The organism is Pseudomonas sp. BIOMIG1BAC, from assembly GCF_001705995.2.
GTDB classification, from domain to species: Bacteria; Pseudomonadota; Gammaproteobacteria; order Pseudomonadales; family Pseudomonadaceae; genus Aquipseudomonas; species Aquipseudomonas sessilinigenes.
Genome location: NZ_CP049045.1, coordinates 112,979 through 228,079 on the forward strand (window position 1 = coordinate 112,979; position 115,101 = coordinate 228,079).

105 protein-coding genes (2 of these 105 only partly in view) are annotated in these 115,101 nt (G+C 62.8%); 49 read left to right on the forward strand and 56 right to left on the reverse strand.

Translation table 11 applies throughout. From position 1 onward, the window contains the following. The 6 genes from ATY02_RS00525 to ATY02_RS00550 form a co-directional block, all read left to right on the forward strand. Positions 1-1,102, forward strand: partial view of a F390 synthetase-related protein gene (locus ATY02_RS00525; protein WP_068578441.1) — the 3' portion only. 257 nt of this gene lie to the left of the window's left edge; 1,102 of the gene's 1,359 nt are visible here — the last part of the coding sequence; its start codon lies off the left edge, out of view; it ends in the stop codon at positions 1,100-1,102. Beyond that, on the forward strand, positions 1,090-2,244 hold the full coding sequence (locus ATY02_RS00530; RefSeq protein WP_068578440.1) for an ATP-grasp domain-containing protein: 1,155 nt from the start codon (positions 1,090-1,092) through the stop codon (positions 2,242-2,244). The genes ATY02_RS00525 and ATY02_RS00530 overlap by 13 nt, the downstream gene beginning before the upstream one ends. Continuing rightward, complete coding sequence (locus tag ATY02_RS00535) at positions 2,241-3,380, forward strand: hypothetical protein (RefSeq protein ID WP_068578439.1); 1,140 nt, start codon at positions 2,241-2,243, stop codon at positions 3,378-3,380. Before ATY02_RS00530 ends, ATY02_RS00535 begins: the two co-directional genes overlap by 4 nt. Continuing rightward, on the forward strand, positions 3,377-4,393 hold the full coding sequence (locus tag ATY02_RS00540) for a Rieske 2Fe-2S domain-containing protein (RefSeq protein WP_068578437.1): 1,017 nt from the start codon (positions 3,377-3,379) through the stop codon (positions 4,391-4,393). The genes ATY02_RS00535 and ATY02_RS00540 overlap by 4 nt, the downstream gene beginning before the upstream one ends. A 391-nt stretch (positions 4,394-4,784) precedes the next feature. Further along, on the forward strand, positions 4,785-6,224 hold the full coding sequence (locus ATY02_RS00545; RefSeq protein ID WP_068578435.1) for an alanine/glycine:cation symporter family protein: 1,440 nt from the start codon (positions 4,785-4,787) through the stop codon (positions 6,222-6,224). Positions 6,225-6,328: 104 nt separating this feature from the next. Next, positions 6,329-7,333 (forward strand): asparaginase, encoded by a 1,005-nt coding sequence (locus ATY02_RS00550; protein ID WP_068578433.1) that lies wholly within the window; start codon positions 6,329-6,331, stop codon positions 7,331-7,333. Positions 7,334-7,405: 72 nt separating this feature from the next. Here the strand turns inward: ATY02_RS00550 and ATY02_RS00555 are convergent, their stop codons facing one another. Beyond that, positions 7,406-7,951 (reverse strand): hypothetical protein, encoded by a 546-nt coding sequence (locus ATY02_RS00555; RefSeq protein ID WP_159894127.1) that lies wholly within the window; start codon positions 7,949-7,951, stop codon positions 7,406-7,408. 198 nt (positions 7,952-8,149) lie between these two features. Between ATY02_RS00555 and ATY02_RS00560 the strand changes: the two genes are divergently transcribed. From ATY02_RS00560 to ATY02_RS00575, 4 genes are all read left to right on the forward strand, one after another. Beyond that, positions 8,150-9,142: an AraC family transcriptional regulator gene (locus ATY02_RS00560; protein ID WP_068578428.1), complete on the forward strand. Its 993-nt coding sequence runs from the start codon at positions 8,150-8,152 to the stop codon at positions 9,140-9,142. 71 nt (positions 9,143-9,213) lie between these two features. Beyond that, positions 9,214-11,127: an ankyrin repeat domain-containing protein gene (locus ATY02_RS00565; RefSeq protein WP_068578426.1), complete on the forward strand. Its 1,914-nt coding sequence runs from the start codon at positions 9,214-9,216 to the stop codon at positions 11,125-11,127. A gap of 163 nt (positions 11,128-11,290) precedes the next feature. Next, complete coding sequence (locus tag ATY02_RS00570) at positions 11,291-12,322, forward strand: histone deacetylase family protein (protein ID WP_068578424.1); 1,032 nt, start codon at positions 11,291-11,293, stop codon at positions 12,320-12,322. A gap of 12 nt (positions 12,323-12,334) precedes the next feature. Beyond that, on the forward strand, positions 12,335-13,435 hold the full coding sequence (locus ATY02_RS00575) for a polyamine ABC transporter substrate-binding protein (RefSeq protein WP_068578422.1): 1,101 nt from the start codon (positions 12,335-12,337) through the stop codon (positions 13,433-13,435). Between the two features lie 139 nt (positions 13,436-13,574). Here the strand turns inward: ATY02_RS00575 and ATY02_RS00580 are convergent, their stop codons facing one another. Both ATY02_RS00580 and ATY02_RS00585 read right to left on the reverse strand, forming a co-directional pair. Next, complete coding sequence (locus tag ATY02_RS00580) at positions 13,575-14,786, reverse strand: YeeE/YedE family protein (RefSeq protein WP_068578420.1); 1,212 nt, start codon at positions 14,784-14,786, stop codon at positions 13,575-13,577. 38 nt (positions 14,787-14,824) lie between these two features. After that, the gene (locus ATY02_RS00585) at positions 14,825-16,375 is read right to left on the reverse strand and encodes a PLP-dependent aminotransferase family protein (protein WP_068578418.1); all 1,551 of its coding nucleotides are present in this window, start codon (positions 16,373-16,375) and stop codon (positions 14,825-14,827) included. 104 nt (positions 16,376-16,479) lie between these two features. Between ATY02_RS00585 and ATY02_RS00590 the strand changes: the two genes are divergently transcribed. The 4 genes from ATY02_RS00590 (at position 16,480) to ATY02_RS00605 (ending at position 21,445) form a co-directional block, all read left to right on the forward strand. Next, positions 16,480-17,103 carry an FMN-binding negative transcriptional regulator gene (locus tag ATY02_RS00590; RefSeq protein ID WP_068578416.1) on the forward strand — a complete coding sequence of 208 codons (624 nt, stop codon included), beginning with the start codon at positions 16,480-16,482 and terminating at the stop codon, positions 17,101-17,103. Between the two features lie 24 nt (positions 17,104-17,127). Then, a complete protein-coding gene (locus ATY02_RS00595) occupies positions 17,128-17,574 on the forward strand; it encodes a GNAT family N-acetyltransferase (protein ID WP_068578415.1) in 447 nt (148 codons plus the stop codon). 20 nt (positions 17,575-17,594) lie between these two features. Next, the gene (locus ATY02_RS00600) at positions 17,595-18,266 is read left to right on the forward strand and encodes a GNAT family N-acetyltransferase (RefSeq protein ID WP_068578413.1); all 672 of its coding nucleotides are present in this window, start codon (positions 17,595-17,597) and stop codon (positions 18,264-18,266) included. Between the two features lie 161 nt (positions 18,267-18,427). Continuing rightward, complete coding sequence (locus tag ATY02_RS00605) at positions 18,428-21,445, forward strand: autotransporter outer membrane beta-barrel domain-containing protein (RefSeq protein WP_068578411.1); 3,018 nt, start codon at positions 18,428-18,430, stop codon at positions 21,443-21,445. 126 nt (positions 21,446-21,571) lie between these two features. Here the strand turns inward: ATY02_RS00605 and oadA are convergent, their stop codons facing one another. Together oadA and ATY02_RS00615 are read right to left on the reverse strand one after the other, a co-directional pair. Beyond that, complete coding sequence (gene oadA, locus ATY02_RS00610; protein WP_068578409.1) at positions 21,572-23,380, reverse strand: sodium-extruding oxaloacetate decarboxylase subunit alpha; 1,809 nt, start codon at positions 23,378-23,380, stop codon at positions 21,572-21,574. 98 nt (positions 23,381-23,478) lie between these two features. Next, on the reverse strand, positions 23,479-24,894 hold the full coding sequence (locus tag ATY02_RS00615) for an acetyl-CoA carboxylase biotin carboxylase subunit (protein ID WP_068578407.1): 1,416 nt from the start codon (positions 24,892-24,894) through the stop codon (positions 23,479-23,481). Positions 24,895-25,083: 189 nt separating this feature from the next. Between ATY02_RS00615 and ATY02_RS00620 the strand changes: the two genes are divergently transcribed. Continuing rightward, positions 25,084-26,046, forward strand: a complete 963-nt coding sequence (locus ATY02_RS00620; RefSeq protein WP_068578405.1) for a LysR family transcriptional regulator — start codon at positions 25,084-25,086, stop codon at positions 26,044-26,046. Here ATY02_RS00620 and ATY02_RS00625 read toward each other — a convergent pair. The 3 genes from ATY02_RS00625 to ATY02_RS00635 form a co-directional block, all read right to left on the reverse strand. Next, positions 25,988-26,200: a PA3496 family putative envelope integrity protein gene (locus ATY02_RS00625; protein ID WP_068578403.1), complete on the reverse strand. Its 213-nt coding sequence runs from the start codon at positions 26,198-26,200 to the stop codon at positions 25,988-25,990. The two genes, ATY02_RS00620 and ATY02_RS00625, sit on opposite strands and share 59 nt — an antisense overlap. A gap of 145 nt (positions 26,201-26,345) precedes the next feature. Beyond that, positions 26,346-27,212, reverse strand: coding sequence for a transcriptional regulator HexR (gene hexR, locus ATY02_RS00630; RefSeq protein ID WP_068578401.1), 867 nt, complete (start codon positions 27,210-27,212; stop codon positions 26,346-26,348). A gap of 167 nt (positions 27,213-27,379) precedes the next feature. Then, entirely contained in the window at positions 27,380-30,244 is a 2,865-nt protein-coding gene (locus ATY02_RS00635; RefSeq protein WP_068578398.1) for an EAL domain-containing protein, read from the reverse strand. A 247-nt stretch (positions 30,245-30,491) separates the two neighbouring features. Between ATY02_RS00635 and uvrD the strand changes: the two genes are divergently transcribed. The 4 genes from uvrD to ATY02_RS00655 all read left to right on the forward strand — a co-directional run bounded on the left by uvrD (position 30,492) and on the right by ATY02_RS00655 (position 34,802). Then, on the forward strand, positions 30,492-32,675 hold the full coding sequence (uvrD, locus tag ATY02_RS00640; protein WP_068578396.1) for a DNA helicase II: 2,184 nt from the start codon (positions 30,492-30,494) through the stop codon (positions 32,673-32,675). A gap of 87 nt (positions 32,676-32,762) precedes the next feature. After that, positions 32,763-33,203, forward strand: coding sequence for an EamA family transporter (locus tag ATY02_RS00645; protein ID WP_068578394.1), 441 nt, complete (start codon positions 32,763-32,765; stop codon positions 33,201-33,203). A 178-nt stretch (positions 33,204-33,381) separates the two neighbouring features. Continuing rightward, positions 33,382-34,257 (forward strand): Tim44 domain-containing protein, encoded by an 876-nt coding sequence (locus ATY02_RS00650; RefSeq protein WP_068578391.1) that lies wholly within the window; start codon positions 33,382-33,384, stop codon positions 34,255-34,257. A 137-nt stretch (positions 34,258-34,394) separates the two neighbouring features. Continuing rightward, the gene (locus tag ATY02_RS00655) at positions 34,395-34,802 is read left to right on the forward strand and encodes an SMI1/KNR4 family protein (protein WP_068578389.1); all 408 of its coding nucleotides are present in this window, start codon (positions 34,395-34,397) and stop codon (positions 34,800-34,802) included. Positions 34,803-34,874: 72 nt separating this feature from the next. Here the strand turns inward: ATY02_RS00655 and ATY02_RS00660 are convergent, their stop codons facing one another. Then, positions 34,875-36,638 (reverse strand): cation:proton antiporter, encoded by a 1,764-nt coding sequence (locus tag ATY02_RS00660; protein ID WP_068578387.1) that lies wholly within the window; start codon positions 36,636-36,638, stop codon positions 34,875-34,877. A 350-nt stretch (positions 36,639-36,988) separates the two neighbouring features. On the opposite strand from ATY02_RS00660, the gene ATY02_RS00665 reads away from it, so the two are divergent. Next, on the forward strand, positions 36,989-37,474 hold the full coding sequence (locus ATY02_RS00665; RefSeq protein WP_068578385.1) for an acyl-CoA thioesterase: 486 nt from the start codon (positions 36,989-36,991) through the stop codon (positions 37,472-37,474). Positions 37,475-37,725: 251 nt separating this feature from the next. Further along, entirely contained in the window at positions 37,726-39,135 is a 1,410-nt protein-coding gene (locus ATY02_RS00670) for an APC family permease (protein ID WP_068578382.1), read from the forward strand. Between the two features lie 12 nt (positions 39,136-39,147). Here ATY02_RS00670 and pdxY read toward each other — a convergent pair whose 3' ends face one another. After that, positions 39,148-40,020 carry a pyridoxal kinase PdxY gene (gene pdxY / locus ATY02_RS00675; protein WP_068578380.1) on the reverse strand — a complete coding sequence of 291 codons (873 nt, stop codon included), beginning with the start codon at positions 40,018-40,020 and terminating at the stop codon, positions 39,148-39,150. Between the two features lie 117 nt (positions 40,021-40,137). Here pdxY and ATY02_RS00680 point away from each other — a divergent pair, with 117 nt between their 5' ends. Further along, complete coding sequence (locus ATY02_RS00680) at positions 40,138-40,530, forward strand: DUF3301 domain-containing protein (protein WP_068578377.1); 393 nt, start codon at positions 40,138-40,140, stop codon at positions 40,528-40,530. Positions 40,531-40,560: 30 nt separating this feature from the next. Here ATY02_RS00680 and ATY02_RS00685 read toward each other — a convergent pair whose 3' ends face one another. From ATY02_RS00685 to dksA, 4 genes are all read right to left on the reverse strand, one after another. Next, positions 40,561-41,523 carry a CobW family GTP-binding protein gene (locus ATY02_RS00685; protein ID WP_068578375.1) on the reverse strand — a complete coding sequence of 321 codons (963 nt, stop codon included), beginning with the start codon at positions 41,521-41,523 and terminating at the stop codon, positions 40,561-40,563. 182 nt (positions 41,524-41,705) lie between these two features. Beyond that, positions 41,706-42,404 carry a DUF1826 domain-containing protein gene (locus ATY02_RS00690; protein WP_068578373.1) on the reverse strand — a complete coding sequence of 233 codons (699 nt, stop codon included), beginning with the start codon at positions 42,402-42,404 and terminating at the stop codon, positions 41,706-41,708. Continuing rightward, a complete protein-coding gene (zigA, locus tag ATY02_RS00695) occupies positions 42,404-43,612 on the reverse strand; it encodes a zinc metallochaperone GTPase ZigA (protein WP_068578371.1) in 1,209 nt (402 codons plus the stop codon). The genes ATY02_RS00690 and zigA overlap by 1 nt, the downstream gene beginning before the upstream one ends. Before the next feature lie 31 nt (positions 43,613-43,643). Then, positions 43,644-44,048: an RNA polymerase-binding protein DksA gene (dksA, locus tag ATY02_RS00700; RefSeq protein ID WP_068578370.1), complete on the reverse strand. Its 405-nt coding sequence runs from the start codon at positions 44,046-44,048 to the stop codon at positions 43,644-43,646. 120 nt (positions 44,049-44,168) lie between these two features. Here dksA and ATY02_RS00705 point away from each other — a divergent pair, with 120 nt between their 5' ends. Continuing rightward, positions 44,169-44,546 carry a glutamine synthetase gene (locus ATY02_RS00705; RefSeq protein WP_068578368.1) on the forward strand — a complete coding sequence of 126 codons (378 nt, stop codon included), beginning with the start codon at positions 44,169-44,171 and terminating at the stop codon, positions 44,544-44,546. Between the two features lie 7 nt (positions 44,547-44,553). On the opposite strand, the gene ATY02_RS00710 is transcribed toward ATY02_RS00705, so the two are convergent. Beyond that, positions 44,554-45,774: an N-acetylmuramoyl-L-alanine amidase gene (locus tag ATY02_RS00710; RefSeq protein ID WP_068578366.1), complete on the reverse strand. Its 1,221-nt coding sequence runs from the start codon at positions 45,772-45,774 to the stop codon at positions 44,554-44,556. Between the two features lie 129 nt (positions 45,775-45,903). On the opposite strand from ATY02_RS00710, the gene folE2 reads away from it, so the two are divergent. The 7 genes from folE2 to ATY02_RS00745 are packed head-to-tail and all read left to right on the forward strand — an operon-like array spanning position 45,904 to position 51,555. Further along, complete coding sequence (gene folE2 / locus ATY02_RS00715) at positions 45,904-46,797, forward strand: GTP cyclohydrolase FolE2 (RefSeq protein ID WP_068578364.1); 894 nt, start codon at positions 45,904-45,906, stop codon at positions 46,795-46,797. Next, entirely contained in the window at positions 46,797-47,465 is a 669-nt protein-coding gene (locus ATY02_RS00720; protein WP_068578361.1) for a metal ABC transporter ATP-binding protein, read from the forward strand. Before folE2 ends, ATY02_RS00720 begins: the two co-directional genes overlap by 1 nt. Beyond that, the gene (locus tag ATY02_RS00725; RefSeq protein ID WP_068578359.1) at positions 47,465-48,331 is read left to right on the forward strand and encodes a metal ABC transporter permease; all 867 of its coding nucleotides are present in this window, start codon (positions 47,465-47,467) and stop codon (positions 48,329-48,331) included. Before ATY02_RS00720 ends, ATY02_RS00725 begins: the two co-directional genes overlap by 1 nt. A gap of 11 nt (positions 48,332-48,342) precedes the next feature. Beyond that, positions 48,343-49,227 (forward strand): metal ABC transporter substrate-binding protein, encoded by an 885-nt coding sequence (locus tag ATY02_RS00730; protein ID WP_068578357.1) that lies wholly within the window; start codon positions 48,343-48,345, stop codon positions 49,225-49,227. Next, positions 49,224-49,661, forward strand: coding sequence for a phosphoribosyl-AMP cyclohydrolase (hisI, locus tag ATY02_RS00735; RefSeq protein ID WP_068578356.1), 438 nt, complete (start codon positions 49,224-49,226; stop codon positions 49,659-49,661). The genes ATY02_RS00730 and hisI overlap by 4 nt, the downstream gene beginning before the upstream one ends. Next, positions 49,658-50,218, forward strand: a complete 561-nt coding sequence (locus tag ATY02_RS00740; RefSeq protein WP_068578354.1) for a carbonate dehydratase — start codon at positions 49,658-49,660, stop codon at positions 50,216-50,218. Before hisI ends, ATY02_RS00740 begins: the two co-directional genes overlap by 4 nt. A gap of 2 nt (positions 50,219-50,220) precedes the next feature. Continuing rightward, the gene (locus tag ATY02_RS00745) at positions 50,221-51,555 is read left to right on the forward strand and encodes a dihydroorotase (RefSeq protein ID WP_068578352.1); all 1,335 of its coding nucleotides are present in this window, start codon (positions 50,221-50,223) and stop codon (positions 51,553-51,555) included. A gap of 15 nt (positions 51,556-51,570) precedes the next feature. Here ATY02_RS00745 and ATY02_RS00750 read toward each other — a convergent pair whose 3' ends face one another. Beyond that, positions 51,571-52,095 carry a DUF3617 domain-containing protein gene (locus ATY02_RS00750; RefSeq protein ID WP_068578350.1) on the reverse strand — a complete coding sequence of 175 codons (525 nt, stop codon included), beginning with the start codon at positions 52,093-52,095 and terminating at the stop codon, positions 51,571-51,573. A gap of 141 nt (positions 52,096-52,236) precedes the next feature. Here ATY02_RS00750 and cls point away from each other — a divergent pair, with 141 nt between their 5' ends. Then, positions 52,237-53,676 carry a cardiolipin synthase gene (gene cls, locus ATY02_RS00755; protein ID WP_068578348.1) on the forward strand — a complete coding sequence of 480 codons (1,440 nt, stop codon included), beginning with the start codon at positions 52,237-52,239 and terminating at the stop codon, positions 53,674-53,676. A 9-nt stretch (positions 53,677-53,685) separates the two neighbouring features. On the opposite strand, the gene cfaB is transcribed toward cls, so the two are convergent. From cfaB to hflK, 8 genes are all read right to left on the reverse strand, one after another. After that, a complete protein-coding gene (gene cfaB / locus ATY02_RS00760) occupies positions 53,686-54,873 on the reverse strand; it encodes a C17 cyclopropane fatty acid synthase CfaB (RefSeq protein ID WP_068578346.1) in 1,188 nt (395 codons plus the stop codon). A gap of 84 nt (positions 54,874-54,957) precedes the next feature. Beyond that, on the reverse strand, positions 54,958-55,746 hold the full coding sequence (locus ATY02_RS00765) for a DNA-binding domain-containing protein (RefSeq protein WP_068578344.1): 789 nt from the start codon (positions 55,744-55,746) through the stop codon (positions 54,958-54,960). Then, the gene (locus tag ATY02_RS00770; RefSeq protein ID WP_068578342.1) at positions 55,737-56,582 is read right to left on the reverse strand and encodes a DUF692 domain-containing protein; all 846 of its coding nucleotides are present in this window, start codon (positions 56,580-56,582) and stop codon (positions 55,737-55,739) included. Before ATY02_RS00770 ends, ATY02_RS00765 begins: the two co-directional genes overlap by 10 nt. Positions 56,583-56,644: 62 nt before the next feature. Continuing rightward, positions 56,645-56,896, reverse strand: a complete 252-nt coding sequence (locus ATY02_RS00775) for a hypothetical protein (protein WP_058435465.1) — start codon at positions 56,894-56,896, stop codon at positions 56,645-56,647. A gap of 117 nt (positions 56,897-57,013) precedes the next feature. Then, positions 57,014-58,915, reverse strand: coding sequence for a heavy metal translocating P-type ATPase (locus ATY02_RS00780; RefSeq protein ID WP_164823613.1), 1,902 nt, complete (start codon positions 58,913-58,915; stop codon positions 57,014-57,016). Further along, a complete protein-coding gene (locus ATY02_RS00785) occupies positions 58,912-59,970 on the reverse strand; it encodes an SPFH domain-containing protein (RefSeq protein ID WP_068576542.1) in 1,059 nt (352 codons plus the stop codon). Before ATY02_RS00785 ends, ATY02_RS00780 begins: the two co-directional genes overlap by 4 nt. Next, positions 59,967-61,016, reverse strand: a complete 1,050-nt coding sequence (gene hflC, locus ATY02_RS00790; RefSeq protein ID WP_068576544.1) for a protease modulator HflC — start codon at positions 61,014-61,016, stop codon at positions 59,967-59,969. Before hflC ends, ATY02_RS00785 begins: the two co-directional genes overlap by 4 nt. Then, complete coding sequence (gene hflK, locus ATY02_RS00795; RefSeq protein ID WP_068576546.1) at positions 61,013-62,962, reverse strand: protease modulator HflK; 1,950 nt, start codon at positions 62,960-62,962, stop codon at positions 61,013-61,015. Before hflK ends, hflC begins: the two co-directional genes overlap by 4 nt. Positions 62,963-63,208: 246 nt before the next feature. Between hflK and ATY02_RS00800 the strand changes: the two genes are divergently transcribed. Genes ATY02_RS00800 through ATY02_RS00825 form a run of 6 tightly spaced genes read left to right on the forward strand, consistent with a single transcriptional unit; the run spans position 63,209 to position 68,958 of the window. Then, entirely contained in the window at positions 63,209-63,832 is a 624-nt protein-coding gene (locus ATY02_RS00800) for a CDP-alcohol phosphatidyltransferase family protein (protein WP_068576547.1), read from the forward strand. Positions 63,833-63,842: 10 nt separating this feature from the next. Next, complete coding sequence (locus tag ATY02_RS00805; protein ID WP_068576549.1) at positions 63,843-65,600, forward strand: bifunctional alpha/beta hydrolase/class I SAM-dependent methyltransferase; 1,758 nt, start codon at positions 63,843-63,845, stop codon at positions 65,598-65,600. Beyond that, positions 65,600-66,946, forward strand: a complete 1,347-nt coding sequence (locus ATY02_RS00810) for a phosphatase PAP2/dual specificity phosphatase family protein (RefSeq protein WP_068576643.1) — start codon at positions 65,600-65,602, stop codon at positions 66,944-66,946. Before ATY02_RS00805 ends, ATY02_RS00810 begins: the two co-directional genes overlap by 1 nt. Further along, positions 66,936-67,391, forward strand: a complete 456-nt coding sequence (locus ATY02_RS00815; RefSeq protein WP_068576551.1) for a hypothetical protein — start codon at positions 66,936-66,938, stop codon at positions 67,389-67,391. The genes ATY02_RS00810 and ATY02_RS00815 overlap by 11 nt, the downstream gene beginning before the upstream one ends. Before the next feature lie 9 nt (positions 67,392-67,400). After that, positions 67,401-68,024 carry a lysophospholipid acyltransferase family protein gene (locus ATY02_RS00820; RefSeq protein ID WP_068576552.1) on the forward strand — a complete coding sequence of 208 codons (624 nt, stop codon included), beginning with the start codon at positions 67,401-67,403 and terminating at the stop codon, positions 68,022-68,024. Between the two features lies 1 nt (position 68,025). Further along, the gene (locus tag ATY02_RS00825; RefSeq protein WP_068576553.1) at positions 68,026-68,958 is read left to right on the forward strand and encodes a phosphatidate cytidylyltransferase; all 933 of its coding nucleotides are present in this window, start codon (positions 68,026-68,028) and stop codon (positions 68,956-68,958) included. Between the two features lie 60 nt (positions 68,959-69,018). On the opposite strand, the gene ATY02_RS00830 is transcribed toward ATY02_RS00825, so the two are convergent. Beyond that, complete coding sequence (locus tag ATY02_RS00830; protein ID WP_068576645.1) at positions 69,019-69,492, reverse strand: Lrp/AsnC family transcriptional regulator; 474 nt, start codon at positions 69,490-69,492, stop codon at positions 69,019-69,021. 145 nt (positions 69,493-69,637) lie between these two features. Here ATY02_RS00830 and ATY02_RS00835 point away from each other — a divergent pair, with 145 nt between their 5' ends. Continuing rightward, positions 69,638-70,267, forward strand: a complete 630-nt coding sequence (locus ATY02_RS00835; RefSeq protein WP_068576556.1) for a LysE family translocator — start codon at positions 69,638-69,640, stop codon at positions 70,265-70,267. A 111-nt stretch (positions 70,268-70,378) separates the two neighbouring features. Here the strand turns inward: ATY02_RS00835 and ATY02_RS00840 are convergent, their stop codons facing one another. The 27 genes from ATY02_RS00840 to rpmH all read right to left on the reverse strand — a co-directional run bounded on the left by ATY02_RS00840 (position 70,379) and on the right by rpmH (position 98,622). Further along, complete coding sequence (locus tag ATY02_RS00840; protein WP_068576557.1) at positions 70,379-72,508, reverse strand: hypothetical protein; 2,130 nt, start codon at positions 72,506-72,508, stop codon at positions 70,379-70,381. Next, positions 72,495-73,697, reverse strand: coding sequence for a DUF3142 domain-containing protein (locus ATY02_RS00845; RefSeq protein ID WP_068576560.1), 1,203 nt, complete (start codon positions 73,695-73,697; stop codon positions 72,495-72,497). The genes ATY02_RS00840 and ATY02_RS00845 overlap by 14 nt, the downstream gene beginning before the upstream one ends. A 160-nt stretch (positions 73,698-73,857) precedes the next feature. After that, on the reverse strand, positions 73,858-75,900 hold the full coding sequence (locus ATY02_RS00850) for a pyridoxamine 5'-phosphate oxidase family protein (RefSeq protein ID WP_068576562.1): 2,043 nt from the start codon (positions 75,898-75,900) through the stop codon (positions 73,858-73,860). A gap of 21 nt (positions 75,901-75,921) precedes the next feature. Then, the gene (locus ATY02_RS00855; RefSeq protein WP_068576564.1) at positions 75,922-76,551 is read right to left on the reverse strand and encodes a glutathione S-transferase family protein; all 630 of its coding nucleotides are present in this window, start codon (positions 76,549-76,551) and stop codon (positions 75,922-75,924) included. A gap of 126 nt (positions 76,552-76,677) precedes the next feature. Further along, complete coding sequence (locus ATY02_RS00860; protein ID WP_068576566.1) at positions 76,678-77,580, reverse strand: LysR family transcriptional regulator; 903 nt, start codon at positions 77,578-77,580, stop codon at positions 76,678-76,680. Positions 77,581-77,650: 70 nt separating this feature from the next. Further along, complete coding sequence (locus ATY02_RS00865) at positions 77,651-77,971, reverse strand: hypothetical protein (RefSeq protein ID WP_068576568.1); 321 nt, start codon at positions 77,969-77,971, stop codon at positions 77,651-77,653. A gap of 304 nt (positions 77,972-78,275) precedes the next feature. Further along, a complete protein-coding gene (gene glmS, locus ATY02_RS00870; RefSeq protein WP_068576569.1) occupies positions 78,276-80,108 on the reverse strand; it encodes a glutamine--fructose-6-phosphate transaminase (isomerizing) in 1,833 nt (610 codons plus the stop codon). A gap of 10 nt (positions 80,109-80,118) precedes the next feature. Beyond that, positions 80,119-80,889: a DeoR/GlpR family DNA-binding transcription regulator gene (locus tag ATY02_RS00875; RefSeq protein ID WP_176719725.1), complete on the reverse strand. Its 771-nt coding sequence runs from the start codon at positions 80,887-80,889 to the stop codon at positions 80,119-80,121. Between the two features lie 150 nt (positions 80,890-81,039). Continuing rightward, positions 81,040-82,407, reverse strand: a complete 1,368-nt coding sequence (glmU, locus tag ATY02_RS00880) for a bifunctional UDP-N-acetylglucosamine diphosphorylase/glucosamine-1-phosphate N-acetyltransferase GlmU (RefSeq protein ID WP_068576571.1) — start codon at positions 82,405-82,407, stop codon at positions 81,040-81,042. 113 nt (positions 82,408-82,520) lie between these two features. Further along, positions 82,521-82,946, reverse strand: coding sequence for a F0F1 ATP synthase subunit epsilon (locus ATY02_RS00885; RefSeq protein WP_011064380.1), 426 nt, complete (start codon positions 82,944-82,946; stop codon positions 82,521-82,523). Positions 82,947-82,991: 45 nt separating this feature from the next. Further along, the gene (gene atpD / locus ATY02_RS00890) at positions 82,992-84,368 is read right to left on the reverse strand and encodes a F0F1 ATP synthase subunit beta (RefSeq protein ID WP_044465897.1); all 1,377 of its coding nucleotides are present in this window, start codon (positions 84,366-84,368) and stop codon (positions 82,992-82,994) included. A gap of 27 nt (positions 84,369-84,395) precedes the next feature. After that, positions 84,396-85,256, reverse strand: a complete 861-nt coding sequence (gene atpG, locus ATY02_RS00895; protein WP_031320767.1) for a F0F1 ATP synthase subunit gamma — start codon at positions 85,254-85,256, stop codon at positions 84,396-84,398. Between the two features lie 50 nt (positions 85,257-85,306). Then, positions 85,307-86,851 carry a F0F1 ATP synthase subunit alpha gene (gene atpA / locus ATY02_RS00900; RefSeq protein ID WP_068576573.1) on the reverse strand — a complete coding sequence of 515 codons (1,545 nt, stop codon included), beginning with the start codon at positions 86,849-86,851 and terminating at the stop codon, positions 85,307-85,309. Positions 86,852-86,872: 21 nt separating this feature from the next. Further along, the gene (locus ATY02_RS00905) at positions 86,873-87,409 is read right to left on the reverse strand and encodes a F0F1 ATP synthase subunit delta (RefSeq protein ID WP_053137780.1); all 537 of its coding nucleotides are present in this window, start codon (positions 87,407-87,409) and stop codon (positions 86,873-86,875) included. 12 nt (positions 87,410-87,421) lie between these two features. After that, positions 87,422-87,892, reverse strand: coding sequence for a F0F1 ATP synthase subunit B (locus ATY02_RS00910; RefSeq protein WP_068576575.1), 471 nt, complete (start codon positions 87,890-87,892; stop codon positions 87,422-87,424). 57 nt (positions 87,893-87,949) lie between these two features. After that, positions 87,950-88,207 (reverse strand): F0F1 ATP synthase subunit C, encoded by a 258-nt coding sequence (atpE, locus tag ATY02_RS00915; RefSeq protein WP_002555987.1) that lies wholly within the window; start codon positions 88,205-88,207, stop codon positions 87,950-87,952. 132 nt (positions 88,208-88,339) lie between these two features. Further along, entirely contained in the window at positions 88,340-89,212 is an 873-nt protein-coding gene (gene atpB / locus ATY02_RS00920) for a F0F1 ATP synthase subunit A (RefSeq protein ID WP_053137789.1), read from the reverse strand. A 16-nt stretch (positions 89,213-89,228) separates the two neighbouring features. Then, positions 89,229-89,636 (reverse strand): F0F1 ATP synthase subunit I, encoded by a 408-nt coding sequence (locus ATY02_RS00925; RefSeq protein ID WP_016964883.1) that lies wholly within the window; start codon positions 89,634-89,636, stop codon positions 89,229-89,231. 148 nt (positions 89,637-89,784) lie between these two features. Further along, positions 89,785-90,657, reverse strand: a complete 873-nt coding sequence (locus ATY02_RS00930) for a ParB/RepB/Spo0J family partition protein (protein WP_068576577.1) — start codon at positions 90,655-90,657, stop codon at positions 89,785-89,787. A 9-nt stretch (positions 90,658-90,666) separates the two neighbouring features. Next, a complete protein-coding gene (locus ATY02_RS00935; RefSeq protein WP_068576579.1) occupies positions 90,667-91,464 on the reverse strand; it encodes a ParA family protein in 798 nt (265 codons plus the stop codon). A gap of 18 nt (positions 91,465-91,482) precedes the next feature. Further along, positions 91,483-92,127: a 16S rRNA (guanine(527)-N(7))-methyltransferase RsmG gene (gene rsmG / locus ATY02_RS00940; protein WP_068576580.1), complete on the reverse strand. Its 645-nt coding sequence runs from the start codon at positions 92,125-92,127 to the stop codon at positions 91,483-91,485. Beyond that, on the reverse strand, positions 92,124-94,016 hold the full coding sequence (mnmG, locus tag ATY02_RS00945) for a tRNA uridine-5-carboxymethylaminomethyl(34) synthesis enzyme MnmG (RefSeq protein ID WP_068576582.1): 1,893 nt from the start codon (positions 94,014-94,016) through the stop codon (positions 92,124-92,126). Before mnmG ends, rsmG begins: the two co-directional genes overlap by 4 nt. A gap of 662 nt (positions 94,017-94,678) precedes the next feature. After that, positions 94,679-96,049: a tRNA uridine-5-carboxymethylaminomethyl(34) synthesis GTPase MnmE gene (gene mnmE, locus ATY02_RS00950; RefSeq protein ID WP_068576584.1), complete on the reverse strand. Its 1,371-nt coding sequence runs from the start codon at positions 96,047-96,049 to the stop codon at positions 94,679-94,681. A gap of 79 nt (positions 96,050-96,128) precedes the next feature. Beyond that, complete coding sequence (yidC, locus tag ATY02_RS00955) at positions 96,129-97,829, reverse strand: membrane protein insertase YidC (protein ID WP_068576586.1); 1,701 nt, start codon at positions 97,827-97,829, stop codon at positions 96,129-96,131. Positions 97,830-97,831: 2 nt separating this feature from the next. Next, the gene (gene yidD, locus ATY02_RS00960; protein WP_083235628.1) at positions 97,832-98,077 is read right to left on the reverse strand and encodes a membrane protein insertion efficiency factor YidD; all 246 of its coding nucleotides are present in this window, start codon (positions 98,075-98,077) and stop codon (positions 97,832-97,834) included. Further along, entirely contained in the window at positions 98,070-98,471 is a 402-nt protein-coding gene (rnpA, locus tag ATY02_RS00965; protein ID WP_068576649.1) for a ribonuclease P protein component, read from the reverse strand. Before rnpA ends, yidD begins: the two co-directional genes overlap by 8 nt. A gap of 16 nt (positions 98,472-98,487) precedes the next feature. Next, complete coding sequence (gene rpmH, locus ATY02_RS00970; RefSeq protein ID WP_003213577.1) at positions 98,488-98,622, reverse strand: 50S ribosomal protein L34; 135 nt, start codon at positions 98,620-98,622, stop codon at positions 98,488-98,490. 567 nt (positions 98,623-99,189) lie between these two features. Here rpmH and dnaA point away from each other — a divergent pair. The 7 genes from dnaA (at position 99,190) to ATY02_RS01005 (ending at position 106,839) form a co-directional block, all read left to right on the forward strand. Further along, complete coding sequence (gene dnaA, locus ATY02_RS00975) at positions 99,190-100,725, forward strand: chromosomal replication initiator protein DnaA (protein WP_068576588.1); 1,536 nt, start codon at positions 99,190-99,192, stop codon at positions 100,723-100,725. Positions 100,726-100,763: 38 nt separating this feature from the next. Then, on the forward strand, positions 100,764-101,867 hold the full coding sequence (gene dnaN / locus ATY02_RS00980) for a DNA polymerase III subunit beta (protein WP_068576591.1): 1,104 nt from the start codon (positions 100,764-100,766) through the stop codon (positions 101,865-101,867). Positions 101,868-101,875: 8 nt separating this feature from the next. Continuing rightward, positions 101,876-102,979, forward strand: a complete 1,104-nt coding sequence (gene recF, locus ATY02_RS00985; protein WP_068576592.1) for a DNA replication/repair protein RecF — start codon at positions 101,876-101,878, stop codon at positions 102,977-102,979. Positions 102,980-102,983: 4 nt separating this feature from the next. Beyond that, positions 102,984-105,401, forward strand: coding sequence for a DNA topoisomerase (ATP-hydrolyzing) subunit B (gene gyrB / locus ATY02_RS00990; RefSeq protein ID WP_068576594.1), 2,418 nt, complete (start codon positions 102,984-102,986; stop codon positions 105,399-105,401). Between the two features lie 255 nt (positions 105,402-105,656). Continuing rightward, positions 105,657-106,142 carry a DUF4265 domain-containing protein gene (locus ATY02_RS00995; RefSeq protein ID WP_068576596.1) on the forward strand — a complete coding sequence of 162 codons (486 nt, stop codon included), beginning with the start codon at positions 105,657-105,659 and terminating at the stop codon, positions 106,140-106,142. A 23-nt stretch (positions 106,143-106,165) separates the two neighbouring features. Beyond that, a complete protein-coding gene (locus tag ATY02_RS01000; protein ID WP_068576598.1) occupies positions 106,166-106,507 on the forward strand; it encodes a hypothetical protein in 342 nt (113 codons plus the stop codon). 11 nt (positions 106,508-106,518) lie between these two features. Next, positions 106,519-106,839 carry a hypothetical protein gene (locus ATY02_RS01005; RefSeq protein WP_176719724.1) on the forward strand — a complete coding sequence of 107 codons (321 nt, stop codon included), beginning with the start codon at positions 106,519-106,521 and terminating at the stop codon, positions 106,837-106,839. 27 nt (positions 106,840-106,866) lie between these two features. On the opposite strand, the gene ATY02_RS01010 is transcribed toward ATY02_RS01005, so the two are convergent. Further along, the gene (locus ATY02_RS01010; protein WP_068576602.1) at positions 106,867-107,595 is read right to left on the reverse strand and encodes a response regulator transcription factor; all 729 of its coding nucleotides are present in this window, start codon (positions 107,593-107,595) and stop codon (positions 106,867-106,869) included. Positions 107,596-107,826: 231 nt separating this feature from the next. Here ATY02_RS01010 and ATY02_RS01015 point away from each other — a divergent pair, with 231 nt between their 5' ends. From ATY02_RS01015 to ATY02_RS01030, 4 genes are all read left to right on the forward strand, one after another. Continuing rightward, positions 107,827-108,114 carry a hypothetical protein gene (locus ATY02_RS01015; protein WP_068576603.1) on the forward strand — a complete coding sequence of 96 codons (288 nt, stop codon included), beginning with the start codon at positions 107,827-107,829 and terminating at the stop codon, positions 108,112-108,114. A gap of 298 nt (positions 108,115-108,412) precedes the next feature. Beyond that, positions 108,413-109,102, forward strand: a complete 690-nt coding sequence (gene aqpZ / locus ATY02_RS01020; RefSeq protein ID WP_068576605.1) for an aquaporin Z — start codon at positions 108,413-108,415, stop codon at positions 109,100-109,102. A gap of 195 nt (positions 109,103-109,297) precedes the next feature. Then, positions 109,298-110,293 carry a FecR family protein gene (locus ATY02_RS01025; protein ID WP_068576607.1) on the forward strand — a complete coding sequence of 332 codons (996 nt, stop codon included), beginning with the start codon at positions 109,298-109,300 and terminating at the stop codon, positions 110,291-110,293. Positions 110,294-110,311: 18 nt separating this feature from the next. Then, complete coding sequence (locus ATY02_RS01030; protein ID WP_068576609.1) at positions 110,312-112,630, forward strand: CHASE2 domain-containing protein; 2,319 nt, start codon at positions 110,312-110,314, stop codon at positions 112,628-112,630. A 179-nt stretch (positions 112,631-112,809) separates the two neighbouring features. Here ATY02_RS01030 and ATY02_RS01035 read toward each other — a convergent pair whose 3' ends face one another. The 3 genes from ATY02_RS01035 to glyS all read right to left on the reverse strand — a co-directional run. Further along, entirely contained in the window at positions 112,810-113,580 is a 771-nt protein-coding gene (locus ATY02_RS01035) for a lysophospholipid acyltransferase family protein (protein ID WP_068576611.1), read from the reverse strand. 82 nt (positions 113,581-113,662) lie between these two features. After that, a complete protein-coding gene (gene gmhB, locus ATY02_RS01040; protein ID WP_164823742.1) occupies positions 113,663-114,202 on the reverse strand; it encodes a D-glycero-beta-D-manno-heptose 1,7-bisphosphate 7-phosphatase in 540 nt (179 codons plus the stop codon). Between the two features lie 11 nt (positions 114,203-114,213). Then, on the reverse strand, positions 114,214-115,101 hold the final stretch of the coding sequence (gene glyS / locus ATY02_RS01045; protein WP_068576615.1) for a glycine--tRNA ligase subunit beta. Its footprint extends 1,167 nt past the window's final position; the window shows 888 of its 2,055 coding nt (coding positions 1,168-2,055); its start codon lies off the right edge, out of view; the stop codon is at positions 114,214-114,216.

Here is a 115,101-nt window from a genome sequence, read left to right on the forward strand (position 1 = left end):
GGAGCAGGTACTGCCGGTAGCCCTGCAAGCGGAGCAGTCGCGGGACTTCAGCCCGACCCTGGGCGACATCACCGTGGGCCTGTCCAGCGGTACATCGGGGGCCCAGGGGGTGTTCCTGGTCAGCAGCGTGGAACGCCAGCGCTGGGCCGGCATCCTGCTGGCGCGCACCCTGCCCCGGGCCCTGTTGCCCCGGCTGGTGTGCCCCTGGTTGGCACCGCTGCGGATCGCCTTTTTCCTGCGGGCCAACAGCCGCCTGTACACCACCCTGGCCAGCCGTCGCATCGACTTCGCCTTTCACGACCTGACCCTGGGCCTGGCCGCTTCCCTGGAACGCTTGAATCAACAGAACCCGGACGTGCTGGTGGCCCCGGCCACGGTGCTGCGCGGGCTGGCCCAGGCGGCCCTGGCCGGGCAACTGACGATCCGCCCGCGGCACATCCTGTCGGTGGCCGAGGTGCTGGAAAGCACCGACGCCGAAGTGGCGCAGCAAGCCTTCGGGATCAAGCCCCAGCAGATCTATCAGGCCAGCGAAGGCTTTCTTGGCTACACCTGCGAAGCCGGCACCCTGCATCTGAACGAAAGCCACCTGCACATCGAGCCGCAGTGGCTGGACCCGCAACGCACGCGCTTCCAGCCGATCATCACCGACTTTTCAAGGCGCACGCAGTTGATCGTGCGGTATCGCCTCAACGACATCCTGCGGGTAGCCAGCGCGCCCTGCCCCTGTGGCCGCGCGGAGCGGGCCATCGCCGCCGTGGAAGGTCGCGCTGACGAGATCCTCTGGCTGCCGCGGCTCGACGGCCAGCAGCTGGCGCCGCTCTATCCCGATGTCTTGCGCCGGGCCCTGCTGATGCTGGGGGCAGAACTTGAGGAATACGAAATCCACCAGCGCGGACTGCTCTGGCAGGCCAACCTGCGCACCTCGGGCGACTACCACGGGCTGTGCCAGCGCTTGACCGAGGCCCTGGCCGAGCTCTGCGCACAGCAAGGACTGCAGGCGCCGAGCCTGAGCTTCGGCCACTGGCAGGCACCGCCGCCCCAGACAAAAAGACGCCGCCTGCTGATGCTGCAACTTCCCGAGGGACTGTCATGCGTGTATTGATTCTCGGTGCCCGGGCGCCGGCCTGCCTGGAGTGGGCCCGAGCCTTTGGCCAAGCCGGCTGGACGGTGACCGTGGCCGATTCCCTGGCCCTGCCACTGAGCCGTTTCAGCCGCGCCGCCGAGCACTTCGTGCGCCTGCCCGAACCACGCCACGACCCCGAGGCCTGGATCGAAGCCCTGGCCATGATCATCCGGCAACAGGCCATCGACCTGCTGCTGCCCACCTGCGAAGAGGTGTTCTACCTGGCCCACGGCCTGGAACGCCTGCGACCTCTGTGCCGGGTGTTCACCAGCGGGTTCGACCTGTTGCACCGCCTGCACCACAAGGGCGATTTCGCCGCCATGACCGAGGGCTGGGCCGTGGCCGCGCCACCGACCCGGGTGCTGCATGACCCAGCTGCGCTGCAAGCGCTGGTCGCCGAGCACGACGCCCTGGTGTTCAAGCCGGCCTATTCGCGCTTCGCCTCCCAGACCCTGATCCGCCCGAGCCCCGCGCAACTGGCCAAGGTCCGGCCCAGCGCCGAGGCCCCCTGGGTGGCCCAGCGCTTTGTCCCCGGCCAGGAATACTGCAGCTTCAGCGTGCTGGTGGATGGCCAGTTGCGGGCCCACAGCAGCTACCAGCCACGCTACCGGGTCGGGCGTGGCTCGGGGATCTACTTCCACAGCTGCGCCCCGGCACCGATTCGTGCCTTTCTGGAACAGTTCGGCCAGGCCACCGGCTACACCGGGCAGGTGGGTTTTGACTTCATCGAGGACCAGCAGGGTCGCTTCCATGTCCTGGAATGCAACCCCAGGGCCACCAGCGGCGTGCACCTGTTCGACGACCAGCGGGGGCAACTGGTGGCGGCGCTGACCCACCCAACCGACGCAACGCTGGAAGCGACCCTGGAACCGCGGATGATCGCCCTGGCCATGCTGCTTCTGGCCGCGCCGCAACGGGCCTTGAGCCACACCTTCTGGCAGGACTACCGACAAGCCCGGGATGTGATCGTGCAGGACGGCGACCGTGGCCCGCTGACCGCCCAAGTGCTGAGCCTGGCGGAAATCATCGGCCGCGCCCTGACCCGCCGTTGCGGGCTGCTGGCCGCCTCCACCGCCGATATCGAGTGGAACGGCCAACCCCTGGGGGCGCCGCGCCCATGAAGCTGCTAATGCCCGAGCAACTGGCCCTCGAACCCCCGAGCGCTGGCGACAGCCACGCCCGGCATTACGTGCACACCTGCGCCGGTGGCGCGCTGATCGGCAATGTCAGCACGGCCCTGGCCCTGCTGGACACCGGCCACCATCAGTTCCCGGTGAGCATCAACCACGGCCACGGCCCTGTGGATAACTGCTACGTGGTGTCGCCGCAAACCGCCTACAGCGGCTACGCCCGGGAAGAACTGCAGCGCCTGCGCCGGCCCTGGCTGGCCTGGCCCTTGAAGCTGCTGACCCAGGGCGTGGACCGGTTGCTGAGCGCGGCCAGGGTCGACCGTTTGGTGCAGGTCAACAACTGGTTGCTGTCCACCAATCTCTACCCGGCCGACTGGGATGGCACGGATTTGCCAGCGATCACCGAACTGCTGCGTCGGGAGTTTCCCGACCATGGCTTCGGCTTTCGCTCGCTCAACGACTTCAGCAACCGCGCACTGCGCAAGCGCCTGCAAGCCCTGGGCTACCTGGCCATTCCCAGCCGCCAGGTGTACCTGTTCGATGGTCGCGAGGGCGAAAACTCAACCTTCCTGCGCCACCACAACACCCGCCTGGACGCCACCCTGCTGCGCCGCAGCCCTTATACGGTGGTGCCCGGCAGCGAGCTGAACGAGGCCGACTTCCAGCGCATCGAGCAGCTGTACAACCTGCTCTACCTGGACAAATACAGCCATCTCAACCCCCACTACAGCGCGCAATGGCTGCAACGCGGGCAGGCCGAAGGCTGGCTGCAGGTGCGCGCCCTGCGCAACACCGAAGGGCGTATCGACGGCGCCCTGGGCTGGTTCGCCAACAGCACGCTGATCAGCACGCCCATCGTCGGCTACGACACCGCCCTGCCCCAACGCGCCGGCCTGTACCGGCAACTGACCAGGCTGTGCCTGCAAGAAGCGGCGGACCGCCGCCAGGTGCTCAACTTCAGCTCCGGCGCGGCAGCCTTCAAGCGCCTGCGCGGTGGTGAGCCACAGATCGAATACAGCCTGGTCCACGTGGCCCACCTGCCCAGGTCGCGACGCCTGGTGTGGCAACTGATGGGCCTGCTACTGCAACGGATCGGCGTGCCCCTGATGAGGAAACTCAAACTGTGAACAGTCACCCGGGCTGGTGGCCCGTCGCCCTGAGCCGACAGCTGCAACGCCAACCCCTGGCCTGCACCCTGCACGGCGTACCCCTGGTGGTGTTCCGCGACGCCCAAGGCGCCCCCGCCGTGCTGCCGGACCGTTGCCCCCACCGCTTTGCGCCGCTGAGCGCCGGGCGGGTGCGCGACGGGCAGATCCAGTGCCCCTACCACGGCTGGCGTTTCGACCCCCAGGGCCGGTGCAGCCACCTGCCCGGCCAGGCGCAGCAGCGTTGCAGCCAGCCATTGCTGCACCCCCTGCACAGTTGCGAAGCCCAGGGGCTGGTGTGGGTCAGCCTCGCCAACGAGCGTCCGCATGAGCCGCCGGTGGCCGCCGCCGAGCAGGTCCAGGCCCTGGACGTGTTCTGGATCAGCGACCGAGTGCAGTGCAGCTTGCAGGACGCCGCGGAGAACTTCCTCGACGGATTCCACACCCACTTCGTGCATGCCGGCTGGATTCGCCACGACCGCCAGCGCCAGCGAATTCGCGCCTGGGTGCATCAGTTGGAGGATGGGGTTGAGGCGCAGTACAGCGAAGAAGGCACTCAATCCGGCCTGATATCCCGGCTGTTCGAAGGCGAACGCGGCCTGAGCATGGGGCGATTCCGCCTGCCGGGGCTGGCGGAAATCGAATATCGCGACCGCCAGGGCCGGCTCAACCTGCTGGTCAGCGCCTGGCTGAGCCCGGCTGCCGAGGGCGAGCTGCGCGTGTTCGCACGGATTGCCACGGCCCGAGGCCGCCTGCCGGGATGGCTCAAGCGCGGTGTGCTGCAACCCTTGTTCAAGGTGATCCTCAAGCAGGACCGGCAGATCCTGGAAAAAGTCAGCGCCAACCAGCTGCGCTTTGCCGGCGTACCACTGCGCTGGCACCGGCAAACGCCCCTGGACGGCTCCCAGGACCTGCTCGGGCCATGGATTCGGCAATTGCTGGAACAGGGTGAACTGAGCGACTTCCAGGAGCGGCACCACGAGTTCCTGCTGTAACCGGCCACACCCGCAACGCAGCAGCGCGACGAACGGACTGCACCGACACGGCGGTCGACCTCGGGCACCCCTGCAAGGCCCTGCCCACAAGGGTCGCAGCGTCCCCAATGAAGAACCGATTCAGCTTGCGCCGGGCCCACCGTTCCTCGGTTCCATGCGCTACATGCAGACGGCAAGCCCTCGCACCGGTATAGTGCGCCCCCTCTTCGCGTGGACAGCCGTCGGTAACGAGGCTCCAACCCACGGGAAACCCGAACTAATAACAACCCGCGAATAGAGAACCGGGACGAACGCTCGCCCCACCGCTTTGCCGTGCGTGCAACCAGCGGTGTAACAAAGTGTTTCTGTCCGCTCTGCTTTTGCCTACACAAAAAACAGCGAGGAATAATCCATGCTCGAAGTCATCAACGACTTCCTCTCAGGGAAAGTGCTGATCGTGCTCATTGTCGGGCTCGGCGGCTACTTCACGATCCGCTCGCGTTTCGTTCAATTGCGCCACTTCCTCCATATGTTCGCGGTGTTCCGCGACAGCCTGAAAAGCAGCGGCGGCCAGCTCAGCTCGTTCCAGGCGCTGATGCTCAGCCTCGCCGGCCGGGTGGGCGCAGGCAACATCGCGGGCGTCGGCATCGCCGTGACCCTGGGTGGTCCGGGCGCCGTGTTCTGGATGTGGGTGACCGCACTGGTGGGCATGTCCAGCAGCTTCTTCGAATGCACCCTGGCCCAGGTCTACAAGCGCGCCGACGGCGACGGCCTGTACCGCGGCGGCCCGGCCTACTACATCCAGCACGGCCTGAAGCTCAAAGGCATGGCAGTGGTGTTCTCCATCCTGCTGCTGGTCACCTACGGCTTCGCCTTCATCGGCCTGCAGTCCTACACCGTGACGCACTCGCTGCAGGACGCCTTTGCCTTCGACCCTAGCCACACCGGCATCGTCCTGGCGCTGCTGCTGGCCATCACCTTCATCGGCGGCATCAAGCGCATCGCCGCGGTGTCCGACCTGCTGGTCCCGATCAAGACCCTGGCCTACATCGCCGTGACCCTGTACGTGATCGGCACCCAGATCGAACAAGTGCCGGCCATGCTGGAGACCATCATCAAGAGCGCCTTCGGTCTTGACCCAGCCTTCGGCGGCCTGCTCGGCAGCGCCATCGTCATGGGCGTGAAGCGTGGTGTGTTCGCCAACGAAGCGGGCCTGGGCAGTGCGCCGAACGTCGCCGCCGTGGCCGCCGTGAAGCACCCGGGCGCCCAGGGCGTGGTCCAGGCCTTCAGCGTGTTCCTCGACACCTTCGTGATCTGCACCTGCACCGCGCTGCTGATCCTGCTGTCGGGCTTCTACACCCCGGGCTTCGAAGGCGACGGCATCGTCCTGACCCAGAACTCGCTGGCTGCCGTGGTCGGTGACTGGGGTCGCCTGTTCGTCAGCGTCGCGCTGTCGCTGTTCGTCTTCACCTGCATCCTCTACAACTACTACCTGGGCGAAAACAGCCTGCAGTTCCTCACCCGCAACCGCACCGTGCTGATGCTGTTCCGCGGCCTGGTGCTGGCGCTGGTGGTATGGGGTTCGATGCAGGACCTGTCGACCGTGTTCGCCTTCGCCGACATCACCATGACCTGCCTGGCCTTCGTCAACCTGGTGGCCCTGGCCATGCTGTTCAAGGTCGGCATGCGTGTGATGCGCGACTACGACGAGCAGCGCCGCGCCGGCGTCGACCAGCCTGTGTTCGACTCGCGCAAATTCGCCGATCTGGACCTGGACCTGAAGGCCTGGCCCGCCGAACCTGCGGCCACCGCCCAGGCCGAGTCGCAAGGCGTACCCACAGCGCAACGCTGATGGGTGAACGACGGGCGCATCCTCTGCACCCGTCGGTTACAGTTCGATAAATGTGCGAGCGGGCTGGCCCGCTCCCACAGGAACTCACCGTTTCGGAGAATCCCATGAACCCTTCGACCTACCCTGCCGCCCAGCGCGTCATGGTGCTCTACACCGGTGGCACCATCGGCATGCAGGCCAGTGCCGACGGGCTGGCCCCGGCATCCGGCTTCGAAGCCCGGATGCGCGACTACCTCGACACCCGTCCCGACCTGCCGGTACCGGCCTGGCGCTTTCGCGAAATGGCGCCGCTGATCGACAGCGCCAACATGACCCCCGAGTACTGGCAGCGCCTGCGCGAAGCGGTGGTCGAGGCCGTCGAGAGCGAAGGCTGCGACAGCGTACTGATCCTGCACGGCACCGACACCCTGGCCTACAGCGCCGCGGCCATGAGCTTCCAGTTGCTGGGCCTGCCGGCACGGGTGCTGTTCACCGGTTCGATGCTGCCGGCCGGCGTGCCCGACAGCGATGCCTGGGAAAACCTCAGCGGTGCCCTGCTGGCCCTCGGCCGGGGCCTGGCACCCGGCGTGCAGCTGTACTTCCATGGCGAGCTGCTGGCACCGACCCGCTGCGCGAAGATCCGCAGCTTCGGCCGGCACCCGTTCGCGGCCCTGCGGCGCAAAGGTGGCGGCACCCAGGTCGAGGCCATCCCGCCAAGCCTGGACTACCGCCAGGCCCGGCAGCCGGCCAAGGTCGGCGTGCTGCCGCTGTTCCCCGGGATCGGCGCCGAAGTGCTCGATGGCGTGCTCGCCAGCGGCATCCAGGCTCTGGTGCTGGAGTGCTTTGGCAGTGGCACCGGCCCCAGCGACAATCCGGCATTCCTGGCCAGCCTGCAGCGCGCTCGCGAGCAAGGCATCGTGGTGGTTGCGATCACCCAATGTCATGAAGGCGGTGTGGAGCTGGACATCTACGAAGCCGGTAGCCGCCTGCGTGGTGTTGGCGTGCTGTCCGGTGGCGGCATGACCCGCGAAGCGGCCTTCGGCAAGCTCAACGCCCTGCTGGGCGCCGGGCTGGCTAGCGACGAAGTGCGACGCCTGGTGGAGCTGGACCTGTGTGGCGAGCTGAGCTGAAGCCCAGGCTCGGGAGCCGGTGGCTACTGCGGTAGCCGCCGGCTCAACGATGAACAGAGGGTGGCGCTCGGGTTACTTCTTGACCGAGTAATCCTGGCCCCAGACCCGCACCGAACTCGAACTCTCGATCGGCCCTTCGAACACGAACTTCTGCCGCACTGCCGCCTTGGCCGGGATGGTGACTTCATCCGGGTTGTCGAGGCTGACAGTCAGGTTGTTGGCATAACCGTCCTGGTCGATCGCCAGCAGGGCACCGGTCTGCTTGAGGTTGATCAGCCGCAGCTGGCTGTCGCTGCTGTTCTTGAAACCCAGGGTGACGTTGAAGCTGTCGCCGACGGCTTCGGTCTTCAATACCTGGACGTCGACGCGGCCCTTCATTTGCTCGCGGGAAGAAATGATCGAGGCGCCGTCGACGCCTTGCGCCGATTGGCGGCCATCGAGCACGCCTTCGCTGACGCCACCCAAGAGGTTCTTGCCTGCCGAAATGGCTGACGAGACGGCTGACTTGGCAGAGTCCTTGAGGGTGCTTTCGCTGCCTGGCTCAGCCTCGGCCAGGCACAGCGAACTCAGGAGCAAGCCGGACACCAGGAGCAGGGAACGCGCAGGAGTGAGGGTCATACATAATCCTTTATCGAGGTTGCTGCACCGCCACCTCCGGCGGTGAATGACAGGCAGGTTGCACCAATCAAAGCGCCAAGTCACTAACCACACCACGCCCGAAATACCCCATGCCACTGGCTGGAAAACCGCAGGTCCTGTTGCGGGCGGCATGCAACTTGCTCCAGTCAAGGGTCTTTCCCAGGTCGGAATCTGCGCATGCTGCACTCGCACCTCACCACCCTCAATGCGGTTTCCCTGATCCTCAACACCTTCAAGGATCAGGGTCAGGACGGCGGCGCGTTGTTGGCCGGCAGCGGTATAAACCCCACCGACCTGAGCCGTGCCGACACCCGCATCACCACCAGCCAAGAGATGCTGGTGTGTGCCAATGCCGTGGCCTTGCAACGCGATATCGGCCTGGAACTGGGCCGGCGCATGCACGTATCGTCCTACGGCATGCTCGGCTACGCCCTGCTCACCAGTGCCACCTTAGGTGACGCTTTGCGCCTGGCGCTGCGTTATCCGGCGCTGATGGGAACACTTTTCGAGCTGACCCTGGAAACCGACGGCCCGCGTATCTGGCTGACGGCCGCCGACTATCGCGAAGGCCCGGCCCTGGCCGCGTTCAACACCGAGTTCTGCCTGGTCTCGATGAAGGTCATCTGCGACGACCTGCTGGGGCATCCGCTGCCGCTGATCGGCGCGCGCTTCGACTACCCGGCACCGGACTACCAGGCCCGTTATCGCGAACGCTTCGACTGCCCTCTGACGTTCGATGCCGCCAGCAATGCCTTCGCCTTCGACCGGCGTTGGCTCGACCAACCGCTACCCCTGGCGGATGCCATCACCCACCAGGCCATGGCCGAGCGCTGTCGCAAGCAGAACACCGAGTTCACCGGACGCCAGGCCTGGCTCGGGCGCATCCGCCAGTTACTGGCGGCGCAGATGGACGCCGCTCCCGGCCTGGACGGATTGGCGGAACAGATGAACTGCTCGGCCCGGACCCTGCGTCGGCACCTCAAGGACCTGGGCTGCAGCTACCAGGAACTGCTGGACGAACTGCGCTTCGAGCGAGCCAAGCAACTGCTCTGCGAAGACCAACTGCCGATCTACCGCATCGCCGAAGCCCTGGGCTTCAGCGAGACCGCAAGCTTTCGCCATGCCTTCATCCGCTGGAGCGGCGTGGCGCCGAGCCAGTTCCGGCCCTGATACAAAGCCCGGCACAACAGCGCCAATTGCATTACATTGCCGGCCTTTCATACCGGCAAGGGACGGCAACGTTGAATCGATCCACAGGCAGCACCGCCAGGCATATCGGCCTTCGTCGAATCGGCCTGGCGCTGCTGATGCTCGCAGCAGCACCCGCCGTCCAGGCTTTCGACCTGGCGAAATTCAAGTGGTGGGAGATGTCCAGCCACTTTGCCCTCGACGAGCCGGAAACCGCCACCCTGCAGATCAAGCCCTTCGCGCTGCCGGGCCTGGCCAAACTGCCGGCGCGAATCGTGCTGAGCCAGTATCGCGGGCTGTTCTACCTCAACGCCTACCAGGATCTGGAGTACCGGCAGCGGATCTACAAGTCGCCGCCCATAGCGCTGTTCAGCCCGGAAGATCTGCGCAACTGCGTGTCGCCGGACAATGACATCCAGGTCACGGACAACTGGCCACCCAGCAATACCCTGGATACCGGCATCACCCTGACGCCCCTGGACTTCGACTGTTCGGTGCCGCCGCAGTGGAACCTCAGCCAACGCTACCTGCTGATCGACCAGCGCGATCCCCAGCGCACGCTGCTGGCCATCAGTCATCGCCAGGACCTGACGCAGATGGACTTCACGCCGCTGCAGCCCATCAGTGCCGAAACCGGACAGCAATGGCTGCAAGCCCTGCAGAAGTTTCCTCCGTGGTTCCGGCCTTTCGACAGCGGCGGCGGCCCGATCACCCTCAATGCCTATGTCCCGCCAGCGGACGCGGACGCTGTCTGGAAGCAGTTCCGCCAACTCCACGCGCAACTGCGCAAGGCCAAGGACAAAGGGCCGGGGCTCCACCAGGTGGAAGACTTCTTCGCGGTTCATGACTACCGCAGCATCGCCACCGACCACAGCGAATACCCCGGCCTGCTCAATGACATCGCCTACTGGGCCAGCGAGGCCGGCCAGCTGAAGGTCGCTCGCGGCTGGCTGGTGGAAGTGCTGCGCCGGGACATGTCGCGCATGCCGACCTACCTCAACCTGGCCGACCTGGACTGGGCCCTGTTCGAACAGCGGCCCCTGGACAACATTCCCCAGGGCCGGGCCATCGAAGGTTATCGGTTGTATTGCGGCATGCGCCTGCAACGCCAGATGAGCATCCCGCCCCGGGTGCTCCAGCGCCTGGGCCTGCAATCTGCCAACCCACAGGCGTGCCAGGGCTTCTGGCCGTTGGTGGCCGCGGCGCACGCCGGTGACGAAGCCGAGGTAAAGCGCCTGCTGGCCAGTGGCGTCAGCGGCGAAGTCATGGCCGAGGACGGCCGCAGCGCCCTGCTGCATGCCCTGGATGCCCCGCACCTGGAGATCGCCCGGCTGTTGCTGGCCAACGGTGCCCATACCAGCGGCCAGTATCGCTGGAGCACCCTGGCCATGCTGGCCATGCAACGTGACCTCAAGGATGGCCCCGACCTCGAGCAGGGCGGGCGCTTGAAGTTCCTGCTGCAGGCCGGGGTCGCCATCGACGAGCAGGACTACCGGGGCCGGACTCCGCTGATGCAACTGGCGGAGCAGGAGCGCAACCTCAAGGGCTTCACCTGGCTGCTGCAACACCCGCAGAACCTTGACCTGCGCACCGCAAAAGACCAGGAAACCGCTCTGTACCGGGCCTTCTGGGGCAACAACTATCCGGCCATGAAGCTGTTGATCAACGCCGGTGCCAACCTCAACCTGAGCTATGGCGGGGGCACCTGCTACAACCAACCCATGGGGCAGAGCCTGCTGACTTTACTGGCCGACAAGATCTCCGCCGACGACACGTCACGCGTCGTCAGCCAGCAAGACACCCTGGAGGTCTTCACCCTGTTGCTGGAAAAAGGCGCCGACCCGAATGTCGGCCAGCGCTGCGAGAAAAAGGGCTATGCCCTGCTGCTGGAGGCCATCGCCCGGAAAAAACGCGAGGACATGCTCCAGGTCCTGCAACGCTTCGTGCCGGCAGCACCGGCAGGCTGAAGCCACTGGCGCCCCGCAATGGGGCGCCATGCCCCTTCCAGGGGCGAATTGCGGTCACGCAATCTGGCCATATCGATCCTCTTTTGGCCGTTCCCGCCGTTCTCCAAAACCCCGCGCCCCGCAAGACTGTGATCCACCGAATCAGCCTGCGGAGAACAAGAAAATGCTGACGATCTACTCGGACGATCACCACCTGCACCATGGCCGTTGCGAACTGATAGACGGGCAACTGATGCCCTGCTTCGAAATGCCCTCCAGGGCCGACCACGTGCTGGACCGAGTGAAGCACCGCAACCTGGGGCCGGTGGAGGCGCCCAAGGACTTCGGCCTGGAGCCGATCCAGCGCGTCCACAGCCGCGAGTACCTGGAGTTCTTCAAGGGCGCCTGGGAGCGTTGGGCAGCCAAGGGCATCGACGGCGACCTGCTGCCCTACACCTGGCCGGCGCGCACCCTGCGCAGCGTGATCCCCAGCAGCCTGCACGGCCAGCTCGGCTACTACAGCTTCGACGGCGGCGCGCCGATCACCGCCGGCACCTGGCAAGCAGCCTACAGCGCGGCGCAAGTTGCCCTGACCGCCCAGGCGGTGATCCAGCGCGGCGCCCACAGCGCCTTCGCCCTGTGCCGGCCACCGGGACATCACGCCGCCAGCGACCTGATGGGCGGCTACTGCTACCTGAACAACGCTGCCATCGCCGCCCAGGCCTTCCTCGACCAGGGCCATGGCAAGGTGGCGATCCTCGATGTCGACTACCACCATGGCAACGGCACCCAGTCGATCTTCTACGAGCGCAGCGACGTGCTCTTCACCTCGATCCACGGCCATCCGGAAGCCGAATTCCCGTTCTTCCTGGGGTATGCCGACGAGTGCGGCGAAGGTGTTGGTGAAGGCTACAACTTCAACTACCCGCTGGCCGCCGGCAGCGGCTGGGACGCCTGGAGTGCGGCCCTGGAGCGGGCCTGCGGGGAAATCGAGCGCTACGGCGCCGATATCATCGTGGTCTCCCTGGGGGTCGACACCTTCAAGGAAGACCCGATCTCCCAGTTCAAGCTCGACAGCCCGGACTACCTGGCCATGGGCAAGCGCATCGCCGCCCTCGGCAAACCGACGCTGTTCGTCATGGAAGGCGGTTATGCAGTCGCGGAAATCGGCATCAACGCCGTGAACGTACTCGAAGGCTTCCAGAGCGCCCAGTAAGGAACCCGCAACATGCCAAGACTCCAACGCCTCATCGCTCCCGCCCTATGCGCCTGCCTGCTGGGCACCGCTGCCCACGCCGAGGAACGCACCCTGCGGGTGTACAACTGGTTCGACTACATCACCCCCAAGGCCCTGGAAGATTTCAAGGCGCAGAACAGCCAGGTCAAGCTGGTGTACGACATCTTCGATACCAACGAAGCCCTGGAGGCCAAGCTGCTCACCGGCAACTCCGGGTATGACGTGGTGGTGCCGTCGAATGTGTTCCTGGCCAAGCAGATCGAGGCCGGGGTGTTCCAGCCCCTGGACCGCGCCAAGCTGCCCAACTGGAACCACCTGGACCCCAAGCTGATGCAACTGATCGAAGCCAACGACCCAGGCAACCGCTTCGCCGTGCCCTACATGTACGGCACCATCCTGATCGGCTTCAACCCGGACAAGGTCAAGGCGGCCCTGGGCGAGCAGGCACCGGTGGACAGCTGGGACCTGATCTTCAAGGAGGAGAACATCAGCAAGCTCAAGCAGTGCGGCGTAGCGCTGCTGGATTCGCCGTCGGAGATCCTGCCCCTGGCCCTGCAGCACCTGGGCCTGGACCCCAACAGCCAGAAGCCTGCGGACTACGAGAAGGCCGAGGCCCTGCTGCTGAAGATTCGCCCGTACATCACCTACTTCCACTCGTCCAAGTACATGGCCGATATCGCCAACGGCGACATCTGCGTGGCGGTGGGCTACTCGGGCAGCTTCTCCCAGGCCGCCAACCGTGCCCGGGAGGCCAAGAACGGCGTGACCGTGGACATGCGCCTGCCCAAGGAAGGCGCGCCGATCTGGTTCGACATGCTGGCGATCCCCAAGGGCGCGAAGAACCCGGAAGACGCCTACACCTTCATCAACTACCTGCTGCAACCCCAGGTGATAGCGCCGGTCAGCGATTTCGTCGGGTATCCGAACCCGAACAAGGACGCCACCGACAAGGTCGACCCAGCGATCCGCAACAACCCCAACCTCTACCCCACCGCGGCAGCCATGAACACGCTCTACACACTCCGGCCGCTGCCCCGTGATGCCGAGCGGGCGCGGACCCGGGCCTGGACCAAGATCAAGGCCGGGACCTGATCGCTACCCCTGTGGCTTGCTCGCAGCGGATTGCGCAGCAAGCCAAGGCCGGCTAGCCGCTTGTGCCTGCCCCCGCAACGCCGGCTTCACGAGGGCTACACGGTCGCGCGGGAGCAAGCTCCCTCGCCGCCACCAGCCATCAGCAGCCAGTCAGGCCCTGGGGCGCCCGCTCCTCGGCGAAGAACCAGGGCCGCAACCGCACCCCCACGCCATTGCCGATGAAGGCCGCCACCAGCCACAACCAGCCGTGCAGGCTGCCGGAGGCGATGCCACTGAAATAGGCGCCGATGTTGCAGCCATAGGCCAGGCGCGAACCGTAGCCCAGCAGCAAGCCGCCGATCACCGCCGCCACCAGGGACCGGGTGGGAATCTTCAGGCTCGGGGCGAAGCGTCCCGCCAGGCCCGCCGCCAGCAAGGCCCCCAGGACGATGCCGATGTCCATGACGCTGGTGATGTCTTGCCATACCGGGGCGGCCAGGGCCTTGGCATTCGCCGCGCCTTGCCAGAACACCCACTGGCTGACATCCAGGCCCAGCCCACTCGCGAGCTTGGCTCCCCACAAGGCGAATGCCGAAGTGATGCCCCACGGCCGTCCGGCCAGGGCCAGGGTGGCGAAATTCAGCAGAGCCAGGGCCACCGCGCCCCAGACCAGCGGCCAAGGGCCACGCAGCAAACGCCGCCAGCCCTGGTGCGTACTACCGACCGGCGCTTCGAGGCTGCCATGGCGGCGCTTTTCCAGGACCTGGGTCAGCACTGCGATCAGGGCGAACAGGCACAAGCTCAGGCCCAGGGCCGGGCCCACGCCGAAGCTCTGGACGATGGAGATCGGCGGCAGCGAAGGCAGGGCGAACCACCAGTCCACATGATGGGTGGCGATCAGCGAGCCGCAGATGAAGAACGCCAGGGTCACCAGCATCCGCGCATTGCCGCCACCGACGGTGAACAGGGTGCCGGATGCGCAACCGCCGCCCAGTTGCATGCCGATGCCGAAGATAAAGGCACCGAAGATCACCGATACCCCGGCCGGCGCCACCAGGCCGGTCACCGGCTGGCCGAACAGCGTGCCGGCCCCCAGGGCCGGGAAGAACAGCAGCACCGCCAGCGCCAGCATCACCATTTGCGCCCGCAGGCCCGCGCCGCGCCGGTCGCGGATGAACACCCGCCAGGCCGAGGTGAAGCCGAACGCTGCGTGGTAGAGGGTCAGGCCCAGGGCCGCCCCCAGGAGCAACAGCAATACCTGGCGCGCACCCACTTGGGCCTGCAGGAACAAGGCGCCGACAACCAGGAGCAGCAAGGCGAACAGAGGAGCGCCGAACTTGCGTTCGGGCGCCACGGAGAGGGACTGGCTCATAGGGGGTCTCGAAAGGGAAATGCCCGGAAGTATACCCGTCAAACCCGCCAGGCCTGGCGCAGCCGCGCCATGGCCGAACGAATGTCGGCCTCCGGCACCGCAGCGAACCCCAGCACCAGGCCGGCCCGCTGGTCCTCGGGCGTCACGCTGTCCGGCAACCAGTAACGGCTCAGGGCGCTGACCTCGACATCGACACTGGCGGCCTGGGCGAGCAGTTCCTGTTCCCGGGCCAGGCTGGCGACGCTTACAGTCAGGTGCAGCCCCGCCGTCACCCCGGGCAGCGGCCCGACTCCGTCGATGGCCGCCGGCCAGGCTTCGAGCAGGGTATTGCGCCGGCTCAGGGCCGCGCGCCGCATGCGCCGGATATGCCGCTGGAAATGCCCGGCGGCCATGAACTCGGCCATCACCGCTTGGGTACTGACTTCCGAATGGCGCATTTCCACCGCCCGCAGCCGCACGCAGTCCTGTACCAGGTGAGGCGGCAACACCAGGTAACCCAGGCGCAGCGCCGGAAAGGCCACCTTGCCGAAGGTGCCGACATAGATCACCCGGCCCTGGCGATCCAGCGCCGCCAGGGGGGCCAGGGGCGCACCGCTGTAGCGGTACTCGCCGTCGTAATCGTCCTCGACCACCCAGCCCTGGGTCCGCTCGGCCCAGGCCAGCAATTCCAGGCGCCGGGCCAGGCTCATGACCACCCCCGTGGGGTACTGGTGGGCCGGCGTGACATAGGCCACGCGGCAATTCTGCAACTGTGCCAGCTGGCGACAATCGATGCCCTCCTGGTCCACCGCTATACCGTGCAGTTGTGCACCGGCCATGGCGAAGGCGTGGCCGGCGGCGCGGTAGCCCGGGTTTTCCACAGCCACGGGGTCGCCGGGCTCCACCAGCAGTTGTGCACAAAGGCTGATGCCCTGCTGCGCGCCGCTGGTGATCACAATTTGTTCAGCCGTGCATTGCAGGCCCCGGGTGCTGCGCAGGTAGGCGGCGATCATGCTGCGCAGGCGCGCCTCGCCGGCCGAGTCGCCGTAGCACAGGTGCCGCAGGTCCGGTTTGCGCCAGAAAGCCGCATTCAGCTTGGCCCAGACCTCGAACGGGAACAGGTCGAAGGCGGGCACGCCAACTCGAAAGGCTCGGGGCGGACCGCTGGGATGGGTGCTCAAATGGTGCTTTTGCAGGCGCTGCAAAGTGCTGTTGGAGGCCAGTTTACTGGATGTAATCACAGGTAAATCGACGGATTTTGTGGATAAGTCTGTGGGTAAGCCTGTTGAAAAGCCTGTGGATACTTTTGTGGATAATTTCTTGCCCGAGGATCGGGTTTCCGGCAACTGGCTCACATAGGTGCCATCACCCACCCGCGCCTCGATGAAACCCTCGGCATACAACTGGTCGTAGGCCCGCACCACACTGTTGCGGGAGATCCCCAGGGCCCCCGCCAGGTCGCGGCTGGCGGGCAAGCGCGTACCGCCGGCCAGGCGCCCGTCCAGCACCCGCAGGCGCAGGGCCTGGTAGAGCTGGCGACTGAGGCCCTGGCGACGATCCAGGGCAATACCGGCAGGGTTGAAGGACAGCGGAGGCAAGGCACTGTTCATCGGCGTGCACCCAGGAAATTGGACCTATGAAATAGAGCAAAAGTGGCTCTTACCACGAACCATTAGCCTGCCTAGGATGCAGCCAATCGCCAAGGATTTTCCACATGTACCTACCTCGCGCTTTCGCTGACCAAGACCTCTCCCGCCTGCACCAGGTGATCCATGACGGCCGCCTGGCCACCCTGGTGACCTGTGGTGCCCAGGGCCTGCAGGCCAGCCACCTGCCGCTGCTGCTGGAGGCCGGCCAAGGGGCCAATGGCACCCTCTACGGCCACCTGGCCAAGGCCAACCCGCAATGCGCGGAACTGGCCGCCGGTGCCGAGGCGCTGGTGATCTTCGAAGGCGGCGATGCCTACGTCAGTCCGTCGTTCTATCCGAGCAAGGCCGAACACGGCAAGGTGGTGCCGACCTGGAACTACGTGGCGGTGCATGCCTACGGCCAGGCCGAGGTGTTCCACGACCCGCAGCGCCTGCTCAAGCTGGTCGGGGCTCTTACCGAGCATCACGAAGCTGGCCGCCAGCAACCCTGGAAGGTCGAGGATGCCCCCGCCGACTACATCGACGGCATGCTCAAGGCCATCGTCGGTTTCGCCCTGCCGATCCAGCGCCTGGAGGGCAAGCGCAAGCTCAGCCAGAACCGTGACGCCCGGGACATGGCCGGGGTCCGCGAGGGCCTGGCGGCCAGCACCGACCTGCGTGACCAACAGCTGTCCCACCTGATGCGCTAATACTTCAACAATCAAGGAGCCTTCATGAGCCAGATCCAGATCCGTCCCGTCACCGCCGCCGACCACGCCGCCTGGCTGCCCCTGTGGCAGGCCTACCTGCGGTTCTACGAAACCGAGCTGGCGGATGCCGTGACCCAGAGCACCTGGCAGCGCTTGCTGGATACCCGCGAGCCGACCCATGCCGCCCTGGCCTGGGATGGCGAACACGCCGTGGGCCTGGTGCATTTCATTTACCATCGCTCCAACTGGAGCATCGAGAACGCCTGCTACCTGCAAGACTTGTTGGTGGCCCCGCAACAGCGCGGCACCGGAGTCGGTCGCAAGCTGATCGAGTTCGTCTACACCCAGGCCAAGCAGGACGGCTGCGCCAAGGTCCACTGGCTGACCCACGAAACCAACACCACGGCCATCCAGCTCTACGAGCGCATCGCCGAACGCCCAGGCTTCATCCAGTTCCGCAAACCTCTGTGAACCTGCCCAGGAGTCATTGAATGTCGACCTCCCTCACCGATTGGCAAGGCGCCCCTGCCCCTTCGGCCACCCTCTTGCAAGGGCGCTTCATCCGCCTGGAGAAACTCGACCTGGCGCGCCATGGCGATGAGCTGTTCCAGGCCCTTCAAGGCCCGGACGCCGACCCCGTGCTCTGGGACTTCCTGCCCTACGGCCCCTACCCCGAGCGCCCGGCCTTCGATACCTGGCTGGCGGGGCATGAACGAAGCAGCGACCCGTACTTCTTCACCGTGATCGATCTCGCCACAGGCCAGGCCCAGGGAGTGCTCAGCCTGATGTCCATCGTCCCGGCCCACGGCCGCATCGAGATCGGCCACGTGACCTTCGGCGCACCGATGCAGCGCTCGCCCAAGAGCACCGAGGCGGTGTACTTGCTGGCCCGGGAGGCCTTCGCCATGGGTTACCGGCGCCTGGAATGGAAGTGCAACAACGCCAACGCCCGCTCGCGCTATGCGGCCGAGCGCCTGGGCTTCAGTTTCGAGGGCGTGTTCCGCCAGCACATGGTGGCCAAGGGGCAGAACCGCGACACCGCCTGGTTCTCGATCCTGGACTCGGAATGGCCGGCCATCGCCAAGGGTTTCGAGCAGTGGCTGGGCGATGCCAACCAGGGCCCGCACGGGCAGTTGAGGAGCCTGGCGCAGTGCCGGGAGTAGCTTGAGCGCCATACCCTCGGGCCATGGACGGTACCGCTAACGTCGATGCCCGGGGGCCGGAGGGGGCTGGATGAAATATAACCGGCGGCAACGCTGTTGCCCCTTGTAATAGCAAACCGCTACATAGGAGGATAGCGCGCTTCTGGAAAGGGACTTCTTCTATGTTTTTTGCGCGCCATCGCCTTGCATTGAGTATCGCCTTGACCATCGCCAGCGGGCTGACGGCCCCGGTACAGGCAGAACTCCTGATCGACAGCCCGGTCACTCAGACGCCCAAACCGGACTATGACCAAAAGGTCACAGTTACCAATACAGGCAGCATTACGGTTAGCGGCACAGCGCTAGACCTGAATAACCAATACCGGTCGTATTGGTGGAATATCGAGAACTCAGGACAGATCACTTCCACCCAGGGTCGCGCGATCGACTTGGGCATTCCCGGTTCCAATAATACCTGGTACGGCTCCTACACATTAAGGAACAACCCAGACGGGCAGATCCAGGGGGCCGAAGACGCGATCCGGATCAGTAACCAGCCCTCAGGGGGCGCCCCTATCAATATTCAGAACTCCGGAACTATCACTTCGCTGAACGGGGCCGGCATCAACCTGAGCGGCTACAACACACTCCACTACCAGACCGCAGTCACTAACCAGAAGGACGGGGTGATCCAGTCCAGCCATGCCGATGCAATCATCATGGACTCGGGCACCAATGGCCAGATCTATAACCTGGGAGAGATATCCGGCGGCCGTAACGGCGTAACCATTGGCAAGGACGTACGGATCAGCAACAAAGGAGCTATTACCGGCCACGACGGTACGGGCGTCTTCAGCGAGGCCCATGCCGATGTTTATAACTACATTGGCGGCGTCATCTCTGGAGGTACTAGCGGCTCGCTGTCCAATGCAGATGGCGATGGCATCAGGCTCGACAAGGGCGGGAGCATCTGGAACGAAGGGACTATCCAGGGAACGGCTGCCAGTGGAGTGAACAAGTACGGCAGAGCTAACACCAGCGAAGGTATTTCATCTGGAGGAGGGCTCACACTCAGCAACTATGGTTATCCGAAAACCGTTGATAGACCTATCGGTGTTATCAGTGGCGCCAACAACGGCGTTCTGATCGATGATGGCAATGGCGGTTCGGCGCTTGCTGCCTCGCGGGTCTACAACTACGGCATCATCCAGGGCCTGGATGGTTTTGGAGTCAAGTTCGTTGGCGATTTCAATGACGAAGTCATTAACGGCGGCCTGATCAGTGGCAGTAATGGCGTTGCCCTGGATATGGGCGGTGGTGACGACATCTTGCGCCTTCAATCCGGCAGTCGCTTCGAGGGCCTGGTGGATGGCGGTTCTGGCCACAACACCCTCGTCATGGGTGAAAGCTACAGTTACGGCGACGGCAACTTTGGCGACAGCCGCAACTTCCAGGTACTGGAAGTTCGCCAAGGCCAGTGGACACTGACCGGCAAAGGCGACTTCAACGAAGGTGCCCACGTCTTCCGTTATGCAACATTGACCAACCAGGGCGGCATCGCCGGCGATGTCCTGGTCGATCAAAATGCGCAGTATCGCGGGAGCGGTACGAGTGGCAACCTGACAGTCAACGGCACCCTGCAAACCAGCAAGGAGCTGGGTGGGCCGCAGGTCAATGGCAACCTGGTCATGGGCAGCGGCTCCACCTGGGTCGCCTCCCCCCACGCTACCGGAGGCGTCGGCACGGTGAGGGTCAGTGGCAATGCCAATCTCAGCGGCGCATCGCTGCTGATCACTCCTGACTACGGCAATCCAAATCCGTGGCAGAACCAATTCCCGTGGCACAGCCAATATCGGTTATTGGAGGCTGGCAGTATCACCGGTACCTTCAAATCGGACCTCCTGCTTGGTTATGCCTTCCTCGACCCAGTCCTGACCTATGGCCAGAACACCGTGGACCTGAGCCTCACCCGCAACAGCGTGAGCTTCACCGAATACGCCCGCACCGCCAATGGCGCCAGGGCGGTGGAGGCCATCGACTCCATCGGCTGGAGAGATTGGAGAGGCTGGCCCAGGGACCCGGTTTTCGGCCCCTGGTTCCCCCGCCCTTACATTGAGAACAGCGTCTATAACGCCCTGCTTCTGACCAGCGAAAGCAGTGCCGGCCTGGCCATTGAAAAACTGGCGGGCAGTGGCAACGCCAACCTCGGTATCGCCACCCTCAACGCCAGCTCGCAGGTGGGTAGCAGCATGCTCGCGACCATGCGGCAGCTGGGCAGTGGCGCCGGCCTGCTGGCTGGGCTCGACCCGACGCAGACCCCGACCCTGGCCGCTAACAGCGTGCCCGGCAGTGCACGGAACCTGAACGACCCCAACGCTCGTGGGCGGGTATGGCTGCAAGCCCTGGGCGGCTACGGCAAGCTCGACGGCGAGCACGGCAACCCCGGCCTCGAGCAACGTACCAGCGGTAGCGTGCTAGGAGTGGACTGGTCGTTGTCCTCGGCGTGGCGCCTGGGGATCCTCGGAGGTTATTCGAAAACCGACCTGAGCAACCGCGACCTCGACGGCAAGCTGCACAGCTGGCACATCGGCGCCTATGCCATGCGCCAGGATGGTCCCCTGGCCCTGCGCCTGGGCGCGGCATACAGCCGGCATGACGGCGATAACAAGCGCAGCGTCGAATTCGACCGTTTCAGCGACAGGCCCAAGGGCAGCTACGACGCCAGCAGCCAACAGGCTTTCGTCGAACTGGGCTACACCCTGGGCAGCGGCCGGTTGAATGTGGAGCCGTTCGCCAACCTGGGCTACCAGCGCTACCACCGTGACCGCTACACCGAGAAAGGTGGCCCGGCCTCGCTGATCGTGAATGAACAGAACCAGGATAATTTCAGCAGCACCTTCGGCGTACGCCTGGCCCACCTGCAGCAACTGCAGAACGGTATCAGCCTGACGCCACGGGCCAGCCTTGGCTGGCGCCATACCTACGGCGAGCTGGAAAGCGATACCAGTCAGTCCTTCGTGCTGGGCAGCGATGACTTCAAGGTCGAAGGCAGTGCCCTGGACCGTGACAGCCTGATGGTCGAGGCCGGGCTGGATATCGGGCTTTCCGCCCGGCACACCCTGAGCGTTGGATACAACGGCGAGTTCGGCAGCAACAGCCGCAACCATGGCTGGATGGGCCAGTGGCAGATGAGTTTCTGAACCTGCCACAGGCTGCCTGCAGGGTCGCAAGCGCGACGGCAGGCAGCCAGTTCCAGGAAATCCAGGCAAAAAAAAAGGGAGGCCGTAGCCTCCCCGAGGTAAAGCGTTACAGATGAAGGCCGTGGATCAGCCTTCGATCTCGATCAGGATCTCGCCCGGGTTGACCCGGTCGCCCTTGGCCACGTGGATGGCCACGACCTTGCCGGCGATGGCCGCCTGGACTTCGGTCTCCATCTTCATGGCTTCGGTGATCAGCACGGCCTGGCCGGCCTTGACCACGTCGCCTTCCTTGACCAGTACATCGACGATATTGCCCGGCATGGTGGTGCTGACATGGCCGGGTGCAGAGGCTTGCTTGCGCTTGCTGCTGCCGCCGCCGACGAACTCGTTGAGGGGCTCGAACACCACTTCTTCCGGCATGCCGTCGATGGACAGGTAGAAGTGGCGCTTGCCTTCGGCCTTGACGCCGACACCGGTGATGTCGACGCGGTAGGTCTCGCCGTGGACGTCGATGACGAATTCGGTCGGCACGCCCTCGCCGCCCGGCTTGCTGACGCCACCGGCCTCGGGGATCGGCAGCAGGACTTCCGGCACCAGGGTCCCGGCTTCACGTTCCTCGAGGAACTTGCGGCCGATGTCCGGGAACATCGCATAGGTCAGCACGTCTTCCTCGGACTTGGCCAATGCGCCGATCTCACCGCGCAGCTTGGTCATTTCCGGCTTCAGCAGGTCGGCCGGGCGCACGTCGATCACTTCTTCGCTGCCGATGGCCTGGCGCCGTAGCTTCTCGTCGACCTCACCCGGGGCCTTGCCGTACCCGCCTTGCAGGTAGAGCTTCACTTCGTTGGTGATGGTCTTGTAGCGCTCGCCGGCCAGCACGTTGAAGAACGCCTGGGTGCCGACGATCTGCGAAGTCGGGGTCACCAGCGGCGGGTAGCCCAGGTCGTGACGCACCCGCGGGATCTCCGCCAGCACTTCGTTCATGCGGTTGAGGGCGCCCTGCTCCTTGAGCTGGTTGGCCAGGTTGGAAATCATCCCGCCCGGTACCTGGTTGACCTGCACCCGGGTGTCCACCGCGGTGAATTCACTTTCGAACTGGTGGTACTTCTTGCGCACGGCGTAGAAGTACAGGCCGATCTCCTGCAACAGCTCCAGGTCCAGGCCGGTGTCGAACTCGCTGCCCTTGAGGGCCGCGACCATGGACTCGGTGCCCGGGTGGCTGGTACCCCAGGCGAAGCTGGAGATGGCGGTGTCGATATGGTCGGCGCCGTTTTCCACGGCCTTGAGCTGGCACATGGCGGCCAGGCCGGCGGTGTCGTGGGAATGGATGAACACCGGCAGCGACTGCTCGGCCTTCAGCGCCTTGACCAGCTCGCCAGTGGCGAACGGCGTCAGCAGGCCGGCCATGTCCTTGATCGCCACCGAGTCGCACCCCATGGCTTCCATCTGCTTGGCCTGGGCCACGAAGGCCTTGATGGTGTGCACCGGGCTGGTGGTGTAGGCGATGGTGCCCTGGGCGTGCTTGCCGGCGGCCTTCACTGCTTCGATGGCCACGCGCAGGTTACGCACATCGTTCATGGCGTCGAAGATACGGAACACGTCGATGCCGTTGACCGCGGCCTTGGCCACGAAGGCCTTGACCACGTCGTCGCTGTAGTGGCGGTAGCCCAGCAGGTTCTGGCCGCGCAGGAGCATTTGCAGGCGAGTGTTGGGCAGTGCCGCACGCAGCTGGCGCAGGCGTTCCCACGGGTCTTCCTTGAGGAAGCGCACGCAGGCGTCGAAAGTCGCGCCGCCCCAGACCTCCAGCGACCAGTAGCCGACTTTGTCGAGCTTGTCGCAGATCGGCAGCATGTCTTCGGTGCGCATGCGGGTAGCCAGCAAGGACTGGTGGGCGTCACGCAGGATGGTGTCGGTAACAAAGATCTTCTTGGACATTCTTATCTCCTCTTAGCGACAAGCTTCAGGCTGCAAGCTCCAAGACAAAGCCGGTCTGCTTTGTCCTGTCGCTTGTGGCTCGCAGCTTGCGGCTGCATTCATAGGCCTGCGTGGGCGGCGATGGCGGCGGCGATGGCCAGGGCCAGCTCTTCGGGTTTGCGCTTGATCGAGTAGTTGGTCAGTTCCGGGTGGCTTTCGACGAAGCTGGTATTGAACTGCCCGCTACGGAATTCCGGATTGCGCAGGATTTCCTGGTAGTACGCCGCGGTGGTCTTCACCCCCTGCAGGCGCATGTCGTCCAGGGCTCGCAGGCCGCGGTCCATGGCTTCTTCCCAGGTCAGCGCCCAAACCACCAGCTTCAGGCACATGGAGTCGTAGAACGGCGGAATGGTGTAGCCGGTGTAGATCGCCGTGTCGGTGCGCACGCCCGGGCCGCCGGGGGCGTAGTAACGGGTGATCTTGCCGAAGCTGGGCAGGAAGTTGTTCTTCGGGTCTTCGGCGTTGATCCGGAACTGCAACGCGTAGCCACGGTGGTGGATGTCTTCCTGCTTGACCGAAAGCGGCAGGCCCGAGGCGATGCGGATCTGCTCGCGGACGATGTCGATGCCGGTGATTTCCTCGGTGATGGTGTGTTCCACCTGCACTCGGGTGTTCATCTCCATGAAGTACACCTCGCCATCGGCGAGCAGGAACTCCACGGTGCCTGCGTTCTCGTAGTTCACCGCCTTGGCCGCACGCACCGCCAGGTCGCCGATGTAGGCGCGCTGCTCGGGGGTCAGCTGCGGGCTCGGGGCGATCTCGATGAGTTTCTGGTTGCGGCGCTGGATCGAGCAGTCGCGCTCGAACAGGTGGACCACGTTGCCGAAGCTGTCACCGAGGATCTGTGCCTCGATGTGCTTGGGATTGACGATGCATTTTTCCAGGAACACTTCCGCCGAACCGAAGGCCTTGGTGGCCTCGGAGATCACCCGGGGGAAGTTCTGTTCCAGTTCCTCGCGGCTGTTGCAGCGACGGATACCACGGCCGCCACCGCCGGAGGTGGCCTTGAGCATCACCGGATAACCGATGCGGTCGCCTTCACGCAGGGCTTCGTGGATGTCGGCGACGTTACCCTCGGTGCCCGGGGTCACCGGCACGCCAGCCTTGATCATGCTGCGGCGGGCTTCGGTCTTGTCGCCCATGCGGCGGATCACTTCCGCGGCCGGGCCTATGAATTTGATTCCACGTTCGGCGCAGATGTCCGCCAGTTCGGCGTTCTCCGAAAGAAAGCCATAGCCGGGATGCAAGGCATCGCAGCCGGTTTCCACCGCCAGGTTCACCAGCTTGCGTGGATTGAGGTAACCGGCCAGCGGTTCGGCACCGATGCTGTGGGCTTCATCCGCGCGCTTGACGTGCAGCGCATGGCGGTCGGCATCGGAGAAGATCGCCACCGAACGGATGCCCATCTCGGCGCAGGCACGCACGATTCGTACGGCAATCTCACCACGGTTGGCAATCAGGATCTTTTTTATCACTTGGAGTTTCCCTTGAGCCGTTGAAACAAACGACCCGCTAGACCGAGTCGGCGCGTGACCAAATGTTTCAAGTCAGTCGCAGCGACACACTAGCTCCGCGAAGGGATTAACAAAAATCAATAATTATTGGGACAACCATAAGTAAAGACTTATAGTTTTGCCTCCAGCCCCGGTGCGAGCCCTTGAAGCATGCGTAAATCCTTGATGCGCCTGACATTGCGCCAGCTGCAGATCTTCAACGAAGTCTGCGATCTACGCTCCTACAGCCGGGCCGCCGAGGAAATGTCCCTGACCCAGCCGGCGGTCAGCCTGCAGATCCGCCAGCTCGAGGAGCTGATCGGCCAGCCGCTGTTCGACTATGTCGGCAAGAAGCTCTACATGACCGAAGCCGCCGAAGCCCTGCAACGGGCCAGCCGGGACATCTTCGGGCGCCTGGAGAACCTCGACATGCAGCTCTCCGACATGCAGGGTTCGCTGCAAGGCCAGCTCAAGCTGGCCGTGGAGTCCAGCGCCAAGTACTTCGTGCCGCACCTGTTCGCCGCCTTCAAGCGTCAGCACCCGGAAGTCCACCTGCAGCTGACCGTGGTCAACCGCGCCCAGGTGATCCGCCGCCTTTCCGACAACCGCGACGACCTGGTGATCATGTCCATGGTGCCCCAGGACATGGAGCTGGAATTCCTGCCATTCCTGAACAACCCGATCGTCGCCGTGGCGCCCCCGGACCACCCCCTGAGCCATATGGGAGCCCTGCGCTTGCAAGACCTGGAGCCCTACACCCTGGTACTGCGCGAACAGGGCTCCGGCACTCGCCTGGCCTGCGAGGAGTACTTCAAGGAGAAGCGCGTGCACTTCACCCAGATCCTCGAAGTGTCGTCGGCAGAAGCGCAACGCGAGTGTGTCCGGGCAGGCCTGGGCGTGGCCTTGTTGACGCGCCACGCCCTGAACCTTGAGTTGGCGACCGGCGGCTTGATCGAATTGCCGGTCGAAGAGCTGCCATTGCTTCGCAGCTGGTGCCTGGTGCAGGCCAAAGCCAAACGCCTGTCACCGGTAGCGCATGCGTTCCTGGGGTTTATCCGCAGCGAACGGGTGCAGATCAGCGGGCTGGTTGGGCGGTTTGACGGGAAGCTGCCGGAGCGGCCTGCCAGTAATTGACGGCATCCTGCTCGGGGTAGTCGTTGATTTCCTGTTGCAGGCGACGCAGTTCGAAGCGGTGCTCGATCGCACGGCGAAATTCCATGCGGCGTTGGTCTTCCTGCTGACGACGGGTCTTGACTGCGCTGCTGCTCTCTTCGTAAGGCCGGGCCATTTCGAGTCTCCCAATGCGAGTACGGAGGCTTCACGATGGCGATCGGCGGTTACGGTTTGGCGGCGGGCCCATTACAGGGATGTGAAAGTTGCCTGAACGGTCGCCAGGCCACTTCGGGTGAAGACGCAGGCTCCCCGCGCCCCTATCAGTCGTCCAGGGCTTTGACCGCCTTGGGCGACAGGCGCAGGCTGCGCAAGCTGCGCTTCACGCTCTTGAGGTGGTTGACCAGGCTCGGGCCGCGGGCCATCGCCACGCCCATGGCCAGGACGTCGATCACCACCAGGTGGGCGATGCGCGAGGTCAGCGGGGTATAGATCTCGGTGTCCTCGTGCACGTCGATGGCCAGGTTGACCGTGGACAATTCGGCCAGCGGCGTCTGGCTCGGGCACAGGGTGATCAGGTTGGCGCCGCTTTCACGCACCAGGTTGGCGGTGATCAGCAGATCCTTGGAGCGCCCGGACTGGGAGATGCAGATCGCGACGTCCGAGGGTTTGAGGGTGACCGCCGACATGGCCTGCATGTGCGGGTCGGAATACGCCGCCGCCGTCAGCAGCAGGCGGAAGAACTTGTGCTGGGCGTCCGCCGCCACGGCGCCGGAAGCGCCAAAGCCGTAGAACTCCACGCGCTGGGCCTGGGACATGAGGGTGACGGCACGCTGCAACTCCACCGGGTCGAGCTTCTCGCGAACCTCCATCAGGGTGTGCAGGGTGGTGTCGAAGATCTTCAGGCTGTAGTCGGCGACCGAATCGTCTTCATGGATCGCGAACTGGCCAAAGCTGGCACCGGCGGCAAGGCTCTGCGCCAGCTTGAGCTTCAGGTCCTGGAACCCCGAGCAGCCGATGGCCCGGCAGAAGCGCACGATGGTCGGCTCGCTGATACCCACACTATGAGCCAGGTCCGCCATGGAGCTGTGCATTACGGCCGCAGGATCGAGGAGCACGTGATCGGCGACCTTGAGTTCCGATTTGCGTAACAGATGACGTGACTGGGCGATGTGCTGCAACAGGTTCAAGGGCTGGGACTCATTGTTATCGGCAGGTGCCGGGAGATGTAGCAAGCTTGTAGTTATACTACATGAATTGGCTTTTTGCCTGCTCAATGCATCAGGAAGTTGCCTGGCTACCCCCCATATTCAGCCGGGTACGCTGCATGTAGCCGTTTTGGCGGGGAATGCCGGCACTAGCGCGACTGGGCCTGCAACAGCAACGCAAGGCCTTGGGCGTCCACCGGGCGGCTGATCAGGTAGCCCTGCACTTCGTCACACTGTTCGGCCCGCAGGAAGGCCAACTGGGCCGGTTCCTCGACCCCCTCGGCCACCACCTTCAAGGACAAGCCGTGGGCCATGGCAATGATCGCCCGGGTAATGGCCGCATCTTCACCGCCCTCTGCCAGGCCACGGATGAAGGCCTGGTCGATCTTCACGTAGTCCACCGGGATGCGCTTGAGGTAGCTCAGGGAGGAATAGCCCGTGCCAAAGTCGTCGATCGCCAGCTTGACCCCCAGGTCACGCAGTTGCTGGAAGGTCGCGATGATGTGCTCGACACTGTCGAGCAACTGGCTTTCGGTCAGCTCCAGTTCGAGCAGGTGTGGCTCCAGCCCGGTTTCCTCCAGCACCTGGCGCACCAGGCTCACCAGCTTGCCCTGGCGCAACTGGTACACCGAGAGGTTCACCGAGACCCGGATCGGCTCCAGCCCCTGGCGCTGCCACTGGCAGGCCTGGCGACAAGCCTGGCGCAGCACGAACTCGCCGATGGGGCCGATCAGCCCGGTCTCCTCGGCCAACCCGATGAAGTCCCCTGGTGGTACCCGTCCCAGGATCGGGTGCTCCCAACGCACCAGGGCCTCGGCGGCATTGAGTCGCCCCGTAGCCAGGCACAGCTTGGGCTGATAGAACACCATCAACTGGTCATCCTCGATGGCCTTGCGCAACTGGTTCTCCAGTTGCAGGCGCTCCAGGGTGCTGGCTTGCAAACTCTCGGTATAGAACTGGAAGTTGTTGCCCCCCAAGTGCTTGGCATGGGCCATGGCCATGTTCGCCTGGCTCACCAGGGCGGCGATCTCCCGGGCGCTGTCCGGCAGCATGCTGATGCCCATGGAGGCACTGACCACCAGTTCATGGCCCTCTACGGTGATTGGCAGGCGCAACTTGCTCAGCAACCGCGTGGCGACGCGGGTCAGGCTCGACAGGCTGCCGTAGGCATCGAACAGCACAGCAAACTCATCCCCGGACAAACGGGCGATGGTGTCGGCCTCCGGCAGGGCGTTGACCAGGCGGCGGGCCATTTTCTGCAGCAGTTGGTCGGCCACCTCATGGCCCAGGCTGTCATTGAGCAGCTTGAAGCGATCCAGGTTGATGTGCAGCAGGGCCAGGCTACGTCCACCCTGGCGCACCCGCTGGTGGGCTTCGCGCAAGCGTTCGCGAAACAGCGAGCGGTTGGCCAGCCCGGTGAGCTCGTCATAGTGCGTGAGGTAGCGCATGCGCTCCTCGGACTCCCTTCGAGCCGAAAGATCGGCGAAGAAACCCACGATATGGCGGACTTTCCCCCGCCTGTCACGCACCACGTTCAGTTGCAGCCACTGCGGATAGAGCTCGCCGTTCTTGCGGGTTTCCACCAGCTCGCCCTGCCAGCTGCCGTGCTGTTCCAGGGCCTGGTGGATCAAGGGGTAATGGCGCCGGGCATCGCGGCTGCAGGGCAACTCCACCACGTTGCAGCCGAGCATGTCCTCGATCTGGAAGCCGGTGACCTGGCTGAATGCCTGGTTGGCCGCGATCAGCACGTAATCGGGGTCGAGGATGACAATGCCCTCGCTGGCCGCCTCGAACACGGTGGCCGCCAGGTTGCGTTGTACCTCCAGTTCCTTGTCGGCACTGATATCGCGACGCGTGCCGGCCATGCGCAGGACCCGGCCGTCGGGGCCGCGCTCCACGGCCCGCCCGCGATCCTCGATCCATACCCAGTGGCCGGCACCATGCAGCACTCGGTACTCCACCTGGTAATCCTCGCTGCGCCCCTTCAAATGCTCCACCAGGGCGCGCCTCAGCGTGGGCAGGTCCTCCGGGTGCAGGCGCGGCTTCAGGTGGCTGAGCATCGCCGTGACCCCTTCCGGCTCCAGGCCGAACAGCTCCTTGATCTGGGTGTGATGGACTTCATCGGTCTGCAGGTTCCAGTCCCACAACCCCAGCTCACTGGCATTGAGCGCCAGGGCCAGGCGCGCCTCGCTCTTGCTCAGGGCCTGGTTGGCGGCGTCCAGCTCCAGGCTGCGCTGGACCACTCGCTGCTCCAGCCCGGCCTGGGCCTCGCGCAGTTGCTCCTCGGCACGCCGGCGCTGCTCCACCTCCCGGGCCAGTTCGCGATTGAGTTGCCCGCTGCGACTTTGGGCATCCTGCAAGTGCTCGATCAGCGCCTGGTTCTGGAAACGCCGTAGCAGGCCGCGTTGGATCAGGCGATTGACCTGCCAGGCCACGACACTCAATGAGGCCAGCAGGATCAATCCCAGCCAGCCCCAGCCGCGCTGCTGTTCATCGCCGCCCCAGAACAGGTAGGCGATCGCTGGCAACAGGCAAGGAAGGGTGAATGACAGGAAGGCCTTCAGGCTGACGGCATAGGCCACGCTGGCGGAAAGGATCGCCGCGCCAATCAAACCGAAGACCCAGGACTGCTGCAGGAAGCTATCGGTGGGCACCAGGGCGATGCCTGCACAGGCCAGGGTCAAGCCACTGACCGTGGACCCCAGCAGGAACATGCGCAGCCAGACCGGTTGCGCCTGCCGGCTGGGAATCGCCGAATCGAAGGCTGCCACCTGGATCACGCGCAAGGCCACCAGGGCCAGCAACCAGACCATCCACACGCTGAGCAGCAGATAACGCGAGGGGCTCCAGAGCAGCCAGGTACAGACCAGGCCGTTGAGCAGCATGAACAGCGTCGGCAACAACGACCCTTGATACAGCAGGCGCGTGCGCTCCACTGCAATCTCGACGGCGTAGTGCTGGCGGATGACCCGGGGCTCCATGAAAGGCCCCGACAGGTCGGAAATAGGTGTCATAGGCAGTGTTCTTATAATGGTTGAGCCTGAAACGTCGCCGGAGCATACACAAGCAAAGGCGCGAGCCAAACTGCCCCAAGTCATAAAATCGATAAAACAAATCCTCGCAAGATCGCTCTGCAAAGCGTCCAGGCGAGAAGCGCCAATGGCTGCGGCTCGTGACCAGCCAGTCGTCCCTCACGGTTGTTTTATCGGCTAATGCAAAGCCGGGTTTGCCCGGGGTGGCGCGCGCCCCTAGAATGCGCCGATGCGCGATGATCTCTCCCTCCTGTTGAATTCCCTCAACGACGCCCAACGCCAGGCCGTAGCGGCCTCCCTGGGTCGTCAGTTGGTCCTGGCCGGCGCTGGTTCCGGCAAAACCCGTGTGCTGGTGCACCGTATCGCCTGGCTGATCCAGGTCGAGAACGCCTCGCCCCACTCGATCCTGTCGGTGACCTTCACCAACAAGGCGGCGGCCGAGATGCGCCACCGTATCGAGCAATTGCTGGGCATCAACCCCGCGGGCATGTGGGTCGGCACCTTCCACGGCCTGGCCCACCGCCTGCTGCGGGCCCACTGGCAGGAGGCCGGCCTGAGCCAGACCTTCCAGATCCTCGACAGCGACGACCAGCAACGCCTGGTCAAGCGGGTGATCCGCGAGCTGGGCCTGGATGAACAGCGCTGGCCGGCCCGCCAGGCCCAGTGGTTCATCAACGGCCAGAAAGACGAGGGCCTGCGCCCGCAGCACATCCAGGCCAGTGGCGACCTGTTCCTGGCCACCATGCGCAGCATCTACGAAGCCTACGAGGCCGCCTGCCAGCGTGCGGGAGTCATCGACTTCTCCGAGCTGCTGCTGCGCGCCCTGGACCTGTGGCGCGACCATCCGGGCTTGCTGGCGCACTACCAGAAGCGTTTCCGCCATGTGCTGGTGGACGAGTTCCAGGACACCAACGCCGTGCAGTACGCCTGGTTGCGATTGCTGGCCAAGGGTGGCAAAAGCCTGATGGTGGTGGGCGACGACGACCAGTCGATCTACGGCTGGCGCGGGGCGAAGATCGAGAACATCCACCAGTACTCCGACGACTTCCCGGACACCGAAGTGATCCGCCTGGAGCAGAACTACCGCTCCACCGCCGGCATCCTCAAGGCCGCCAACGCCCTGATCGCCAACAATACCGGGCGCCTGGGCAAGGAACTGTGGACCGACGGCGGCGATGGCGAGGCCATCAACCTGTATGCCGCCTTCAACGAGCACGATGAAGCCCGCTACGTGGTGGAAACCATCGAGAGCGCGCTCAAGACCGGCCTGGCCCGCAGCGATATCGCCATTCTCTACCGCTCCAACGCCCAGTCCCGGGTGCTGGAGGAAGCCTTGCTGCGCGAACGCATCCCGTACCGCATCTATGGCGGCCAGCGCTTCTTCGAGCGTGCCGAGATCAAGAACGCCATGGCCTACCTGCGCCTGCTGGAAGGCCGCGGCAACGACGCAGCGCTGGAGCGAGTGATCAACGTCCCGGCCCGGGGCATCGGCGAAAAGACCGTCGAGGCGATCCGCGAGCATGCCCGCCACAGCGATGTATCGATGTGGGAAGCCATGCGCCAACTGGTGGCCAATAAAGGCCTGACCGGTCGGGCGGCCGGTGCCCTTGGCGCGTTCATCGAGCTGATCGAGAACCTGGCGGCCAAGACCCTGGACATGCCCCTGCACCTGATGACCCAGACGGTGATCGAGCAGTCGGGGCTGATTGCCTATCACGAAGCGGAAAAAGGCGAGAAAGGCCAGGCCCGGGTGGAAAACCTCGAGGAACTGGTCAGCGCCGCGCGCAACTTCGAGAACACCGAGGAAGACGAGGACCTGACGCCCCTGGCGGCCTTCCTCGGCCATGCGTCCCTGGAAGCCGGCGATGCCCAGGCCGACGAGCACGAAGACAGCATCCAGCTGATGACCCTGCACAGCGCCAAGGGCCTGGAATTCCCCTATGTGTTCCTGGTGGGCATGGAAGAAGGCCTGTTCCCCCACAAGATGAGCCTGGAAGAGCCGGGCCGCCTGGAGGAAGAACGCCGCCTGGCCTATGTCGGTATCACCCGGGCCATGCAGAACCTGGTCATGACCTACGCCGAAACCCGTCGCCTGTACGGCAGTGAAACCTACAACAAGGTGTCGCGTTTCGTACGTGAAGTGCCCAAGGGGCTTATCCAGGAAGTACGCCTGTCCAACAGCGTCAGCCGGCCTTTCGGTGGTGGCCAGTCCCAGAGCACCAGCAGCCTGTTCAGCGGCAGCGCCATCCCGGACACCGGCCTGAGCCTTGGCCAGGCCGTGCGCCACTCGGTGTTCGGCGACGGCGTGATCCTCAACTTCGAGGGCGCCGGAGCCCAGGCCCGGGTCCAGGTCAACTTCAGCGAAGGCAGCAAATGGCTGATGCTTGGCTACGCCAAGCTGGAAGCCATCTAATCTCCCAGCAGCAGCCGGCTTGTCGGTGAAGGCGCCCCTGCCCTTCATCGGCAAGCCGGGCCCAAACCGCCAAAAGGAAGCACGAGCATGGGTTCAGGCTTTTTTTCGTCGTGGACATTCTGGGCGTTACTGTCGGCAATTTTCGCCGCATTGACGGCGATCTTCGGCAAAGTCGGCATCGAGAACGTCAATTCCGACTTCGCCACCCTGTTGCGCACAGGGGTGGTGCTGGTGAGCCTGGCCTTGATTTTGTACGCAACGGGCCAATATCAGTCCCTGGAATCGATTTCTACCAAGAGCTACCTGTTCCTGCTGCTGTCCGGGCTGGCCACAGGGGCTTCCTGGCTGTGCTACTACCGCGCCCTCAAGCTGGGCCCCGCCTCGCTGGTGGCGCCGGTGGACAAGCTCAGCGTGGTGTTCGTCGCGATCATCGGCGTGACACTGCTAGGGGAGAAACTCGACCTGCGGCAATGGGGCGGGATCGGCCTGATCACTGCCGGCGTGGTAGTGCTGGCACTACGGCGCTGAAGGTCCTGGAAGGAAACCAAAGCGGCTTCCCCCAGGCAAAACCACATCGGCGAGCATGATTTCAGATGGGACTGAACCAGGCCTGTCAGGCAAAAGCCCGAAACATTATGCCGCTCGCCACTGACACTTCACCTGTGCAATATGGCGCGCGTGCCATCCACAAATGGGAATACCCTTTATGAAACGTTTTCTTAGCATCGCCATGGCGCTGTGCATCGGCTTGACGATGAGCCTCGACGCCAATGCCAAGCGCTTCGGTGGCGGCAAAAGCGCCGGCGCTGCCCCGACCCACCAGGCTCGCCAGGCGGCACCCACCGCTCCGGGCGCTCCTGCCGCTGCCGCCACTGCTGGTGCAGCCGGTGCCGCGGGTGCAGCAGCCAAGGCCGGCGGTGCTTCGCGCTGGCTCGGCCCCCTGGCCGGTATCGCCGCAGGCGGCCTGCTGGCCTCCATGTTCATGGGCGGCGGCTTCCAGGGCATGCAGATCTTCGACATCCTGATCATGGCGGTCATCGCGTTCGTGATCTTCCGCTTCATTGCCGCTCGTCGCCGCAAGCAACAGGAGCAATTCGCTCCGGCCGGCCACGCCCCCATGCAACGCGAAGCCTTCCAGCCCCAGGCACCGGCTGGCGGTTCGATCTTCGGCGGCTCCGCAGCCCCTGCTGCCCGCCCGGTGATCAACGCTCCGGCCTGGTTCAACGAAGAACGCTTCATCGAAGCGGCGCGCAACCACTTCCAGTCCCTGCAGCAACACTGGGACGCCAATGAAATGGACAAGATCGCCGAGTTCGTGACCCCGCAGATGCTGCAATTCCTCAAGCAGGAACGTGCCGACCTGGGCGACGGCTTCCAGTCGACCTACATCGACAACCTGCAAGTGCAGCTCGAAGGCGTGGACGATCGTGCCGACAAGACCATCGCCACCCTGACCTTCAGTGGTGTTTCGAAGACCTCGCGCTTCGACCAGGGCGAAGTGTTCAGCGAAAGCTGGAACATGGAACGCGCCCCGGGCGACAACCAGCCTTGGCTGGTGGCAGGTATCCGCCAGAACGGCTGATTCATTCTGCTGTCACAGCTGTAATGCAAAAACCCCGACTCAGGTCGGGGTTTTGCATTTCACGATTGCACTTATAGCGAGCTACTGTATAAACCGCCGTCAACCAAACGTGCCATAGAGCTAAGAGGACCCAGGCCGTGGAAGAAGTCATCGAACAACTCCGAGAAGCCAACGAACCGGTGCCCGTTCCCCTGGAACTGCCGGACGAAGACCTGCTGGTGGAAATCGAGGAACAACTGTTCATCAATATCCCGTTCGTCTTCAAAGAGTTCCTGTTGACGGTCAGCGATGTGGTCTACGGCAGCCTGGAACCGGTAACCGTTACCGACCCGCAATCCCATACCTACCTTCCAGAAGTGGCGGCCACCGCCTGGGACATGGGCGTACCTCGGGAATTGATTCCGATCTGCCAGGATGGCGACGACTACTACTGCGTAGAAGAAGACGGCACCGTAGTGCTGTGGTCCGGCGAAGAAGAGCTGATCACCGAGGACTCCTGGGAATCGGTGTGGCACTGGGCGAGGGACGTCTGGCTGGAAAGCTGAGGCAACCAGGCCGCGACCTCCCCGGTCGCGGCGTCGGAGCATTCGCCAGTACCCTGCTGGCGATCGACAAGCTCAGTGCCCTCCACCGTCCTTGCTCTGGTCGAAAGTCTCGATCAACGCCACCTGCATCCGTGTATGTACGCGAATGAACCAGCGCCACAGCACCGCAGCCACGGCCGCCGCCACCACGGCCACCAGTACCAGCAGCTCCAGGGTCGGCAGGATGCTTGCCGACAACGCCGCCAACAGCAGGAAAATAACCAGCAACGACAGGATCGGGATCACCTCGGCGATCACTCGTCGCACCCGCTGGGTATGACGCCCGGCCATTTCCGCCTTGACCCCCATCTCTGCCAACAGCATCGACAGTGCCTTGAGCTTGCGATAGGCGGCGATCAGGAACGGCAGCGACAACAGCAAGGCCCCACCCCAGATCAGCGCCTTTTGCCGGCCTGGGTCGCTGATCCAATCTTGTAGATAAACGCCAATACGCCCGGAGAAATAGCTGCCGGAAAAGAAGATCGCCACCACCAGGGCCAGGTTCACCCCTACCTGCAGCAGGATCTTGCGGATCATCGACGCCAACAGCGCGCCCTCGCCCTGGGGCTGAATACTGCGCAACCACTCGCCGTACATTCCCAGCACCCGGCTCAGCCGCTTGGGCAGCACCGCCGACAGCTTCAACGACAGCGGGTCGGCGGCCTTGATCAGGTAGGGGGTGAGCAAGGTGGTAATGGCCGAAACCGCCACCGCCACGGGATAGAGGAAGTCGCTGGTGACCTGCAAGGTCATGCCAAGGGCGGCGATGATGAATGAAAACTCGCCAATCTGTGACAGCCCCATCCCTACTCGCAACGACGTACGTCCATCGTTACCCGCGATGAAGGCGCCCATCCCGCAGGACAACATCTTGCCCAATACCACCGCCACGGTGATCACCGCGATTGGCCAGGCGTACTGGAGGAGAATCTGCGGATCGATCATCAGGCCGATGGCCACGAAGAAAATGGCGCTGAACAGGTCGCGAACCGGTTCGATCAAGCGTTCGATCTTCAGCAACTGACGGGACTCGGCCATGATCGCGCCGATCAGGAACGCCCCCAGCACCATGCTGTACTCCAGGCGTACCACCAGCAGGCAGAATCCGAAGCACAGGCCCAGCACGGTGATCAGCAGCATCTCGTTGCTGTCGAACTTCGCCACGTAGGCCAACAGGCGCGGCACCAGCAGGATGCCGATCACCAGCGCCACGATCATGAACAGTGAAAGCTTGCCTACCGTGGAAAACACCTCGCCGGAACTCACCGTGCCGCTGACCGCGATGCTCGATAGCAGGGCGATGATGCCGATCCCCAGGATGTCCTCGACGATCAGCACGCCGAAGATCAGCTGGGCGAAGCGTTCGTTCTTCATCTTCAGGTCGTTGAGCGCCTTGACGATGATGGTGGTGGAAGAGATGGCCAGGATCGCCCCGAGGAACAGCGAATCCATGGTGCTCCAGTCGAACCAGCGGCCGATCTCGTAGCCGATCCAGATCATCAGGACGATTTCCAGGAACGCCGCGATGAACGCTGTGGCGCCCACCTTGAATAGCTTGCGCAGGCTGAACTCCAGCCCCAGGCAGAACATCAGGAAGATCACCCCGAGCTCGGCCAGGGTCTTGATGGTCTGCTCGTCGTGGATCAGCCCGAAAGGCGGGGTATGGGGCCCGATGATGAAGCCCGCGGCGATATAGCCCAGCACCACCGGCTGCTTGAATCGATGGAAGAGAACGGTCACCACACCCGCGACCAGCATGATCACGGCCAGGTCCTGAATGAAACTGATGGCATGCATGACCTAGGTTCTCCTTGAATGTTGGACGGGGGCCATCCTCGGGGAGAGCGTTTGAAAAGCCGCCTGCGCTGGCGTCAGTCGCTGCCTTGTCAGAGATCCCTGAAAAAGAAAGGTCCGATCGGTCGAAAGAAAGTGCTCTACAAGAGCGATGAAAAACCCCTGGAACGGGTGTTTTGCAGGGTAACACTGCGACTTCCAGGCGGAAGGCAGTGCAATATATGGAAACAGATCCACCGGAGCGTGACGGCGCGGCACAGACCGGCGTCCCGTTATCGATGGTTTGAAAAGTCTTTGGACCCAGCACCCGCAGAGGTGCTCCAGCAACCCCTGCCCTGACCCGTGAGCGTGCTATGGAACCCGGAAACGCCCAACTGTCGATGACAGTACTGATGACCCCCGACATGGCCAACTTCTCTGGCAATGTCCACGGTGGCACCCTGCTCAAGTACCTCGACGAAGTCGCCTATGCCTGCGCCAGCCGCTATGCCGGTCGCTACGTGGTGACCCTGTCGGTGGACCAGGTGATCTTCCGCGAGCCGGTGCATGTCGGCGAGCTGGTGACCTTCCTGGCCTCGGTCAACTACACCGGCAACACCTCCATGGAGGTGGGTATCAAGGTGGTGACCGAGAATATCCAGGAGCGCTCCGTGCGCCATACCAATAGCTGCTTCTTCACCATGGTGGCGATGGACGATCAGCGCAAACCGGCCCCGGTTCCGCCGCTGCAACCGGAAACCGCCGATGGCAAGCGCCGCTATATCCAGGCCCAGCAGCGCCGGCAGATCCGCCAGGAGCTGGAAAAGCGCTACCGGGAAATCAAGGCCGACGGCCCTTGAGTCCAAGGCTGGCAACCTGATCCAGCAGGACCATGGACGGTCCCTTGCCCCACCCTTCCCGCCTCCTCGCGCCCCTCCAATGCCTTTACAGGCTGTCTTTGCGGTCATCCCGAATGGCCATATCGATCCCTTTTTGACCACATAGAGAGTTATACCGGCCAGACAGCGGCTGCCAGAATCATCGGGCAAGGCACAAACGCACGCTCCCCGCCGGGAGCCTTCGAGCCACCGAACGCGTGAGAACAATAACAATGCCCAGCGCCAATCCCCTGTCCAGCAGTCCCCTCCCGGCCCCCAGCGATGGCGTGCCCGGCGATTTCACCCACAGCGCCCAAGGCACCTCGCTGCGCCGCATCCTCGGCTTGCCGGCCCTGGTGTTCTTCGGCCTGGTGTACATGGTGCCGCTCACCGTCTTCACCACCTACGGCGTGGTTACCCAGATGACCGGCGGACGCACCGCTGCCGCCTACGTGATCACTCTCCTGGCGATGATCTTCACGGCGCGCTCCTACAGCGTGATGGTCAGGAAGTACCCGATTGCCGGTTCGGCCTACTCCTACGCCAGCTTGAGTTTCGGCCCTGGCATCGGCTTTCTGGCCGGCTGGTCGCTGCTGCTCGACTACCTGTTCCTGCCGATGATCAATTACCTGGTGATCGGCCTGTTTCTCAACCTGGCCTTCCCTGCCGTGCCGGCCTGGGTATTCGTGGTCGCGACCATCGGCCTGGTGACGCTGCTGAACATCCGTGGCATCGGTTCGGTATCGAGCATGAGCAACCTGATCGTCTGCGCTCAAATGGTGTTCGTGGTGGTGTTCCTGGCCATGGTCCTGCGTCAGCTGGCAGGCGCCCCGAGCCTGGACCTGAGCGCCCCCTGGATCGGCGACGGCAGCCAGTCCGGCCTGTTGCCGCTGATGGCCGGAGCCGCGGTGTTGTGCCTGTCATTCCTGGGCTTTGACGCCGTGTCGACCCTGGCCGAGGAAACCCGCGATCCACGCCGGGATATCCCCCGGGCAATCCTCATCACCACCCTGGGCGCTGGCCTGCTGTTCATCCTGCTGGCCATGGCCAGCCAGCTGGCGTTGCCCGGCAGCCAGTTCAAGGATGCCGAATCGGCGGCCAGCGAAGTCATGCTGCACACTGGCGGGCGCTTCCTGGAAATATTCTTCACCGCGACCTACGTGGCCGGGGCTGCCGGGTCCGCCCTGGCATCCCAGGCCTCGGTCTCGCGCATCCTGTTCAGCATGGGCCGCGACGGCATCCTGCCCAGGCGGGTGTTCGGCACCTTGTCGGTGCGCTACAAGACGCCCGTGACGGCCATTGTCCTGGTGTCGCTGGTGTCCCTGTTGGCGGTGGTGGTCGACCTGACCACCCTGGCATCGATGATCAGCTTCGGTGCCCTGGTGGCGTTTTCGGTGGTCAACCTGGCCGTGATCAAGAGCTACCTGGGCCAAGGCCAGCCGCGCAGCGCCGGGCAGCTGTTGCGCTACGGCCTCTTGCCATTGATCGGCTTCGGCCTGATCGCCTGGCTCTGGACCAGCCTCTCGGCCCTGACCCTGGGCATCGGCCTGGCCTGGTTCGCCCTGGGCCTGGGCTACCTGGCGGTGCATACCCGAGGCTTTCGCCAGCCGGCACCGACCGTGCAATTCTCCGAACAGGCCTGAGGCAAAGGCCGCTCAGACACCGATCGGCACGGCCTCGAAGCGCACCCGGGGGTGGGCGATACGGTCCTGGGCCCGCACCAGCTCCAGCTCGTAGCTGGCGCAGGCCTGGGTTTCCAGCAGCACTTCATGCACCGCTGCGGCAGTGAACTCGAAGGCCGCTACCAGGCTGTCGCCCAGCAGCACCCGGGCCAGGAACAGGCCCGAAGTCAGGTCGCCGACCCCCACCGGCTGGCGTGGGAAAGCCAGCAGCGGGCGCCGCAGGTGCCAGCTGCCGTCGGCGGTCACCAGCAGCATCTCGAAGCCGTCGGCCAGCTTGCCCGGGTAGTCCAGGTGCTTGACCAGCACCGCCTTGGGGCCTCTTTCCAGCAGCGAGCGAGCCATGGCCAGGCAATCGAACAACGATTGCGGCTTGCGCCCGCAGAAGCTGTCCAGCTCCAGCTGGTTGGGGCAAAGGAAATCCGCCATGGCCACGGCTTCGTCCAGGAGGAAGTCGCTGACCTCCTCCGGCACGATGCAGCCCTTCTCCGGATGGCCCATTACCGGGTCGCACAGGTACAAGGCCTTGGGGTTGACCGCCTTGATCCGTGCCACGCCGCTGAGGATCGCCCGGCCCTGGGCCGCGCTGCCCAGGTAGCCGGACAGGATCGCGTCGCAGTTGCCCAGCTCGCCGATAGCGGCAATGCCTTCCACCAGCTCGGGAATCTGCCGCGGCGCCAGCACTTCCCCGGCCCATTGGCCATACTGGGTGTGGTTGGAAAACTGCACCGTATTCAAGGGCCAGACATTCACCCCCACCCGTTGCATGGGAAATACCGCAGCGCTGTTACCGGCGTGGCCGAAAACCACATGGGACTGGATCGCAAGCAAGTGGGGCGTACGTTTCATGCAGGATTTTCCATAGAACCGGGAGAATTCAAGCCGCGCAGTATGCGACTAAACGCAGCCTGTACGACAGACCGGAGTCGCAGTTAAGCTGATGTCACTTCGTTGGAGCACACCTTCATGCTGACCCTTGGAAACATCTTTGTATTGATGTTGCTGGCAACCGGCGCTGCCTGGTTGTGGCACAACCACGGCCTGCGCGAGCGGGCGTTGGAGCGGGTCAAGCAGCACTGCGCCCGGCTCGATATCGAACTGCTGGACGGCAACGTGGCCCTCAAGCGCATCGGTTTTGCCAAGGACGCCAAGGGCCGCCGGCGCCTGGCGCGGATCTACAATTTCGAGTTCACGGTGACTGGCGAGACCCGCCATGCCGGGACCATCACCCAATTCGGCGCCCACAGCGCGCACATCGAGCTGGCGCCCTATCCGTTTGAGGTCAAGGAGCCACTACCCAGCGCCGAGATCATCGAACTGAGCCAGTGGCGCGAAGAGCACCGCAAGTGGCGCAACTGATCATTTTTTAAACAACCCTCGCTCACGCCGCTACAGGCGGCACTGCGCCAGGCTGGCCTGCAGCGCTGCCACGTCCTGAGGCTCTGCGAAGATCAGCTCCAGGCGCGAATCCCGCCGCCACTCGCTGGGCAACCAGTTGAACGGCGAGTTATCCAGCCCATTACCCGATCGCCAACCTTCAGCGCTATGGATCACCAGCTTGGCCCGGCGCCAGTCGAGGTTCTGTAGCCAGTGGTCGATCCGGGTCAGATCGAACTGTTGCTCCGGATGCCAGCGCCAGCCGATGCTCCAGCCGTCTTCCTGGGCCTGGCTGAGACAGATCGGCTGTGCCGGATCGCTCCACACCGCCGGTAGTTGTGCCAGGCCGTGGGGCAGCTCGGGCGGCTCCAGGGCAACCTGGGCAGTGACGCTCAGCCCCGGCAGTTCGGCCAGCGGCAACGCTGCGTGGCGAGTCCAGAACAGCGGCCGATCCGGCAACTGCTCCAGCACCCGCAGCCGATCGCCGTCGCTGAGCAGTTCATCCTTGTTCAGCACCAGCAGTCCCGCTTCGGGCAGCGCCTCCAACTGCGCCGCAGGCAACGGCTGGCCCGCAGCCAGGGCCTGGGCGTCGAGCACCAGCACGCAAGGCTGCAGCGCCAGCACACCTCGCCAGGGCGCCTGCGCCAGCTGCTTGAGCAGTTGCACCGGATGACCGAGGCCGGAGGGTTCGATGAACAGCCGATCGGGCTGGGCCTTGCGCAGCAGACGCCCCAATCCGACCTGGAACGGTGCGCCGCTGACGCAGCACAGGCAGCCACCGGCCACCTCACCAAAGGCGATACCGTCGTCATCACGGCTGAGCAAGGCTGCATCCAGGCCGATCTGGCCGAACTCGTTGATCAATATCGCCCAACGCTCGTTGGCCGGACGCTGCTCCAGCAAATGGCGGATCAGGCTGGTCTTGCCGGCGCCCAGGGGGCCGGCAATCACGTGGGTGGGGATGTCCTGCAGCATGGGAAAGAGGTCCAAAGAAGCCGTTAAGCGATGCTACGCCCTTCCTGGTCCGGGCGAAAATCCGCTGGCTTGTAGCCTTCTTCCCTAGCCGCTACCAAAGGCCGGGTAAGCCCGGCACGAACGCGGGAGCGCCCTGGCGCTGAGGCCTGTCATCCTTTGCGCCACCTGCGGCAGTGGCTACATCAGCCCAGCCAGTCCAGGGTTAGGATCAAGCGCCGCTCCCCCGTCGCAGGTTGCGGCGAACGGTGGATCAGGCCAAAACCTTCGTTGCCGTGCCACTTCTCGCCCTTGAACAGCGCGACAGCACCACAGCTGATCTGCTGGATCAGCGCCGGGTCCCGAGGTTCGGCTTCCGGCCGCCCCAACTGCTGGCGGTCCATCGCACCTTCGCGTAGCCATTGGCTGCCAATACCGGCATAAGTGGTGATCAGGCGCATCGGTACGTGGTCCACGTGAAAACGCGGGCACATGGCCTTGTCCAGCACCCGCAAGCGCAAGCCCACGCGCCGGGCGCCCAGCAGGCAGGAAAAAGCACTGACTAGCCAGGAAACATCGGCGATAAAGCCTTCATAACCCAGTAAATCGCTGAACCCGGAGGCCAACCCACGCAGATTCGGCACGGCGTCCTCATCAGGCAATTCCAGGCTCAGGGACTCGGCCAGGGGCTCGTTCAGCGACAGCAACAACTCGCCAAAATCCGCGATATGCGCCGGCAACTGGCGCTGCCAGAGGCCGAGATTGACGTCATCCTCGAGAACCTCGGCCAGCACCGCCGCCGTGGCGCCAATGGCCGGACGGCGCAGCTGCCTGAAACCGACCGGCCACGACCCGAGCAATGGCCGCCTGGGCAATGGTGTGAGTGGAGTGCACAGGTTCAACATCAGGCCGCTTCCTCGTCATGCCAGGGCCCGAACGGATCAACCAGCAAGCTCCAGGCCTCGACCCCCAAGGCCATTTCGGCGTCGTCCAGCAGGCATTGGTCCAGCTCGGCGCGAAGCTGGGCAAAGTCGATGTTCTGGCCGATGAACACCAGCTCCTGGCGGCAATCGCCAGTGGCTGCAGTCCAGTTGTGCATGATCGCCGCCGTGCTCTCCTCATCCAGGGGCCAGTGCTGCTTGGGCACGAAGCGCCACCAGCGCCCGGCGAAGCCATGGCGCATCAGGCCACCGGCCTGGGACCAACTGCCCGCCTCCTGGTACTTGCTGGCGAGCCAGAAGAAGCCCTTGGAGCGCAGCAACTTGCCGTTGCTCCAGGGCCGGTTGATGAAGTCGAAGAAGCGCTGCGGATGAAATGGCCGCCGAGCCCGGTAGGCCGTAGAGGCAATACCGTACTCCTGGGTTTCCGGCACGTGTTCGCCACGCAGCTCCTGCAACCAACCCGGCGCCTGGGACGCACGCTCAAAATCGAAACGGCCGGTATTGAGGATCTTCGCCAGCGGCACCTGGCCCATGACCATGGGGATGATTTGCGCCTGGGCATTGAGCCGCGCCAGGATCGCCAGCAGCTCCTGGCGCTCTTCGCTGCTGATCAGGTCGATCTTGCTGACCAGGATCACATCGGCAAACTCCACCTGCTCGATCAGCAGGTCAGTGATCGAGCGCTCGTCTTCCTCGCCCAGGGTTTCCCCCCGCGAGGCCAGGCTCTGCGCAGCCTGGTAATCCACCAGGAAGTTCATGCCGTCGACCACGGTGACCATGGTGTCGAGCCGCGCGATGTCCGCCAGGCTCTGGCCGGACTCATCGCGGAAGGTGAAGGTTTCCGCCACCGGCAGCGGTTCGGAAATACCGGTGGACTCGATCAACAGGTAGTCGAAGCGGCCGTCCCGGGCCAGCTTGCCCACCTCTTCCAGCAGGTCTTCGCGCAGGGTGCAGCAGATGCAGCCGTTGCTCATCTCCACCAGCTTTTCTTCGGCGCGATTGAGGCTGACATCACGCTGCACCTCGCTGCCGTCGATGTTGATTTCGCTCATGTCGTTGACGATCACCGCCACCCGCAAGTTGTCGCGGTTGCGCAGCACATGATTGAGCAGGGTACTTTTGCCCGCGCCAAGAAAGCCGGACAGCACGGTAACGGGAAGACGGTCGGTCATGGGGTAGATCCTCATCAGGTTCGCGGCTGGCTCAAAGCGCCCGTTGGTGGCGTTCGCGCAGCTCTTGGCGTTCTTTGGCTTCGATACACAAGGTGGCGGTGGGCCGCAGCAGCAAGCGCCGCAGGCCGATGGGCTCGCCAGTGTCGCGGCACCAGCCGTACTCGCCACGGGCCAGGCGCTCCAGGGCCTCATCGATCTTGTCCAGGAGCTTCTTTTCCCGCTCCAGCAGGCGCAGTTGCCATTGATGCTGCTCCTCGGCGCTGCCGATATCCGCCAGGTCGCTATGGGTTTCCTGTTGGCGCAGCAGGTCGAATTCGCCGCAGATGCGCTCCTGCAGCTCACTGCGCTGGGCCAGCAGCAACTCGCGGAAGAAACCCTGTTGGGCATCGTTCATGTAGTGCGCATCGGGCTGGGCGAGCAGGTCTTGTTCAGTCATGGCGGGTCACGGATCGGGTTTTCTTTTATGTTATATTATAACAATGCAGATCCGCCAACCCTCTCTTGCCCGACATGACGAAGGGCGCGATGCTGCGCCCCTGTTGCCCAGAGAACTGCCATGCGCCCGATCCTGCCCGCCCTGATCTGCAGCCTGACCTTGCTTGCCGGCCATGCCTGTGCCGCGCTCCCCAGTACCCTGGCGGCCTGCACCCGCAGTGCCACGCTGCTGGCCTGCGTCGATCCACAGGGCAATGCCTACAGCGTTGCCGCCGCCGGCAGCACGACCTACCTGCGAGGCTTCGAGGTGAGTGGCAAGCGCTATTGGGCGCAGACCAACAGCCGCTACGGGCAGTTGACCTTCTTCACCGGCCTGGCCTCCGACGGCGAGGCCTGGGTGGGCTACAGCCAGCGCGTGGGCTGGACCACGCGCAATCGTTTTTCCAGCTCTGGCGGCAGCCGTGGCCAGTTCACTTGCAGTCGCATCACGGGCTGCTGAGGACGCCCTAGACCTGGTTGTTCCTGGCTTCCTGGAGCCAGGCCATGTAGCTGTTGGCCGGCGGATTCCTCTCGAAGTAGCGCTGCAAGCCTTGGAACAGGCCATCGGCAATCGCCTGCTGGTGCCGCGCCGTGACCAGGCGCTGGCTGTCGCGGCTGTTGGAGATGAAACCGGTCTCCACCAGGATCGAGGGCACATCCGGCGACTTGAGAACGGCGAACCCGGCCTGCTCCACGCGCTTCTGGTGCAGGCTGGTAATCCCCGACAGGCTGTCCAGCACGGTGCTGCCCAATTGCAGGCTGGCGGCGATGGTGGCGTTCATCGACATATCGAGGATCACCCCCGCGAGCATCGGGTCCTTGTCCTTGAGATTGAGCAAGCTGCTGGCCCCCAGCAGATCGACACCGTTCTCCCGCTGGGCCATGAAGCGCGCTGTGGCGGAGGTCGCCCCGCCTTCGGACAGGGCGAACACCGAGGCCCCGGAAGCGGTCAGGCGCGGTGCAGCATCGGCATGCACTGAAATGAACATGTCCGCCTTGTGCTTGCGGGCGATCTCCACACGCTTGCGCAATGGCACGAAGAAGTCATCGTTGCGCACCAGCTTCACGTCGAAGCCCTTCTCGCGCTTGAGCCGCTTGGCCAGCAGTTGGGCGATGGACAACACCACATCCTTTTCACGCTCGCCCCTGGCCCCTACCGCTCCAGGGTCCTTGCCACCATGCCCGGGGTCCACCACCACGATGATGTCGCGCTTGGGATGGACCCGATCCGTCAGGGCCGGGGGCTTGGCGGCCGGCGCCGCAGCCGCGGCAATGCTGGGTGCGATTTTGGTGCTGCTGGACAGATCCAGCACCAGGCGATGGCCCTGTCCGTCCTGGGGAGGCAACAGAAAGCTGTTGAGCTGCACCGGCTGATTCAAATCGAGAACGATCCGGGTATCACCCTGGCCGAAATGCCCGGAACGGATCGAGCGGATCACCGTATTGGCCAAGGCCAGCTGGCTGAAGTCACCACTCAGGCGCGCACCGCTCAGGTCGATGATCAGCCGCTCGGGGGCGCTCAGAGTGAAGGTCTTGTAGTGCACCGGGCCGCTCAGATCCAGCACCAGGCGCAACTTGTCGGCGGAGTTCCACAGCCGCGCACTGCGGATCTGCGTGGCGTAGGCACTCCAGGGGAACACCAGGGCCGTACCGGCCAACAACAGGTTGAGCAATTGACGTCTATGCATGGCGACTACCGCAAATAAAGGAGCGTCCGTACTCACGAGGCAGGATGGATGACCGTTGAGGAAAAACTTTCCATCACGTGTATTGTTATAATATAACATGTCGAATCTTTTCCAACGACGGACCTGCTCATGAACGCGCTGACTCTGCCGGATATTGCCGCGCAGGCCTCACGCCAAGCCTTGCCACTGGACTGGGTCGGCATGTGCGGCATCGCCTTACCTGTAGTGATCGATGGCCAGCGAACCGCCGCCATGGCCGATGCGGGAGTCAGCCTCGACGATGGCGAAGCCCGGGGTATCCATATGTCACGCCTGTACCTGGCCCTGGAAATGCTGGAGCAGCAGAACCTCACCCCGGCCTTGCTGCGTCGGGTGCTGCAACGCTTCCTCGATAGCCATGAAGGCCTGGCGCAACACGCCTACCTGCGCATTCACCTGGATCTATTGCTCAAGCGACCGGCGCTGATCAGCCCACTGGCTGGCTGGAAACGCTATCCGCTGAGCATCGAGGCACAGCTGAAAAACGCCATGTTCCACGTGGAACTAAAGATCGACGTACCTTATTCCTCGACCTGCCCCTGCTCGGCGGCACTGTCGCGCCAGCTGATCCAGCAACAGTTCGTCGATGACTTCGCCAATAAGACCTTGCAGCATGCCGATGTCCTGGCCTGGTTGGGTTCGACCCAAGGCATCGTCGCCACGCCCCACAGCCAACGCAGCAACGCGCAGTTGCGTCTGCGCCTGGATAACTTCGTCGATGAATTGCCGCTGATCGCGGTGATCGACGACGCAGAAAACGCCCTGGGCACCGCCGTACAAACCGCCGTAAAACGTGCCGACGAACAAGCCTTTGCCCTGGCCAATGGGCAGAACCTGATGTTCTGCGAAGACGCTGCCCGGCGCCTCAACCTGGCCCTGCGTCGCTCCCCCGGGATCAATGCCTTCGCCTTGCGGGTCGTGCATGCAGAGAGCCTGCACGCCCATGATGCCGTGGCCGAAAGTCGCTGGAACTGGGAGGCCTGATGCTGCGCTGCCACGCCTTGCGCTGGGGACCTCCGGGCCAGCCGCTGACTCCACCGCTGGATCTGCATCTGGCAAGCGGCAGCCTGGCTGCGATCATCGGCGCCAATGGCTCGGGTAAAAGCAGCCTGCTAAAAGTAATCGCCGGCCTGCAAAAGCCGCTCTCGGGCAAGGTCGAGCGCAGCCTGCCACGACACACAGGCCTGGCCTACCTGCCGCAGCAGCAACACCTGGACCGACAGTTCCCGATCAACCTGGAGGAACTGGTGATCGCCGGCCTCTGGGGCAAGCGTGAAACCGCCGCCAGCCGATCCCAAAAACTGCACGCGGTCCTCGCCGACTGGCATCTGCAAGGTCTGCAGAAACGCCCATTGATGGCCTTGTCCGGTGGAGAGTTGCAACGTGCGCTGCTGGCCCGGTTGACCCTCACCGAAGCGTCACTGCTGTTACTGGACGAACCCCATGCCGCCCTCGACGAGTCCGGCCAGGCCCTGCTTTGGCAACACCTGCACCGTTGGCACGCCCAAGGCCGCACCCTGGTGGTGGTCTGCCACGACCTGCCCGCGGTGCGCCAGCATATTCCCCAGGCCCTGTTGCTCAAGCACAGCGGTTGCGTGTTCGCTCCCAGCCAGGAACTGATCGCCCACCCCATTTGCCCTCAGGTGGCCTGATGCACCTCGCCGCCCATCTCTGGCACCCCTTCAACGAATTCATGTTCATGCGCCGGGCCTTGCTCGGTGGACTGGTGCTGGCCTGCAGTACCGCTCCTTTGGGTGTGTTCCTGATCCTGCGGCGCATGAGCCTGATCGGCGATGCGGTGGCCCACGGCATTCTCCCCGGAGCAGCCCTGGGCTTCTGGTTCGCCGGCCTGAGCCTGCCCGCCCTGACTCTCGGAGGACTTGGCGCAGGACTGGGCATGGCCGGATTGGCAGCCTGGATCACTCGTCGTACCGGCCTTCGGGAAGACGCCAGCATTGCCGCTATCTACCCGATTTCCCTGGCCGCCGGAGTGCTGATCCTGGGCCTGGCCGGTAAACGCCTGGATTTGCTGCACCTGCTGTTCGGCTCGGCCCTGGCGGTGGACGGACCGACCCTGGACGGCATGTTGATCGTCTCGGCCGTCAGCCTGCTGGCCATGGCCCTGATCTATAGACCCTTGCTGCTGGACACCCTCGATCCGCTATTCCTGCACAGCGTCAGCCGGCTCGGCCCCCTGGCCCATGGGTTGTTCCTGACCCTGGTGGTGCTCAACCTGGTGATCGGCTTCCAGGCCATCGGTGCCTTGATGGTGGTGGGTCTGATGATGCTGCCGGCCGCCGCTGCGCGTTTCTGGAGCCGGCGCCTGCCGGTCCTGATCGGTATCAGCGCGGCCCTGGGCTGCCTGTCGGTCTGGCTCGGCCTGCTGCTGTCGTTCCATTACTCGCTGCCCAGCGGCCCGGCCATCGTGCTGATAGCCGGCGGCTTGTACTTGCTGTCGGTGGTGTTCGGGCCGGTCCACGGCCTGCTGCACCGCCCGCCCCTGCCTTCATCCCTGTGAGGTTCCTGTCGATGCGCGCCCTACTCGTGCTGTCCAGCCTGCTGCTGTCCCTGTGGTTATCCAGTGCCCAGGCGGCGGACAAAATTGCCGTGGTCACCAGCTTCAGCATTCTCGCCGACATGACCCGCGAGGTCGGTGGCGAACACGTACGGATCAGCAACCTGGTGGGGGCCGACGAAGACGCCCATACCTATGAACCCACGCCGGACGATGCCAAGGCCCTGCTTGGCGCCCGGCTCATCATCAAGAATGGCCTGGGCTTCGAACCCTGGCTCGATCGCCTGGTCGCCAGCACCGCTACCCCGGCCACCGTGATCACCGCCAGCCGTGGCGTGATCCCACGCAGCCTGGAAGAAGACGGCGAGAAAATCCCCGACCCTCACGCCTGGCACAACCTGGCCAACAGCGAACTGTATGTGAACAACATCACCAAGGCGCTGATCGCCGCCGACCCGGCCCATCGCAGCGACTACGAACGCAACAGCCAGGACTACCTCAAGCGCATCTACCGCTTGCTGGCCGAAGCCAAGGCCAAGCTCGGCGCCCTGCCGGCGGGCAACCGCAAGATCGTCACCTCCCACGATGCCTTCGGCTACCTGGGCCAGGCCTACGGCATCGAGTTCCTGGCCCCACAGGGACTGTCCACTGAACGCGAGCCCTCGGCGGCGGAAGTCGCTGCGCTGATCACCCAGATCCGCAAGGCCAAGGTCAAGGCGGTGTTCATGGAGAACATCAAGGATGCGCGCCTGCTCAAGCAGATCGCCGAGGAAAGCGGTGCGCATATTGGCGGCGTCCTGTATTCCGATGCGCTGTCGGCCAGCGGCCCGGCCAGTACCTTCACCGGGCTGTTCGAATACAACCTCAATACGCTGTACGACGCCCTGAGCCGACCATGATCAAGCACCCGCCGCTATCGCTGCTGGATCTGGAAACAGCTCCCCTGGGCAGCCGCTGGCCATTGACCGCAGTGCTCGACGCCCTGCCCTGGAACGCCGATGGCCTGATCGCCGCCATCGCCCAGCAACATGACAGCGGCGAGGTGTTGATGCTGGCCTGGATGAACCGCCAGGCCCTGGCCGAAACCCTGGCCAGCGGCCAGGTCTGCTACTGGTCGCGTTCGCGCAATTGCCTGTGGCGCAAGGGCGAGAGTTCCGGCCATCGCCAGCGCCTGGTGGAAGCACGCCTGGACTGCGACGGCGATGCCGTGCTGTTGCAGGTGCAACAGAGCGGACCGGCCTGCCATACCGGGCGCCCCAACTGTTTCTACAACGCCATTCGCGATGGCGCGGTGGAAGTCATCAGTTCCCCCCTTGAAGGACCCGCGCCATGATCCGTAAAAACCCCTCCGGCGACCTGCCGGTCATCGCCGAATCGGCCTACGTCGACAAGACCGCCATCATCTGCGGCAAGGTGGTGATCGGCGAGAACGTCTTCGTCGGCCCCTACGCCGTGATCCGCGCCGACGAAGTGAACGCCGACGGCCAGATGGAGGCCATCACCATCGGCGCCAATTCGAATATCCAGGACGGCGTAGTGATCCACTCCAAATCCGGAGCGGCGGTAACCATCGGCCAGTACACCTCCATCGCCCACCGTTCCATCGTCCATGGTCCATGCGTGGTCGGTGATCGGGTGTTCATCGGTTTCAACAGCGTGCTGTTCAACTGCGTGGTCGGCGACGGCAGCGTAGTGCGGCACAACTCGGTGGTGGATGGGCGCGACCTGCCCCAAGGTTTCTATGTACCGTCCACGACTCGCATCGGCCCGAAGACCGACCTCGGGCAATTTCCTCCGGTGAGTGTCAGCGCCTCGGAGTTTTCCGAAGATGTGGCGCGCACCAATGTCGACCTGGTCCGTGGCTACAAGGCCCTGCAGAACGAGTTTTGACCATGGGCCGAATCCTTATCCGCAATGCCCGGCTGGTGAACGAAGGGCAACAATTGGATGCCGACCTGCTGGTGAACAACGGTCGCATCGAGACCATCGGCAGCCTCGACCACCTGAGCGCCGAGCTGGAGATCGACGCCCAGGGCCAGTGGCTACTGCCGGGCATGATCGACGACCAGGTGCACTTTCGCGAACCCGGCGCGCCGGACAAGGGCAGCTTCCACAGCGAATCGCGGGCAGCGGTGGCCGGTGGCATCACCAGTTTCATGGACATGCCCAATACCTCGCCGGCCACCCTGACCCTGGAGGCACTGGAGGACAAGCAACGCCGTGCGGCCAAACACTCGGTGGCCAACTACGGCTTTCACTTCGGGGTCAGCAACGACAACCTCGATACCGTCGCTGCCCTCGACCCCACCACAGTCGCCGGGGTCAAGGTATTCATGGGCGCCTCCACCGGCAACATGCTGGTGGACGATCCCCAGGTGCTGGACCGCTTGTTCAGCCAGGTACCGACCATTCTCCTGGCCCATTGCGAACACACACCGAGCATCCAGGTTCGCCAGCAACGCTGGCAGCAGTTGTATGGCGAGCAGATTCCGGCCGCCGCCCACCCACGCATCCGCGATGCCGAGGCCTGCTACCGTTCCTCATCCATGGCTGTGGCCCTGGCCAGGCGCCACGGCACCCGCCTGCATGTGCTGCACCTGACCAGTGCCCGGGAACTGGCGCTGTTCGAAGACCGCCCCCTGGCACAAAAGCGCATCACCGCCGAAGTGTGCGTGCACCACCTGCTGTTCGACGACCGGGATTACTCGCACCTGGGGCACCTGATCAAGTGCAACCCGGCGATCAAGTCCCAGGCCGACCGCGACGCTCTGCGCCAAGCCCTGAACAGCCAACGCCTGGATGTCATCGGCACCGATCATGCGCCCCACACCTGGGCGCAGAAACAGCTGCCCTACACCCGAGCCCCTGCCGGGCTGCCCCTGGTGCAACATGCATTACCGGCGTTGCTGGAACTGGTGGCCGACGGCGTGCTGCCGCTGACCACCCTGGTGGAGAAGACCAGCCACCGGGTGGCCGACCTGTTCGCCATCCCCGATCGGGGCTACTTGCGTGAAGGCTACTGGGCCGACCTGGTGTTGATTCGCCCGGAACCCGAAGGCCAGGCCGTGGATGAGCAACCGATCCTGGCCCGTTGTGGCTGGACGCCCTTTAGCGGTCGGCGCTGGCGGCATAGCGTGAGCACTACCCTGGTTTCAGGCCAGTTGGCCTGGCACCAGGGACGCTTGAACGAGCATTGCCAAGGCCTGCCCCTGCGCTTCACCCGCTAGCCGCCCTGCCCCGGCTCAAGAGGCGCGGGGTTTGACCGTGCCGCAATCCTGGCCAAGCCAGACTGCGCGAGTGTCCATGCTGCCTTTCTGCTGCAGGCCGGTGGCGTTGAAGGTACCGATCACATTGGTGGTGAACTCGCGATCGCTGATGAACTTCGCCACCCCACTGCCCTGGGCCTTGGGACAGCTGAAGCGAAACTTCCACTGGTTGCCACTGCGCTCGGTGACCTGCTGCTGGCAACCGGACTGCGGGTCCTGCAGCGGGATGGTGTCGGACTTCACCTGGTCCGGCGTCAGGCAGACGCGAATGCCCTTGCCGCCCATGGTCACGCCCTGTTTTTCCAGCATGGCCCGTTGCTGTGGAGTCATCTGCTGCTGCAATTGGCCGAGGATCAATGACAGGTCCGGCAGGTTCTGGTCATCGATCTTCATGTTGCTGCTGGTCAGCTCCCACAACCCCGGCTGCAGCATCTGTGCCTGTGCAACCAGCGGCAGCGCCAACCCCGCCGCCAAGGCCCAACCCACTAAACGAAGTTTCATCGAATGACTCCTAGACAATAGTGGCCGTTAGACTTCGGCCAGGGCACGGCGTTGCATGCACAATAAAATAGCGACTTTCGTCGTGGAACATGGTCTGTTAGCTGGACCCAGGCATCGAATCTTCAGGAGCATGGCTGCCCCATGGATTATTTTGGCCCACATCCCTTCGGCTACCTCATCGCCTTACTGCACTTTCTTGGCCTGATCGCCGCGATCCATGCAGTGCTCACAGTCAGGACCGCCCAAGGCGCCATTGCCTGGGCCTTGTCACTGATGTTCATGCCCTACCTGACGCTGATTCCCTACCTGGTGTTCGGCCGCAGCACCTTCGATGCCTATATCCAGGCCCGGCGACAAGCCAACGTCGAGATGCACAAGGCGATCAACGATCAGAACTGGCGGCCCTGGGTCGAAGAAGCGCTCACCGCCCGCGCCTCCGCGGCCTACGCTTCGCTGCGGGCCATGCCCAAGCTGGGGCGCATGCCCTGCCTGGCCAATAACCAGGTGCGCCTGCTAGTGAACGGCGATGCCACCTTCGAGGCGATCTTCAATGCCATCCGCCGCTCCCACAAAGCAGTGCTGATCCAGTTCTTCATCATCCACGACGACGAACTGGGCCGGCGCCTGCAACGCCTGTTGCTGGAAAAGGCCCGGGAAGGCGTGGCCATCCACCTGCTCTTCGATCGCATTGGCAGCCACTCCCTGCCCGCCAGCTACGTGCAAGTCCTGCGCGACGGCGGAGTCCAGGTGCATGCCTTCGCCACCCGCAGCGGCTGGCTCAACCGCTTCCAGGTCAACTTTCGCAACCATCGCAAGATCGTCGTGGTGGATGGCGTGCTGGGCTTCGTGGGCGGGCACAACGTGGGCGATGAATACCTGGGCCTGAAGCCGCCCCTGGCGCCCTGGCGCGATACCCATGTGCAAGTGGGCGGCCCGGTGGTGGCCTGCCTGCAGGAGTCTTTCGCCGAAGACTGGTACTGGGCAACGCGGGAGCTGCCGCCGCTGATCCTGCCGGACACCTATCCCGATGGCGGCGTGCTCTGCCAGTTGCTGGCCAGCGGTCCGGCCGATGCCTACGAGACCTGCTCGCTGTTCTTCGTCGAGGCGATCCACGCCGCCACTGAACGGGTATGGATCACCAGCCCGTATTTCATTCCCGACGAAGCCGTATTTGCCGCCTTGCGCCTGGCCGTACTGCGCGATGTGGATGTGCGCATCCTGCTGCCGGCACGCCCGGACCATCGCATCGTCTATGCCGCGTCCAGCCTGTACGCCTTCGAGGCAGTACGTGCCGGCGTCCGGGTATTTCGCTACCAGCCCGGCTTCCTGCATCAGAAAGTGGTGTTGATCGACAATGAGATCAGCGCCATCGGCAGCGCCAACCTGGACAATCGTTCGTTCCGCCTGAATTTCGAAGTGATGTTGCTGACCGTGGACGATGACTTCGCCACCCAGGTGCAGGACATGCTGGAAGCCGACTTCGCCAGGGCGCGGGAAGTGGCCAAGGAAGAAAGCCGCCAGACCCACCGCCTGCAACAACTGGGCATGCGGGTCGCGCGGCTGATTTCTCCGATCCTGTGAAGACAGGCCTTACGGGTTGTAGAGGTCGTCCCGGGTCCAGGGCAGTTCATGGCTGCCATCGGCATGAGCCTTGACCGCGAGAATCTGGTGCAGGTTGATCCAGCCCTTGGCGAATGCATAGGCGCAACCTGCCAGGTACACCCGCCAGATCCGCAACGCCTGCTCCGGCACCTGCTTGGCCGCGGCCTCCAGATTGTCTTCCAGGCGTTCGCTCCAGTGATCCAGGGTGCGGGCATAGTGCATGCGCAGGCTTTCCACATCGACGATCTCCAAGCCCGCCTCGCTGATATGCGCGGAAATCATCGACAGGTGCGGCAGCTCGCCGTTGGGGAAGACATAACGTTCGATGAAGTCCCCTGCTCCCCGGCCCACGGGGCGGCCGTCGGTGTGCTTGGCGGTGATTCCGTGGTTCATCACCAGGCCGCCTTCGCGCACGGCGCCGAACAGGGTCCGGCAATATTCCGGCAGGTTGGCGTGGCCCACGTGCTCGAACATGCCGACGCTGACCACTTTGTCGAAGCGGCCATCCTGGGGCAGGTCGCGATAGTCCAGCAGTTGCAGTTCCACCAGGTCTTCCAGGCCCTCGGCCTTGACCCGCTCGCGGCCCAGGGCCAGCTGTTCCTTGCTCAGGGTGATGCCGAAGACCTTGGCGCCGAACTCGCGGGCGGCATAACGGGCCAGCCCACCCCAGCCGCAACCGACATCCAGCAGGTAGTCGCCCGGCTGCAGGCGCAGCTTGCGGCACAGGTGGCGGAACTTGGCCTGCTGGGCTTGCTCCAGGGTCTCGCTGCCGGTCTCGAAGTAGGCACAGGAATAGGCCATGTCGCTATCCAGCCAGAGCTGGTAGAAGGCATTGGACAGGTCGTAGTGATAGGAAATGGCGGCGGCATCGGTGGCCTTGTCGTGCAGCGAGCGCACGGGCTGGTCGCTTTCATCGTCGGCCAGCAGGGCCTGGCTCAACTCGTCGCAGACTCGAATGACTTCGCTGATGGAGCCCTCGAGCTCCAGCTTGCCCTCGACGAATGCGCCCCCCAGCGCATCCAGGCTTGGGTGGCTGAGCTGTGCCACCAATTGCGGGTCCTTGACCACGATGGTGACATTGGGCTCGGGCCCGAGGTTGAACTCATGGCCATCCCAGAGCCGCAGGCGCAGGGGCAGTTGCAGATTCTGTAAGGCCGGTGGAAGTTGCACAAGCATGAAAAATCCCCCCTTGTTCAGACGTCTGGAATGAGGGTAGACCATCCTTGAAAATTAGCAGGCTATCGATTTGATAGCGGTTTTCTATGGTCCGTAGCGCCACACCAAGCCGTCTTCGGCCCACTGTTTCAGCCAGGACGCCGCCTGCAAAGGAGCCCCCTCGTCATAAGTGACGGCCAGCTCGGCACAGAGTTCCGCGAAACTCCACTGCCCTGCGCACATCCCCTGCAACGCCTGGGCTTCTCCTGCCGACACGCTGCGATAGCGGCAGACCCGCTGCGAGCGCCAGACCAGGCAAACCTGCTCCTGTTCAAGTAAAGCACTCGGGGGGAAATCCACCTCTGCCTTGACCGACTGCCATTGGGCCAGGCTGTTGTAGCGCAACAGCAACCATTGCACACAAGGAGCCAGGCGCAGTTGCAACTCAGGCCACTGGGCAGCATCCAGCGCCGCCAAGTCCGGCACGCTCAGCACCGCGGCCTCTGGAGCATCGAATGCCAGGGTGAAGGCCCATTCCAGTCGCGCCAACTCTGCCAGGGGCAGGCCCTGTCCAGACACCACATGCCTCGGGATGAAATCGGCGAACCCCTGCCCCAGCCACCGCAGGCTGAAATGCCGCGACGGCGAGTGGTGTAGATACGCCGCGACCAAAGACGAAAACCCCTGCTCACCCAGCCAACGACGGATGCTCGGGAAATCGCCCTCCATCACCTCCAGCAGCCGCGCCCGATAGGCATTGTGGTAGATCGCCAGCCCGGTCTCGACATCCAGGGTCGGCCCGCCCACCAGGCTCCGGCTCAGGGCAGCATCGGCCAGGGGCTGCTCACCCAGCAGATAGCCTTCAAATGCCAATTGCCACTCGTTCAGGCGCATCGCTGTCTCCCGGCCAGGGCCTGGCATCCCAGCTCCCGGGCCTTGTCCAGCTCGGCGAGCAACTGTTCCAGGGGCGGAAAGTGATCGTCACGCTCCAGCAGCGTCGCTACCGGTCCAAGGTGTTCGAGGGTTCGCTGAAACAGCTCCCAGACCGGATCGCATACGGGGTGATCGTGGGTATCGATCACATAGTCGCCATAGTCCTGGTGACCGGCCAGGTGCAGCTGGCGTACCCGTTGCGGCGGTAGTCCCTTGATGAATTGCCAGGAATCGAAACCATGGTTGCGCGAGCTGACATAGACGTTGTTCACATCCAGCAGCAGCTCACAGCCACTGAGCTGGCTCAGGGCACACAGGAACTCCCATTCACTGAACTCATCGGCAGCGCTTCTTACATAGCTGGAGACATTCTCCAGGACCAGTGGCCGCTCCAGCACCTGCTGCACTTCACACACTCGGCCAGCCACATAGCGCAGGCTTTCCTCGGTGTAAGGCAGCGGCAGCAGGTCGTGTAACTGATGGGCGTTGCCCCGGCTCCAGCACAGATGATCGGCAACCCAGGCCGGACGCACTCGCCCGGCCAATGCCTTGAGCTGTGCCAGGTAATCGTGGTCCAGGGGGTGGGGACCGCCAATGGACAGCGACACCCCGTGCATCACGATGGGATAGCGCTCGGCAATGGCATCGAGGTAGTACAGGGCCTTGCCACCCTGGACCATGAAGTTCTCGGAGATGATCTCGAACCAGTCGACCGCCGGCTCGTCATCGAGAATCTGCTGATAGTAGGCACTGCGCAAACCCAGGCCGTAGCCCAGGCAAGAAGGAACATCAGACATCGCCAACTCCTTGCCAAGTGGCCGCAGCGGGCGTCCCCGCCACGGCAACACTCGATCGCCGCTTACTCGCCGACCTTGCCGCCGGCCTTTTCACAGGCGGCCTGGGTCATGGCCTTGAACCCCTGGCCTTTGCAGGCCCCCATGCCCTTGCAGGCGTGGTCCTTGGTCTTGCAGTCGTTCTGGCCCTTGCAGGCATTCACGCCGTAGCAATGCACCTGGGCATCGGCGGCAGTCGCTTGGGTGGCGACACCGGCAAACAGGCTGGCGGCAGCGAAAGCCAGGGCAGCGCCGGCAGCGGTTTTCTTCATGTTCATCTTGTATTTCCTCAATAGTCGCAAGGGGGAGACGGGAAGCCTGGGCAACCCCGTCATGCCACTAGAGAGAGCAAGACTCCCGGCGTTACAGCCGGGATGAAAATAAAAGCCGACGACTCAAGCCTTGGCCAAAGGCTCCTGAAAACGCAGCAAGCGCCCGGCATTGCCCAGCACCAGCAAGGTGCTGAGGTTATGCAGCACCGCGGCGATCATCGCCCCTGCCGCCCCCAGCCAGCCGAATGCGGCGAAGGCGACGATGGCCAGGGTCCAGCCCAGGCCGATGATCACGTTGACCTGCAAGGTGCGCCGGCATTCACGGCTCAGGCGCACACAAGTACCCAAGCGGCGCAAGTCACTGCCGATCAGCACCACGTCGGCCGAGGCCAGGGCGATGTCCGCGCCGCCCGCCCCCATGGCCACCCCCACCACTCCAGCCTTGAGTGCCAGGGAGTCGTTGATGCCGTCGCCGACCACCATGGGCCGAAACCCCTTGTCGATCTCCCCCAGCACCCGCTGGAGCTTGTCTTGCGGCAGGGCCTGGGCCTCGATATCGCTGATGCCCACCTCTCGCGCCAGGCTGTCCGCCACGCTTTGCCGGTCACCGGTGAGCAACAGTTGGCGCCCCAGCCCCAACTCGCGCAGCTCTTGCAGGGCCTGGGCGGCTTCGGGCTTGACGCTATCGGCCAACAGCAGCCAACCGAGGAACTCACCATTGAGCGCCAACCCGGCAATCGGCCCATCATGGTTCGGAACCGGGCTGGTATCGATATCCAAGCTGGCGAACAGCTCCGGTCGACCCAGCGCCGCCTGGCCTTCGTCGGTACGCGCGACCACGCCCAGGCCCTGGCGCTCATGGATATCCTCCAGGGCCCATTGCTGCTCAGGCGGCACCAGTGCTGCCAGCGCCCGGCTGACGGGGTGACTGCTGGCCGCCCCCAGGCTGGCGGCGAGGCTGAGCAGCGCCCGCCGATCTTCCTGGGCAGTGTCGACAGCCTGCAGGCGCAGGGTGCCAAAGGTCAGGGTTCCGGTCTTGTCCACCACCAGGGAGGTCAGGTCCGCCAGTTCTTCGAGAAACGCCGAGCTGCGGATCAGGATGCCGTGGCGGGCCGCCACGGCGATTCCGGCGATGGCGGTGGCCGGCGCCGATAGCACCAAGGCACAAGGGCAAGCCGCCACCAGCACGGCAAGCATGGCCTGGGCATCATTGGTAATGAACCAGGTCACCGCTGCCAGCAGCAACACCAGCACCAGGTAGCTGCCGGCATAGCGTTCCAGCAGGCGGGTAATCGGCGGTTTGGCCCGCTCGGCGCTCTGCATCAGGGCAATCACCTTGCCCAGGGTCGACTCCTCGCCGGTACGAGTCACTTCCAGGCGCAGCAGGCCATCGAGGTTGATCGCACCACCGAACACTTGCATGCCCACGCTCGCCTCCAGCGGCACCGATTCACCAGTGATCGGCGCGGTATCCAGGCTGGCCTGGCCCGACACCACCACGCCATCGGCGGGTACCCGGTCCCCGGCACGGACCTCCACCAGGTCCCCGGTCCTGAGGTTGGCGTTATCCACCTCCTGCACGCTGCCATCGGCCTGTACCCGGCGCGCCTGGCTCCGGGTCAGGCGCCCCAGGGCGTCGATGGCCTCCTGGGAGCCGATGACGCTGCGCTCTTCCAGCACATGGCCGAAGATCATGATGATCGGCAGCAAGGCAGCGGTCAGCAGGTCCCCCGTGGCCCATGCGCCCAGCATGGCCAGGGCGATCAGCTGGTCGGTGATGCCATGCAGGCTCGGGTAACGCAGGCTGAACCAGGCCGAGCGCAGCACCGGCACGGCCACCAGCAGCGAGGCGACCCCCAGGAGCAGCTGGCTGACACCGACCTGCTCCGGTGCCAACCAGCGCCAGGCCAGGCCCAGGGCCAACAGCCCCAGGGCGAGCATGGCCAGGGTCAACTGGCGCGCGGCGCTGCGTTGTTCGGCGGTGGTCAACATGCTGGCGGGTGCCGCATGGGTCGAAGCGGTCATTGTTCAGCTCCCTGGATGATCAGGCGGGAATCGTCTTTCGGATCGACGGTGGTCACCGAGCCGGCTCGGCCAAGAATTTGCGGCAGGCGTTCACGATAGATACGCAGCAGCATCTGCGGATCGGTGCCGTTGCGCTGCTCCTGGGCCAGACTCTGCACCGTGGCGGTCTGGGCTCGGGCCAGGGCCAGTCGCTCACTGGCCTGGGCATGGGCCACTTGCAGGCTGCGATCGGCCTGCTGGTTGGCGCTCTGGGTAAGTTTCTCCGCTTCAGTACGCGCATTGGCCACCGCCTTGTCGGCCTGCTGGCTGGCGGTCAGCACCGCATTGAACGCACTGACGGCTGGCTCGGGGAGACTCGACTGCACATCCACCCGCGTCACTTCCAGGCCAATGCCCTGCCCACTGGCAGCAAGATCTGCCAGGCGCTGGTTGATGCTTTGCACCAGATCGCCACGCAACCGCTCACGTCGCTCCGCCGCCTGGTGGTCATTGCCCAGCAGTTCCGGGCGAGCCACCAGGATGGTGTCCAGGTCACGCGCCGCAGCCAAGGTCAGGGCGCTGCGAGTCACCAACCGGTCCAGGGCCGGCAGTACATGGTCGCCTTGCAGCACGTATGCGTAAGGATCACTGACCTTGTAGAACACCCGGACGTCCAACTGCACCACACCCGCATCACCGGTGAGCAAGTAGCCCGAACCGGCCAACGTGTCGTTCAGCGGCGTGGCCAGGGTCGCGACCCGGTCCCCGTCCTGGGCAGCAGCGGAGCGCAGCAGGCCTTCGACCCTGCGCTCCAGCACCCGGTCGGCAGCCGGCAGCAACACCACTTGTTCGAACGGTCGAGGCCAGGCCAACAGCAACCCCGCATTCTGGACCCGGGCCAGGGCGCCGAAATGCAAGACCAGGGCGCGGTTCTGCGGATCGATCTGCCGCACATTGGACAAGGCCCAAGCCAGGGCAGCGAGAAGGGTGACCACATACAGCGCGATGAACGCCAGGCGGCCAGCCTGGATCCATGGGCTGTTCAGCTCGTTTGTTCCACGTGGAACGCTGTTCATGGCTGCGATCCGGGGGCTTTGTTCGGCAAGTTCGGCGGGCCATCCACCAATACTCGGAACGGCGCAGCATCGGTGCGCAAAATCAACCGGGTTCCCGGGTTGACCACGGTACCCAAGGCATCCAGGGAGCGCAGCAGGTTATAGAGCTGTGGCGAACTGGCGTAGGCCCGACCGTAGATCTGTGCGGCCTCTACCCGGGACTGCGCCTCGATGTCCGCGGCCTTCACCGTGGCGTCGGCCTGCACGATCCGCGCGTCGCGTTCGGCAGCGGAACGGATCTGCGCGGCCTCGCGCTTGCCCACCGCCGTGCGTTCCGTGGCAATGGTTTCCCGCTCCGCGCGCATGCGATCCACCGTAGCGGTCAACGTGACCGACGGCAGCGTCAGGCGCTCGACGCCCACCTGCACGACGCGCACGCCGTAGGTGGACAGCAACTGTTGATCGATCTGCTGGCGCAGTTGCGCCTCGAAGTCGGCAATTCGCACTTTGCTGGCATCGGTGTTCACCAGGTCGGCCAGGTCGAAACTGCTGGCCGTGGTTTCCAGGGCCGAGCCAACGAACGTACGGATCTGCCGGGCGGCCTCGTCCGGCTGGTTCTGCACTGCCCGCATGAAACGCTGCACGTTGTCCGAGTCACCCTGCACACGCCAGGCGACATAAGCCTGGACGATGATACGCAGGCCATCGCGGGTCCCTACATCCTGCAAGCCACTGGACGTGGTACGCAGGCGCAGGTCCACGGGAATTGCCGCCTCGAAGGGTGCCGGCCAGCGCCAGTTCAATCCGGGTTCCAACAGGACCCGGGCCGGGTTGCCGAATCGGGTGATCACCGTGGCTTCACCGGAGCGCACCTGGACCAGGCTCGCCGCCGCCAGGGCGAATGCCACCAGCAACGCTGCCCAGCCCATGCGCCGCCAGGGAAACGGTCCCGCCTCTGCCGGCGCACCATGGTGATGGTGGTGATGACCATGATGGTGATGATGACCGTGCCCGTGATCGTGACCGGCATGCGCATCATGGGAATGGGTATGGGAAGACTGGCTCAATGGGCGGCTCCTGGCTGGGCGGCTTTACGCGGCGCCATCGGGTCGGCGGGCAAGGTGAAGGTACGCAAGTCGAGGGTTGGCGCACTGTCGCCGCCCAGACGGTGATCGAGAATCAACAGCCGGGCCTTGCTTAGGCCCTGGATCAACTGGCCGAGGTATTGCTCCAGGATGAATGCCTGGCCCGCACCGGCGTAGGCTTTCTGCTCGGCGGCGAACCGCAGGTCGGCCGTCTGGGCTTCGGCCTGGATCTCACGCGCCATGGCACGCGCCTTATCGTTCACTTCGCTGGCCTGCAATTGCGCCTGGTTGGTCTGTTCCGCTGCGGCCCCACGTTCGCGGGAAATCAGCGCCTGGGCGCCAATCTGCGCAGCTTGTACAGCGTGATAGGCGTTGGCCGCGCCGGCCGGCGGATGAATGGCCTCGACCACGGTGGCGAGAATTTCCACACCGCTGTCGAGCTTGGACAGATCGGCCTGCACCGCACGGCCAATATCGTCGGCCAGGCGGGTGCGGTCCTCCCCTAGCAGGCCATCGAGGGTACGCGAGGCGAAGTCATGCACCAGCACTCGGCTGGCGGTACTGCGGATCAGGGTCGGCACATCGCTGCTGTTGTAGGTCGCGGCCAACGCCGCGGCGTCGTCCAGGCCAATGCGATAGACGAAGCGCACGTCCATGTTGACGATCTGGAAGCTCTGCTGCCGGGCATTGCCACTGGCGATCACCTGGGATTTGTCATTCACGTGGCTGGCATCCCACAAACGATTGGCAATCGCTGGGGCGGGCCCTTCCGCTGCCGCCGGCTCGATAGGTTGTGGGGCCTCGCCCACACTGGTGGCCAGTTCATGGAACACGCCGTTTTCCACCGACAGTACCCGCCCCAGGGGCCAGGGCAACCCCAGGTGCAGGCCTGGGCCAAAAACCGTGACAGGTTTGCCAAAACGCTCGTAAATACCGCGATTTTGCATGGAAATCTCATGAACACCGGTCAAAACCCAGCCCACCAACAGAATCGTCGCCAGCACGGGGAAGAAGGCTCGGCGCATATAGGCAAAAGCCCAGATCTGTCGCAGATCGATGCCGAATCGATTGTGCAATTCGTGTTGCAGGCTGAGCAGTGGCTGCGGTGGCCAGCGCAGCAAGTCAGCGATAAAACTATGGGCCAGCAACCTGGGCTCAAGGCGCTCGCGCTGGGGGCTGAACAACGACAGCAGCGAGCGCAGCAGCAACTCGCCGGCCACCAGTGCAGGCAACAGACCGATCAATGCCGCCAGGCGCACCGGCCACAGCGCCGTATCACTGCTGAGCAGCAGGCACAGTGCGCTGGCCAGCAGGCAAAGGATCGCCATTCGCAGCAGCTGCGCCAGGGCTGCAGCTTCCGGCCATTCAGCCGGGTGTTCCTGGGCCAGCTGGCGCTCCAGCACCAACAGGGCAAAGGCCAGCAACAGTGCCAGCGCAGCGAAGACACTGGCACTCAAGCCCAGGGCCGTGGCGGGCAGCGCCAGATTGAACACCTGGAACAGGCAATACAGGGCCAGCAACGACCAGCCGCCAAGCCACAGGGTCGGTGCCCCGATCTGCCGCAACAGATGCCTGGCCCGCGTGCCCAGGGCCGCGGAAAACCGCCCTCCTGCCTGTACCTGGGGTTCTTCCTCCTGCGGACTCGCTGGCGCAGGGGCGATCGCCTGTTCTCGCCATTGGCTGACCCAGCCGGCCGATTGCAGGCCCGCAACCAGTACCAGCAAGGCACATGACAGGTTCACCAACACCACCGGCCAGAGGGTCAGCGCCGCGAACAGATCGACGAATACCGCCGATACCAATCCCAGTATCGCCAGGGTCAACAGGCCAATGCCCCAGCGGCGTAAACGCACGCTGTGGAAGGTTGCCTGCTGGAACCTTGGCAAGCCGGCCACGTCTGGCCCTTGCGTCTCTAGATCGACTTGCATACCACCCCGCCGCTCTGGTCCGGCCCTCTGCATGAATCGCGGGCCGAAAAATCTGGATACAATTCGTTACTATATAACGATTCAAGTGAAATTTTCGTCGCCAGCCATGCCTTTTCATCTATTACGCACGTCGTAGATACATAGATCGCTGTTTGCTCCAACGCAGCAACTTCTGATGTCGGCCCTCCGGCATTTAAGGCAATAATCCAGCCCTGCTCACCGTGTGCGACAAGGAACCGTCCCATCATGCTTTCGATCTACCAGCTCAAACCGCGCTTTCAGAACCTGCTGCGGCCGTTGGTACAACGCCTTTACGACAACGGCACCACCGCCAACCAGATCACCGTACTGGCAGCGGTCATCTCCTTGCTGGTGGGCGGGCTGATCGCCCTGTTCGCCAGCCACGCCTGGCTATTCGCCCTGATTCCTCTGTGGATGATCCTGCGCATGGCGCTCAATGCCATCGACGGCATGCTGGCCCGGGAGTTCGGCCAGCAATCGCGCCTGGGCGCCTACCTCAACGAACTCTGCGACGTGGTGGCCGACAGCGCCCTGATCCTGCCCTTCGCCCTGCTACCCGAGGTCAACCTGCTGCTGGTCCTGGCGGTGGCCCTGCTGGCGCTGTTTAGCGAGTACGCCGGCGTGCTGGGCCCCATGGTCGGTGCTTCCCGGCGCTACGACGGCCCCATGGGCAAGAGCGACCGCGCCTTCGTCCTTGGCGTGCTGGCAACGGGCATCGCCCTGGGCTGGCTCAGTGCTCCCTGGATCAACGGCGTGCTGGCGCTGGTCGCCGCACTCTTGGTCTACACCCTGATCAACCGGGTCCGAAAGGGCCTCGAAGAAGTCCAGAACAACGCTCCCTCTGCATAAGGAAATGGCTATGCGCGAAGCTCAGCACCGGACGTTTCGTACCCATGATGGCGTCGAACTGTTTTACCGCCACTGGCCAGCCAGTGAAGTCTCTGCCGACCAACCACGCCAGGCGGTGATGTTGTTCCACCGGGGTCACGAACACTCCGGGCGCATCGCCCACCTGGTGGACGAGCTGGACCTGCCCCACATCGACTTCTTCGCCTGGGACGCCCGGGGCCACGGCCAGTCCCCGGGAGCCCGGGGCGACAGTCCAAGCTTCGCCACCAGCGTGCGTGACGTGCAGACGTTCTGCGATCACCTGGGCAGCGCCCACCAGATCGCCGAGGACAACATCGCCGTGGTGGCCCAGAGCGTCGGCGCGGTCATCGCCGCCACCTGGGTCCATGACTATGCACCGCGGATCCGCTCCCTGGTGTTGGCCTCCCCGGCCTTCAAGGTCAAGCTCTACGTGCCTTTCGCCCGTCCCGGCCTGGCCCTGATGCGGCGCTTTCGCGGTAATTTCTTCGTCAACAGCTACGTCAAGGCGCGCTTCTTGAGCCACGACCCGCAACGAGTCGAGAGCTATGACAGCGACCCGCTGATCACCAAGGCGATTTCGGTGAATGTCCTGCTGGGGCTGTATGAGGCCGCAGATCGGGTAGTCGCCGATGCCCAGGCGATCCAGGTGCCGACCCAGTTGCTGATCTCCGGGTCCGACTTCGTGGTGCATCGCAAGCCCCAGGAGCAGTTCTTCGAGCGCCTGGGCAGCCTGCGCAAGGAAAAACACATCCTTCCCGGCTTCTTCCACGACACCCTGGGCGAAAAGGAACGCGCCCCGGCCATGGCCAGCATCCGGCGCTTCATCCTGCACAACTTCACCCTTCCTTTGCAGCGCCCTGCCCTGCTGGACGCCGACCGCCTGGGCGTCACCTGCGCCGAATCCGAGGCCCTGGCCGCGCCGCTGCCACGCAACTCCCTGCGCGACCTGTACTGGCGTACCACTCGCGCCAGCATGCGCCTGGGCAGCCGGCTCTCGGCGGGGGTCAAGCTGGGGTTCGACACCGGCTTCGACTCCGGCAGCACCCTGGACTACGTCTACCGCAACCGCCCCACCGGGCATACGCCGCTGGGCCGGATGATCGACCAGAACTACCTGAACTCCATCGGCTGGCGCGGCATTCGCCAGCGCAAGCTGCATGTGGAAGAACTGCTGCGCCTGGCCATGGAACAGCTGCGTGGACAAGGCAGCGAAGTGCGCATCGTCGATATTGCCGCCGGCCACGGCCGCTACATCCTCGAAGCCCTGCAGGGGGTTGCGCCGCTGCCGGAATCGATCCTGCTGCGCGACTACAGCGATATCAACGTGCGTGACGGCAGTGCCCTGATCCAGGAAAAAGGCCTGGGCGATATCGCCCGCTTCGTCAAAGGCAACGCCTTCGACCGTGACGATCTCGCTGCCCTGGACCCCAAGCCGACCCTGGCGGTGGTTTCCGGCCTGTACGAGCTGTTCGCCGACAACCAGATGGTGGGCGACTCCCTGGCCGGTCTGGCCAGCGCCGTGGAGCCTGGCGGCTACCTGGTGTACACCGGCCAGCCCTGGCACCCGCAGCTGGAGCTGATCGCCCGGGCCCTGACCAGCCACCGCGAGGGCCAGGCCTGGGTCATGCGCCGCCGCACCCAGGCAGAGATGGACCAACTGGTGGAGGCCGCAGGCTTTCGCAAGGTAACGATGCGGGTGGATGAATGGGGCATCTTCAGCGTGTCCCTGGCGCAACGGGTGCAATGATGAGCGCAGGCGCCTTGCCGGCGCGCGAACCGGGGCTGCTCAAGCCGGCGGTGCTCTGGCTGCTGTTGCTGGCACCGTTGTTCTTCGGCACCTATGGTTTCGCCACCTGGGTCACTGCGCAGCGCGACGACGTCGCCAGCCTGGTCTTCGACTGGGAGCGGCACATGCCGTTCTGGGCCTGGACCATCGTCCCCTACTGGTCCATCGACCTGCTCTACGGCCTGTCATTGCTGCTGCCGCGCAGCCGCGACGAACTCAAGCGCCATGCCTTGCGCCTGCTCAGCGCCCAGGTGATCGCCGTCAGTTGCTTCCTGCTCTGGCCGCTGCGCTTCACCTTCTCCCGGCCGGAACTGGACGGGCTGTTCGGCTGGTTGTTCGCGGTGCTGGCGGGTTTCGACAAACCCTTCAATCAGGCACCGTCCCTGCACATCGCCCTGCTGGTGGTGCTCTGGGTCTGCTATGCGCGGCATATCCACGGGGCCTGGCGCTGGCTGGTGCATGGCTGGTTCGCGCTGATCGGGATTTCGGTGCTGACCACTTATCAACACCACTTCATCGATGTACCCACAGGCGCCCTGGCCGGCTGGCTGTGCGTCTGGCTGTGGCCGCTGGATCGCCCCAGCCCGCTGTTCAGTGCTCGCCTGAGCAATGACCCAAGGCGCCGCCAGTTGGCCCTGCGCTATGCCTTCGCAGCAGTGGCGCTGGCCCTGGCGGCCTATGCCTGGAACGGCATCGGCCTGTGGCTGCTATGGCCGGCGCTGGCCCTGCTGCTGGTGGCGGTGAACTACGCCGTGCTGGATGCCGCGGGCTTCCAGAAGCGCGCGGATGGGCGCCTGAGCCCCGCCGCACGCTGGCTGATGGCGCCTTATCTGGCGGGTGCCTGGATCAACTCGAGGTTGTGGACAAGAAACCATCCACAGCCGGACCAGGTTGTGGATAACGTCTGGCTGGGGCGCCTGCCCACCCCCGCCGAACTCCAGGCCAGCCCATTCGCGGCGGTACTCGACCTGTGTGCCGAGCTGTCCCTGGATGGACGTCCGCTCGCGGCCTACCGGAGCCTGCCAGTGCTGGACCTGTGCGCGCCGAGCCCGGCCCAGTGCCTGGAGGCCGCCAAGGCCATCGAGGATCTGCGCCAGCACGGGCCGCTGCTGGTGTGTTGCGCCCTGGGTTACTCACGCAGTGCCACGGCACTGGCCGCCTGGCTGCTGCACAGCGGTCGCGCGAGCAGCGTGGACGGGGCCATCGTGCAACTGCAACGGGCACGCCCACACATCGTCCTGCAAGCGGCCCACCGCCAAGCCCTGCAAAGCCTGATCAGCGCCAGGAGCAGCCCCCATGCCCAATGACATGCAGCTGTACAGCGTCGCCAGCCTGCTACGCCGAGGGCAGGCACTGGACCAGTTATCCACAGGCCTGACCCTGCTCGGCGCCTTGTATGGCCTGGGCCAGTACCTGCTGGCCAGCGTCACCCTCGGTGGGCTGCTACTGAGCATCGCCCTGGTGGTGCTGGGGGTTGTGGAAAAGTACCTGGCGCTACGCGTCGCCTTCGATGCCGAGCTGTTCCAACGGGTGGCCGATGCCCCGACCTCCCTGGAGCACAGCACCCGCGCCCTGGACCAGGCCCTGAGCGCGCTCGGCCTGCAACCGGCCGAGCGCGGCGGGCGGCCCTGGCACGAACGCAGCCAGGGTGCTCTTGGTCTGCTGCGCCGCCAGGCACTGCTGCTGGCGACCCAAGTGCTGGTGATATTGAGCGTGATTCTGATCAGCCCCTGGCTGGTCTTTGCCGGATAAGGAATGCCCATGTTCGAACCCCTGGTAGCCAACCTCATCACCTCCGCCGCCCGCAGCATTACCGGCGCCCGCAGCCTGTGGCTGGGCTCGGCGCCAGAGGCGGTGCAGCGGATCTACTTCGCCAACCACAGCAGCCACGGCGACTTCGTACTGCTCTGGGCCTCGTTGCCACCGGCCCTGCGACGCCTGACCCGCCCCGTGGCCGGCGCCGACTACTGGCAGAAAAGCGGCGTGCGGCGCTACATCATCAACCGCGTGTTCAACGGCGTGCTGATCGATCGCGAGCGCAAGGAGGCTGTGGATAACAACCCCCTGCAACCCATGCTCGAGGCCCTGGAAAACGGCGACTCCCTGATCATCTTTCCCGAGGGCACGCGCAACCCGGAAGACGGCCTGCTGCCGTTCAAGAGCGGCCTGTACCACCTGGCCAAGCGTTATCCACAGGTGGAGGTGATCCCGGTGTGGATCGCCAACCTCAACCGGGTCATGCCCAAGGGCCGTTTCCTGCCCTTGCCGCTGCTGTGCACCATCAGCTTCGGCGCGCCCCTGGCGGTGGAAGACGGCGAAAGCAAGGAAGACTTTCTCGAACGCAGCCGCGCCGCGCTGCTGGCCCTGGCTCCGGAGCACGCCTGAAATGGATAAGCAGACCCTGATGTTGTTCGGCGGTATTGGCGCCATCCTGGTGCTGGCCTCGCTGATCGGATTGATCCTCAAGTGGCGTACCCGGGGCAGCCCCAACCCGGTGATCGACAACCTCAACGCGCGGATCAACGCCTGGTGGGTGATGGTGCTGGTGATCGGCATCGCCTTCTGGCTCGGCACCGCGGCGGTGATCCTGCTGTTCTATGCCGTGTCGTTCTATGCCCTGCGCGAGTTCCTGACCCTGACTCCCACCCGGCGCAGCGATTACCCGGCGCTGGTGGCCGCGTTCTACCTGGCCCTGCCCCTGCAGTACCTGCTGATCTACTCGGACTGGTACGGGCTGTTCTCGATCTTCATCCCGGTGTACGTATTCCTGCTGCTGCCGATCCTCGCCTCCCTGGGCGGCGACAGCACGCACTTCCTGGAGCGCGCCTCCAAGGTCCAGTGGGGCCTGATGATCGCGGTGTTCTGCGTATCCTTCGTCCCGGCCCTGCTGACCCTGGACATCGCCGGCTACGAGGGCCGCAACCTGCTGCTGATCGCCTACCTGGTGATCGTGGTGCAGCTTTCGGACGTGTTGCAGTACGTCTGTGGAAAACTCTTCGGCAAGCGCAAGATCGCTCCCAACCTGTCGCCGTCCAAGACCGTCGAGGGTTTTGTCGGCGGCATCCTGCTGGCCTCGCTGATCGGCGGCGCGCTGTGGTGGATCACTCCGTTCAGTATCTGGCAGTCGTTCTTCATCGCCTTGCTGATCAACCTATTGGGCTTTGCCGGCGGCATCGTGATGTCGGCGATCAAGCGCGATCGCGGGGTCAAGGACTGGGGGCACATGATCGAAGGCCACGGCGGCATGCTCGACCGCCTGGACTCGGTGTGCTTCGCCGCGCCGATCTTCTTCCACCTGGTGCGCTACTGGTGGACCTGACCGGGCACTAGCAGCTTGCCCTGTGGCGAGCGTGCGCAAGCACCCTCGCCACGAACCAGGTCAGCCCGGCAGGTGGCCCAGCGGCAAGGGGCCTGGGGTCTTCACGGTGTGGATCGCGAAGTTGCTGCGGATATCGCTGACCCCCGGGATCTTCAGCAGATGACCGGTAAGAAAGCGGTCGTAGCCCCGCAGGTCGGGCACCACCACTTGCAGCAGGAAGTCCGACTCGCCGGAGACCAGGAATGCCGAGATCACCTCCGGCAACTGCAACACCGCCTGGCGGAAGGCTTCGGCTTCCGCATCGTTGTGCCGCTCGACCTTGACCCCGACGAATACCGTCAGCCCAAGCCCCACTTCGTCCCGATCCAGGGTGGCCTGGTAGCCGCGAATCACCCCCGCGTCCTCCAGCATCCGTACCCGGCGCAGGCAGGGCGATGGCGACAAGCCAATCTCTTGCGCCAGTTGCACGTTGCTCAAGCGGCCGTCGCGCTGCAGGGCGGCGAGGATCTTGCGGTCGTAGGCGTCGAGTTTCATGGTTGGCATATCCGGATGGTCCTTTGGCTGAATCCTGGAACTTTATGCCAATTTTCATGTGAACGCTGGTTGATTACGCAAGCACCTGCCCTGCCCTCCAGCCCTAAACTGTGGGCACCGACTCGACAACGAATGGGGGTGCAACGTGGCGCAACTGTGGATGTTTTTCCTGGCCCTGGCGGTGGTCTACCTGCTGCCCGGCCCCGACATGATCCTGCTGTTGCAGACCGGCGCCCGCCAAGGCAAGGCCCAGGCCTTGGCCACGGCCCTCGGCCTGGCCATCTCCCGCGGTTGTCACGTGGCCCTGGCGGCCCTGGGGCTGGCGGCGCTGTTCAAGGCCGCGCCCTGGACCTTCGATGTGGTGCGCCTGGCCGGCGCGGCCTACCTGCTGTGGATCGGTATCCAATGCCTGCGGGCCAACCTGCTGCCTGCACTGGACGGCAGCGGCACGGCGGCCGCACCCTTGCGCTGGCGCCAGGCGATCCAGCGCGGGGTGCTGACCAACCTGCTGAACCCCAAGGCCCTGCTGTTCTGCTCGGTGCTATTGCCGCAGTTCGTCGATCCCCAGGCCGGGGCGGTAGCACCGCAATTCATCACCCTGGGCGTGTTGCTGGTGGGCGTCGGTGGGCTATTCGACTGCTGCTACGCCCTGGCCGGCGCCGGGCTGGGTCGCTGGATGCAACGCAGCCCTTCGGCGCAACGCCTTCAGCAATGGCTGTTCGGCAGCCTGCTGATCGGCTTCGCCCTGCGCCTGACCTTCGTCCAGCAAGCCTGATTTGGCCGCAGACCATACGACCTGACCTGGCGGCTCGTGCCGAGCCGTGCGCAGCGCCCGTAAAACCAGGCACCGCGATCCATCAGGCATATCGCGCAACGGGCCTCGCGGCTACGCCTTCCGGCGGCGGATCAGGTAGGCGCCGCCCAGCAGCAGGAGCGCCGCGCCACCAGCGCTGGCCAGCTTGTGCTGCCCGAGGCTGGAGCGGGTGGCGTCGATCCACTGGGTCACATAGCGCTTGTTGGCGCTGCCGAAGTCCGGCTCCTGGCAGTTCATGCCGAAGTTGCCGGCCCACTCCACGAACGGCCCCTGCTCCACGTAGCGCTTGTAGTAGTCGATCTCCAGGTCGGAGCCCCGGGTCCAGCGCGCGGCCTTGCACAGCACCGCGGCGAAGGCCTGGCTGGTGTGTGGCAGGTAATCCGCCGCACGGTTGCCCAGCTCCCCGGCCACGTAGCGATAGTGGTAGCGCACATCCGGCTCGGCGGTACTGGCCTGCTGGCGCTGCACTTCGTCGGCGCTGAGGAAAGGACCGGCCTGTACCGGTGGGATCTCCAGGTTATAGCTGCCCCAGAGGCTGTGGTAATCCGGCCCCATCTCGTAGCCGAGGATCTCCATGCCCGAGGCCCGCGCCAGCTTGCCCGCCTGGTAGTAGGCCTCGGCACGGCGGGTGGGCAGCCAGGCCGACTCGGCGCTGCTGCGATACTCACCGTAGGCCTTGGCAATGGCCTGGCGCTCGGGACTGTCGAAATAGCCCCAGCCTTCCTGGTAACGGCCCTCGCGCAGCAGGCGCCGTCCCAGCAGCTCGCGCAGCTGCGCGGCGATCGGCAAATGCTCGTAGTAGTCGTCTGCCTGCTTGGGCGTCGGTGGCGGCGCCGGGACCTGGGCGTCGACGAAGCGCTTGAGTTCATCCACGGTCAGCACCCGCTCCGCCACGGTCGCCGTGTCGTGCCAGTAGATCTCGCCACTGCGGTAGAGCAACTCGAACGCCTGCACGTAGTCGCCACGCTCCAGGGCCAGCACCGCGCTTTCGCCTTCTACCCGGCAGCCCGGCTTGAGGTCTTCATAGTTGCCATCGTAATCGCCGCGAAAGCCCCAGTTCTCATCCCGGGGAAAGGCCGCGGAGGCCTTGGCGTAGGCGGCCGCAGCGGCCACCTTGTCGCCGTCGCGCACGGCCATCTTGGCCCGCAGCCACCAGGCCAGGCCGCCATCGCCGGCGTGCTCGAGCAAGAGCTTGGTGGTGGCGAAATCGCCATTCTGGTAATTCAGCGCCGCCAGCCGGTCGGCATTGTCGAAACGGCCGGCGGTGCCCTGGCTCAAGAGCTTGATCAGGTTGCGTTCGGAGTCCGGCTTTTCGCCAAAGGACCAGCCCTGGTGAGACACCAGCGAAGCGGTGAGCAGGCGCGCCACCGCAGGCTTCTTGAGCTGCTCCAGCAACTGCTCGTCCGGCAGGCTGCCCAGCTCGTTCACCACTTGTTTCAGGGAGCTGTAGCCGACCTCCGAACCCTGCAGGCTCTGGCTGGCATACAGGTCGATGGCCTGGCTCCAGTCACCCTGGTCCTTGAGGATGCGAGCCTCTTCGCCCAGGCTGGCGATGCCCAGTTCCAGCGGGTCGCTGAAGCCGTCGATGCTCAATTGCCGGGCCTGGATAAACGCCTGGCGCGCTGCCTGCAAGGTTTCGTGCCGGCCTTGTTCGTCCAGTTCGTTGGCTTCTTCATGGATGGATCTCAAGGCCCGGCCCAGGGAATAGGCAGCCCAGGTACTGCGCAGCGCCCGCTGCTGGGCAGGCAGTTGCAGCACCTTGCGGAAATACTCCGATGCCAGTTGGCTGTCCCCGGCATTGAAAGCCACCGCCCCGGCGGTATAGAGACGAATCTCGAGCGGCAAGCTGGCGCCCTGCTGCTCGGCGACGCGTCCGTCGTCGAGCTGGCGCAACTGGCTGACCAGGGTCCGCTGTGCTTCGTCCAGTCCCTGTCGTTCCGCCCAGTTGCGCTGCTGCACCTCGTAGCTCTCGGGCAGGCTGTAGTCGGAGTTGAAGGCGTCCTTGGCCACCGGCTTGAGCCCGGTAATGGCCTGGCCCAGGCGGCTGACTTCGAACTTGAAGCTGCCTTCGGGCAGTTCGGCCAGGGTTTGCGGGCGGTCCCCCAGCAGGCGCATGGGGAAAGTCGGCCCGCACGCCATGGCCGGAGCCAGGGGCAGGAACAGACTCAAGCACAACAGGTGGCGGGATCTAGGGACGAACATGCACAGCTCCTTGGTCAATTTTTGTACAGCGGGCCCAACCCACGGCCCGGGTGCCACCCGCCGCCAGGCGGCCGGTCTGCTGGCGGGTCAGTAACAGCTGGCCGTCGCGAAGTTGGGCGGCATAGCCACCCAACCCATCGAATCCGTCGCATTGGGCAACGGCCAGGGACAGTTGTTCAGGCAGGGGACGATCGAGGTTGCCCGGATTGTCCAGGCGAATGTCGAACAGGCCATCCTGCTCACTCAGGCCGATGCTCAACTGACTGCTCAGGACCTCGCCCCGGGCCACCGCCTTGAGGGTATCCAGGCTCCAGGCCCGGACATCGCCCTTGAGCGGCAGGCGAAACCAGATCAAGCCGGCCAGGTGCGCTGGCGGGTCGTTGCGCAGGGTCTTGGCCAACAGGCTCAGTTGTTCGGGATCGGCCATCAGTTCGCGACGTTCGCCGCGCTGGGCGATGGGCGCCTCGCTCTCCACCAGCGGCCCGCCCTCGCCGGCAGCCAGCAGGGCCACGCCATAGGCGGGCACGGCCAGGTAGAAGGGTTTGTCGGTGACCTGCGCCCAGCGTCGGGCCCATTGTTCGGCTTGCCCGGGGTCGAACAGGCCCTTGCGTGGGTCGCTCACCGCATGCACCTGGAGCACGCTGCTGTCGACCTGGGCCAACAGCCTCGGCAGTTCAGAGCTGCCAAGCCAGGCCGGAAGCGCGGTGATGCTCAGCCCCAGAGAGGCCGGCAACTGGGCTCGCAACCGCGCCAGCAACGCGGCATAACCCGGCAGCCGCGCGGTGGCGGCATCGTGATCGATCTCCAGGCCGGCCAGGACCAGGCCCTGCCCTTGCCAATCGGCCAGCAGTTGCTGCACCTGGGAGAGAATCTCGTCCTGATTCAGAGAGGGCAATTGCCCATCGAGGCGAACCACCGCGATCAGCCGCCGCCCATCCTGGCGCAGCACATCGGCATCGATCCGCGCCCGGCTCCAGCCAGCCTGTGGAAAAGCCTGCAAGGCCAGCACCCGGACTGTGGAAAAGTCTGCCCGGGAACCTGCCAGGGCTGCAGCGTGGGCCGGGGTCCACTGCCGTTGCCAGATGTACAGCTGCTGATCCAGCGCGGGCGCCTGCTCCTGGCGGCAGGCGCTGAGCAATAGCCCGCAAAGGAACACGGCGCAGAGACGGAGCAGAACCCGGGGGAGCATGGATCGTTGATTCCCTTTAACGCTGAAAACCCTGGAACATCACCGGGTCGATAGGCCCGGCAACCACCACCGGCAGCCTGCGGCAGCGGCGACAAAATTCGCGTCAGCCTACGCAGGGGGCGGGTTGGCGGCAATCGTTGGGGAGGATTTTTTCTTCGCTCTACAGGTCAAGCACCAGGGGTGAAGATGAGTTATCCACAACAGCGGGAACCGCGCAGCAGATCAGCACCTGTCCGGCTTCCGGCACCTGCGCCGGAGGCTGTGGATAATTGACCTGGCCACTGAGCAGGCGAGTCTGGCAGGTGCCACAGGAACCACCCCGGCAACTGAATTCCGGGTGCAGGCCGGCGCGTTCCGCCAGTTGCAGCAGGCTGCCGCTGCCAGGTTGCCAGTCGTGCACCAGGCCCGAGTGCTGGAAACGCACCGGTACCGCTTCAGTCGCCGCCGGCGGCTGGGGCAAGCCTGGCGCCTCTGGGTCGACCCGACGTTGCAGGGTCGAGGGACCGAACGTCTCGGCATGGATCTGCCGATCGTCGATATCCAGGTCCCGCAACTGGTCGTACAACGCCTGGGTGAAGGCACCGGGACCACACAGCACGAAATCCACGGCGTCGTAGTCATCCAGTTGCAGATGCTCCAGCACCAGCCGGGTGTCGATCCGCCCCTGCCGATCAAAGGTCACGCCCGGCTGTGCCGTCGCCTCGGGCTGGCTAAGCAGGCGCAGTACCTGCAGCGCCTCCCCGGCTTGCTCACCGAGGGTTCGCAGCTCCTCGGCAAAGGGCTGTTCGGCAAGAGTACGCGAGCCCAGGAACAACCAGGTGGGGCGCATGCGCCGGGTACGCAGGCCTTGGTAGACCACCTCGCGCAGCATCGACAGCAAGGGCGTGATGCCCACCCCGGCCGCCAGCAGTACCAGCGGTCGCAACCCTTGGAGCTCGATGCTGAACTGTCCCTGAGGCGCCCTGGCATGCAGCAGGTCGCCCACCTCGACCCCATCGTGCAGGTAGCTGGACACCCGCCCTTCGCGCTTGACGCTGATGCGCAGGAATCCATCGGACGGGGCGCTGGACAGGCTGTAGGTGCGGATCAGCGGCTGCGGGTCGAGCCCGATCCGCAAAGGCAGGTGCTGGCCGGGCAGGAAAGGCGGCAGGCCGGCTCCGTCCGCAGGTTCCAGATAGAACGAACGGATGCTGTGGCTTTCATCCTCGATCCGCACCACCCGCAGCGGCCGCCATTGCTTGCCCAGGGCCTGGGCCCGCAGGCGCGCCTCGGCCTGGAGCCAGGAGCCGGTCAGCAGGCTGTTGGGGGACACACCGCGCAACGGCCCACGCAGGGACAAGGCCGCCGGACGCCGCACCATGCGCTCCACCTGGACCCGCCACAGCCGCTCGGCCCCCTGGAAGGCGCCGACCAGTGGACCGTCGAGGATGATCTGGGTGGAGCCGGTGAGCTGCAGCAGCTCGCCGCTGTGGAAATCGATGAACAACAAGCCGGCCCGAGGGTTGAGCAGCAGGTTGCCCAGGGTGTTGAAATGCAGGTTGCCGGCGAAATCCGGAATGGTCAGGCAATCGCCCTCGACCCGGACGAAACCGGCCTGGCCGCCACGGTGGGAAACATCCACCGAACGCTGGCCCTCCAGGTCCACGTAGCTGGCGACGAAGAAGGTGTCGGCGGCAGCGATCAGCGCCCGCGCGCCATCGTCCAGGCCCTGGTGATGCTGGGCCGGGCGGCTGGCTGGATCGTCCAGCGGCACCTGTTGCAGCTCGCGCAGCTGGATGTACTGCGGGCAGTTGCCGAAGGACTGCTGCACCCTCACCTCGAACCCCTGGGCGTCGAGGGTGGCGATCTGTCCATTGAGACGGTTACGCCGCCGGGTGTGCAGCTCGATCCCCAACAGGCCCAGCGCCGCGCCCTCGTGCAACTGCAACGGGTCATCGCTGGCCGGCAGGCTGTCCAGGCGCAGCCGGGTGTCCTGCGGGGCGCGGGCAAAACCGGGCGGCCCTTCGAGAATGCTCGCCCAAGGGCTGCCATCGGCATCCACCGCGCCCACCAGGATGAACGGCAGCTGTTGATAGAACTGCCGATGCTGGTCGGGCATGGCCTGGCGGATGACCTTGGCCCCGAAGGCTTCCATGCGCTCGGCCACCCCGGCCTGGGCCTGCAACTGCCGTTCACCGGCGTGCCAGGGCGACTGGGTGCTCATGGAAACCTCCCTCGGGGCGCCTCAGGCGCTTTTCAGGCCCGCTGCCGTGGATGGCATGGCGACGAAATCCGGCAGGGCTTCGATGCGCGCCAGCCAGGCACGCACGTGGGGGTAGTCGGCCAGCGACACGTTGCCCTCCGGCGCGTGGGCGATGTAGCTGTAGCCGGCGACATCGGCGATGGTCGCCTGCTGGCCGACCAGGAACGGCCGGGCGGCCAGTTCCTGGTCCATGACCTTGAGCAGGACATGGGCGCGGGCGATGACTTCCTCGGGGTTGAAGGTTGCGCCGAATACGGTGATCAAGCGTGCCGCCGCCGGTCCGAAGGCGATCGGCCCCGCGGCCACCGACAGCCAGCGCTGCACCTGCGCCGCTCCCACTGGATCGGTGGGCAACCAGCGGCCGTTGCCATAACGCTGCGCCAGGTACACCAGGATTGCGTTGGAGTCAGCGATCACCACGCCCTGGTCGTCAATGACCGGCACCTGGCCAAAGGCGTTGAGGGCCAGGAACTCGGGCTGCTTGTGGGCGCCCTTGGCCAGGTCGACGAAAATGGTTTCGACCGGCAATTCCAACAGGGACAGCATCAACTCGACGCGGTGCGCATGGCCGGAGCGGGGAAAGTTGTAGAACTTGATGGCGGGCTGGGACATGGACGACTCCACGGGCAGGTGCACGGTCGAAGCGCCGCGCTGGAGGGGCTATCTTCCTGCCAGGGCAAAAACAACAGAATCACCAGAAAGCACAAACCATCATTTCATTGGGTGAAACAATCTTGCTCAAGGATTGAGCGATGGATGCTCGCGCAGGGCCTGCACCGCGAAATCGACGAAGCTGCGCACCCGCGCCGGCGCCTTGCGCCCGCCCTGGTACACCACATGGATGGGCAAGGGTGGCTGCTCGAAGGCCTCGAGGACGATTTCCAGCTGCCCTGCCGCGACCTTGTCGGCCACTTGATAGGACAGCACCCGGGTCAGGCCCAGCCCCAGGCTGGCGGCACTGATGGCAGCCTGGCTCGCGCTCACCAACAACCGCGGCTCGGGGCGGATGCTCAAGGCGCGACCGGCGACGTTGAACTGCCAGTTGCGCGCCTGGCCAATGGAAGACGGAGCGATCACCGGCGCCTGGCGCAAGTCGTCAGGATGTTGTGGCCGGCCATGGTTAGCCAGGAACGCCGGAGATGCACAGATCACCCGGCGTACCTCACCGACGCGAATGCTGTGCTGGCCGCTGTCCGGCAACTCGCCGATGCGCACCGCCACGTCGATGCCCTCGTCCACCATGTTGGCCATCCGATCCACCAACAGGGCGTTGACGCTGACCTGTGGATAACGTTGCAGGTAGCGCACCAGCAGCGGGGTGACGAAGAGTTCGCCGAACAGCACCGGCGCGGTCAGGCTCAGTTGGCCCCGGGGCTGGGCATGGATGCCGGCAGCCGAGGCCTCGGCATCCTGGACCTCGGCGAGAATGCGCCGGCAGTCCTCCAGGTAGCGTTGCCCGGCTTCGCTCAGGTGCACGTTGCGCGTGGTACGCACCAGCAACTGGGTACCGATGCGTTGCTCCAGGGCCGCCACGGCCCGGGTGACACTGGCCGCCGACAGGTTCAGGCGTCGCGCCGCGGCAGCGAATCCCTGCTCTTGGGCGACACAGACGAACACCTGCATTTCCTGAAATCTGTCCATGGCCTATCTCGAATGGCGGCGCCCACCCGACAGGCACCACGAGCCAGCAGCATAATCCACAGCCATGGCGTCAGGGGGCGCACCAGGTCTGCACGTCGTGCCGCTGGAATCCCGGGCACCGGTTGTTTTTGGCGATCAGCCTATAAGGCTGGTTTTCAGCGTAGGAAAAGTAGAAGTAGTACTGACGATCTTCCCCGTACAGCCAATAGGCAGAAGAACCCTGGTTGATCAGGGTCGGTTCAAAGGTCCAGATGGAGGACTCCGTCGGAATGAAGTTGTCTCGATCCATCAGCAGCAACAGGCCGTTGGACAACACCGGCGTCAGCGTCCCCAACCCCAGGACAACCAGGATCAGAACGATTATCCATCCATGAATCAGGCGAAGCTTCATTGGTTTTCCATCCGCTGGATAAAAGTATCGACCTGGGTGCAGGTCAGGATGCAACTGCTGTGAAGTGGCTTATTTTTTTCGAAAACCCGGCGTAAGTCGATCCTGCGCCACTCAAGCAGGTCTTTTGACAACGCAGGTGGCCAGGGTTGTCCAGAGCGGACGTATCGACGGGGAGACGTCGGACTCAGCGAAAAAGCCCAGGGAAGTAGAAACGCATGGACAAAAAAGGGAGCCTGGACAGGCTCCCTTTTGGTTGTGGCAGTTGCCGTTATCTACAGCCGGTTGAGACCCGACTGTGGATAACTCACTCCACAGTCACCGATTTGGCCAGGTTGCGTGGCTGGTCGACGTCGGTGCCCTTGAGCACGGCCACGTAGTAGGACAGCAGTTGCAACGGGATGGTGTAGAGGATTGGCGAGAGAACATCGTGGATGTGCGGCATGTGGATAACATGGGTGCCTTCGCCGTTGGTCATGCCCGACTGCTCGTCGGCGAACACGATCAACTCGCCACCACGGGCGCGGACTTCCTGCAGGTTGGACTTGAGCTTCTCCAGCAGTTCGTTGTTCGGCGCCACGGTGACCACTGGCATGTCGTTATCCACAAGGGCCAGAGGGCCGTGCTTGAGCTCACCGGCCGGATAGGCTTCGGCGTGGATATAGGAAATCTCCTTGAGCTTCAGGGAGCCTTCCATCGCCACCGGGTACTGGGCACCACGGCCGAGGAACAGCGTGTGGTGCTTGTCGGCGAACAGCTCGGCGGTCTTCTCCACCACGCTGTCCATGGCCAGGGCTTCACCGAGGCGAATCGGCAGGCGCCGCAGCTCTTCCACCAGTTCGGCTTCGACACCGGCTGCCAGGGTGCCACGTACCTGGCCCAGGGACAGGGTCAGCAACAGCAGGCTCACCAGTTGAGTGGTGAAGGCCTTGGTGGAGGCTACGCCGATCTCGCGACCGGCCTGGGTCAGCAGGGTCAGGTCGGATTCACGCACCAGGGAGCTGATGCCAACGTTGCAGATCGCCAGGCTGGCGAGGAAGCCCAATTCTTTGGCGTTGCGCAGCGCAGCCAGGGTATCGGCGGTCTCGCCGGACTGGGAAATGGTCACGAACAGGGTGTCGGGCTGCACCACCACCTTGCGGTAGCGGAACTCACTGGCCACTTCCACCTGGCAGGGAATGCCGGCCAGTTCTTCCAGCCAGTAACGGGCGACCATGCCGGCGTGGTAGCTGGTGCCACAGGCGACGATCTGTACATTGCGCACCTTGGCGAACAACTCGGCGGCCTGGGGACCGAAGGCCTGGACCAGTACCTGGTTGGCGCTCAGGCGGCCTTCCAGGGTGCGTTGCACCACCGATGGCTGCTCGTGGATTTCCTTGAGCATGTAGTGGCGGAATTCGCCTTTGTCCGCCGCTTCGGCACCGTCGCGGTACTGCACCGCCTCGCGCTCCACGGCCTTGCCGTCGATGTCCCAGATCTGCACGCTGTCACGGCGGATCTCGGCGATATCGCCTTCTTCCAGGTACATGAACCGGTCGGTGACCTGGCGCAGGGCCAACTGGTCGGAGGCCAGGAAGTTTTCCCCCAGGCCCAGGCCGATCACCAGCGGGCTGCCGCTACGGGCCGCGACCAGGCGATCCGGCTGGCTGGCGCTGATCACGGCAAGGCCATAGGCACCGTGCAGTTCCTTGACGGTAGCCTTGAGGGCCACGGTCAGGTCGCCCAGGTCCTTGAGCTTGTGGTTCAGCAGGTGGGCGATGACCTCGGTATCGGTGTCCGAGGTGAACTCGTAGCCCTGGGCCTTGAGTTGTTCGCGCAGGGCTTCGTGGTTTTCGATGATGCCGTTGTGCACCACCGCCAGATCGCCGGAGAAATGCGGGTGGGCATTGCGCTCGCAAGGTGCGCCGTGGGTGGCCCAGCGGGTGTGGGCGATCCCCAGGCGGCCCATCAGCGGCTCGCCAGCCAGGGCTTGTTCCAGCTCGGCGACCTTGCCCGGACGGCGCATGCGCTCGAGCTTGCCGCTATTGGTGAAAACCGCCACGCCTGCGCTGTCGTAGCCGCGGTATTCGAGGCGCTTGAGGCCTTCCAGCAAAATGGCGGTGATATTGCGTTCAGCAACGGCGCCAACAATTCCACACATGGTTTTTCTCCTAGCTGACAGCCGCGCAAATCAGAGTAATGCCGCGGGCCTGAATCTGGTCGCGGGCCTCGGAAGACAGGCGATCATCGGTAATAAGGGTATGGATGCTGCTCCAGGGCAGCTCCAGGTTGGGAATCTTGCGGCCGATCTTGTCGGACTCGACCATCACCACCACTTCACGGGCCACCTCGGCCATGACCCGGCTCAGCCCCAGCAGCTCGTTGAAGGTGGTGGTACCGCGGGCCAGATCGATGCCGTCGGCGCCAATGAACAGTTGGTCGAAGTCATAGGAACGCAGCACCTGTTCGGCTACCTGTCCCTGGAAGGACTCGGAATGCGGGTCCCAGGTGCCACCGGTCATCAACAACATTGGCTCGTGTTCCAGCTCGCTCAGGGCGTTGGCCACATTCAGAGAGTTGGTCATCACCACCAGCCCTGGTTGCAGGCCCAACTCGGGAATCATCGCCGCCGTGGTACTGCCGCTGTCGATGATGATTCGCGCATGCTCGCGAATGCGCTGTACAGCGGCCCGCGCAATGGCTTGCTTGTAGCGGGACACCGATTGGCCCAGATCGCTGACCAATTCCTGGGGCAAGGTGATAGCTCCACCATAACGGCGTAGCAGCAGGCCGTTGCTTTCCAGGGCCGCCAAGTCCTTACGAATCGTAACTTCCGAGGTTTCGAAGCGCTTGGCCAACTCGTCCACGCTCACTTCGCCCTGTTCGTTGAGCAAGGTAAGGATGTTGTGACGTCGCTGGGGCGTATTGCGTTTCGATATGATCATTTAAGTTTCGATTCGAAAGATAACGACGGCAATAAAACCCTATGATCGAAACTTCGTCAAGCTTGAGCGCAAAAAAAAACCGACCCTTGCTATTCAGCTGCAGGGGCCGGTTGATGCTGCATGGGCCATCCGTGCTTGTGGATAACCTCAGTCCTTGTTGATTTTCTGCGGCCGCTTCCAGCCATCAATGTTCTTCTGTCGCGCACGAGCCACAGCCAGCTGCGCCGGCGCGACATCCTGGTTGATAGTGGAACCGGCGGCGGTAGTGGCCCCGGAAGAGATATCCACAGGCGCTACCAGGGAGTTGTTGGAGCCGATGAATACGTCTTCGCCCATCACCGTCTTGTGCTTGTTCACCCCATCGTAGTTGCAGGTGATGGTGCCGGCGCCGATGTTGCTGCGCGCGCCGATCACTGCGTCGCCCAGATAGGTCAGGTGGCCGGCCTTGGCGCCCTGGCCCAGATGGGCGTTCTTCAACTCGACGAAGTTACCCACATGGGCACGGGCTTCCAGCACGCTGCCAGGACGCAAGCGGGCGAACGGACCGGCATCGCTGCCCTCGCCCATCACCGCGCCGTCGAGATGGCTGTTGGCCTTGATCACCACGCCCTTGCGCAGGGTGCTGTCCTTGATCACGCAGTTGGGGCCGATGACCACGTCGTCCTCGATCACCACCCGGCCTTCGAGAATCACGTTGATGTCGATCAGGACGTCGCGGCCGACCGTGATTTCGCCGCGCACATCGAAGCGTGCCGGGTCACGCAAGGTGACCCCTTGGGCCATCAGGCGGCGGGCAGCGCGCAGCTGGTAGTGGCGCTCCAGCTCGGAGAGTTGCTTGCGATCGTTGGCACCCTGCACTTCCATGGCGTCCAGGGGCTGCTCGGTGGCAACCAGCAGGCCATCGCTGACCGCCATGGCGATCACGTCGGTCAGGTAGTACTCGCCCTGGGCGTTGTTGTTGGAAAGACGGCTGGTCCAGTCGCCCAGGCGCTTGCCAGGCACGGCGAGAATGCCGGTGTTGCCTTCGGTGATGGCGCGCTGGGCTTCGTTGGCGTCCTTCTGCTCGACGATGGCGGCAACCTTGCCATTGGCGTCACGCACGATACGCCCGTAGCCGGTAGGATCGTCCAGCTCGACGGTGAGCAGGCCCAGTTGCTCGGGGCCCGCTTGCTTGAGCAGGCGCTGCAGGGTCTCGACTTCGATCAGCGGCACATCGCCGTAGAGAATCAGTACGGTATCGGCAGTAATGAAAGGCACCGCCTGGGCCACTGCGTGCCCCGTGCCCAGCTGCTTGTCCTGCAGCACGAAATTCAGGTCATCGGCCGCCAGGCGCTCGCGTACCGCATCCGCACCGTGGCCAATCACCACGTGGATGCGCTGTGGATCGAGCTGGCGGGCGCTGTGGATAACATGCCCGAGCATGGAGTTGCCAGCGACCGGGTGAAGGACCTTGGGCAGTGCCGAGCGCATGCGAGTGCCCTGGCCTGCTGCGAGGATAACGATTTCGAGAGACATGACTGGCTACCAATCCTGGGGGTCCGCGAGTGTGACCAAGAGGGGAGAATGCGGAAAATAAAAAGGGTAGCCGAGGCTACCCTTTTTAATCAATCACACAAAAAGCCTGCGACTTAGCCGCCGAACTTCTTGCGGATTTGCTGGACGGTACGCAGCTGGGCTGCGGCCTCGGCCAGACGTGCGGCGGCAGAACCGTAGTCAAAATCTGCGCCTTTTTCATTCAGGGCCTTCTCAGCAGCCTTGACGGCTTCCTGAGCGGAGGCTTCGTCCAGGTCGGCAGCGCGTTGCACGGTGTCGGCAAGAACCTTGACCATGTTCGGCTGAACCTCGAGGAAACCACCGGAGATGTAGAACACCTCGGCTTCCCCGCCCTGCTTGATCAAGCGGATCGGACCTGGCTTCAGGTTGGTGATCAACGGTGCGTGACCCAGAGCGATACCAAGATCACCCAGTTCACCGTGCGCAACCACCATCTCCACCAGACCGGAGAAGATTTCCCCTTCCGCGCTGACGATATCGCAATGGACTGTCATAGCCATCTGCTTGCCTCAACCTAAATTAGCGCCCGTTGCCGGGCGCCGGGATTACAGTTTCTTGGCTTTCTCGATCGCTTCTTCGATGCCGCCGACCATGTAGAACGCTTGTTCTGGCAGGTGGTCGTAGTCACCGTTGAGGATGCCTTTGAAGCCAGCGATGGTGTCTTTCAGGGAAACGTACTTACCTGGAGAACCAGTGAAGACTTCAGCCACGAAGAACGGCTGCGACAAGAAGCGCTGGATCTTACGAGCGCGGGATACCAACTGCTTGTCGGCTTCCGACAGCTCGTCCATACCCAGGATCGCGATGATGTCCTTCAGCTCTTTGTAACGCTGCAGTACGTACTGAACGCCGCGAGCGGTCTCGTAGTGCTCGTTGCCGATCACGTTCGGGTCCAGCTGACGGGAAGTCGAGTCCAGTGGGTCTACCGCTGGGTAGATACCCAGGGAAGCGATGTCACGGGACAGAACGACGGTGGCGTCCAAGTGGGCGAAGGTGGTCGCTGGCGACGGGTCGGTCAAGTCGTCCGCAGGTACGTATACCGCTTGGATCGAGGTGATCGAGCCTTGCTTGGTCGAAGTGATGCGCTCTTGCAGCACGCCCATCTCTTCAGCCAGGGTCGGCTGGTAGCCTACTGCCGAAGGCATACGGCCCAGCAGTGCGGATACTTCGGTACCGGCCAGGGTGTAACGGTAGATGTTGTCGACGAACAGCAGAACGTCGTTACCTTCGTCACGGAACTTCTCGGCCATGGTCAGGCCGGTCAGCGCTACGCGCAGACGGTTTCCTGGTGGCTCGTTCATCTGACCGTAGACCAGGGCAACCTTGTCCAGAACGTTGGAGTCCTTCATCTCGTGGTAGAAGTCGTTACCCTCACGAGTACGCTCACCCACACCGGCGAACACGGAATAACCGCTGTGCTCGATGGCGATGTTACGGATCAGTTCCATCATGTTTACGGTCTTGCCCACACCGGCACCACCGAACAGACCGACTTTACCGCCCTTGGCGAACGGGCAAACCAGGTCGATTACCTTGATCCCGGTTTCCAGCAGGTCGTTGCCGCCTGCCTGTTCTGCGAAGGAAGGAGCGGCGCGGTGGATACCCCAGCGCTCTTCTTCGCCGATCGGGCCGGCTTCGTCGATTGGGTTGCCCAGTACGTCCATGATCCGGCCCAGGGTCGCTTTACCGACCGGTACGGAGATGGCTGCGCCAGTGTTGTTGACATCCAGACCGCGCTTCAGGCCTTCGGTGGAGCCCATCGCAATGGTACGAACCACGCCGTCGCCCAGCTGCTGCTGAACTTCCAGAGTGGTTTCGGCGCCTTGAACCTTCAAGGCGTCGTAGATGCTCGGTACGCTGTCGCGTGGAAATTCCACGTCGATAACGGCGCCGATGATTTGAACGATACGTCCGCTACTCATAGCTGGATCCTCTGAATATTTGAACCGTTAAACCGCGGCAGCGCCGCCGACGATTTCCGAGATCTCTTGGGTGATCGCAGCCTGACGCGCCTTGTTGTAGATCAGCTGCAAATCGCTGATCAAATCACCGGCGTTGTCGGTGGCGTTCTTCATTGCGATCATCCGCGCGGCTTGTTCAGCTGCGTTGTTCTCGACCACCGCCTGGTAGACCTGCGACTCCACGTAACGGACCATCAAGCCGTCCAGCAGCTCCTTGGCATCCGGTTCGTAGAGATAGTCCCAGTGGTGCTTGAGTTCTTGATCCGGGGTTGCCTCCAGTGGAATCAACTGCTCCACGGTCGGCTGCTGGGTCATGGTGTTGACGAACTTGTTGGATACCACGGACAGGCGGTCAATCCGGCCTTCCAGGTAAGCATCCAGCATCACCTTGACACTGCCGATCAGGTCATTGATCGACGGCTCTTCACCCAGGTGGCTGATAGCTGCAACGACGTTACCGCCGAAGTTGCGGAAGAAGGCCGCACCCTTGCTACCGACCACACACAGATCGATCTCGACGCCTTGTTCGCGGTTTACCGCCATGTCCTTGACCAGGGCCTTGAACAGGTTGGTGTTCAAGCCACCACACAGACCACGGTCACTGCTCACCACGATGTAACCGACGCGCTTGATGGCGCGGTCGATCATGAACGGGTGACGATATTCCGGGTTGGCGTTGGCCAGATGACCAATAACCTGGCGGATGCGCTCCGCATAAGGACGGCTAGCAGCCATGCGCATTTGTGCCTTGCGCATTTTGCTGACCGCCACTTTTTCCATGGCGCTGGTAATTTTTTGCGTGCTTTTGATGCTCGCAATCTTACTGCGAATCTCTTTTGCGCCTGCCATGTAACACCTATCAGGTTAGCAAGCGGGAGCCTTGCGGCTCCCGCTGCGGCTTACCAGGTTTGGGTGGCCTTGAACTTCTCGATACCGGCTTTGAGGCCAGCGTCGATTTCGTCATTGAAGTCACCCTTCACGTTGATCTTCGCCATCAGGTCGGCGTGATCGCGGTTGAAGTAAGCAATCAGCGCTTGTTCGAAGCTGCCGATCTTGGTGATTTCGACGTCAGTCAGGAACCCACGCTCAGCGGCATACAGCGACAGCGACATGTCAGCGATGGACATTGGCGCGTATTGCTTCTGCTTCATCAGCTCGGTAACGCGCTGACCGTGTTCAAGTTGCTTACGGGTCGCTTCGTCCAGGTCAGAAGCGAACTGGGCGAATGCTGCCAGTTCACGGTACTGAGCCAGGGCGGTACGGATACCACCGGACAGCTTCTTGATGATCTTGGTCTGAGCGGCACCACCTACACGGGATACCGAAACACCGGCGTTAACTGCAGGGCGGATGCCCGAGTTGAACATGGCCGATTCCAGGAAGATCTGACCGTCGGTGATGGAGATCACGTTGGTCGGAACGAACGCGGAAACGTCGCCAGCCTGGGTTTCGATGATCGGCAGGGCAGTCAGGGAACCGGTCTTGCCAGTCACTGCGCCATTGGTGAACTTCTCTACGTACTCTTCCGAAACGCGGGATGCGCGCTCCAGCAGACGGGAGTGGAGATAGAACACGTCACCTGGGTAGGCTTCACGGCCTGGTGGACGACGCAGCAGCAGGGAGATCTGGCGATAAGCCACAGCCTGCTTGGACAGATCGTCATAAACGATCAGCGCGTCTTCACCGCGGTCGCGGAAGTATTCGCCCATGGTGCAACCGGAGTACGGAGCCAGGAACTGCAGTGCAGCCGACTCCGAAGCACTGGCGGCCACGATGATGGTGTTGGCCAGGGCGCCGTTTTCTTCCAGCTTGCGAACCACGTTGGCAATGGTCGATTGCTTCTGACCGATCGCTACGTAGACGCAGAAAATGCCGCTGTCTTTCTGGTTGATGATCGCGTCGATCGCCAGAGCGGTCTTACCGATCTGACGGTCACCGATGATCAGCTCACGCTGGCCACGGCCGACTGGGATCATGGCATCGACAGCCTTGTAGCCAGTCTGTACAGGCTGGTCTACCGACTTACGCCAGATCACGCCTGGAGCAACTTTCTCGACCGCGTCGGTCTCGGTGTTGTTCAGCGGACCTTTACCGTCGACTGGGTTACCCAGTGCGTCGACTACGCGACCCAGCAGTTCCTTACCAACTGGAACTTCGAGGATGCGGCCGGTGCACTTGGCGCTCATGCCTTCAGCCAGAGTGGTGTATGCGCCCAGTACTACGGCACCTACAGAGTCTTGCTCGAGGTTGAGGGCCATACCGTAGACGCCGCCCGGAAACTCGATCATCTCGCCGTACATTACGTCGGCCAGACCGTGAATCCGCACGATGCCGTCAGATACGCTGACGACAGTGCCTTCGTTACGGGCTTGGGAGGTCACATCGAGCTTTTCGATGCGGCCCTTGATAATTTCACTTATTTCGGAAGGATTGAGTTGCTGCATTGCTCTGCTGCCCCTTCAAACTCAAGATTTCAATGCTTCGGCAAGGTTCGCGAGTTTGCCGCGAATCGAGCCATCGATAACCAGGTCGCCGGCGCGGATTACGACGCCACCAATCAGGCTGGCATCCTCCGCAGCGTGCAGTCGCACTTCCCGGCCGAGCCGTGCACTGAGAACCTTGGCGAGTTTGTCTTGCTGTTCTTGGTTCAATGCGAACGCACTGGTCACATCCACGTCCACCGATTTCTCTTGCTCGGCCTTGTACAGGTCGAACAGAGCGGAGATCTCCGGCAACAGCAGGAGACGGTCGTTTTCGGCGGCAACCTGAATGAAATTCTGTGCCTGTGCATCAAACTTGTCGCCACACACTTCGATAAAAGTGTTGGCCTTTTCTGCGCTCGTCAGTCGCGGGGCCTTAAGCACGCGCTGCATGGTGTCATCTTGTGACACCGCTGCAGCCAGGCCGAGCATGGCTGACCAAGAGGCCAGCTGCTGGTGGGCCTGAGCGTGCTCGAAGGCCGCCTTAGCGTAAGGTCGGGCCAACGTGGTCAGTTCTGCCATGATCGCCCTCGCTTAAATTTCAGCAGCCAGTTTGTTAACCAGGTCTGCGTGCGCGTTTTGATCGATTGTGGCGCCCAGGATCTTCTCTGCACCATTGACCGCCAGGCTACCCAGTTGGGCGCGCAGCGCGTCTTTGACGCCGTTCAGTTCCTGTTCGATCTCGGCCTGAGCCTGAGCCTTCACGCGTTCAGCTTCGACACGGGCCTGTTCACGGGCTTCGTCGACGATCTGAGAACCGCGCTTCTTGGCTTGCTCGATGATTTCAGCTGCCTGAGCTTTGGCTTCGCGCAGTTGCTGACCCGCTTTATCTTGGGCCAGTTCCAGGTCACGAGCTGCTCGGCTGGCAGCGTCCAATCCATCCGCGATCTTCTTTTGACGTTCGTGCAGAGCTGCAATGACCGGAGGCCAAATGAACTTCATGCAGAACAGTACAAAAATTAAGAACGCAACGGACTGGCCAATCAGGGTTGCATTAATGTTCACGCCAACACCTCGCTCGTTCGTTGTCCGTCACACCAATCAACTCGAATACTCGAGTGATTAGCCAGCGAGTTGACCAACGAAGGGGTTTGCGAAGGTGAAGAACAGAGCGATACCAACACCGATCATGGTTACGGCGTCGAGCAGACCGGCAACGATGAACATTTTAACTTGCAGCATTGGAACCATTTCTGGCTGACGCGCAGCGCCTTCCAGGAACTTGCCGCCCAGCAGGCCGAAACCAATTGCGGTACCCAGTGCGCCCAGGCCGATCAACAGTGCAACAGCGATAGCGGTTAGACCAACTACAGTTTCCATCTTTCCTCCCGACTTTTACGTCGTATGGTTTAGGTTTTTTAGATTAAAGCGGTAAAACAAATCGTTTCATCGTGCCCGAGACGGGCCCCTCTTGCCGCAACAAGAGGGACATCAGACTAGTCGAGACTGGTCTTAATGATTCTCTTCGTGAGCCATCGACAGGTAGACGATGGTCAGCATCATGAAGATAAAGGCCTGCAGAGTGATGATCAGGATGTGGAACACCGCCCACGCCCACTGCAGAACCACACCCATGCCGCTGAGCCACAGCAGGCCGCTGCCGAACATCACAGCGATCAGGATGAACACCAGCTCGCCGGCATACATGTTGCCGAACAGACGCAGTGCCAGAGAGATTGGCTTGGCAACCAGGGTCACGAATTCCAGCAGGAAGTTCACCGGGATCAGCAAAGCCTGGACCAGGATGTTCTTGCTACCGAACGGATGCAGGGTCAGTTCGCCGATGAAGCCGCCGATGCCCTTGACCTTGATGCTGTAGAAAATGATCAACGCGAACACCGACAGGGCCATGCCCAGGGTAGCGTTCGGGTCAGTGGTGGAAACAGCACGGAATGGAATGTGCGGGTCGCCGGAAATCAGCATCGCCAATTGCGGGATCCAGTCCACAGGAACCAGGTCAATGGCGTTCATCAGGAACACCCAGACGAAGATGGTCAGGGCCAACGGCGCGATCACCGGGCTACGACCGTGGAAGCTGTCCTTCACGCTGCCATCGACGAAGCCGACCATGACTTCAACGAAGTTCTGCAAAGCGCCCGGCACTCCGGAAGTCGCCTTCTTGGCCGCCATGCGGAACAGAAGAATGAAGATCACACCCAGTGCGACAGACCAGCCGAGGGTATCGACGTGGAATGCCCAGAAGCCCATTTCCTTGGCTTCTGCTGCGGAGTGGGCAAAGCCCCAGCTCCCATTGGGTAGCTGACCGAAGGTCAGGTTCTGCAAGTGGTGCTGGATATAGCCCGAAGCGGTTGTTTCTGCTGACATGGTTGCCTCAAACGCCCTAAGGTCTCGAAAGTCTTGTTCTCATTAGCAGGGGAGCGAACCAGCTGACCAGCTGGGTCAGCACGAAGACACCGAATACAGCTAGCGGCGCCAATGGCTTCACACCTGCGAACGTCAATGCAAACAGCACTGCCGTCAAAATCAATTTGCCCGCCTCACCGGCATAAAAAGACCGGACGATGGCTTGGGCCGCTCGAGCTCCGGAAAACCGAAATGCCCTGTGAGCGAAATACACATTGGGTAGCAAGGCTATCAGTCCTCCGCAAAGGCCTGAATATCCGGCTACGACTCCACGCCATTGCCATAGCGCCAGAGCGGCTATCAGTAAAATGACCAACTGAGCCAGTAGAACCGGAAAAACCGCCAAGCGATGGAACGGCAGGCGGTTTGGCGTGCGGGTTTCCATCACTCTTGCTCCTCAAGGGTCGGCTGCCAGAATTCTGTGACTTGGCATAATTTGTGCCGACAAAATGCGCGCAGAGTATAGGGGCGGTTCAGCCCCTATTCAACTGCCGGGTAGTGATTTCCGACTGCACGCTACACAAGGAAATGTTTCAACGGATGTGAGCGAGGACGCCCTGCAGCTCATCCAGGGAGTTGTAGCCGATCACCAACTGTCCCTTGCCCTTCTTGCCGTGGCGAATCTGCACCGCAGAGCCTAGGCGCTCGGCCAAACGTTGCTCGAGGCGAGCGATATCCGGGTCCGGCTTGACCGGTTCAGCAGGCTCCTGCTTGCCACTGAGCCACTGGCGAACCAAGGCCTCGGTCTGGCGTACGGTAAGACCTCGTGCGACAACGTGTCGCGCCCCTTCAACTTGTTGATTTTCCGGCAATCCGAGCAATGCGCGAGCATGCCCCATCTCCAGGTCGCCATGGGACAACATGGTCTTGATCACCTCTGGCAAGGAGATCAGGCGCAGCAGGTTGGCCACGCTGACGCGGGACTTGCCCACCGCCTCGGCAACCTGTTGCTGGGTCAGTTGGAACTCCTGCTGCAGGCGCTGCAGGGCCAGGGCTTCCTCGATAGGGTTGAGGTCCTCGCGCTGGATGTTCTCGATCAGCGCCAGGGCAATGGCGGTTTCATCCGGAACATCACGGACCACGGCCGGGATGGTTTCCTGGCCAGCCTGCTGGCTGGCGCGCCAGCGACGTTCGCCGGCGATGATTTCAAAACGCCCGGCGCCGATGGGACGGACCACGATGGGCTGCATAACGCCCTGGGCCCTGATCGAGTTGGCCAGTTCTTCCAGGGCCTGCGGGTCCATGTCCCGGCGCGGCTGGTACTTGCCACGCTGGATCAGGTCCAGTGGCAGGTGTTGCAGTTCACGCTGGTCGACCTGCGCGGCTTGTTCTTCGAGGGCAGTGACAGTCGGACCACTCAACAGTGCATCCAGTCCACGTCCGAGACCACGTTTCTTGACGGCCATGGGGATTCCTTAAGTTGGCTGGGCGGCTGCGATGCGCGCTTGTTTACGTTGCCGGCGAACCATCTCGCCAGCCAGGGCCAGGTAGGCCAGTGCGCCGCGGGATTGCTTGTCGTACGCCAATGCCGGCATGCCGTAGCTCGGCGCCTCGGCCAAGCGGATGTTGCGCGGGATCACGGTGTCGTACAGCTGGTCGCCGAAGTGTTCCTTGAGCTGCGCGGAAACATCGTTCATCAGGCTCAAGCGCGGGTCGAACATCGTGCGTAGCAAGCCTTCGATCTTCAGCTCGGGATTGAGCAACTCACCAATGCGCTTGATGTTATCCACAAGGTCGCTCAGACCTTCCAGTGCGTAGTACTCGCACTGCATGGGGATGATGACCCCATCGGCGGCCACCAGGGCATTGAGGGTCAGCATCGACAGCGACGGCGGGCAGTCGATCAGGATGTAGTCATAGTTCTCGCGGATGGGGGCCAGGGCACTGCGCAGCCGGCTTTCCTTCATCTGCATTTCCAGCAGTACCACTTCCGCCGCGGTCAGGTCGCGGTTGGCCGGCAACAGCTGGTAGCCGCCGTGTTCGGAGAAGTGCATGGCCTGGGCCAGGTCGCACTCGCCGATCAGCAAGTCGTAGACCGAGTTTTCCAGGCTGTGTTTATCCACACCGCTACCCATGGTGGCGTTGCCCTGTGGATCAAGATCGATCAACAGCACCCGGCGCTTGGTCGCCACCAGGGATGCTGCGAGGTTGATGCAGGTGGTGGTCTTGCCCACACCACCTTTCTGGTTCGCTATCGCGAATACCTTAGCCATTCTTGCTTGTGTTCCCAATCATGCCGTGCGGCGCAGTATCAGCAGATGGCGTTGGCCTTGGCAACCGGGTACGGCCAGGGCGTGTTCGCTATCGAGGTGGAAGTCTGCCGGCAATGCTAACAGCTCATCAGAGGGATGGACGCCCTTCATTGCCAGCCAGCGTGTATCGCTGTCCCCGAGGTGGCGGGTCCAGCTGGTGAAGTTCTCCATGCTGCTGAACGCCCGGGAAATGATTCCATTGAACGGCTGCTCAGGGGTGAAGGCTTCGACTCGGTTGTGGATAACTTGCAGGTTATCCAGCTTGAGCTCGAGTTTGACCTGGGTCAGGAAGCGGGTCTTCTTGCCGTTACTGTCCAGGCAAGTGACCTGCGACTGGGGAAACAGGATGGCCAGGGGGATCCCGGGCATCCCGCCACCGCTCCCCACATCCAGCCAGCGACCGTCTTCGATGAAGGACATCACGCTCAGGCTGTCGAGCAAGTGGCGCGAGACCATCTCATCAGGATCGCGCACTGCGGTCAGGTTGTAGGCCTTGTTCCACTTGATCAACAACGCCAGGTAGCCCAGCAGCGATTCGTGCTGGAGCGGGCTCAACTCGACACCGAGCTGGCGGGCGCCTGTGGATAACTCATCCGCGTGTTGCGAGGTGACCAGTGAACTCAAGCGCTTTGCTCCAACTGACGGCCAGCGCCGCGTTTTTTCAAGTGAATCATCAACAGGGAAATGGCTGCCGGAGTCACACCGGGAATTCGTGAAGCCTGCCCCAGGGTTTCCGGACGGGTCGCGCCGAGCTTGCTCTGGATCTCCTTCGACAATCCGGAAATGCTCGCGTAATCGATATCCACAGGCAGCTTGGTATCTTCGCTGGCACGCAAGCGGGCGATTTCATCCTGCTGGCGATCGATGTAGCCGGCGTACTTGGTCTTGATCTCGACCTGTTCCGCGACCTGTGGATCTTCCGCGCCCTGCCCGGTCACTTCGACCAGACCAGCGTAGTCGATTTCCGGACGGCTCAGCAGGTTCAACAGGTTGTATTCGTGGGTCAGCGGCGTGCCGAATTTTTGTGCAATCGCATCGCCCTGCTCGGTCCCGGGACGCACCCAGGTGGACTTCAAGCGCTGTTCTTCCAGGGCAATGCCCTCGCGTTTCTTGCAGAACGCAGCCCAGCGCACGTCATCCACCAACCCCAGCTCGCGACCTTTTTCGGTCAGGCGCAGGTCGGCGTTGTCTTCACGCAGGATCAGGCGGTACTCCGCCCGGGAAGTGAACATGCGATACGGTTCCTGGGTGCCCAGGGTAATCAGGTCATCGACCAACACCCCGATATAGGCTTCGTCGCGACGCGGGCACCAACTGTCCTTGCCCTGGGCGCGCAATGCCGCGTTGGCCCCGGCCAGCAGGCCTTGGGCACCAGCTTCTTCGTAACCGGTAGTGCCATTGATCTGGCCGGCGAAGAACAGACCGCCAATGACTTTGGTTTCCAGGCTGTACTTCAAGTCCCGCGGATCGAAATAGTCGTATTCGATGGCGTAGCCCGGCCGCACGATATGGGCGTTTTCCATGCCACGGATCGATTGGACGATCTGCAGCTGCACATCGAACGGCAGAGATGTGGATATCCCGTTCGGGTACAGCTCGTGGGTGGTCAGGCCTTCCGGTTCGATGAAGACCTGGTGGCTTTCCTTGTCGGCAAAGCGATGGATCTTGTCTTCGATGGATGGGCAGTAGCGCGGGCCAATGCCTTCGATGACCCCGGAGTACATCGGCGAACGATCGAGGTTCGCGGCGATGATCTCGTGAGTACGGGCGTTGGTGTGGGTAATCCAGCAACTGATCTGGCGTGGATGTTGTTCCTTGTTGCCAAGGAAGGACATCACCGGGATTGGCGTATCGCCAGGTTGCTCGGTCATTACCGAGAAATCCACGGAGCGGGCATCGATACGTGGCGGGGTACCGGTTTTCAGACGACCGACCCGCAGTGGCAATTCCCGCAGGCGTTGTGCGAGGGCGATCGATGGCGGATCACCGGCACGGCCCCCGGAATAGTTCTGCAGGCCGATGTGGATAAGTCCGCCGAGGAAGGTCCCGGTGGTCAATACCACGGAGTCGGCAAAGAACCGCAGACCCATCTGGGTGACCACACCACGGACCTGATCCTGCTCGACGATCAGGTCATCGGCAGCCTGCTGGAATATCCACAGGTTCGGTTGGTTCTCGAGAATCTCGCGAACGGCGGCCTTGTACAGAATACGGTCGGCCTGGGCACGAGTCGCACGTACTGCCGGGCCTTTACGGCTGTTCAATACACGGAACTGGATACCACCTTTATCTGTAGCCATGGCCATCGCGCCGCCCAGGGCGTCGATTTCCTTGACCAGATGGCTCTTGCCGATCCCGCCGATTGCGGGATTGCAGCTCATGGCTCCGAGGGTTTCCACGTTATGCGTCAGCAATAGGGTCTTTGCCCCCATGCGTGCTGATGCAAGTGCTGCCTCGGTACCGGCATGACCGCCGCCGATGACGATCACTTCAAAACGGGAAGGGAAATCCACCACGCACCTCGTGCCTGCTTCAAGTAGGAGTAATTAGGAATGGTTGTTGGGTTGGTTTCTGGACCAAGGCGGCAAGTATAGGGACTTCGACCTTTCTAAAGAACCCTTTGCACAAAATTTAACCAGCTGTGGATGACCGGCGGACAATAGAAATTAAAAAGAGAGAAATTTATTAAAACCTTGTTTTTATGTTTATTCTTATACAGCAGCCTATCTGTGGATAAACATCTACAAGCCTTATTTTTCAATATGTACAGAGGTTTTAAACTCTGTGGTTAGGTGCCATTGAGCACCTTGGATAACCGGCTTAAAGCTGTGGATGAATGAGGCGGTTATCCACAGAGCCAGTTCTCTTCAGCTTTGAAGGCTAGTTATCAACTGAGCTAAGGAGCAGTTATTCACAGGGCTTAATCCACAGATGGAGGTTGTTCCAGCAGGTGAACGGTGCAGATGCGACTTACCCGCCAGGCAAAAGTTTTCGCCTGGATCCAGGATTAGCCTGCGAATGAATGAAAGCAGGCCCGCTTACAGAGAAGCCTGCGCAGCGATTAGCAGGGGCGGATACGCATAAGAAAGGAAAACGCCTGCAGGCAATGCTCCCAAGAGCCTTGTCCACAGGCGCGAACTCCCAGCACTGAAAGCCGGGGGAAGGTGGTATGGGCTTATTTGCCGATACAGAAGCTGGAGAAGATACGTCCTAGAAGGTCATCGGAACTGAATGCGCCGGTGATTTCACCGAGGAATTGCTGGGCTTGTCGCAGGTCTTCGGCCAACAGCTCGCCCGCACCGGCCAGGGTCAATTGGTCCCGCCCGTGCTCGAGGGCGGCACTGGCGTAGCGTAACGCCTCCAGGTGCCGGCGCCGGGCGCTAAAGCTGCTCTCGGACGTTTGCTCATAACCCATGCACGCCTTGAGATGCTCGCGAAGCAACTCCAGGCCTGGCCCAGCGGCCATGGCGCTGAGGCTGATGGTGACATGGCCATCGTCACAGGTTTCCAGGGCGATGGGTTCACCGCTCAGGTCGGCCTTGTTGCGAATCAGAGTGACCTTGGCGGGATCCGGCCGCTGTTCGAGAAACTCCGGCCACAAGGCAAAGGGGTCAGAAGCTTCGCTGGCGGTGGCATCGACCACCAACAACACTCGATCCGCCTCGCCGATTGCCTTGAGTGCGCGTTCGACACCGATTTTCTCTACCTGGTCCTCGGTGTCCCGAAGACCGGCGGTATCCACCACGTGCAGTGGCATGCCATCGATGTGGATATGTTCCCGCAGGATATCCCGGGTGGTGCCAGCGATATCGGTGACGATGGCGGCTTCGCGTCCTGCCAATGCATTGAGCAGGCTGGATTTGCCTGCGTTAGGTCGCCCGGCGATCACCACCGTCATACCGTCACGGAGCAAGGCGCCCTGACCCGCTTCGCGTAGCACTGTGGACAATTCGTTACGAACCCCATCGAGCATGCTCAATACGTGGCCATCGGCGAGGAAGTCGATTTCTTCCTCGGGAAAATCGATCGCGGCCTCGACATAGATACGCAAGGCGATCAGCTGTTCGGTGAGGTGATGCACACGCTGGGAAAACGCCCCCTGCAGCGAGCGCAAGGCATTGCGTGCAGCCTGTGCGGAACTGGCTTCGATCAGGTCGGCGATGGCTTCGGCCTGGGCCAGATCGAGCTTGTCGTTGAGAAAGGCGCGCTCACTGAATTCTCCAGGCCTGGCCAGACGGCAGCCCAGTTCCAGGCAGCGCTGCAGCAGCATATCGAGGACGACAGGCCCACCGTGCCCTTGCAGCTCCAGCACATCTTCACCGGTGAAGGAATTGGGGCCTGGAAAATACAAGGCGATGCCTTCGTCCAGCACGTCTCCCTGGGCATTGAGAAATGGCCCGTAATGAGCAAATCGCGGCTTGAGTTCCCGGCCGCTGATGGCCTTGGCGGCCACCGCAGCGAGGGGACCGGAAATCCTTACGATGCCCACGCCACCGCGACCTTGGGCAGTGGCTATAGCGGCGATGGTTTCACGAGGGACATTCATAACCCGACATCCAGACAAAAGTGACAGATAGCAAAACGCCCCTCTAGGGGGCGTCTTGTGTGGTTATCCACAGAGTAGGTCAGGCAGCTGCTTTCTTGGTAGCAGCTTCGATCTTACGAGTGATGTACCACTGTTGTGCGATCGACAGGCAGTTGTTCACTACCCAGTACAGCACCAGGCCCGCTGGGAACCACAGGAAGAAGAAGGTGAAGATGATTGGCATCATCTTCATCACCTTGGCCTGCATCGGATCCGGCGGAGTCGGGTTCAGCTGCTGCTGGATGAACATGGTGGCGCCCATGATGATCGGCAGGATGAAGAACGGATCCTTGATCGACAGGTCGGTAATCCACAGCATGAACGGAGCCTGGCGCATTTCCACGCTCTCCAGGAGTACCCAGTACAAGGACAGGAAGACCGGCATCTGCACCAGGATCGGCAAGCAGCCGCCCAATGGATTGATCTTCTCTTTCTTGTACAGCTCCATCATCGCCTGGGACATCTTCTGGCGATCGTCACCGAATTTTTCCTTCAGCGCAGCCAGTTTTGGAGCCACTGCACGCATGCGTGCCATGGACTTGTAGCTGGCTGCCGACAGTGGGAAGAAGATCCCCTTGATCAGCATGGTCAGGAAAATGATCGACCAGCCCCAGTTACCAACCAGGCTGTGGATATGTTGCAGCAGCCAGAAGATCGGTTGGGCGATGAACCACAGGAAGCCGTAGTCCACAGTCAGTTCCAGGCCTGGGGACAACTCTTTCAGCACGGCCTGGCTTTTCGGACCGGCGTACAGAATGGCGCTGGTTTCAGCCTTGGCGCCTGGAGCAACGGTCATCGAAGGGCCGGTGTAGCCGATGATGTAGTTACCTTTGCTGTCCTTGCGTGCCAGAACCTGGTTGTTCTCACCTTTTGGCGGAATCCAGGCGGTCACGAAGTAGTGTTGCAGCCAGGCAACCCAGCCACCTTGAACACTTTCAGTGATCGGGGCCTTGCTCTTGTCCTCGTTCACCTTGTCCATGTCCTTCATGGACACTTTCTTGTACGGCTCGGAACTTGTCCACAGGGCAGCGCCCAGGTAAGTCGCGGTACCGGTGGCGGTGCTGGAGGATGGATCGGAGCTGGCATCACGCTTGAGCTGGGCGAACATCGCACCAGTCCAGGGTTGGGCGCTTTCGTTATCGATCAGGTAGGTAACGGTGATGTCATACAGGCCGCGCTTGAGGGTAAAGCGCTTGATGTAGTTGACCCCGTCCTTGCTGAATTTGAGGTCGACGACCAGTTGATCCTGACCATCAGCCAGTTGATAACTTTTCTTTTCTGCAGAGTAGACAGGGCGGCCAGCCGGATTGGCATCGGGGCCACTGCTGCCGATCAAGCCGCTTTGTGCCAGGTAAGTCCGCTCGTTGCCGTTATCGAACAGCTGGAAAGGAATTTCCGGGTGGTCTTGGCGACGTGGATACAGTGGCAGGCGCAGTTGCGCGATATCCCCACCTTGTGGATCGACAGCCAGGTCGAGCACATCCGTTTTGATCTCGATGAGATCCTTGCTTGCGGCCACTGGCACTTCCGCAGGAGCAGCGGTATCGCTGGTCGCGCGTGGAATGTCGTCATTGGCAGCTGGAGTGCCGGTTGGCGTGTCGGGCAAGCCCGGAGTGGTCGTGCTGGAAGCAACATTCTGAGTCGGCAAGGCAGCTTGGCCATAATCCTGGTTCCATTTCAGAACCATGACGTAGGACACGATTGCCAGGGCGACGATCAGGATCGTGCGTTTGATATCCATGATTACTCGGCCATCGAAGAAGAGCGGGAGGTAGGGATAGGTGGAACCGGGTCGTAACCACCGGGATTCCACGGATGACAGCGACCTAAACGACGAAAGGTCAGCCAGCCACCACGCAGAAGGCCATGAGTTTCGATGGCTTCCAACGCGTAGCAGGAACAGCTGGGGTGAAAACGACAGTGATCGGCCATCAGAGGACTAATGGCATAGCGGTAAAACTGGATCGGAACGAGGGCCAGTTTACGCATCGGGACTGTCTACCCCTACAGTTTCGGATTTTACTGCTGGTGCTGGCTTATTGCGCGCCAGGCGTTTCCAGAGCTTACCGAAATGCTGGATTAATTCAGGGTTTTCTACATCGCCCAAACCTTTGCGCGCGACGATAACGATATCCCACCCAACCAGCGAGTCCTGGTGAAGGCGAAACGATTCGCGCATTAGGCGTTTAAGACGATTTCGCTCAACAGAGAGCTTGACGCTCTTTTTCCCGATCACAAGCCCTAGACGGGGATGATCGAGATCGTTGTCGCGAGCAAGGAGCAGGAGATTCTTCCCCGGAACCTTGCCGGTAGGGGAGTCAAAGACTGCCTTGAAGTGCCGGGGTGTAAGCAGACGCTTTTCCCGACTGAAGTCCTGACTCACCTCCAGTGCCGGATTATCAAACTGCCAGACGCGCACGACCTTTGGCGCGACGACGCGACAGGACGGCACGACCGTTCTTGGTAGCCATGCGAGCACGGAAACCGTGGGTACGAGCGCGTTTGATAGTGCTTGGTTGGAAAGTACGTTTCATGTCGTGTTACCTGGTTCGTCCACAACGGGCCGGAATGGCCCCCGTTTTAAGAGATCGGCGATTCTAGAGAAAGCAAGCCTCTAGGTCAATTTCCAACCAGCTTTTCCTTTGTCTATGTATGTCGGGATCCAGGCTTGTGAAGGACATGCAGCCAGATATAAAAATAGAGAAGGAAAGTATTTAAAGCTTTTCTGTAAAGCTTATAAAGACTAGGCCCCCACCCTTCTGTGGATAACTACCTTAAGCCCTTTAATTCCGTACTGTACAGAGAATGACAACACGGTTGAGAAGCCGTGCTCTGCCTGTGCTGCGAGTGCGGAAAAGCTGTGTGCGGAAAGTGATGTTATCCACAGGCGATTTATCCACCGGGTTTTGCCTCGGGTTGTGCAAAGAGCTCAAGTGGGGTTATCCACAGAGCTTATGCACATACCGCTGGTCGTGTTTATCCAAGGTAAGGCATTGATTCTTAGCCTCCTGGAGGCACGCTACATGTGGATAAGTGGACGGCCGACCGTTACAATGGCTGCTTGTTTTTGCCTCACCGGCTTTCAACTTCAGGGGATATCCGTGTCAGTGGAACTTTGGCAGCAGTGCGTGGAGCTTCTGCGTGATGAGCTGCCTGCCCAACAATTCAACACTTGGATCCGTCCGCTACAGGTCGAAGCCGAAGGCGACGAGTTGCGTGTCTACGCACCAAATCGTTTCGTTCTCGATTGGGTCAATGAAAAGTACCTGGGCCGCGTGCTCGAGCTGCTGGATGAACATGGCAATGGCGTGGCGCCCGTTCTTTCCTTATTAATAGGCAGCAAGCGCAGCTCGGCTCCTCGTGCCGCGCCTAACGCACCGCTGGCCGCAGCCGCTTCCCAGGCATTGCAGGCGGCTGCCGCGGCCAAGGCTGCAGCAGAACCTGCTGCGCCGGCTCCGGTTCCTGCCCCGGCCAAGAAGGCCGCCGAGCAGAAAGCCGATCAGACCAGCGAAGAGCCCTCTCGTGACAGCTTCGACCCCATGGCGGGCGCCAGCTCGCAACAGGCCCCGGTACGCACCGAACAGCGCACCGTACAGGTAGAGGGCGCGCTCAAGCACACCAGCTACCTGAACCGTACCTTCACTTTCGAGAACTTTGTCGAGGGTAAGTCCAACCAGCTGGCCCGTGCTGCGGCCTGGCAAGTAGCGGACAACCCCAAGCACGGCTACAACCCGCTCTTCCTTTATGGGGGCGTCGGCCTGGGTAAGACCCACTTGATGCATGCCGTGGGTAACCACCTGCTCAAGAAGAACCCGAATGCCAAGGTCGTGTACCTGCATTCCGAGCGCTTCGTGGCAGACATGGTCAAGGCGTTGCAGCTCAATGCCATCAACGAATTCAAGCGCTTCTACCGTTCGGTGGACGCACTGCTGATCGACGATATCCAGTTCTTCGCCCGCAAGGAGCGTTCCCAGGAAGAGTTTTTCCACACCTTCAACGCCCTCCTCGAAGGCGGCCAGCAGGTGATTCTCACCAGCGACCGTTATCCGAAGGAGATCGAGGGTCTGGAAGAACGCCTCAAGTCCCGCTTCGGCTGGGGCCTGACGGTAGCGGTAGAACCGCCGGAACTGGAAACCCGGGTGGCGATCCTGATGAAGAAGGCCGACCAGGCCAAGGTCGAGTTGCCTCACGATGCGGCGTTCTTCATCGCCCAGCGGATCCGTTCCAACGTCCGTGAACTGGAAGGCGCGCTCAAGCGTGTCATCGCCCACTCGCACTTCATGGGACGCGATATCACCATCGAGTTGATCCGCGAATCCCTGAAGGACCTGTTGGCACTGCAGGACAAACTGGTGTCTGTGGATAACATCCAGCGCACCGTTGCCGAGTACTACAAGATCAAGATCTCCGATCTGTTGTCCAAGCGACGTTCGCGTTCCGTTGCCCGCCCACGCCAGGTGGCCATGGCCTTGTCCAAGGAACTGACCAACCACAGCCTGCCGGAAATCGGCGATGTGTTCGGCGGTCGCGACCACACCACGGTGCTGCACGCTTGTCGCAAGATCAATGAACTTAAGGAATCCGACGCGGACATCCGCGAGGACTACAAGAACCTGCTGCGTACCCTGACCACTTGATGATTCCAACGCAGCTTATTAAGGCAAGGGACTAGACCATGCATTTCACCATTCAACGCGAAGCCCTGTTGAAACCCCTGCAACTGGTCGCCGGCGTCGTCGAACGCCGCCAGACCTTGCCGGTGCTTTCCAACGTGCTGCTGGTTGTCGAAGGCCAGCAATTGTCGCTGACCGGTACCGACCTGGAAGTCGAACTGGTCGGTCGCGTACAACTTGAAGAACCGGCCGAGCCTGGGGAAATCACCGTCCCGGCTCGCAAGCTGATGGACATCTGCAAGAGCCTGCCCAACGACGTCCTGATCGACATCAAGGTCGATGAGCAGAAGCTGGTGGTGAAGGCCGGCCGTAGCCGCTTCACCCTGTCGACCTTGCCAGCCAACGATTTCCCGACGGTGGAAGAAGGCCCGGGCTCCCTGACTTGCCAGTTGGAGCAGAGCAAGCTGCGTCGCCTGATCGAACGCACCAGCTTCGCCATGGCCCAGCAGGATGTGCGCTACTACCTCAATGGCATGCTGCTGGAGGTTTCCGCTGGCATCATCCGCGCCGTGGCCACCGATGGTCACCGTCTGGCCATGTGCTCGATGCAGGCCGACATTGGCCAGCAGGATCGCCACCAGGTGATCGTGCCGCGCAAAGGTATCCTTGAACTGGCCCGCCTGCTCACCGAGCCGGATGGTAACGTCAGCATCGTCCTGGGCCAGCATCACATCCGTGCCACCACCGGTGAGTTCACCTTCACCTCCAAGCTGGTGGACGGCAAGTTCCCGGACTACGAGCGTGTACTGCCTAAAGGCGGTGACAAGCTGGTGCTGGGCGACCGCCAGGCCCTGCGCGAGGCCTTCAGCCGTACCGCGATCCTGTCCAACGAAAAGTACCGCGGCATCCGCCTGCAGCTTGCCAACGGCCAGCTGAAGATCCAGGCCAACAACCCGGAGCAGGAAGAAGCCGAAGAAGAAGTAGGCGTGGAGTACAACGGCGGTTCGTTGGAAATCGGCTTCAACGTCAGCTACCTGCTGGATGTGCTGGGCGTGATGACCACCGAGCAAGTCCGTCTGATCCTGTCCGACTCCAACAGCAGTGCGCTGGTCCAGGAGTCCGACAACGACGACTCGGCTTACGTTGTCATGCCGATGCGCCTGTAATCAGCTAGATGTCCCTCAGTCGTGTCTCGGTCACCGCGGTGCGTAACCTGCACCCGGTGACCTTCTCCCCCTCCCCTCGCATCAACCTCCTCTACGGCGCCAATGGCAGTGGCAAGACCAGCGTGCTGGAAGCCATTCATCTGCTGGGGCTCGCCCGCTCGTTTCGCAGTGCCCGGTTATTACCGGTGATTCAGTATGAGCAGTTGGCTTGCACGGTGTTTGGCCAGGTCGAATTGTCCGAGGGAGGGCACAGCAACCTGGGGATATCCCGAGACCGCCAGGGCGAATTCCAGATCCGTATCGACGGTCAGAACGCTCGCAGTGCGGCGCAGCTGGCAGAAATACTGCCGCTACAGTTGATCAATCCAGACAGTTTTCGCCTGTTGGAAGGAGCTCCGAAGATCCGTCGGCAGTTCCTGGACTGGGGAGTGTTCCATGTGGAACCTCGCTTCATGTCCACCTGGCAGCGCTTGCAGAAGGCCCTGCGGCAGCGAAACTCATGGCTGCGGCATGGTACACTTGACGCCGCTTCGCAAGCGGCCTGGGACCGGGAACTGTGCCAGGCCAGCGCTGAAATCGATGAATACCGCCGCGCATACATCAAAGCCTTGAAACCAGTCTTTGAGCGGACCTTGGGCGAGTTGCTGGAGCTCGAGGGCCTGACACTTAGCTATTACCGTGGTTGGGACAAGGAACGCGAGCTTAGTGAAGTCCTCGCGAGCGCCCTGCACCGTGATCAGCAAATGGGTCATACCCAGGCCGGCCCGCAACGTGCTGATTTACGTCTGCGCCTAGGCGGACACAACGCTGCGGACATCCTGTCTCGTGGCCAGCAAAAGCTGGTGGTCTGTGCATTGCGCATTGCCCAGGGGCATCTGGTTAGCCAGGCCCGCCGCGGTCAGTGTATTTATCTGGTGGATGACCTGCCGTCCGAACTGGACGAGCAACACCGTCGCGCACTTTGTCGCTTGCTGGAAGACTTACGCTGCCAGGTGTTCATCACCTGTGTAGACCACGAATTACTGAGGGAAGGCTGGCAGACGGAAACGCCAGTTGCTTTGTTCCACGTGGAACAAGGCCGTATCACCCAGACCCACGACCATCGGGAGTGAAGGCATGAGCGAAGAAAATACGTACGACTCGAACAGCATCAAGGTGCTGAAAGGTTTGGATGCCGTACGCAAACGTCCCGGTATGTACATTGGTGACACCGATGATGGTAGCGGTCTGCACCACATGGTGTTCGAGGTGGTCGACAACTCGATCGACGAAGCTTTGGCCGGCCATTGCGACGACATCAGCGTCATCATCCACCCGGACGAATCCATCACCGTACGCGACAACGGTCGCGGTATTCCGGTCGATGTGCATAAAGAGGAAGGCGTTTCCGCGGCAGAGGTCATCATGACCGTGCTGCACGCCGGCGGTAAGTTCGACGATAACTCCTATAAGGTTTCCGGCGGCCTGCACGGCGTGGGTGTATCGGTAGTGAACGCACTGTCCGAGGAACTGGTCCTGACCGTGCGCCGTAGCGGCAAGATCTGGGAACAGACGTATGTCCACGGTGTTCCACAGGAACGGATGAAGATCGTTGGCGACAGCGAAACCACCGGTACCCAGATCCACTTCAAGCCATCGGCTGAAACCTTCAAGAATATCCACTTCAGCTGGGACGTCCTGGCCAAGCGGATTCGCGAACTGTCCTTCCTCAACTCTGGCGTCGGCATCGTCCTCAAGGACGAGCGCTCCGGCAAGGAAGAACTGTTCAAGTACGAGGGTGGCCTGCGTGCCTTCGTCGAGTACCTGAACACCAACAAGACGGCGGTCAACCAGGTATTCCACTTCAACGTCCAGCGTGACGATGGCATCGGCGTGGAAGTCGCCCTGCAGTGGAACGACAGCTTCAACGAAAGTCTGCTGTGCTTCACCAACAATATTCCCCAGCGCGACGGCGGTACCCACCTGGTGGGCTTCCGTTCGGCCCTGACCCGTAACCTGAACAACTACATCGAGCAGGAAGGCCTGGCCAAGAAGCACAAGGTCGCCACCACCGGTGACGATGCCCGTGAAGGCCTGACCGCAATCATCTCGGTGAAGGTGCCGGATCCGAAGTTCAGTTCCCAGACCAAGGACAAGCTGGTGTCTTCCGAAGTGAAGACCGCCGTCGAGCAGGAGATGGGCAAGTACTTCTCCGACTTCCTGCTGGAGAACCCCAATGAAGCCAAGCTGGTGGTCGGCAAGATGCTTGACGCCGCCCGTGCTCGTGAAGCCGCGCGCAAGGCCCGTGAGATGACCCGCCGCAAAGGCGCCCTGGATATCGCCGGCCTGCCTGGCAAGCTGGCGGACTGCCAGGAGAAAGACCCTGCCCTTTCCGAACTCTACCTGGTGGAGGGTGACTCCGCGGGTGGTTCTGCCAAGCAGGGCCGTAACCGCAGGACCCAGGCAATCCTTCCGCTCAAGGGCAAGATCCTCAACGTCGAGAAAGCACGCTTCGACAAGATGATCTCCTCGCAAGAGGTTGGCACCCTGATCACCGCCCTGGGTTGTGGCATTGGTCGCGAAGAGTACAACATCGAGAAGCTGCGCTATCACAACATCATCATCATGACCGATGCTGACGTCGACGGTTCGCACATTCGTACCCTGTTGCTGACCTTCTTCTTCCGCCAGTTGCCGGAACTGATCGAGCGCGGCTACATCTACATCGCCCAGCCACCGCTGTACAAGGTCAAGAAAGGCAAGCAAGAGCAATACATCAAAGACGACGACGCCATGGAAGACTACATGACCCAGTCGGCTCTGGAAGATGCCAGCCTGCACTTGAACGAAGACGCCCCTGGCATTTCCGGCGAAGCCCTGGAGCGCCTGGTCAACGACTTCCGCATGGTCATGAAGACCCTCAAGCGTCTGTCGCGCCTGTATCCACAGGAACTGACCGAGCACTTCATCTACCTGCCACCGGTCAGCATCGAGCAACTGTCCGACCACACCGCCATGCAGGAATGGCTGGCCAAGTACGATGCCCGCCTGCGTAACTCCGAGAAGTCTGGCCTGGTCTACAAGGCCAGCCTGCGTGAAGATCGTGAGCGTAATGTCTGGCTGCCAGAGGTCGAGCTGATCTCCCACGGCCTGTCGAATTACGTCACCTTCAACCGCGACTTCTTTGGCAGCAACGACTACAAGACTGTCGTATCCCTTGGCGCCCAGCTGAGCACCCTGTTGGATGAAGGTGCCTACGTCCAGCGTGGCGAGCGCAAGAAAGCAGTGACCGAGTTCAAGGAAGCCCTGGACTGGCTGATGGCGGAAAGCACCAAGCGTCACACCATCCAGCGATACAAAGGTCTGGGCGAGATGAACCCTGACCAGCTGTGGGAAACCACCATGGACCCGACCATGCGTCGCATGCTCAAGGTCACCGTGGAAGATGCCATCGCCGCCGACCAGATCTTCAACACCCTGATGGGTGATGCGGTCGAACCTCGTCGCGACTTCATCGAAAGCAACGCCCTGGCAGTGTCCAACCTGGACTTCTGATCAGGGTACACAGCTGAAAATAAAAAGGCCGACGCTTGCGTTGGCCTTTTTTATTGGCAGATTGTTCAATCCCTTTACCCATTTATCCAGCCAAGGCAGGCATGGCGAATGCTCAACTTCTCGGCGTATGGCGCGACTGATCCCGATCTGGCCTGGGAAGTGGAAGATTAATTGAACAATAAGGACGTGGACCTGGCAGGTACTGCCTCAGCCCTTGTCACCCTTTTTAAAACAGTAATCGCTCGGAAATTTGTTATGGATGATCAAAGCCAGGAAATGTCGATTCGGGTTGTCGCGGGGCAGAACAACCGCGGCCCGGTCTATGAACCGCTGCATGTACGGCGGATTGATGAGCACAGTTACGAGATTCTCTACTCACCGGGGCTCACGCTCAACCTGGCCAAGGGCGACATTATTTCGATCAAGGACCCGCAGGCCCCGGCAGTGGTACTCAAGCGTGGCGGCAACTTCTGCATCCACATTTACTCGGATTACATTCCGGAAGAACACATCAGTGCCCTGGAGGCAGACGTGGCGACCGAATTAGGCGGCATGCTCGACGGGCGTTATAAGGGCAATCTGACGTTGTCGGTGCCAGCTCGAAACGGCATGGATAAAATCGCCCTGTTCTTCAACCGCTTCCGCCAGACCACGGGCATCGAGTGGTACTACGCCAACATCTATAAAAACCTCGATGACAGCGATGACGAAACCTTGCTCAATTGGTGGCTGGATAGCTGACCGCGAACGGAGTGCAGACGAGCATGAGCTACGAGTATCGGTTGGTGTTTGAGGAGCCGCTGGGCGCGCGGCAGGTCATGGATAAGCTGCGCCGCAGTGCGGACTTTGTACAGGCGGCAGAGCAGGTAGTCGAGTTCAAGGACCCTGGCCTGGGCAGCAGCGCCGACTATGATCTGCGCCTGACCTTCGAGAGCGACCAGGCGCTCTGGATGGAGCTGCTGTTCCGAACCGCACCATTGCACCAGTGTCTGGATCGGGCACTGCAGGGGCACCGTTTCAGGTGTTTCGAGGACGGTGACAGCGACGACGAGGTAGCACTCGAACAGGTCTTTGCGCTGGGCAGGACCTCCCCTATTTCCCCTTGATGGCTGGGCCAATGAACGAAAGACAGCAGCTTATCTGTGAACGCTACGACCTCGCTCCCCAGGCGCCGGAGCCGATGATTGCACTGGCCACCGGCTCCCTTGCGCACTCGCCCATCTATGGCACAAGGATCGAGTTGCCGCAGAACGGGACGGTCAGCTGGTTTATCCACTGCGGCGAACATTCCACCGCTGTGGATTTCTACCAACCCTTGTGTGCCGAGCACCTGGTCGAGCTGTTGCCGGAGGTGATCGATTATCTGTATCTGCCGAGCGGGACGTGTTTCATGATCGACCGCGCCGGTTATGAAGATGTCTGGCAAGACCCTGAGTGACATCGAGCCGCTTTTGGCGGCACGCCGTCAGTTGTCCTGCTCGCCAGGCGACGTGACGCTTTCCAGGCGGTAGCCATAGCCGTAGATGGTCAGCAACTGCCAGCCCCGTTCCGCCGTCAACCCCAGCTTGTTGCGCAGCCGGTAGATGTGGGTATCCAGGGGCCTGGAGGAAAGAATTTCCTCGTGGGTCCAGAAGCGCTCGTACAAGTATTCTCGGGACAACGGCCGGCCCAGGTTGGCGAACAGGCAGCGTGCCAGGCGGTACTCACGCTCGGTGAGGCTGATGGGCGCGCCGGCCCGGGTCACCGTCAACTCGGCATCGTCGAAGGCCAGATCATTGAAGTTCAGCACTTCCTCGCTCTGGGCACGCTGCAGGCCATGGCGGCGTAGCACGGCGTTGACCCGGGCCTTGAGCTCGTTGGGGCGGAACGGCTTGCTCAGGTAGTCGTCGGCGCCGGTGTTCAAGGCCTGGACGATATCGCTCTCGGCATCGCGGCTGGTGAGCATGATGGCGGCCGGTGGCGAGTCCATGTGTTCCCGACTCCAGCGCAGTAGCGCCAGCCCACTGAGGTCCGGCACCTGCCAGTCGAGGATCATCAGGTCGAAGGTTTCCCGCCGCAATTGGCGCAGCAAATCTTCGCCGCGCTCGAAACGGTGCAGGGTCCAGGGTTGTTCACCCGGGCCGGGAATATCTCGCAGTGTCTGTTCCACCCGCGCCAGTTCTGCGGGTTCGTCATCCAGTATTGCGACACGCATGCGAGGCAGGTCCTTAGGGGTCGAGAGGCTGTCCGAGGCATGGCGGCATGCGTCTCGGGCTGGGGAGGAGTTTAGGCGCCAGGGATGAATCTGAACAATTGTGGCGAATTGCTCTAGGGGCGCTGCTCCCTCGGTACGCTGATATCAAATAGCCGGTAGCTGTTGGGAGCACCCTTCAGCACCGAATTCCTTGAAGGACGATACCGGCTCGAACGAGCAAGGAAAAGGGCAATGGGCAACATGTCGGGGGCGATGGATATGGGGTGGAAGAAATTTTCCGAAAGAGCGGATCTGGCGAAACTCGTCGCCTTGTCTCTTGCTGCGTTCTTGAGTGTTGAAGCGTCCTCTAAGGCCACTGCTGTCCCGGTAGCTCCTCACTATGAGCTTCCGGTCCAGCGTTACTTCAGTCCCTCGGTGAACCAGGTGGGCTTTAGCGACTCCCGGGGATTCGCTCCCGCGACTGCTCCACTGTCGACACCCTCGGTGGTGTACCAGGACCAGCAGCGGTGGGTGTTCTAGCCATGGGCCTGAACATTCTGAAGAAATATTGCAAAGCGACACCAGGCTGTCCGCTCCCGGTAAATTCGCACTCGCTGAGTGGCACACGGGGGCAATCGGAAGTGCTCCGACACAGGGAGTGTCATCCGCCGGTTTGGCGGTTGCGGGTCGAAGCGAGCTTCGATTTACCGTACAGGGGAAAACAGGGAGTGCCTCCTCAGGACGTAATGCTCGACACAAGGATGTGTCTCCCTCCCCCGCTGATTTTCGGCGACTTCAATACCCTCCCTCTCATTTCGAATATCTGTGAAGGCCTCTGATGAAAACACTCGGCGCGGAATTCTTTGGTACGTTCTGGTTGGTGCTGGGCGGCTGCGGCAGTGCCGTACTGGCCGCCGGCGTTCCACAATTTGGCATTGGCTACCTGGGCGTCGCCCTGGCCTTCGGTCTTAGCGTGCTGACCATGGCTTATGCCCTGGGGCCGATTTCCGGCGCGCACCTCAACCCGGCGGTCTCGGTTGGCCTGTGGCTGGGCGGACGCTTCTCGGGCAACCGTGTGTTGCCTTACATCGTCGCCCAGGTGCTTGGCGGCCTGGCAGCCGGTGCCGTGCTGTTCCTGATCGCCTCGGGCAAGACGGGTTTTGACGCTTCGGCCGGTTTTGCCGCCAACGGTTATGGCGAGCACTCCCCGGGTGGCTACTCGATGCTCGCTGCCCTGTTGAGTGAAGTGGTGCTGACGGCGATGTTCCTCCTGATTATCCTGGGCGCCACATCCAAGCGCGCTGCTCCCGGGTTTGCCCCGATTGCCATTGGCCTGACCCTGACGCTGATCCACCTGATCAGCATTCCGGTCACCAACACCTCGGTGAACCCGGCCCGCAGTACCGCTGTGGCATTTTTTGCCGGAGAGTGGGCCGTGTCCCAGCTGTGGCTGTTCTGGGTCGCCCCGCTGCTGGGTGCATGCCTTGGCGCCCTGGCGTATCGCCTGGTCGCTACAGACCGGGATTGACCAGCAGTACCGGTGGGGGTGGCCCCTACCGGTACATCGCCCTGTGCACACACAACCGCTCGAGAGCGGTTGTGCTGTTCCAGCAGGGATGAAAGGTTATGGCCGATCTCGGTAGAGAGTGATGGCCAGCACGCCCCCAATCTAGTTCTAATGTCACGGACTTCAGAAGAGCACGACCACGGATCCGATGATCTCATGACCTATTTGTCTATTCGCCCCCGGGCCCAGTTTGCTCCGCTCCTGCTTGGTGTGGTGCTGGCCTTGTCCAATTCGATGGCCAGCGCCGCCATCGCTCCCGCCAAGCGCCTGCCCTACATCGATGACAACCAGCTCTGTCGCGGCCAACCGTTACCGGCGACAGTCGAACACCTGACGGGCGAAGCCTGGAAGCTGGACGCCAAGGGGCGTGAGATCGCCCTGGAAGAAGGCATGGACATCGACGAGAAAGAAGGTGTGAAGACCTCACCCTCGGCCTTCGTCAGCCTGTCCCTGGGCGACGGTTCGCGGGTGGTGCTGCCATCCAGCTCCCAGGTCACCCTGCGGCTGAACGAACAGTACAGCATCCCCCAACTGGTGCTGGAACAGGGCCAGGTCGAGTCTTACGTGATCAAGCGCACCAGCGATCACGACCGCTTCCAGATCGTGACCCCGGTGGGGGTTCTGGGCGTGCGCGGCACCCACTTCCGGGTGCGTAATGATGACGAGCAGTCGCTGGTCGAGGTGCTCAATGGCCAGGTGGCGGTAAACCGGGACGAGGCCCCCCTCGACCAGACTCCCCCGCGCTCGCGCAAGCGGGCTGTGGATAAACCGGCCGGACTGCGGCCGGGAGAAGTTCAAGTGATGGCGCGCCAGGGCATGCGGGTGCGCAAGGAGGGCGAGCTCAAGCCGGTGGACCTGCTGGCCGCGCCCCGGCTGCTGGGGCAGGCAGGTCAAACCGGCGTCCTGCCCGTTTGGCAGCTGATCCTCGAACCCCTGCCTGGAGCGCGTCGTTATCGCGCCCAGGTGGCGACCGACAAGGATTTCCTGAACATCAAGCAGGAACAGTTCTCCAGCACCCCACAAGTCAACTTCACTGGGTTACAGGCGTTTTTCTATCATGTGCGTCTGTCGGCATTCGACGAGCACGGCCTGGAAGGAGAAACCGGGGTCTATGACATTTTCTATTACCCCAGAAGCACCCGTGTTCAGTAACCCGCCGACGAGGTATCGATGAGCGGGTCGAACCATCGGGCCGGGGACCGAGAGTCCACCCAGGCCCAGCAGCTGTTTCGTCGACTGGTACGGGAATGGTTGTGGGTCAGCCTGTTTCTGCTGCCGCTGACGGCGGCCTTGTCCCTGAGCCATGGGCTGGCCCTGAACAACTTGTTCTATGACCAGCTGCGGCGCTTCACTCCACTGCCGGTGGACCCGCGGATCCTGGTGGTGACCATCGATGACTACAGCCTCCAGCAACTGGGCCGCTGGCCCTGGCCGAGGGCGGTCCATGGCCAATTGCTGGACCGTCTCAGCAGTGCCGGGGCCAAGGGCGTGCTGTTCGATGTGATTCTCAGCGAGCCCGGCAGCACGGTGGAAAACGACACTCGCCTGGCCGCTGCGCTCTGTCGTGCTGGCAATGTGTTCCTGCCGGTACTGCGCGAAGGCGTGGCCCGTTATGGCCAGGACCTGGGCGAACTGTTGCCGGTACCGTTGTTGCGCAACTGTGCCCGTGGCCTGGGTCATATCAATGCCGAGGCCGATGCGGACGGCACGGTACGCAGCGTCTACCTGCGCGAAGGCCCGCAACTGGCGCCCCGGGCACAACTGACCTGGCTCCTGTACCAGCTCACCGAAGCCGAGCCTCTGTCCCCGCTCATGCCGGGCTCGGCCCTGCCGGAGGTCACCCAGGGCTGGCTGCGCAGCAACCCGGTGCGAATCCCCTTCATCAGCAAGGCTGCTGGTTTTCCAAGCGTGCCTTACGTCAGCGTATTGCGCGGTGAAGTCCCTCCGGAGCTGCTGCATGACCGGTTGGTATTGGTAGGGTCCACGGCCCCTGGATTGGGGGATCGCTACGTGACTGCGCAATCCGGCAGCCAGGGTACGACTCCGGGGGTCGAGATCCAGGCCAACCTGCTCAATGGCCTGCTGCAGCATCGCAGCCTGGTCGCGTTGGGTGCGTGGCCGGGCGTGTTGTTATCCATGGCCCTGACCGCTGCCCTCCTTGGGCTGTTGCTGTGGCGTCCACGCCATGCCTTGTGGATAACCCTGGGCTGCATGGGCCTGGCATTGGCTGGGTCGGTATTGATGCTACGGCTGGGGTACTGGTGGTCGCCGGTGGCTAGCCTACTGGGCATGCTGTTGGCGTACCTGATCTGGAACTGGCGTCGGCTGCGGGTGATCCTGGCTTACTTCGGCTGGGAGCTGGAACGCCTGGACAGCGAGCCCAAGGTACTGCCGGAGCGTCGACGCAACCAGCCGGCCACCGGGGATGTGCTGCAAGGGCAGATCATTGCCCTGGAGCAGGCCTTGAGCCGAACCCGGGACACCCGGCGTTTCATTGCCGACGGCCTGGAGTGCCTGCCGGTAGCGACCCTGATCGCTGATCCGGATGGCAAGATCCTGCTGGCCAACCGCAATGCCCGGGAAGTCTTCGCTCATTCGCTGGTGGGGCAAGCGCTGTTGCCGCAACTGGCTGCCCTGGGGTATCCGGGCCTGGCTGATTCGTCCCTCTACCCTGCCCTCGCGCAATTGCCAGGGGTGGAGTTTCGCGATACCCAGCAACGCAGCCTGCGAGTGGAGCTGGCGCCGTTGCTGCCGGTGGACAGCGAAACCCCCATTGGCTGGTTGCTGAGCCTGACCGACCTGAGTGTCGAGCGTGATGCCGAGCAGCAGCGTGGAGTCTTGCTGCGGTTTTTATCCCACGACCTGCGTGCCCCCCACTCGGCGATCCTCGCCTTGCTGGATGTGCAGCAGCGCCAGCCATCGCTGCCCAAGCAGGTCTACGGGCAGATCGAACAACAGGTCCGCCGGGCGCTGACCTTGACCGAGGCTTTCGTGCAATTGGCCAAGGCCGAGTCGGAGGCTTATCAGTTCGAGCCGAGCATGTTCGCCATGCTGGTACTGGATGCCTTCGACCAGGCCACGACCTTGGCCCAGCTCAAGCACATTCATCTGCGTCACAGCCTGGACGAGCAGGCCGAGAGCCTGGTCCTGGCAGACCAGTCTCTGCTGACCCGGGCACTGTTCAACCTGCTGGAGAACGCCATCAAGTACAGCCCGGAAGGTTCCACCGTGAGCGTGCAGGTCAGCTGCGCCGATGGCTGGTTGCGCTGCGAAGTCTGTGATGAAGGCCGGGGCATTGCTGCCGGTGACCTGCCCCAGTTGTTCGGCCAGTACCAGCGATTTGCCTCGGCCAAGGGCATCGAGGGCCTGGGACTGGGCTTGTCGATGGTCAAGGCGGTGATGGACCGCCACCAGGGGCATATCAGCTGCCGCAGCGTGGTGGGGCAAGGTTCATGTTTCGTTCTTGAGTTGCCCTTGCTGGAGGAATAAGGGCCGAGGCGAGTATCCAAATGAAAAAGCCGGCCTAGAGGCCGGCTTTTTCTTGGGTGTAAAACTTATGCACGTTTTTCCGTATTTTATTAGCTTAGGAAATATGCATATAAATCAGTGATTTATATCTTGATATGGATCGCTATACGAAAAATCGTGCACAGGTTATCCACAGAAGTTCATACAGCAACCTTATCCGCGGCAGCGTCCAATGGTGGCAATGAGCCCATGTCGCGCTGGGCCTGTTCGTTCCAGGCCGCCACCCGGTCGTTGAGCTCGGCGATGGCCCGAGGACCGTTGCCTTCGGCGTACATGGGCGCGCCAATGGTCACGGTGATGGTCCCGGCTCGCTTGCTCCAGCCCGTCTTGGGCCAGAACTTGCCTGCGTTGTGGGCAATCGGCAGTACCGGCAGGTCGGCGTTCACCGCCAGGGCGCTGCCGCTGCGGGAGAATTTGCCCACCTGGCCGTACGGCACACGGGTACCTTCGGGAAAGATCAGTACCCAGACATTGTCCTTGAGCAACTCATCGCCCTTGCTCGCTACTTGCTTGAGTGCCGCCTTGGGATTGTCCCGGTCGATGGCGATCGGGCGCAGCATGGCCATGGCCCAGCCGAAGAACGGTACATACAGCAGCTCGCGCTTGAGTACCTGACTCAGCGGCTCGAAATAAGCCGAGAGAAAGAAGGTCTCCCACGTGCTCTGGTGGTTCGAGACGATCACGCAAGGTCGCTCAGGAATGTTCTGGGCGCCCTTCACTTCCACGCGAATATCCAGGAAGACCTTGGTCAACCACAGGGCGCAGCGGCACCAGTAGACGTTGATGAAGCGATAGCGCCTCTTGAAAGGCAGGAACGGCGCGATGAAAAAGCTCAGGGAGCACCACAGCAAGGCGCTGGTGCCCAGCAGCAGGTAAAAGAAAAAGGTTCTGATGGCCTGCAGGATCGACATAGCGGCATTTACCATTGCGGGCATGCCCGCCTGTTAAAAAGCGCTCTCCCGAACAGTCCTTGGTCAGGATGCCAGAAGGGGCCTAATTGTGGATAAGTTCAGCGGCAATGGCCGCCAGGTCGTCAAAAATCAAGGTGCCTACCGGCAGGGTTTTGCCCAGGGTCTTTTCGCCTTTTCCGGTCTTTACCAATATGGGCTGACAATCGACGGCTTTTGCCGCCTCCAGGTCACTGAGACTGTCACCGACAAACCATAGACCGTTCAGGCCGGTCCGGTAGTGTTCGGCAATGGTTCGCAGCATGCCAGGCTTGGGTTTGCGGCAATCGCAGCCCTCATCCGGCCCGTGGGGACAGTAGACGATCAGCCCGACCTCCCCACCCTGCTGCGCTACCAGCTCGCGCAGGCGTGCGTGCATGGCATCGAGGGTGGCCAGGTCGTAGTAGCCGCGGGCAATGCCGGACTGGTTGGTAGCTATCGCTACCGTCCAGCCGGCCTTGCTCAGCTGTGCAATGGCTTCGATCGAGCCGGGGAGTGGAATCCACTCCGCTACCGATTTGATGTAGGCATCGGAGTCATGATTGATCACGCCGTCCCGATCGAGTATCAGCAGTTTCACAGCAATTCCTTACCTGATCAGCTCAGTACCGAAATATCGGCCACGCCCAGGAACAGGCCGCGCAGCCGTGCCAGCAGTGCATAGCGGTTGGCCCGGACATTGGCGTCTTCGGCATTGACCATCACCGCCTCGAAGAAGGCATCCACTGGCTCGCGCAGGGCGGCCAGGCGAGCCAGGGTCTCGCTGTACTGGCGGGCTGCGGCCATGGGCTGGACAGCCTGGTCCGCTTGCTGGATCGCCGAATACAGGGAGAACTCGTTGGCGTTGTCGAAGAACTTGGCCTCGACGGTGGTCGGTACATTGCCTTCGATCTTGCTCAGCAGGTTCGACACACGCTTGTTCACCGCGGCCAGGGCAGCGGCTTCCGGCAGCTTGCGGAAGGCCTGCACGGCCTGTACGCGCTGGTCGAAGTCCAGGGCCGAACCCGGCTTCAGGGCGCGGACCGACAGGTAGGTGGCCACGTCCACGCCTTCGTCTTCGTAGCGTGCACGCAGGCGGTCGAAGATGAACTCCAGTACCTGCTCGGCCAGGCCGGCAGCCTTGACCTTGCTGCCGAAGGCACCGACGGCGAAGGTCACCGCTTCGTTCAGGTCGAGGTCGAACTTCTTCTCGATCAGGATCCGCAACACACCCAGGGCCGCACGGCGCAAGGCGTAGGGGTCCTTGCTACCGGTCGGCAGCATGCCGATGCCGAAGATGCCCACCAGGGTATCGAGCTTGTCGGCGATGGCCACGGCGGCACCGGTCACGGTGCTTGGCAGCTCGGCGCCGGCGCCACGGGGCATGTACTGCTCGTTCAGGGCCAGGGCCACGTCTTGCGGCTCGCCGTCATTGAGGGCGTAGTAGTAGCCGGCGATGCCTTGCATCTCGGGGAACTCGCCGACCATCTCGGTGGCCAGGTCGCA

Coding starts and splice junctions, on each gene's coding strand:
- ATY02_RS00530 (WP_068578440.1), top strand. CDS start 1,090: ATGCGTGTATTGATTCTCGGTGCCCGGGCGCCGGCCTGCCTGGAGTGG.
- ATY02_RS00535 (WP_068578439.1), top strand. CDS start 2,241: ATGAAGCTGCTAATGCCCGAGCAACTGGCCCTCGAACCCCCGAGCGCT.
- ATY02_RS00545 (WP_068578435.1), top strand. CDS start 4,785: ATGCTCGAAGTCATCAACGACTTCCTCTCAGGGAAAGTGCTGATCGTG.
- ATY02_RS00550 (WP_068578433.1), top strand. CDS start 6,329: ATGAACCCTTCGACCTACCCTGCCGCCCAGCGCGTCATGGTGCTCTAC.
- ATY02_RS00555 (WP_159894127.1), bottom strand. CDS start 7,951: ATGACCCTCACTCCTGCGCGTTCCCTGCTCCTGGTGTCCGGCTTGCTC.
- ATY02_RS00560 (WP_068578428.1), top strand. CDS start 8,150: ATGCTGCACTCGCACCTCACCACCCTCAATGCGGTTTCCCTGATCCTC.
- ATY02_RS00570 (WP_068578424.1), top strand. CDS start 11,291: ATGCTGACGATCTACTCGGACGATCACCACCTGCACCATGGCCGTTGC.
- ATY02_RS00575 (WP_068578422.1), top strand. CDS start 12,335: ATGCCAAGACTCCAACGCCTCATCGCTCCCGCCCTATGCGCCTGCCTG.
- ATY02_RS00580 (WP_068578420.1), bottom strand. CDS start 14,786: ATGAGCCAGTCCCTCTCCGTGGCGCCCGAACGCAAGTTCGGCGCTCCT.
- ATY02_RS00585 (WP_068578418.1), bottom strand. CDS start 16,375: ATGAACAGTGCCTTGCCTCCGCTGTCCTTCAACCCTGCCGGTATTGCC.
- ATY02_RS00590 (WP_068578416.1), top strand. CDS start 16,480: ATGTACCTACCTCGCGCTTTCGCTGACCAAGACCTCTCCCGCCTGCAC.
- ATY02_RS00595 (WP_068578415.1), top strand. CDS start 17,128: ATGAGCCAGATCCAGATCCGTCCCGTCACCGCCGCCGACCACGCCGCC.
- ATY02_RS00600 (WP_068578413.1), top strand. CDS start 17,595: ATGTCGACCTCCCTCACCGATTGGCAAGGCGCCCCTGCCCCTTCGGCC.
- ATY02_RS00605 (WP_068578411.1), top strand. CDS start 18,428: ATGTTTTTTGCGCGCCATCGCCTTGCATTGAGTATCGCCTTGACCATC.
- oadA (WP_068578409.1), bottom strand. CDS start 23,380: ATGTCCAAGAAGATCTTTGTTACCGACACCATCCTGCGTGACGCCCAC.
- ATY02_RS00620 (WP_068578405.1), top strand. CDS start 25,084: ATGCGTAAATCCTTGATGCGCCTGACATTGCGCCAGCTGCAGATCTTC.
- ATY02_RS00625 (WP_068578403.1), bottom strand. CDS start 26,200: ATGGCCCGGCCTTACGAAGAGAGCAGCAGCGCAGTCAAGACCCGTCGT.
- ATY02_RS00635 (WP_068578398.1), bottom strand. CDS start 30,244: ATGACACCTATTTCCGACCTGTCGGGGCCTTTCATGGAGCCCCGGGTC.
- uvrD (WP_068578396.1), top strand. CDS start 30,492: ATGCGCGATGATCTCTCCCTCCTGTTGAATTCCCTCAACGACGCCCAA.
- ATY02_RS00645 (WP_068578394.1), top strand. CDS start 32,763: ATGGGTTCAGGCTTTTTTTCGTCGTGGACATTCTGGGCGTTACTGTCG.
- ATY02_RS00650 (WP_068578391.1), top strand. CDS start 33,382: ATGAAACGTTTTCTTAGCATCGCCATGGCGCTGTGCATCGGCTTGACG.
- ATY02_RS00660 (WP_068578387.1), bottom strand. CDS start 36,638: ATGCATGCCATCAGTTTCATTCAGGACCTGGCCGTGATCATGCTGGTC.
- ATY02_RS00665 (WP_068578385.1), top strand. CDS start 36,989: ATGGAACCCGGAAACGCCCAACTGTCGATGACAGTACTGATGACCCCC.
- ATY02_RS00670 (WP_068578382.1), top strand. CDS start 37,726: ATGCCCAGCGCCAATCCCCTGTCCAGCAGTCCCCTCCCGGCCCCCAGC.
- pdxY (WP_068578380.1), bottom strand. CDS start 40,020: ATGAAACGTACGCCCCACTTGCTTGCGATCCAGTCCCATGTGGTTTTC.
- ATY02_RS00680 (WP_068578377.1), top strand. CDS start 40,138: ATGCTGACCCTTGGAAACATCTTTGTATTGATGTTGCTGGCAACCGGC.
- ATY02_RS00685 (WP_068578375.1), bottom strand. CDS start 41,523: ATGCTGCAGGACATCCCCACCCACGTGATTGCCGGCCCCCTGGGCGCC.
- ATY02_RS00690 (WP_068578373.1), bottom strand. CDS start 42,404: ATGTTGAACCTGTGCACTCCACTCACACCATTGCCCAGGCGGCCATTG.
- zigA (WP_068578371.1), bottom strand. CDS start 43,612: ATGACCGACCGTCTTCCCGTTACCGTGCTGTCCGGCTTTCTTGGCGCG.
- dksA (WP_068578370.1), bottom strand. CDS start 44,048: ATGACTGAACAAGACCTGCTCGCCCAGCCCGATGCGCACTACATGAAC.
- ATY02_RS00705 (WP_068578368.1), top strand. CDS start 44,169: ATGCGCCCGATCCTGCCCGCCCTGATCTGCAGCCTGACCTTGCTTGCC.
- ATY02_RS00710 (WP_068578366.1), bottom strand. CDS start 45,774: ATGCATAGACGTCAATTGCTCAACCTGTTGTTGGCCGGTACGGCCCTG.
- folE2 (WP_068578364.1), top strand. CDS start 45,904: ATGAACGCGCTGACTCTGCCGGATATTGCCGCGCAGGCCTCACGCCAA.
- ATY02_RS00720 (WP_068578361.1), top strand. CDS start 46,797: ATGCTGCGCTGCCACGCCTTGCGCTGGGGACCTCCGGGCCAGCCGCTG.
- ATY02_RS00725 (WP_068578359.1), top strand. CDS start 47,465: ATGCACCTCGCCGCCCATCTCTGGCACCCCTTCAACGAATTCATGTTC.
- ATY02_RS00730 (WP_068578357.1), top strand. CDS start 48,343: ATGCGCGCCCTACTCGTGCTGTCCAGCCTGCTGCTGTCCCTGTGGTTA.
- hisI (WP_068578356.1), top strand. CDS start 49,224: ATGATCAAGCACCCGCCGCTATCGCTGCTGGATCTGGAAACAGCTCCC.
- ATY02_RS00740 (WP_068578354.1), top strand. CDS start 49,658: ATGATCCGTAAAAACCCCTCCGGCGACCTGCCGGTCATCGCCGAATCG.
- ATY02_RS00745 (WP_068578352.1), top strand. CDS start 50,221: ATGGGCCGAATCCTTATCCGCAATGCCCGGCTGGTGAACGAAGGGCAA.
- ATY02_RS00750 (WP_068578350.1), bottom strand. CDS start 52,095: ATGAAACTTCGTTTAGTGGGTTGGGCCTTGGCGGCGGGGTTGGCGCTG.
- cls (WP_068578348.1), top strand. CDS start 52,237: ATGGATTATTTTGGCCCACATCCCTTCGGCTACCTCATCGCCTTACTG.
- cfaB (WP_068578346.1), bottom strand. CDS start 54,873: ATGCTTGTGCAACTTCCACCGGCCTTACAGAATCTGCAACTGCCCCTG.
- ATY02_RS00765 (WP_068578344.1), bottom strand. CDS start 55,746: ATGCGCCTGAACGAGTGGCAATTGGCATTTGAAGGCTATCTGCTGGGT.
- ATY02_RS00770 (WP_068578342.1), bottom strand. CDS start 56,582: ATGTCTGATGTTCCTTCTTGCCTGGGCTACGGCCTGGGTTTGCGCAGT.
- ATY02_RS00775 (WP_058435465.1), bottom strand. CDS start 56,896: ATGAACATGAAGAAAACCGCTGCCGGCGCTGCCCTGGCTTTCGCTGCC.
- ATY02_RS00780 (WP_164823613.1), bottom strand. CDS start 58,915: ATGACCGCTTCGACCCATGCGGCACCCGCCAGCATGTTGACCACCGCC.
- ATY02_RS00785 (WP_068576542.1), bottom strand. CDS start 59,970: ATGAACAGCGTTCCACGTGGAACAAACGAGCTGAACAGCCCATGGATC.
- hflK (WP_068576546.1), bottom strand. CDS start 62,962: ATGCAAGTCGATCTAGAGACGCAAGGGCCAGACGTGGCCGGCTTGCCA.
- ATY02_RS00800 (WP_068576547.1), top strand. CDS start 63,209: ATGCTTTCGATCTACCAGCTCAAACCGCGCTTTCAGAACCTGCTGCGG.
- ATY02_RS00805 (WP_068576549.1), top strand. CDS start 63,843: ATGCGCGAAGCTCAGCACCGGACGTTTCGTACCCATGATGGCGTCGAA.
- ATY02_RS00810 (WP_068576643.1), top strand. CDS start 65,600: ATGAGCGCAGGCGCCTTGCCGGCGCGCGAACCGGGGCTGCTCAAGCCG.
- ATY02_RS00815 (WP_068576551.1), top strand. CDS start 66,936: ATGCCCAATGACATGCAGCTGTACAGCGTCGCCAGCCTGCTACGCCGA.
- ATY02_RS00820 (WP_068576552.1), top strand. CDS start 67,401: ATGTTCGAACCCCTGGTAGCCAACCTCATCACCTCCGCCGCCCGCAGC.
- ATY02_RS00825 (WP_068576553.1), top strand. CDS start 68,026: ATGGATAAGCAGACCCTGATGTTGTTCGGCGGTATTGGCGCCATCCTG.
- ATY02_RS00830 (WP_068576645.1), bottom strand. CDS start 69,492: ATGAAACTCGACGCCTACGACCGCAAGATCCTCGCCGCCCTGCAGCGC.
- ATY02_RS00840 (WP_068576557.1), bottom strand. CDS start 72,508: ATGTTCGTCCCTAGATCCCGCCACCTGTTGTGCTTGAGTCTGTTCCTG.
- ATY02_RS00845 (WP_068576560.1), bottom strand. CDS start 73,697: ATGCTCCCCCGGGTTCTGCTCCGTCTCTGCGCCGTGTTCCTTTGCGGG.
- ATY02_RS00850 (WP_068576562.1), bottom strand. CDS start 75,900: ATGAGCACCCAGTCGCCCTGGCACGCCGGTGAACGGCAGTTGCAGGCC.
- ATY02_RS00855 (WP_068576564.1), bottom strand. CDS start 76,551: ATGTCCCAGCCCGCCATCAAGTTCTACAACTTTCCCCGCTCCGGCCAT.
- ATY02_RS00860 (WP_068576566.1), bottom strand. CDS start 77,580: ATGGACAGATTTCAGGAAATGCAGGTGTTCGTCTGTGTCGCCCAAGAG.
- ATY02_RS00865 (WP_068576568.1), bottom strand. CDS start 77,971: ATGAAGCTTCGCCTGATTCATGGATGGATAATCGTTCTGATCCTGGTT.
- glmS (WP_068576569.1), bottom strand. CDS start 80,108: ATGTGTGGAATTGTTGGCGCCGTTGCTGAACGCAATATCACCGCCATT.
- glmU (WP_068576571.1), bottom strand. CDS start 82,407: ATGTCTCTCGAAATCGTTATCCTCGCAGCAGGCCAGGGCACTCGCATG.
- ATY02_RS00885 (WP_011064380.1), bottom strand. CDS start 82,946: ATGGCTATGACAGTCCATTGCGATATCGTCAGCGCGGAAGGGGAAATC.
- atpD (WP_044465897.1), bottom strand. CDS start 84,368: ATGAGTAGCGGACGTATCGTTCAAATCATCGGCGCCGTTATCGACGTG.
- atpG (WP_031320767.1), bottom strand. CDS start 85,256: ATGGCAGGCGCAAAAGAGATTCGCAGTAAGATTGCGAGCATCAAAAGC.
- atpA (WP_068576573.1), bottom strand. CDS start 86,851: ATGCAGCAACTCAATCCTTCCGAAATAAGTGAAATTATCAAGGGCCGC.
- ATY02_RS00905 (WP_053137780.1), bottom strand. CDS start 87,409: ATGGCAGAACTGACCACGTTGGCCCGACCTTACGCTAAGGCGGCCTTC.
- atpE (WP_002555987.1), bottom strand. CDS start 88,207: ATGGAAACTGTAGTTGGTCTAACCGCTATCGCTGTTGCACTGTTGATC.
- atpB (WP_053137789.1), bottom strand. CDS start 89,212: ATGTCAGCAGAAACAACCGCTTCGGGCTATATCCAGCACCACTTGCAG.
- ATY02_RS00925 (WP_016964883.1), bottom strand. CDS start 89,636: ATGGAAACCCGCACGCCAAACCGCCTGCCGTTCCATCGCTTGGCGGTT.
- ATY02_RS00930 (WP_068576577.1), bottom strand. CDS start 90,657: ATGGCCGTCAAGAAACGTGGTCTCGGACGTGGACTGGATGCACTGTTG.
- ATY02_RS00935 (WP_068576579.1), bottom strand. CDS start 91,464: ATGGCTAAGGTATTCGCGATAGCGAACCAGAAAGGTGGTGTGGGCAAG.
- mnmE (WP_068576584.1), bottom strand. CDS start 96,049: ATGAATGTCCCTCGTGAAACCATCGCCGCTATAGCCACTGCCCAAGGT.
- yidC (WP_068576586.1), bottom strand. CDS start 97,829: ATGGATATCAAACGCACGATCCTGATCGTCGCCCTGGCAATCGTGTCC.
- yidD (WP_083235628.1), bottom strand. CDS start 98,077: ATGCGTAAACTGGCCCTCGTTCCGATCCAGTTTTACCGCTATGCCATT.
- rpmH (WP_003213577.1), bottom strand. CDS start 98,622: ATGAAACGTACTTTCCAACCAAGCACTATCAAACGCGCTCGTACCCAC.
- dnaN (WP_068576591.1), top strand. CDS start 100,764: ATGCATTTCACCATTCAACGCGAAGCCCTGTTGAAACCCCTGCAACTG.
- recF (WP_068576592.1), top strand. CDS start 101,876: ATGTCCCTCAGTCGTGTCTCGGTCACCGCGGTGCGTAACCTGCACCCG.
- gyrB (WP_068576594.1), top strand. CDS start 102,984: ATGAGCGAAGAAAATACGTACGACTCGAACAGCATCAAGGTGCTGAAA.
- ATY02_RS00995 (WP_068576596.1), top strand. CDS start 105,657: ATGGATGATCAAAGCCAGGAAATGTCGATTCGGGTTGTCGCGGGGCAG.
- ATY02_RS01000 (WP_068576598.1), top strand. CDS start 106,166: ATGAGCTACGAGTATCGGTTGGTGTTTGAGGAGCCGCTGGGCGCGCGG.
- ATY02_RS01005 (WP_176719724.1), top strand. CDS start 106,519: ATGAACGAAAGACAGCAGCTTATCTGTGAACGCTACGACCTCGCTCCC.
- ATY02_RS01010 (WP_068576602.1), bottom strand. CDS start 107,595: ATGCGTGTCGCAATACTGGATGACGAACCCGCAGAACTGGCGCGGGTG.
- ATY02_RS01015 (WP_068576603.1), top strand. CDS start 107,827: ATGGGCAACATGTCGGGGGCGATGGATATGGGGTGGAAGAAATTTTCC.
- aqpZ (WP_068576605.1), top strand. CDS start 108,413: ATGAAAACACTCGGCGCGGAATTCTTTGGTACGTTCTGGTTGGTGCTG.
- ATY02_RS01025 (WP_068576607.1), top strand. CDS start 109,298: ATGACCTATTTGTCTATTCGCCCCCGGGCCCAGTTTGCTCCGCTCCTG.
- ATY02_RS01030 (WP_068576609.1), top strand. CDS start 110,312: ATGAGCGGGTCGAACCATCGGGCCGGGGACCGAGAGTCCACCCAGGCC.
- ATY02_RS01035 (WP_068576611.1), bottom strand. CDS start 113,580: ATGTCGATCCTGCAGGCCATCAGAACCTTTTTCTTTTACCTGCTGCTG.